General features: G+C 63.2%; 98 protein-coding genes and 2 pseudogenes (1 of these 100 only partly in view). 54 read left to right on the forward strand and 46 right to left on the reverse strand.

The window, feature by feature from the left end; translation table 11 throughout:
* The 13 genes from BLV47_RS28605 to yaaA form a co-directional block, all read right to left on the reverse strand.
* A protein-coding gene (locus BLV47_RS28605) for a mannose-1-phosphate guanylyltransferase/mannose-6-phosphate isomerase (protein ID WP_092319777.1) crosses the window boundary here: on the reverse strand, positions 1-14 show its beginning. Its footprint begins 1,438 nt before the window's first position; 14 of the gene's 1,452 nt are visible here — the first part of the coding sequence; the start codon lies at positions 12-14; its stop codon lies off the left edge, out of view.
* A gap of 194 nt (positions 15-208) precedes the next feature.
* The gene (locus BLV47_RS28610; RefSeq protein ID WP_092319779.1) at positions 209-865 is read right to left on the reverse strand and encodes an alginate O-acetyltransferase AlgF; all 657 of its coding nucleotides are present in this window, start codon (positions 863-865) and stop codon (positions 209-211) included.
* 17 nt (positions 866-882) lie between these two features.
* Positions 883-2,061 (reverse strand): alginate O-acetyltransferase, encoded by a 1,179-nt coding sequence (locus BLV47_RS28615; RefSeq protein WP_092319781.1) that lies wholly within the window; start codon positions 2,059-2,061, stop codon positions 883-885.
* 11 nt (positions 2,062-2,072) lie between these two features.
* Complete coding sequence (locus BLV47_RS28620; RefSeq protein ID WP_092319783.1) at positions 2,073-3,632, reverse strand: MBOAT family O-acyltransferase; 1,560 nt, start codon at positions 3,630-3,632, stop codon at positions 2,073-2,075.
* 196 nt (positions 3,633-3,828) lie between these two features.
* Positions 3,829-4,944, reverse strand: a complete 1,116-nt coding sequence (locus BLV47_RS28625) for a mannuronate-specific alginate lyase (protein WP_092319785.1) — start codon at positions 4,942-4,944, stop codon at positions 3,829-3,831.
* 8 nt (positions 4,945-4,952) lie between these two features.
* Positions 4,953-6,413, reverse strand: coding sequence for an alginate O-acetyltransferase (locus BLV47_RS28630; protein WP_092319787.1), 1,461 nt, complete (start codon positions 6,411-6,413; stop codon positions 4,953-4,955).
* An 11-nt stretch (positions 6,414-6,424) separates the two neighbouring features.
* Positions 6,425-8,038 carry a mannuronan 5-epimerase AlgG gene (algG, locus tag BLV47_RS28635; protein ID WP_425272198.1) on the reverse strand — a complete coding sequence of 538 codons (1,614 nt, stop codon included), beginning with the start codon at positions 8,036-8,038 and terminating at the stop codon, positions 6,425-6,427.
* Positions 8,038-9,558, reverse strand: a complete 1,521-nt coding sequence (locus tag BLV47_RS28640) for an alginate export family protein (RefSeq protein ID WP_092319790.1) — start codon at positions 9,556-9,558, stop codon at positions 8,038-8,040. Before BLV47_RS28640 ends, algG begins: the two co-directional genes overlap by 1 nt.
* Entirely contained in the window at positions 9,555-11,060 is a 1,506-nt protein-coding gene (gene algK, locus BLV47_RS28645) for an alginate biosynthesis TPR repeat lipoprotein AlgK (RefSeq protein WP_092319792.1), read from the reverse strand. The genes BLV47_RS28640 and algK overlap by 4 nt, the downstream gene beginning before the upstream one ends.
* Before the next feature lie 9 nt (positions 11,061-11,069).
* The gene (locus BLV47_RS28650) at positions 11,070-12,239 is read right to left on the reverse strand and encodes an alginate biosynthesis protein Alg44 (protein WP_092319794.1); all 1,170 of its coding nucleotides are present in this window, start codon (positions 12,237-12,239) and stop codon (positions 11,070-11,072) included.
* A 34-nt stretch (positions 12,240-12,273) separates the two neighbouring features.
* A complete protein-coding gene (gene alg8, locus BLV47_RS28655; protein ID WP_092319796.1) occupies positions 12,274-13,755 on the reverse strand; it encodes a mannuronan synthase in 1,482 nt (493 codons plus the stop codon).
* Between the two features lie 94 nt (positions 13,756-13,849).
* A complete protein-coding gene (locus tag BLV47_RS28660; RefSeq protein WP_092319798.1) occupies positions 13,850-15,166 on the reverse strand; it encodes a nucleotide sugar dehydrogenase in 1,317 nt (438 codons plus the stop codon).
* Between the two features lie 813 nt (positions 15,167-15,979).
* Positions 15,980-16,759, reverse strand: coding sequence for a peroxide stress protein YaaA (gene yaaA / locus BLV47_RS28665; RefSeq protein ID WP_092319800.1), 780 nt, complete (start codon positions 16,757-16,759; stop codon positions 15,980-15,982).
* A gap of 292 nt (positions 16,760-17,051) precedes the next feature.
* Here yaaA and BLV47_RS28670 point away from each other — a divergent pair, with 292 nt between their 5' ends.
* The 3 genes from BLV47_RS28670 to BLV47_RS28680 all read left to right on the forward strand — a co-directional run bounded on the left by BLV47_RS28670 (position 17,052) and on the right by BLV47_RS28680 (position 20,950).
* Positions 17,052-18,176 (forward strand): polysaccharide deacetylase family protein, encoded by a 1,125-nt coding sequence (locus tag BLV47_RS28670; RefSeq protein ID WP_092319802.1) that lies wholly within the window; start codon positions 17,052-17,054, stop codon positions 18,174-18,176.
* Between the two features lie 346 nt (positions 18,177-18,522).
* A complete protein-coding gene (locus BLV47_RS28675; RefSeq protein WP_060837639.1) occupies positions 18,523-19,917 on the forward strand; it encodes a PhoH family protein in 1,395 nt (464 codons plus the stop codon).
* 115 nt (positions 19,918-20,032) lie between these two features.
* Complete coding sequence (locus BLV47_RS28680) at positions 20,033-20,950, forward strand: LysR substrate-binding domain-containing protein (RefSeq protein WP_092319804.1); 918 nt, start codon at positions 20,033-20,035, stop codon at positions 20,948-20,950.
* Between the two features lie 9 nt (positions 20,951-20,959).
* Here the strand turns inward: BLV47_RS28680 and BLV47_RS28685 are convergent, their stop codons facing one another.
* The gene (locus tag BLV47_RS28685) at positions 20,960-21,406 is read right to left on the reverse strand and encodes a DMT family transporter (RefSeq protein ID WP_016968497.1); all 447 of its coding nucleotides are present in this window, start codon (positions 21,404-21,406) and stop codon (positions 20,960-20,962) included.
* Positions 21,407-21,585: 179 nt separating this feature from the next.
* Between BLV47_RS28685 and moaC the strand changes: the two genes are divergently transcribed.
* The 4 genes from moaC to BLV47_RS28705 all read left to right on the forward strand — a co-directional run bounded on the left by moaC (position 21,586) and on the right by BLV47_RS28705 (position 23,748).
* The gene (moaC, locus tag BLV47_RS28690) at positions 21,586-22,059 is read left to right on the forward strand and encodes a cyclic pyranopterin monophosphate synthase MoaC (protein ID WP_092319806.1); all 474 of its coding nucleotides are present in this window, start codon (positions 21,586-21,588) and stop codon (positions 22,057-22,059) included.
* Positions 22,056-22,298 (forward strand): MoaD/ThiS family protein, encoded by a 243-nt coding sequence (locus BLV47_RS28695; protein ID WP_092319808.1) that lies wholly within the window; start codon positions 22,056-22,058, stop codon positions 22,296-22,298. The genes moaC and BLV47_RS28695 overlap by 4 nt, the downstream gene beginning before the upstream one ends.
* Before the next feature lies 1 nt (position 22,299).
* Entirely contained in the window at positions 22,300-22,752 is a 453-nt protein-coding gene (moaE, locus tag BLV47_RS28700; protein WP_092319810.1) for a molybdopterin synthase catalytic subunit MoaE, read from the forward strand.
* A gap of 219 nt (positions 22,753-22,971) precedes the next feature.
* On the forward strand, positions 22,972-23,748 hold the full coding sequence (locus BLV47_RS28705; RefSeq protein ID WP_092319812.1) for an ABC transporter substrate-binding protein: 777 nt from the start codon (positions 22,972-22,974) through the stop codon (positions 23,746-23,748).
* 90 nt (positions 23,749-23,838) lie between these two features.
* Here the strand turns inward: BLV47_RS28705 and BLV47_RS28710 are convergent, their stop codons facing one another.
* The 5 genes from BLV47_RS28710 to BLV47_RS28730 all read right to left on the reverse strand — a co-directional run bounded on the left by BLV47_RS28710 (position 23,839) and on the right by BLV47_RS28730 (position 29,046).
* On the reverse strand, positions 23,839-24,468 hold the full coding sequence (locus BLV47_RS28710; protein WP_092319814.1) for a helix-turn-helix transcriptional regulator: 630 nt from the start codon (positions 24,466-24,468) through the stop codon (positions 23,839-23,841).
* Between the two features lie 90 nt (positions 24,469-24,558).
* Positions 24,559-25,686: an NAD(P)/FAD-dependent oxidoreductase gene (locus tag BLV47_RS28715; protein ID WP_092319816.1), complete on the reverse strand. Its 1,128-nt coding sequence runs from the start codon at positions 25,684-25,686 to the stop codon at positions 24,559-24,561.
* A 34-nt stretch (positions 25,687-25,720) separates the two neighbouring features.
* Entirely contained in the window at positions 25,721-26,674 is a 954-nt protein-coding gene (locus BLV47_RS28720) for an ornithine cyclodeaminase family protein (protein WP_092319818.1), read from the reverse strand.
* 121 nt (positions 26,675-26,795) lie between these two features.
* Positions 26,796-28,292, reverse strand: a complete 1,497-nt coding sequence (gene rhlB, locus BLV47_RS28725) for an ATP-dependent RNA helicase RhlB (protein ID WP_092319820.1) — start codon at positions 28,290-28,292, stop codon at positions 26,796-26,798.
* Positions 28,293-28,389: 97 nt separating this feature from the next.
* A complete protein-coding gene (locus tag BLV47_RS28730; protein WP_092319822.1) occupies positions 28,390-29,046 on the reverse strand; it encodes an alpha/beta hydrolase in 657 nt (218 codons plus the stop codon).
* A 473-nt stretch (positions 29,047-29,519) separates the two neighbouring features.
* Between BLV47_RS28730 and BLV47_RS28735 the strand changes: the two genes are divergently transcribed.
* The 4 genes from BLV47_RS28735 (at position 29,520) to BLV47_RS28750 (ending at position 33,678) form a co-directional block, all read left to right on the forward strand.
* Complete coding sequence (locus BLV47_RS28735) at positions 29,520-30,548, forward strand: amino acid ABC transporter substrate-binding protein (protein ID WP_016965200.1); 1,029 nt, start codon at positions 29,520-29,522, stop codon at positions 30,546-30,548.
* Between the two features lie 65 nt (positions 30,549-30,613).
* On the forward strand, positions 30,614-31,795 hold the full coding sequence (locus tag BLV47_RS28740) for an amino acid ABC transporter permease (RefSeq protein ID WP_092319824.1): 1,182 nt from the start codon (positions 30,614-30,616) through the stop codon (positions 31,793-31,795).
* 10 nt (positions 31,796-31,805) lie between these two features.
* Positions 31,806-32,903: an amino acid ABC transporter permease gene (locus tag BLV47_RS28745; protein WP_060837651.1), complete on the forward strand. Its 1,098-nt coding sequence runs from the start codon at positions 31,806-31,808 to the stop codon at positions 32,901-32,903.
* A gap of 10 nt (positions 32,904-32,913) precedes the next feature.
* Positions 32,914-33,678, forward strand: coding sequence for an amino acid ABC transporter ATP-binding protein (locus BLV47_RS28750; protein ID WP_016965197.1), 765 nt, complete (start codon positions 32,914-32,916; stop codon positions 33,676-33,678).
* A gap of 65 nt (positions 33,679-33,743) precedes the next feature.
* Here the strand turns inward: BLV47_RS28750 and BLV47_RS28755 are convergent, their stop codons facing one another.
* The 4 genes from BLV47_RS28755 to istA (BLV47_RS28770) all read right to left on the reverse strand — a co-directional run bounded on the left by BLV47_RS28755 (position 33,744) and on the right by istA (BLV47_RS28770) (position 37,138).
* On the reverse strand, positions 33,744-34,226 hold the full coding sequence (locus BLV47_RS28755) for a type II toxin-antitoxin system MqsA family antitoxin (RefSeq protein ID WP_092319826.1): 483 nt from the start codon (positions 34,224-34,226) through the stop codon (positions 33,744-33,746).
* The gene (locus tag BLV47_RS28760; protein WP_092320583.1) at positions 34,223-34,534 is read right to left on the reverse strand and encodes a type II toxin-antitoxin system MqsR family toxin; all 312 of its coding nucleotides are present in this window, start codon (positions 34,532-34,534) and stop codon (positions 34,223-34,225) included. The genes BLV47_RS28755 and BLV47_RS28760 overlap by 4 nt, the downstream gene beginning before the upstream one ends.
* 281 nt (positions 34,535-34,815) lie before the next feature.
* Positions 34,816-35,565 (reverse strand): IS21-like element IS1474 family helper ATPase IstB, encoded by a 750-nt coding sequence (gene istB / locus BLV47_RS28765; protein WP_062838242.1) that lies wholly within the window; start codon positions 35,563-35,565, stop codon positions 34,816-34,818.
* Positions 35,453-37,138 carry an IS21 family transposase gene (gene istA, locus BLV47_RS28770; protein WP_062838241.1) on the reverse strand — a complete coding sequence of 562 codons (1,686 nt, stop codon included), beginning with the start codon at positions 37,136-37,138 and terminating at the stop codon, positions 35,453-35,455. The genes istB (BLV47_RS28765) and istA (BLV47_RS28770) overlap by 113 nt, the downstream gene beginning before the upstream one ends.
* Before the next feature lie 185 nt (positions 37,139-37,323).
* Here istA (BLV47_RS28770) and BLV47_RS28775 point away from each other — a divergent pair, with 185 nt between their 5' ends.
* The 5 genes from BLV47_RS28775 (at position 37,324) to BLV47_RS28795 (ending at position 41,282) form a co-directional block, all read left to right on the forward strand.
* Complete coding sequence (locus tag BLV47_RS28775; protein WP_092319828.1) at positions 37,324-38,007, forward strand: FadR/GntR family transcriptional regulator; 684 nt, start codon at positions 37,324-37,326, stop codon at positions 38,005-38,007.
* A gap of 13 nt (positions 38,008-38,020) precedes the next feature.
* Entirely contained in the window at positions 38,021-39,313 is a 1,293-nt protein-coding gene (locus BLV47_RS28780; protein WP_092319830.1) for a CynX/NimT family MFS transporter, read from the forward strand.
* 99 nt (positions 39,314-39,412) lie between these two features.
* Positions 39,413-39,883 (forward strand): nuclear transport factor 2 family protein, encoded by a 471-nt coding sequence (locus tag BLV47_RS28785; RefSeq protein ID WP_092319832.1) that lies wholly within the window; start codon positions 39,413-39,415, stop codon positions 39,881-39,883.
* Positions 39,884-39,937: 54 nt separating this feature from the next.
* Entirely contained in the window at positions 39,938-40,258 is a 321-nt protein-coding gene (locus tag BLV47_RS28790) for a GIY-YIG nuclease family protein (RefSeq protein WP_092319834.1), read from the forward strand.
* A gap of 88 nt (positions 40,259-40,346) precedes the next feature.
* Positions 40,347-41,282, forward strand: coding sequence for a glutathione S-transferase family protein (locus tag BLV47_RS28795; protein WP_092319836.1), 936 nt, complete (start codon positions 40,347-40,349; stop codon positions 41,280-41,282).
* A gap of 260 nt (positions 41,283-41,542) precedes the next feature.
* Here BLV47_RS28795 and BLV47_RS28800 read toward each other — a convergent pair whose 3' ends face one another.
* Together BLV47_RS28800 and yejK are read right to left on the reverse strand one after the other, a co-directional pair.
* Positions 41,543-41,905 (reverse strand): glutaredoxin family protein, encoded by a 363-nt coding sequence (locus tag BLV47_RS28800; protein ID WP_092319838.1) that lies wholly within the window; start codon positions 41,903-41,905, stop codon positions 41,543-41,545.
* Positions 41,905-42,909, reverse strand: coding sequence for a nucleoid-associated protein YejK (gene yejK / locus BLV47_RS28805; protein WP_092319840.1), 1,005 nt, complete (start codon positions 42,907-42,909; stop codon positions 41,905-41,907). Before yejK ends, BLV47_RS28800 begins: the two co-directional genes overlap by 1 nt.
* 394 nt (positions 42,910-43,303) lie before the next feature.
* Here yejK and BLV47_RS28810 point away from each other — a divergent pair, with 394 nt between their 5' ends.
* Complete coding sequence (locus BLV47_RS28810) at positions 43,304-43,585, forward strand: HU family DNA-binding protein (RefSeq protein ID WP_003440137.1); 282 nt, start codon at positions 43,304-43,306, stop codon at positions 43,583-43,585.
* 93 nt (positions 43,586-43,678) lie between these two features.
* Here BLV47_RS28810 and rlmF read toward each other — a convergent pair whose 3' ends face one another.
* The 5 genes from rlmF to BLV47_RS28835 all read right to left on the reverse strand — a co-directional run bounded on the left by rlmF (position 43,679) and on the right by BLV47_RS28835 (position 50,312).
* Complete coding sequence (gene rlmF, locus BLV47_RS28815) at positions 43,679-44,704, reverse strand: 23S rRNA (adenine(1618)-N(6))-methyltransferase RlmF (RefSeq protein ID WP_092319842.1); 1,026 nt, start codon at positions 44,702-44,704, stop codon at positions 43,679-43,681.
* 175 nt (positions 44,705-44,879) lie between these two features.
* Positions 44,880-47,726: a valine--tRNA ligase gene (locus BLV47_RS28820; RefSeq protein WP_092319844.1), complete on the reverse strand. Its 2,847-nt coding sequence runs from the start codon at positions 47,724-47,726 to the stop codon at positions 44,880-44,882.
* Positions 47,727-47,845: 119 nt separating this feature from the next.
* On the reverse strand, positions 47,846-48,325 hold the full coding sequence (locus BLV47_RS28825; protein WP_092319846.1) for a DNA polymerase III subunit chi: 480 nt from the start codon (positions 48,323-48,325) through the stop codon (positions 47,846-47,848).
* 7 nt (positions 48,326-48,332) lie between these two features.
* The gene (locus BLV47_RS28830) at positions 48,333-48,761 is read right to left on the reverse strand and encodes a DNA polymerase III subunit chi (RefSeq protein WP_092319848.1); all 429 of its coding nucleotides are present in this window, start codon (positions 48,759-48,761) and stop codon (positions 48,333-48,335) included.
* Positions 48,762-48,821: 60 nt separating this feature from the next.
* Positions 48,822-50,312, reverse strand: a complete 1,491-nt coding sequence (locus BLV47_RS28835; RefSeq protein ID WP_092319850.1) for a leucyl aminopeptidase — start codon at positions 50,310-50,312, stop codon at positions 48,822-48,824.
* Positions 50,313-50,618: 306 nt separating this feature from the next.
* Here BLV47_RS28835 and lptF point away from each other — a divergent pair, with 306 nt between their 5' ends.
* The 8 genes from lptF (at position 50,619) to pdxJ (ending at position 59,104) form a co-directional block, all read left to right on the forward strand.
* Positions 50,619-51,737: an LPS export ABC transporter permease LptF gene (lptF, locus tag BLV47_RS28840; RefSeq protein ID WP_092319852.1), complete on the forward strand. Its 1,119-nt coding sequence runs from the start codon at positions 50,619-50,621 to the stop codon at positions 51,735-51,737.
* Complete coding sequence (lptG, locus tag BLV47_RS28845) at positions 51,730-52,791, forward strand: LPS export ABC transporter permease LptG (protein WP_092319854.1); 1,062 nt, start codon at positions 51,730-51,732, stop codon at positions 52,789-52,791. Before lptF ends, lptG begins: the two co-directional genes overlap by 8 nt.
* Positions 52,792-52,959: 168 nt before the next feature.
* Complete coding sequence (gene lepA, locus BLV47_RS28850; RefSeq protein ID WP_092319856.1) at positions 52,960-54,759, forward strand: translation elongation factor 4; 1,800 nt, start codon at positions 52,960-52,962, stop codon at positions 54,757-54,759.
* A 5-nt stretch (positions 54,760-54,764) separates the two neighbouring features.
* On the forward strand, positions 54,765-55,619 hold the full coding sequence (gene lepB / locus BLV47_RS28855) for a signal peptidase I (RefSeq protein ID WP_060837668.1): 855 nt from the start codon (positions 54,765-54,767) through the stop codon (positions 55,617-55,619).
* Between the two features lie 215 nt (positions 55,620-55,834).
* Entirely contained in the window at positions 55,835-56,524 is a 690-nt protein-coding gene (gene rnc / locus BLV47_RS28860; protein WP_011059421.1) for a ribonuclease III, read from the forward strand.
* Positions 56,517-57,419, forward strand: coding sequence for a GTPase Era (gene era / locus BLV47_RS28865; protein ID WP_019094760.1), 903 nt, complete (start codon positions 56,517-56,519; stop codon positions 57,417-57,419). The genes rnc and era overlap by 8 nt, the downstream gene beginning before the upstream one ends.
* 116 nt (positions 57,420-57,535) lie before the next feature.
* A complete protein-coding gene (gene recO / locus BLV47_RS28870) occupies positions 57,536-58,225 on the forward strand; it encodes a DNA repair protein RecO (protein WP_092319858.1) in 690 nt (229 codons plus the stop codon).
* Positions 58,226-58,357: 132 nt separating this feature from the next.
* Positions 58,358-59,104, forward strand: a complete 747-nt coding sequence (pdxJ, locus tag BLV47_RS28875) for a pyridoxine 5'-phosphate synthase (protein ID WP_060842554.1) — start codon at positions 58,358-58,360, stop codon at positions 59,102-59,104.
* Positions 59,105-59,168: 64 nt separating this feature from the next.
* On the opposite strand, the gene mltF is transcribed toward pdxJ, so the two are convergent.
* Complete coding sequence (gene mltF, locus BLV47_RS28880; protein WP_092319860.1) at positions 59,169-60,629, reverse strand: membrane-bound lytic murein transglycosylase MltF; 1,461 nt, start codon at positions 60,627-60,629, stop codon at positions 59,169-59,171.
* A 287-nt stretch (positions 60,630-60,916) separates the two neighbouring features.
* On the opposite strand from mltF, the gene purL reads away from it, so the two are divergent.
* Both purL and BLV47_RS28890 read left to right on the forward strand, forming a co-directional pair.
* Entirely contained in the window at positions 60,917-64,813 is a 3,897-nt protein-coding gene (gene purL, locus BLV47_RS28885) for a phosphoribosylformylglycinamidine synthase (RefSeq protein WP_092319862.1), read from the forward strand.
* A 5-nt stretch (positions 64,814-64,818) separates the two neighbouring features.
* Positions 64,819-65,130 carry a YqfO family protein gene (locus tag BLV47_RS28890; protein WP_092319864.1) on the forward strand — a complete coding sequence of 104 codons (312 nt, stop codon included), beginning with the start codon at positions 64,819-64,821 and terminating at the stop codon, positions 65,128-65,130.
* A 99-nt stretch (positions 65,131-65,229) separates the two neighbouring features.
* Here BLV47_RS28890 and nagE read toward each other — a convergent pair whose 3' ends face one another.
* From nagE to BLV47_RS28925, 7 genes are all read right to left on the reverse strand, one after another.
* Positions 65,230-66,933: an N-acetylglucosamine-specific PTS transporter subunit IIBC gene (gene nagE, locus BLV47_RS28895; RefSeq protein ID WP_092319866.1), complete on the reverse strand. Its 1,704-nt coding sequence runs from the start codon at positions 66,931-66,933 to the stop codon at positions 65,230-65,232.
* Positions 66,934-66,955: 22 nt separating this feature from the next.
* Positions 66,956-69,478, reverse strand: coding sequence for a phosphoenolpyruvate--protein phosphotransferase (gene ptsP, locus BLV47_RS28900; protein WP_092319868.1), 2,523 nt, complete (start codon positions 69,476-69,478; stop codon positions 66,956-66,958).
* Between the two features lie 27 nt (positions 69,479-69,505).
* Positions 69,506-70,528, reverse strand: a complete 1,023-nt coding sequence (locus tag BLV47_RS28905; RefSeq protein WP_092319870.1) for an SIS domain-containing protein — start codon at positions 70,526-70,528, stop codon at positions 69,506-69,508.
* Positions 70,509-71,615 carry an N-acetylglucosamine-6-phosphate deacetylase gene (gene nagA, locus BLV47_RS28910; protein WP_092319872.1) on the reverse strand — a complete coding sequence of 369 codons (1,107 nt, stop codon included), beginning with the start codon at positions 71,613-71,615 and terminating at the stop codon, positions 70,509-70,511. Before nagA ends, BLV47_RS28905 begins: the two co-directional genes overlap by 20 nt.
* Positions 71,616-71,644: 29 nt before the next feature.
* Complete coding sequence (locus BLV47_RS28915) at positions 71,645-72,376, reverse strand: GntR family transcriptional regulator (RefSeq protein ID WP_092319874.1); 732 nt, start codon at positions 72,374-72,376, stop codon at positions 71,645-71,647.
* Between the two features lie 273 nt (positions 72,377-72,649).
* Positions 72,650-73,153, reverse strand: coding sequence for a L,D-transpeptidase family protein (locus tag BLV47_RS28920; protein WP_092319876.1), 504 nt, complete (start codon positions 73,151-73,153; stop codon positions 72,650-72,652).
* Between the two features lie 49 nt (positions 73,154-73,202).
* Positions 73,203-73,754, reverse strand: coding sequence for an NUDIX hydrolase (locus BLV47_RS28925; RefSeq protein WP_092319878.1), 552 nt, complete (start codon positions 73,752-73,754; stop codon positions 73,203-73,205).
* A 146-nt stretch (positions 73,755-73,900) separates the two neighbouring features.
* On the opposite strand from BLV47_RS28925, the gene BLV47_RS28930 reads away from it, so the two are divergent.
* The 5 genes from BLV47_RS28930 (at position 73,901) to purT (ending at position 77,175) form a co-directional block, all read left to right on the forward strand.
* On the forward strand, positions 73,901-74,500 hold the full coding sequence (locus BLV47_RS28930) for a CoA pyrophosphatase (RefSeq protein ID WP_092319880.1): 600 nt from the start codon (positions 73,901-73,903) through the stop codon (positions 74,498-74,500).
* Between the two features lie 58 nt (positions 74,501-74,558).
* Entirely contained in the window at positions 74,559-75,083 is a 525-nt protein-coding gene (locus BLV47_RS28935; protein ID WP_060837681.1) for a gamma carbonic anhydrase family protein, read from the forward strand.
* Entirely contained in the window at positions 75,080-75,295 is a 216-nt protein-coding gene (locus BLV47_RS28940) for a DUF1289 domain-containing protein (RefSeq protein ID WP_092319882.1), read from the forward strand. Before BLV47_RS28935 ends, BLV47_RS28940 begins: the two co-directional genes overlap by 4 nt.
* A gap of 130 nt (positions 75,296-75,425) precedes the next feature.
* Positions 75,426-75,893: a VUT family protein gene (locus BLV47_RS28945; RefSeq protein ID WP_092319884.1), complete on the forward strand. Its 468-nt coding sequence runs from the start codon at positions 75,426-75,428 to the stop codon at positions 75,891-75,893.
* A gap of 100 nt (positions 75,894-75,993) precedes the next feature.
* Positions 75,994-77,175: a formate-dependent phosphoribosylglycinamide formyltransferase gene (gene purT / locus BLV47_RS28950; RefSeq protein WP_092319886.1), complete on the forward strand. Its 1,182-nt coding sequence runs from the start codon at positions 75,994-75,996 to the stop codon at positions 77,173-77,175.
* Positions 77,176-77,252: 77 nt separating this feature from the next.
* Here purT and BLV47_RS28955 read toward each other — a convergent pair whose 3' ends face one another.
* The 3 genes from BLV47_RS28955 to BLV47_RS28965 form a co-directional block, all read right to left on the reverse strand.
* Positions 77,253-78,569 (reverse strand): MFS transporter, encoded by a 1,317-nt coding sequence (locus tag BLV47_RS28955; protein WP_092319888.1) that lies wholly within the window; start codon positions 78,567-78,569, stop codon positions 77,253-77,255.
* Positions 78,570-78,886: 317 nt separating this feature from the next.
* Positions 78,887-80,116 (reverse strand): HlyC/CorC family transporter, encoded by a 1,230-nt coding sequence (locus BLV47_RS28960; protein WP_092319890.1) that lies wholly within the window; start codon positions 80,114-80,116, stop codon positions 78,887-78,889.
* 9 nt (positions 80,117-80,125) lie between these two features.
* Entirely contained in the window at positions 80,126-80,938 is an 813-nt protein-coding gene (locus BLV47_RS28965; protein ID WP_092319892.1) for a cytochrome C assembly family protein, read from the reverse strand.
* 208 nt (positions 80,939-81,146) lie between these two features.
* Between BLV47_RS28965 and ffh the strand changes: the two genes are divergently transcribed.
* The 6 genes from ffh (at position 81,147) to BLV47_RS28995 (ending at position 85,224) form a co-directional block, all read left to right on the forward strand.
* On the forward strand, positions 81,147-82,523 hold the full coding sequence (gene ffh / locus BLV47_RS28970; protein WP_047301950.1) for a signal recognition particle protein: 1,377 nt from the start codon (positions 81,147-81,149) through the stop codon (positions 82,521-82,523).
* A 251-nt stretch (positions 82,524-82,774) separates the two neighbouring features.
* On the forward strand, positions 82,775-83,026 hold the full coding sequence (gene rpsP, locus BLV47_RS28975) for a 30S ribosomal protein S16 (RefSeq protein WP_007927680.1): 252 nt from the start codon (positions 82,775-82,777) through the stop codon (positions 83,024-83,026).
* Between the two features lie 5 nt (positions 83,027-83,031).
* On the forward strand, positions 83,032-83,568 hold the full coding sequence (rimM, locus tag BLV47_RS28980; protein WP_092319894.1) for a ribosome maturation factor RimM: 537 nt from the start codon (positions 83,032-83,034) through the stop codon (positions 83,566-83,568).
* Positions 83,550-84,323 (forward strand): tRNA (guanosine(37)-N1)-methyltransferase TrmD, encoded by a 774-nt coding sequence (trmD, locus tag BLV47_RS28985; RefSeq protein WP_016967526.1) that lies wholly within the window; start codon positions 83,550-83,552, stop codon positions 84,321-84,323. Before rimM ends, trmD begins: the two co-directional genes overlap by 19 nt.
* 45 nt (positions 84,324-84,368) lie before the next feature.
* On the forward strand, positions 84,369-84,719 hold the full coding sequence (gene rplS / locus BLV47_RS28990) for a 50S ribosomal protein L19 (protein WP_009047143.1): 351 nt from the start codon (positions 84,369-84,371) through the stop codon (positions 84,717-84,719).
* 91 nt (positions 84,720-84,810) lie between these two features.
* Positions 84,811-85,224, forward strand: a complete 414-nt coding sequence (locus BLV47_RS28995) for an acyl-CoA thioesterase (RefSeq protein WP_016967525.1) — start codon at positions 84,811-84,813, stop codon at positions 85,222-85,224.
* Between the two features lie 78 nt (positions 85,225-85,302).
* Here BLV47_RS28995 and BLV47_RS29000 read toward each other — a convergent pair whose 3' ends face one another.
* Complete coding sequence (locus BLV47_RS29000) at positions 85,303-87,105, reverse strand: cation:proton antiporter (RefSeq protein ID WP_092319896.1); 1,803 nt, start codon at positions 87,103-87,105, stop codon at positions 85,303-85,305.
* A 107-nt stretch (positions 87,106-87,212) separates the two neighbouring features.
* Between BLV47_RS29000 and xerD the strand changes: the two genes are divergently transcribed.
* The 9 genes and pseudogenes from xerD to BLV47_RS29045 all read left to right on the forward strand — a co-directional run bounded on the left by xerD (position 87,213) and on the right by BLV47_RS29045 (position 99,647).
* The gene (gene xerD / locus BLV47_RS29005; RefSeq protein WP_016967523.1) at positions 87,213-88,109 is read left to right on the forward strand and encodes a site-specific tyrosine recombinase XerD; all 897 of its coding nucleotides are present in this window, start codon (positions 87,213-87,215) and stop codon (positions 88,107-88,109) included.
* Positions 88,110-88,259: 150 nt separating this feature from the next.
* Complete coding sequence (locus BLV47_RS29010) at positions 88,260-88,991, forward strand: thioredoxin fold domain-containing protein (RefSeq protein ID WP_060837693.1); 732 nt, start codon at positions 88,260-88,262, stop codon at positions 88,989-88,991.
* Positions 88,992-89,126: 135 nt separating this feature from the next.
* Positions 89,127-90,431, forward strand: coding sequence for a homoserine dehydrogenase (locus BLV47_RS29015; protein ID WP_060842565.1), 1,305 nt, complete (start codon positions 89,127-89,129; stop codon positions 90,429-90,431).
* Positions 90,432-90,535: 104 nt separating this feature from the next.
* On the forward strand, positions 90,536-91,945 hold the full coding sequence (gene thrC / locus BLV47_RS29020) for a threonine synthase (RefSeq protein ID WP_092319898.1): 1,410 nt from the start codon (positions 90,536-90,538) through the stop codon (positions 91,943-91,945).
* Between the two features lie 139 nt (positions 91,946-92,084).
* Positions 92,085-93,905 (forward strand): annotated as a pseudogene (locus BLV47_RS29025) (transporter substrate-binding domain-containing protein); the annotation flags it as partial.
* Positions 93,906-94,122: 217 nt separating this feature from the next.
* Positions 94,123-95,808, forward strand: coding sequence for an IS21 family transposase (gene istA, locus BLV47_RS29030; protein ID WP_062838241.1), 1,686 nt, complete (start codon positions 94,123-94,125; stop codon positions 95,806-95,808).
* Positions 95,696-96,445 (forward strand): IS21-like element IS1474 family helper ATPase IstB, encoded by a 750-nt coding sequence (istB, locus tag BLV47_RS29035; RefSeq protein ID WP_062838242.1) that lies wholly within the window; start codon positions 95,696-95,698, stop codon positions 96,443-96,445. The genes istA (BLV47_RS29030) and istB (BLV47_RS29035) overlap by 113 nt, the downstream gene beginning before the upstream one ends.
* A gap of 94 nt (positions 96,446-96,539) precedes the next feature.
* Positions 96,540-98,291, forward strand: a pseudogene (locus tag BLV47_RS29040) (ATP-binding protein); the annotation flags it as partial.
* A gap of 90 nt (positions 98,292-98,381) precedes the next feature.
* Positions 98,382-99,647, forward strand: a complete 1,266-nt coding sequence (locus BLV47_RS29045; RefSeq protein ID WP_092319900.1) for an EAL domain-containing response regulator — start codon at positions 98,382-98,384, stop codon at positions 99,645-99,647.
* Here the strand turns inward: BLV47_RS29045 and BLV47_RS29050 are convergent.
* Positions 99,644-100,297 (reverse strand): response regulator, encoded by a 654-nt coding sequence (locus BLV47_RS29050; protein WP_177431204.1) that lies wholly within the window; start codon positions 100,295-100,297, stop codon positions 99,644-99,646. The genes BLV47_RS29045 and BLV47_RS29050 overlap by 4 nt on opposite strands.
* A gap of 218 nt (positions 100,298-100,515) precedes the next feature.
* Here BLV47_RS29050 and BLV47_RS29055 point away from each other — a divergent pair, with 218 nt between their 5' ends.
* Complete coding sequence (locus BLV47_RS29055; RefSeq protein ID WP_092319904.1) at positions 100,516-100,803, forward strand: DUF3509 domain-containing protein; 288 nt, start codon at positions 100,516-100,518, stop codon at positions 100,801-100,803.
* Positions 100,804-100,970: 167 nt separating this feature from the next.
* On the opposite strand, the gene BLV47_RS29060 is transcribed toward BLV47_RS29055, so the two are convergent.
* Together BLV47_RS29060 and BLV47_RS29065 are read right to left on the reverse strand one after the other, a co-directional pair.
* Positions 100,971-101,828, reverse strand: a complete 858-nt coding sequence (locus BLV47_RS29060) for a TIGR02285 family protein (protein ID WP_425272212.1) — start codon at positions 101,826-101,828, stop codon at positions 100,971-100,973.
* 70 nt (positions 101,829-101,898) lie between these two features.
* A complete protein-coding gene (locus BLV47_RS29065) occupies positions 101,899-103,098 on the reverse strand; it encodes a CaiB/BaiF CoA transferase family protein (RefSeq protein ID WP_092319908.1) in 1,200 nt (399 codons plus the stop codon).
* A gap of 316 nt (positions 103,099-103,414) precedes the next feature.
* Here BLV47_RS29065 and bacA point away from each other — a divergent pair, with 316 nt between their 5' ends.
* From bacA to BLV47_RS29095, 6 genes are all read left to right on the forward strand, one after another.
* Positions 103,415-104,035 carry a biofilm formation regulator BacA gene (bacA, locus tag BLV47_RS29070; protein ID WP_092319910.1) on the forward strand — a complete coding sequence of 207 codons (621 nt, stop codon included), beginning with the start codon at positions 103,415-103,417 and terminating at the stop codon, positions 104,033-104,035.
* Between the two features lie 15 nt (positions 104,036-104,050).
* Positions 104,051-104,746 carry a PspA/IM30 family protein gene (locus tag BLV47_RS29075; RefSeq protein ID WP_092319912.1) on the forward strand — a complete coding sequence of 232 codons (696 nt, stop codon included), beginning with the start codon at positions 104,051-104,053 and terminating at the stop codon, positions 104,744-104,746.
* Between the two features lie 66 nt (positions 104,747-104,812).
* Positions 104,813-105,454 (forward strand): OB-fold-containig protein, encoded by a 642-nt coding sequence (locus BLV47_RS29080; RefSeq protein WP_060837702.1) that lies wholly within the window; start codon positions 104,813-104,815, stop codon positions 105,452-105,454.
* 36 nt (positions 105,455-105,490) lie between these two features.
* Positions 105,491-107,566, forward strand: a complete 2,076-nt coding sequence (locus BLV47_RS29085) for a flotillin family protein (protein ID WP_092319914.1) — start codon at positions 105,491-105,493, stop codon at positions 107,564-107,566.
* Between the two features lie 119 nt (positions 107,567-107,685).
* Entirely contained in the window at positions 107,686-112,830 is a 5,145-nt protein-coding gene (locus tag BLV47_RS29090) for a DNA repair ATPase (RefSeq protein WP_092319916.1), read from the forward strand.
* 39 nt (positions 112,831-112,869) lie between these two features.
* A complete protein-coding gene (locus BLV47_RS29095; protein ID WP_092319918.1) occupies positions 112,870-113,559 on the forward strand; it encodes a phospholipase D-like domain-containing protein in 690 nt (229 codons plus the stop codon).
* 24 nt (positions 113,560-113,583) lie between these two features.
* Here BLV47_RS29095 and BLV47_RS29100 read toward each other — a convergent pair whose 3' ends face one another.
* The gene (locus BLV47_RS29100) at positions 113,584-115,317 is read right to left on the reverse strand and encodes a hypothetical protein (protein ID WP_092319920.1); all 1,734 of its coding nucleotides are present in this window, start codon (positions 115,315-115,317) and stop codon (positions 113,584-113,586) included.
* Positions 115,318-115,343 lie beyond the last annotated feature (26 nt).

Raw genomic sequence — 115,343 nt, forward strand, 5'->3', positions numbered from 1 at the left:
ATCACCGGAATCATGTTGTTACTCCTTTAAACATCGTATGGGTTAGAGCTACTGCGTTCTGTCGTTTCACTCTTGTTTTTGTTGCGTGTCCGGAGGCGCTGCCTACCTTCTGTAGGAGCCGGCTTGCCGGCGAAGGGGCCCCTGAGGACGCCTTCGCTGGCAAGCCAGCTCCTACGAGAGGCGGGAATGGCGTGCATCCGGAAATTCGTTAGCGAGTCGAGACGGGGCGTTTTACCCAGACTGGCGACAGGCTCGAACCTGAACCGGTGACGTAGAGCACCGCCGCTTCGCCGCGCTCCAGGGCCACGGGCTTGAGGTCGCTGACTTTTTTCTCGCCGTCATACAGGGCGAAGCTGACCTTCACCGGGTTGATCTCGCGCTCGCCGCGGCCTTTGGCGGCCACCGCCTTGACCACGTCGGTCTTGCCGTCGGCGGTCTTCAGGGTCAGGGCCTGGTCGCTGAGGTTCTGCACCCGCACCAGGGATTTCTGCTTGTTCTTGAACGGCGGCTCTTCGATCAGTTGCGGCTGGCCGCTGGCGTTGTTGACCAGGGTGTAATAGTGATCGGCGGCGAGTTTCACCGGCACGCTCTGGCTGCCCACCTTGGCGCTGTAGTCGCCGCCGGGCATGAAGCTGAAGTCGCTGCTGGCCAGAGGCGCGAGGTCGTTGATGCTGGTGCTGCCCACCGTGGCGCTGACTTCGCTGTTGCTGGCGTTGTACAGGCGCACGAAGGTCGAGCCCTTGGGCGCGGTGGGGCCGTACAGCGCGGCGTCGCCACCGGCGAAGGCCGACAGGGACAGGACGCTCATGCCGGCAGCCAGGGTGATTGCTTGGGCGAGACGGCGAGGAGTAGTGATGAAAGTCATGAGTGTTACCTCTTTTTTCAGTTTTGCGCCCGATCGGGCGTCTCGGATTTCGGAGTGTTGCTGGCTAGGTTTTGCTGGCGAGCACCGGCTTGCTTGAGTTCTGCGACCCACTGCGGGTCGGCGTCGCCGATTTCGTTGTTGATGGGCAGATAGCGTTCAGGGAATTCCCAGATCAGCACCTGGGGCGGGTGGTTCTTGAAGTCGTCGCTTTTCAGGTAGCCGAGCATCGGCAGGATCGGCCCGTGGCCGTCTTCGGCGTAGCTCAGCACGTCGCTGTGCAGGGCCTGTTTCAGGGCACCGACGAAGTTCCAGCTGGGGTTGGCGCTGTAGCTGGTGCCCACCAGGGTCACCGGCACTTCGTGGTCGGCGAATAGCGTGTCGTCGGCGGCCGGCGCTTCCTCGCTGGCGTGGGTCACGCGCTTTTGCAGGGGCTCTTCGGCGGGCATCAGGTGTTCGAACAGCGGGTCCAGGGGCAGGAAGCGCCGCAGGTCGCCCTGATGCTTCACGGTCTCTTGGGTTTGGGTGACGAAGCGTTGTGGCGGGCCGCTGAGCGGGGTCTTGGCGGCGATGGCCTGGGCCAGTTGCCGGGCGACGACTTCGGCGCCGGCCGGGGTCCAGTGGGTGTCGGTGCGCAGGAATACTTGCTGGCCCTGTTGCTTGGCCTGTTGCAAAGGCCCAAGCAGGTCGGGGGCGAGGATCTTGTCGGCGGCGACCCGGGCATGGAAGTCCTGGTAGAGGTTGGCGTGGATCCGCGCCGGGCGTACCTGGTCCAGGTGTTCCGGGTACAGGCGGGCCTTGGCCGGGACGATGGCCATCACCAGTTTCACCCCGTGCGCCTTCAAGGTCTGGCGCACGCCTTCCACCAGGGCGTAGTTGCCCTGCAGGTTGAGTTCCTCGTTGACCACCGGGTTGAACTCTTCATCGCTGTACAGCCACTGGTCGCGGCCCAGTACCACCCCGGGGCGACCTTCGTTGAACAGCTTGAAGTCCAGGGCGGCCCACAGGTTGGTGCCCAGGCGCTTGATCGGGAACTGGTCGTCGTAGTGGGTTTCCACGGCCTTGGCCCAGCGCCCGTTGAGCACGCTGGCGTCGCTGTTGGTACTGAAGCCGAAGAAGCTGCGCACCGACCACAGCCCCAGCACCAGCAGGGTCAGCAGGAACAGGGCGATGTACAACACGCGTAATGAGCGGGTCATGGGCAGATCCCTCAGAACTGGAAGTAAAGGAACGGCGAGAAGCTTTGCGCCGAGAGTTTGAGAATCGAGGCCACGAACAGCAGCAGCACCAGGGCGCGCATGGCGTAGCGCGACCAGTCGGCCGTCCAGTAGGCCGGTTGCACCTGGGCCTCGCGGCCGACGATGTAGCCCGGCTGGTGGAGGCTGCCGGGGGTGTCGCCAGGGACCGCCTTGATCAGGCCGGGCTGGGCCGTGGCCGGACCATCGGCCGGGGTGTCGGGCTTGGCCTTGACCGGCGCCGGGTTGCGGTACAGGTCACGCAGGCCGAAGAACGCCAGGGTGGCGTAGGCCAGGACCAGGGTCGCCACTTGCAGGCCGGTGAGGCTGGCGCGGTTGAGTTCCGACAACGACCAGTCGCCAAAGCTGAACATGGCGCCGTACATGCGCCCGGCCACGTGCAGGTTTTCGGCGCGGAAGATCACCCAGCCCATCACCACCAGCAGGAAGGTCAGGGCCCAGCGCAACGGGTTCAGGCTGCGTGGGGTGGTGTTGATGCCCAGGGCCTTTTCGATGGCCAGCCACATGCCGTGCCAGGCGCCCCAGACGATGTAGGTGAAGTTGGCGCCGTGCCACAGGCCGCCCAGGAGCATGGTCAGGAACAGGTTGCGGTAGGTGATCAGGGTGCCTTTGCGGTTGCCTCCCAGGGTGATGTACAGGTAGTCCCGCAGCCAGGTGGAGAGGCTGATGTGCCAGCGCCGCCAGAACTCGGTGATGGACTGGCTGATATAGGGCTGCTTGAAGTTCTCCATGAAGCGGAACCCCATCATCAAGCCCAGGCCGATGGCCATGTCGCTGTAGCCGGAGAAGTCGAAGTACAGCTGCGCGGTGTAGGCCAGGGCGCCGAGCCAGGCATCCCCCGTGGTGGGGTTCTGCAGGGCGAAGCAATGGTCGGCGACCACCGCCAGGGTGTCGGCGATGAACACCTTCTTGATGAAGCCCTGCATGAAGCGGGTGCAGCCTTCGGAGAACTTGTCCAGGGTGTGGGTGCGATTGTTGAACTGGTCTGCCAGGTCGCGAAAGCGCAGCACGGGACCGGCGATCAGGTGCGGGAAGATCGCCACGAACGCCGCGAAGTCGATCAGGTTGCGGGTGGCCGGGGTGTCGCCCCGGTAGACGTCGATGATGTAGCTGATGGACTCGAAGATGTAGAACGAGATACCGATCGGCAACAGCACGTGGGTCAGGATGAAGGGTTCCAGGCCCATGGAAGTCATGATGGCGTTGAGGCTGTCGACGCCGAAGTTGGCGTACTTGAAGTAGCCGAGGATGCCCAGGTCCACCGCCACCCCCAGCAGCAGCCAGCGCTGGGCAGGTTGGGTGCGAACACCGGCGGCGCCGACTTTCAGGCCGATCCAGTAGTTCCACAGGGTGACGCCGGCGAACAGCGCCAGGAAGTCCACCCGCCACCAGGCATAGAACACGTAGCTGGCGATCAGCAGCAGCAGGTTGCGATAGCGTTGCCCGCTCAAGTAGTACAAGCCGAGAAAGATCGGCAGGAACAGGAACAGGAACACATTGGATGAGAAAACCATCCCGATCTCTCCATGTTTAACCAATAGTCAGAGGCCGGAGCCCCCCCAACCCCCCCCGTGAAAAACGGGGAGGCGGTATTGCCTGTAGTGCGTCTTCTGTAGGAGCCGGCTTGCCGGCGAAGGCGTCCTTGGATGTGACGGAGTCCTTGAGGGCCCCTTCGCTGGCAAGCCAGCTCCTACAGTGGGGTGTTGCAAATCAGGAGCCTTTTTCATGGGCCGGGTCGTAGACCTTGGTCAGGTCGCCCCCCAGGCGGAAGGTCTTGAACGGCTGCATCTTGTGCTTGCGCGCCAGTACTTCCGGGGCGCAGGTGTAGAGGCTGCAGTAGGGTTCCAGCCAGGCGAATTTGGAGTCGACCTTGAGGTCGGTCATGTCCTGGGCCTTGCCGTTCTTCTGCTCGAAGGTGTCCGGGTCCTTGACCCCGGCCAGCACCCGTTCGCCCAGGCGCTTGAGCGCGCTGTTGTTCTCCTGGCGCAGGTCGACGCCGTTGACCTGGGCGAAGCTGGCGATCATCGCCAGTGGCGGCAGGGCGTAGTTGTGGTAGGCCAGGGCCCGTTGCTGGCGCTTGAGCTCGTTGGGCAGGTAGCCGTCGGCGTCGACCTGGTTGGCGCCGACCTTGTATTCCTTGACCGCCCAATCGAACAGGTCGCGGCGGTTGGTGGCCACGGCGGTGGCCATCACCGACCAGGCGGCCCAGTAGGAGTGGTTGTTGGTCTTGTCCAGGGGCAGGTTGTCCCAGTCGCTGATCACCTGGTCGGCCAGCTTGCTGAACCAGGCCTCGATCTTCTGCGCCTGCTCCTGGTGGGTGGCCAGGGGGTGGGAGTCGGAGAACTTCAGTCGCAGGTAGGCCGAGGCCATGCTGCCCAGGGCCCATTTGCGCATCGACTTGCCGGTGTGGTTGAAGTCCTTGGACATCAGCGCGTCGGCCTGGGCCCAGGCGCTGAGCCAGGCCAGGGTGCAGTCCAGTTGTTCCGGGCGGCCGTCGCGCATGAACTGCATGACCCGCTTGCTGGTGCCGCGCTCGATCTTGGTGATGTCCGCGGTGGTGTCGCGAAAGGCCTGTTCGGACTGCACATTGAGGGTGGCCCGGGCCTTGTCCGAGCCTTCGTACTTGCTGCGAAACTGCAGGGCGCCGGTGTAGGGCGTGGGCATGGCGTCGCAGCCTTCGCTGTGGTCGCTGCTCTTGAACTTGTCCACCGGGGCGTAATAACCCTGGGGCGGGCGCAGCGGCGCGGCGGCCTGGGCGCTGCCGGTGACCATGGCCAGCCCCAGCAGGCTGGGGAGCAACCAGTGTTTCAGGTGTGTGCTTGGCATAGGTAACCTCATTGCCCGATCTGCGCGGTGCGTTGCTCGGCGCTCGGGAACACGTTGCGTTTGCAGACTCTTGCCTCGACCTTCTGCCCGGCGCTGCCCGCTTCCGGGCCCTGGACTTCAACCGCCAGCAGGTTCTGCGAGGCCCAGTCTTCATCGGTGCGCAGTTCGAAGGCGAAGCGCCCATCGGTGTCGGATGTTTCCGGTTTCTCGATCTTGATGTCCTCGTGGCGGCCGTTCATGTACCAGAGGGTGGCTTGCAGGGTTTTCACCGAAGGGTCGGCGAAACGGATGTCGACCTGATGGCCGCTGTTGCGCAGATCCAGGTTCTTGCTGTTGACCAGCAGTTCGTTCTTGCCCGGCTTGAGGGTGGTGCTGGCGTTCATCTGCGTATCCTTGCCTTCGCAGCCGTTGTCCAGCAGGGCCATCATCTGCCGGTAGATGGTTTCCTGGTCCAGGCGGTACAGCGGCGAGAATTCCCAGATCAGGATCTTCGGCGGGCTCTTCTGGAACTCGTCGCTGCCCAGGTACTGCAGCATGGAGCCTTCCAGGCCGCCGCCGGGGAAGGCGACGTTGAGAATGTCGGCACCGATGGCCTCTTCGAGGAAGCCGGCGAAGTTGTAGTTCTTGCCGCTGTGGCTGGTGCCCACCAGGGTGATCTGCGGGTTGCCGGAATCTCCGAACAGGTCGCCGTCGCCGGCCTCGCCCTTGGGCTCGGTGGTGAACTGGTCCATGTACTGGATGGCGTAGCTGGTGCCGCACAGCTGGCCGGCCATGTTGTGCAGGGTGCCGGTCTTGCCCATGCGCCCGGATTTGTGAGTCTCGAATTCACGTCGCGGAATGTCGGCGAAGGCCGGCAGCTGCTTGACCTTGTCGGCGACGATCTGCGCCGTGCGCTGGGCGCCGTAAGGGGTCCAGTGCTGGTCGCCGCGGAAGTAGAAATCGTGGGCCGGCAGGGTTTCGGGCAGTTGTTCGTTGGTCAGCGGTGACAGGTCCGGCACCACGTAGCCCATCTGCGCAAAGCGCCCGAGCATGGCCTTGTAGTTGTTCAGCGCCTTGTCGTAGTCGAAGCGGGCTTTTTGTTCCGGGTTGAGTTTGTTGCGGTTCACCAGGCCGCGAGTCGGCTGATAGACCAGTACCAGTTCCACGCCCTTGCTCTTGAAGGCTTGGTGCAGCTGCTTGAGGCGGCGGTAGCCTTCGGGCGTGGTGTCGAATTCGGTGCGCAGGTCTTCCTGGGTGCGGAACAGCCAGTCGCCCTGGGCTTGCACCAGGGTGGTGAAGTTCTGCTGGTAGCGGGTCACGTAGTTCTTCGCGTCGTGGGCGGCCGGGCACAGGTTGCAGCAGGGCTCGGCCTTGAAGCTGGGCGCGGCGCTCGGCGCGTTGGCCGCATCGGCACGGGCGCCGGCGCTGGCGGCGAGAAGCCCCGCGGTCAGGGCCGACAGGCCCAGGAGTTTGATCAGGTGTGGGTGCATGCAAGTCATCCTCAATCGCGCATTTCGGTCTGGCGTTCGACGGGGTCGATCAGCACGGCCTTCTGCTGGCGCACCAGCAGGTCGAGAATTTCATCCTGGCGCTCGCCCAGGACCCCGGAGAAGCTGATGCCGCTGCTTTTGGTCGGCGCCAGCATCGACACCCGGTACAGCTCCACGCTCAGGGGCGAGTCGATGGACATCGGCCCGCTGCCGTTGGCCGCCAGCTCGCCGCCGACCACGATCAGCGAAACCTGGGCATCGAACGGGTCGAGCTTGATGTCGCGGTCGGTGTCGGACAGGTCCTTGATGTGGCCGTAGACCCCGCTCAGGCCGTTGGCCATGGCGATGTTTTCGTACAGGCGGATGTTCACGCTGTTGCGAATGCGGATGCCGTGGCGGCGGTTGCTGATCACCTTGTTGGCGTAGATCAGGTTGTCGGCACTCTCGTAGAGGGTGATGCCGTCGCTGTGGTTGCGGTAGATCTCGTTGTAGGCGATCAGGTTGTTGACGCTGTTGCGGTCGATCACCAGCCCCGAGAGGTGGTTGTCGTAGCTGCGGTTGTTGAAGATGAAGCTGTCGTTCACCTCCCGGGAAATGATGATGCCGTGCTTCTTCTTGGTCCCGTGGACGGTGTTGTCGGCAATGATCAGGCGGTGGGAACGGTCGTGGGGGTCGATGCCGTAGACGATGTTGTCCTTGTAGGTGTTGCCCTTGAGCACAAAATCCCGGGTTTCGTAGCAGTAGAAGCCGTACCACATGTCGGAGAAGGTCGAGCCGATGATCCAGCCGGTGGGCTCGGGACGCTTGAGCACCTTGGCCATGTTCGGCGTGTACTGGGAAATGCTCACCCCGTAGGACTTGGAGTTGGCGTAGCCGAAGCTGGCCATCTGGCTGTTGACGATGTAGGTCTGGGTGCCGCCCCAGGCCAGCAGGAACGGGCGGAACTCCTTGGGTGAACGGAAGGTTGCCGGGCCGTTGTCCTGCTCGCGCCAGCCGGTGACTTTGCTGTCACGCACGAACAGCTGGCCGTCGTTGACCAGGAACGCGCCGCCTTCCTGGGACAGGCGCAGCTCCCGGGTCTGCTGGTCGATTTCGAGGATGCCGTGGCGACCGACGACGATTGGCACGCGGGCCAGGTAGACCCCGGGCGCCGTCTCGCTGAGGTACTGCTTGGGCAGCTTGCGCGCCAGTTCCTTGAGGTTGACGTAGCCGTCATCGATGAAGATCGCCTGGGGGATGCCGTGCTGGCGCACCACCCATTCGGCCATCTTGTTGTCGCCGCCGATGAAGTCCTTCAGGGCGTCTTCCTGCATCATCCGGCGCACGCTGATCTTGCCCGGCTGGCTGCGCACGATTTTCGCCGCGACGGCTTCGGCGGTGTAGCCTGACAGGTCCGGCAGGGTCGGCTTGGCCAGGGCCAGGGGCTCGGTGGGCGCGCTGCTGACGGTGTAGGTCTTGGCCTGTTGCAGGCCCTTGGCGATGATCGGCGCCTTGGCCGTCTCGACATTGGCGAAGGCGGCGCTGCTGGCCAGCAGCAGGGCGCCGGCCAGCAGGCTCAGGGAGCCTTGGCCACGCGGGCTGTGGTGGTTGGCATGCATGTCGGGCACTCCTTTGGCGGTGCGCATCAGAAGCGCCAGATCACGTCGATGAAGGCGCGGTGCATGTAGGAGTCGACCTCTTTGCCGTAGGCGTCGCCGGGCTTGAACACGCCACCGCGAAACCGCACCAGGGCCGAAGGTTCGTCGATCGACTGGCTCAGGGCCGCGGGCAGCAGGCCTTGCTTGAAGTACTTGGTGACCACCAGGTCCAGCTCCTGGCCGAGGTCTTTCTTGCCGTCCTGCAAGGGCAGCGAAGTGCTACTGAGCAGGGCGCCGCTGGCGTCGTCGTACTGGTTGTCCACGGCATTGATGCCGTTGCTGCCCACCGGCTTGTTGCCGTCCACGCGCCAGAACTTGTGGTAGACCAGGCTGGCGTCGTAGTCCTCGCGCAGTTGCCAGGAGCCGAACAGGGTGGCGGTCTGGGTGTTGTTCATTTCGCCACGGAAGGCTTCGCCGAAGCGGTGCACCCGGGAACGGGTGCCGGTGTAGTTGGAGCGGTTGCTCTGCAGGCCGTTCTGCTCGTATTCGGCGCTGGCCCGGGCATAGGCGGCGCCCACTTGCCAGTTCGGGTCCAGGCGCAGGCGCACCCCCAGGTCGGTGGCCCAGCCATCGAGGTGGTCACCGCGCTTGGCCTGGGCCGGGCGGCTGCCGTCGGCGTTCAGCGGGTTGACGGTGTCGCGGTCGCCGCGCATGCCGGTGAGGCTGGCCCAGTAGTTGACGGTGTTGGTGTTGCGAAAGTTGTAGGCGTCGCTGTTGGCTTCCAGGCCGAGCCAGGTCAGGTCGCCGTTGTGCTTCTTGTCCAGCGGGTCGCTGGCCACGCCGGGCTGGGCGTAGTCGAGCTTGCCGTCGTCGTGGGTGTGGTGGGCGCGGATGCCGACCCACTGGCCGGGCGTCCACTGGTAGGCGGCGTCGGCGTACAGGTGCAGGCGGTCCTTGTCCTCGGGCGCCAGCTTCTTGAGGTCGGTGCGGTATTCGCTGAAGCGCTCGGCGGCGCCGACGTTGGCCCGCAGCAGGGTGGTGTCGAAGGTCCAGTTCAGTGCCTCGATGTTGGTGTCGCGCCATTGCCCGTCGTCGTTGCGCAGGCGCTGGCGACCGAACTTCAACTGCTCGCCGGGGTAGGCGGTGAAGCCGCTGTAGCCGATCCAGAACTCGCGCATCGCCAGGTAGCTCTTCTTGGTCTTGCGGTCGTCGTTGCCGGACTGCTGGCTGGCGTCGTCGCCGGAGGTTTGCAGGGTGTCGGTTTCGATCACGTCGCTGGACGTCACCGCCTGGCCCATGGCGTAGGCGCTCCAGTTGCCGCTTTCGCCATAGACCCAGGGCCGCAGGTCGAGGCCGACGCCGTTGACGTCGCCACCGCGCTGGGTGCCCAGGTCGCGGTCGTCCTCGGACTGGCCGGTGATCTTCACTTCCAGGCCGAAGTTCTGGGTGTCGCTGAGGGCGGCCAGGGCCGGAGTGGACCCGAGCATGGCAAAACCCAGGGCCATGCCCAGTTTCGACAGGCTGAAACGTCCAGGGACAGCAGTGGTGAGTGCAAGCTTGAGTGTCATAGGGATTCCTCGCCGTCTTCTTCCTGCAGGGCGTGCAGTTGCAGCGTGTTCTGGGTCAGGGCGCCACGCACCGCTTGTTCCTGTTGCAGCAGGCGCTGGGCTTCGGCGCGCTGGCCGGGGGGCAATTGCTCTTCAACCTGCTGGGCCAGTTCGTTGGCCTGGGGCGTGTCCTGGACCTTGGCCAGCTGGCTGAAGACGTAGGCGTTGACCGGATTGGGCTGGGTGCCGCGGCCCTGGGAAAACAGTTGGGCAATGGCGAAATCGGCGCTGTTCTGGCCGTTGCGCGCGGCGGTCAACAGGTGGTCCAGGGCTTTTTGCGGGTACACCTGGCCCAGGTAGCCACGGCGGTAGATCTGCCCCAGGTAGTAATCGGCGGCGACTTCGCGGCCCACGGCTTTCTGGAAGTGCGCCTCGGCCACCTTGGCATCGGCCGGCACCCATTTGCCTTCGTAGTAGAGCTTGCCCAGCAGCAGTTCGGCCCGGGGCTGGTCGGCGGCGCGGCCGTTTTCCAGGTATTCCAGCATCTTCTCGACGTCCCCCAGTTCGGGGAAGTCGTAGAGCAGTTGCGCCAGGCTGACCCAGGACGCCGGGTAGCCCGGGGCCACTTGTTCCAGCAGGGCCTGGGCGGTCTTTTCGTCCGGCTTGCCGAGGCTGGCATCGCCCAGCACCCGGGCCACGCTGTCGACCCGCTGGGCGCTGACGGCGCCGCGGCTGTAGCCGGCCTGCAGTTGCTTGATCAGTTCGGCCTGTTGTTCTGGCTGGCCGCGCTTCTGGTAGACGGTGGCCAGCTCGACGTAGCAGATGTCGGTGCTGTTGAGGGCGGCCTTGCAGATGCTTTCCACCTGGTCCAGGTGCTGGTCGTAGCTGCCCTGGGTGCGATACAGCAGGACTTGCGCCAGGCCGGCTTCCGGGTAGCCGGCGCTGCGCCATTGGCTGATCTGCTGCTGGGCGTTGATGTTGGGGAAGCTGTGGGGGTATTGCAGGTACAGCATCGCCAGGGGGATCAGGGTGTTGCCTTCGCCCTGGGCAAAGGCTTTTTTCAACAGGCCCTCGGCTTCGTGCTGCTCGGCTTCGGTGGCACCGGGCTTGGCCACCAGCAGCCGGCCCAGGCGCGCCTGGGCCCGGGGCGAAGTGTCGGCGGCGGCGCGGTAGGTGGCCTCGGCCTGCTTGATCTGCGCCGGGTCGCGGCTTTCCACCTGGATGTCCGCCAGGCCCACTTGCGCCTCGCTGTAGCCCAGGTCCGCCAGCTGGCGGTAGTTCTGCTGGGCCAGGGCGGTGTCGCCGCGCTTCAGGGCTTGGTTGGCCAGGCGCTGGTCCGGCAGGCCGGCGCAACCGGCCAGGGTCACGGCCAGCGCCAGTGAGCACAGGGCCAGGTGGCGGCGGCCTTGAGCGCTTTCGCGAGCAAGCTCGCTCCTACGGGGGGCGGCGGTGTTCTGGTAGGAGCCAGCTTGCTCGCGATCGAGTGCGCAGCACTCGCCAATGAAAAGGCTAGTCACAGGCATGTCCTCCGCTCAGAGACCGGCGGCCATGGCTTTGTCGATCAGCCAGTTCAGCGAGGGACCGCGGTCGCTGCTGACTTCCACCGGGCGCCCGGCGAAGGCGCTGCTCAGGGGCGCGTCGGGCTTGATCTGCACGCGGATGTCGGAGGACAGGTCATCGCTGTTGAGGCTGGTGCTGCTGACGATGGTGCCGGTGCGTACTTCATCCTCGCCGGCGATCTGGAAGTTGACCTGGGTGCCCGGGCGCACGTCGCCGAACTGGCGATAGGAGAAGCGCGCCTCGACGTTGGCCTGGCTGTTGCGGGGCACCAGTTGGAAGATCACGTCGCCCTTGCTCGCGTACTGACCGTCGGCCACCCGTTGCTGGGCCACGGTGCAGTCGCAGGGGGAGGTCAGGGTGCCGGTCATCTGCTTGCCGAACAGTTCCTCGACCTTGGCCGGTTGCAGCTGGTTTTCGTCCAGGTGGCCCTTGAGCACGTCGAGCATGCTGGTGCTGAAGCTGGCCAGGGGCGCGCCCTTGGCCACGGCGCCATCGACCTGCACCAGGCTTTGCACGGTGCCATCGCGGGGCATGGTGACGTTCATCCCCGGCACGTTGACCAGCCCGGCCTGGGCGTGGCTGACGAAGGTCATGCCGTACACCGACTTGAGCACGAAGCCGAAGGCGGCCAGGCCAACGATGAAGATCCCGGCGCTGAAGGTTACCGCCCGCAGCCGGCCCAGTGGGGTCATGCCACTGCCGCTGTCCTTGGTCTTGCGCGCCTTGGTGAAGTTGTCGCGCTGCAGGGTGGCGAGCACGTCGCCCATGCTGACGATGTCGCCGGCTAGGTGCGAGGTGATCAGGTGGCGCAGGGTGGAGATGTCCTGGGGTTCCAGGTTCTGGAACTGGCAGCCGACGCGGCCGCTCTGGCGGTCGAAGGAGCGGATCTGCAGCTCCACGTCCATGGCCAGGCCGAGGTTGTCGATGACGAACTGCAGGCGGCCCTTGTGCACCGAGCCGATGCTCAGCATCTGCTGCCCGGCGTTGAAGCTCAGGCCGCCGGCGGAGAGATCGTGGATCCGCACTTCCAGCGGTTTGGCTTCGGTCCCGAAGAAGCGCAGCTTGGCCGGGATCTTGACCCGGGCGTGCTGGCGCTGGGCTTCGGATTCATGCACTACGTTGACGTTCACGGCGGTGTTCATAGAGTCGATTTCCTAATCAATTCGGGCAGGCGGTTCAGACCATCAGCAGCAGGGCGGCGACGAACACGCTGCCGGCGGAGAAGGTCATGGTTCGAGACGACCAGGTGTTGAACCAACGTTGAAAACTGGCCAGATCGCGGGTCAGCTTGGTGTCCTGGCGGGTCCAGGATTGCTGGTCGAGGCGGAAGAACACGTAGATCTTCACCAGCGCGCCGACGATCTGGTTGTAATAGAGAATCAGCGGGTAGGCCGGGCCGATGCGGTGCCCCGAACAGGACAGCAGCAGGGTCAGGATCAGGCGGGTGATACCGATCCACAGCAGGTAGGCGAGGATGAAGGCGGTGCCGTACTTGACGCTGGCGATGATGGCCACGGTCAGGCCCAGCAGCGAGGTCCACATCGACACCCGCTGGTCGAACAGCACCACGCTGGTGAACAGCCCCAGGCGTTTGATCCCCAGCCCCAGGGCCCGGGCGTTCTGCCGCAGGTTGTTGCCGTACCAGCGGAACATCAGCTTGCGGCTGGCCTTGATGAAGCTCTTCTCCGGCGGGTGTTCCACGGTGTTGATCGCCGCGTCGGGCACGTAGAAGGTGTCGTAGCCCAGACGCATCAGGCTGTACCAGCTGGACTTGTCGTCGCCGGTGAGGAACTTGAAGCGGCCCAGGCGCCAGTGCTGCAGGGAGTCGCTTTCGACGTCGGCGATGAAGTCGGGGTCGGTGACCACGGTGGCGCGAAATACCGACATGCGTCCGGTCATGGTCAGCACGCGTTTGGACAGGGCCATGGAGCACATGTTGATGTGGCGCTGGGCGAAGCGCAGCTTGTGCCATTGGCTCATCACGTAGCCGCCGCGCACTTCGCAGAATTCGTTGGTGGTCAGGCCGCCGACGTTGTCGAACAGTTGGAACCAGGGCACGGTCTTGCGCACCACGCCTTCGCCGAGCACGGTGTCGCCATCGATCACCGCCACCACCGCGCGGTTGTCCGGCAGGTGCCGGGAGATGGCGCGGAAACCGAAGGCCAGGCCGTCACGCTTGCCGGTGCCGGGAATGCGCACGAAGTCCAGCTTGACCCGCTGCGGCGGATTCATCCGCGCCCACAGGCTTTTCACCAGCAACTCGTCGGACATTTCCACGATCGAGCAGACCACGGTGGTGGGGAAGCCGCAGTCGATGGCTTCGCGGATCACCGAGCCGTAGACCTGGGCGGTGGTCAGCGCGTCGATGCGAAAGCTGGTGACCATCAGGAACACGTGGGACGGATCGGCCGCGCTGCCGAGCTTGCGTACCTTGCGCCGCAGGTGCGGGTAGACCACGTAGAGAAACAGCATGCCGCGCACGAAGTGCGTGGCGCCCATGGAGTAGCGCCAGATGCCCACGGCGCCAATCAGGAAAATGAAGTCCTTGGATTGCGAGTCGAAAGTCGACGCGGGCAGCAGCAAGGCCATGCCCATCAGCAAACTCAAGTAAAACAGCCAACCGGCGGCCTGAAGCAGGCCGTGCTTTAGCCTGTGCATAATCGAAGTCCTAAAATCAGTTGCAAGCTCCAAGCCGCAAGCTTCAAGCGCGGTGCTCTCACTTGCGGCTGGAGTCTCGAAGCTTGCCGCTGCCTTACCAGCAGATGCCTTCGGTACGGCCATTGGCGCTGGTGGCCTTGGACATGAAGCCCACCAGGTCGATGACCTGCTTGCCGTGGGGCACGTCTTCGGCCAGGGCGCGGAACTTCTCGTCGCGGTTGCCGAGGATGATCAGGTCGGAGTTATCGATCACGGCGTCGAAGTCCGAATTGAGCAGGGATGAGACGTGGGGGATCTTCGACTCGATGTAGTCGCGGTTGGCGCCGTGGACCCGGGCGTATTCGACGTTGCTGTCGTAGATGCTCAGGTCGAAGCCCTTGCCGATGAGCATTTCCGCCAGTTCCACCAGCGGGCTCTCGCGCAGGTCGTCGGTGCCGGCCTTGAAGCTCAGGCCGAGCAGGGCGACCTTGCGCTTGTCGTGGCTTTCGACGATGTCGAAGGCGTTCTGTACCTGGGATTCGTTGCTGCGCATCAGCGAGTTGAGCAGCGGCGCCTCGACGTCCAGGGCGCCGGCGCGGTAGGTCAGGGCGCGCACGTCCTTGGGCAGGCAGGAGCCGCCGAAGGCGAAGCCCGGGCGCATGTAGTACTGGGACAGGTTGAGGGTCTTGTCCTGGCAGACCACGTCCATCACTTCACGGCCGTCGACGCCCACGGCCTTGGCGATGTTGCCGATCTCGTTGGCGAAGGTGACCTTGGTCGCGTGCCAGACGTTGCAGGTGTACTTGATCATCTCGGCGACTTCGATGTCCTTGCGGATGATCGGCGCGTCGAGCTCTTCGTACAGCGCTTGCAGCACATCGCCGGAGGCCTGGTCGAACTGGCCGATCACGGTCATGGGCGGGAAGTCGTAGTCCTTGATCGCGGTGCTTTCGCGCAGGAACTCGGGGTTCACCGCGACGCCGAAATCCACCCCGGCCTGCTTGCCCGAGCAGTCTTCGAGAATCGGGATCACCACGTTCTTCACCGTGCCCGGCAGCACCGTGCTGCGCACCACGATGGTGTGGCGGGTGGTCTTGTCGCGCAGGACGAAACCGATCTCGCGGCACACCGATTCGATGTAGTCCAGTTCCAGGTCGCCGTTCTTCTTGCTCGGGGTGCCGACGCAGATCATCGATAGGTCGGTATCACGGATGGCTTCGGCGAAATTGGTGGTGCCGCGCAGACGAGCGGTCTGGATGCCTTGCGCCAGAAGTTCACCCAGACCCGGTTCAACAATCGGCGATTTACCGGCGTTGATCAGGTCGATCTTCTCTTTCGAAATATCTACGCCAACCACTTCATGGCCCCGTGCGGACAGGCAACCGGCACAGACTGCGCCGACGTAACCCAAACCGAATATGCTGATGCGCATCGCATTTACCTCTGTGTTATTCACGCCATTAGATGGCCGGAGTTAATGTTTGCCAGCTGTTTTTGCGCACTCGGAAGTACAACGAAGTACGTTGTAGTGCCGCGTGCAGGCAGACTAATTTCCGAGTGTCTGAATAAGTGCACTCAAGTGTGCGCAACCGATCCTTGTTGTTCTGATTTGCCCTTGATTGTTGCCGGCGGCTCCTGCTGCAGGGTTCGCGAGAAAAACCATCCGCAATCCTTTGGATGGCTGAAAGCCGCGTATTGCGGGCTTTTCAGTTGATTTTCACGGTCCTTGAAGGCCAGCTGTTCCTTGGCTCGTTAGGGGATAGTTGTGGTGCCTTATCTCCTGTTGTTTACCCTTTAGTTAATGTTTGTGACTCATTGGTCAAACCAATTTTGCAACTTGATTAGTTTGTCTTGAGTCGGTGTAAGTCATCTCTTACAAACTCGTTGAGAATCGTTACCGGTGGTATGAGCGGTGTCTGCGGGCATAGTTCCGGCCCGCTCATCCTGTTTTGCGAAATTTCTCGAAATATTGAGAAAGATGGCACTGCTTTCAAATTGATAGCACTTAAGGTTTGGGCCTTTAGTTGTGGGGAGTTGAACTGAGGAGATAGTTTTGTGCCACTACCGAATAAAAAAAGTGGTGCCACTACTGAAAAAAATCACTCTTGTCGAGTGAAAGAAAAGTTATGGAAAACGCGGAAAGTTCTATGGTGCCAAAAAAATGGCTTATTGAAGGCGGGGAATGTGCGGGTGATCACATTCTGGCGCGCTCGCCAGGTGGCAACGAGCGCGGCAGGGGAACGCTTTATTCCGTTGCGTGGTCGCGCAGGAATACCAGGTTGTCGGCCTTGGAGTGCTCCGCGCTGAAGCGGTAGCCCTGGACGTCGAATTGCTTGAGCTGGGCGGGGTCGTTGATGCGTTCCTGGATGACGAAACGGCTCATCAGGCCCCGGGCCTTCTTGGCGTAGAAGCTGATGATCTTGTACTGGCCGTTCTTCAGGTCCTTGAACTCGGTGTTGATGATCCGCGCGTTCAGGGCCGTGCGCTTGACCGCCGAGAAGTACTCGTTGGAAGCCAGGTTCAGCAGCAGGTCGTCGCCTTGCTCGGCCAGGGCCTCGTTCAGCCATTCACTGATGCGGGTGCCCCAGAAGGCGTACAGGTCCTTGCCCCGGGCATTGGCCAGCTTGGTGCCCATTTCCAGGCGGTAGGGCTGCATCAGGTCCAGGGGGCGCAGCAGGCCGTAGAGGCCGGAGAGCATGCGCAGGTGCTGCTGGGCGTAGTCGAAGTCCGCTTCGCTCAAGGTTTCGGCGTTGAGTCCGGTGTAGACGTCGCCCTTGAACGCCAGCAGCGCCTGCTTGGCATTGTCTGGGGTGAAGGCCGGTGTCCAGCTGCCGAAGCGCGCGGCATTCAGGCCGCCGATCTTGTCCGACACGTGCATCAGTTCGCTGATCTGCGCCGGGCTCAGTTCCCGCAGTTGCTGGATCAGTTCCTGGGAGTGGTCGAGGTATTGCGGCTGGGTAAAGCGCTGGATGACCGGCGGCGTTTCGTAATCGAGGGTCTTGGCGGGTGAAATCACCATCAGCATGGGGCGTCTCCTTTAAGCGTCGGGGGATTCTAGGGGCTCGGGCGCCGGGACTCCACCTATCAAGGCGATAGCTGACGCATGGCTGATGCCCGCTGTGGCGAGGGAGCTTGCTCCCGCTGGAGTGCGCAGCGCTCCCAACAGGGCCCACGGGTTATTGCTGATGGATCGGGTGGGGTTGTATTGGGGCCGCTTCGCGACCCAGCGCGAGCAAGCTCGCTCGCCACAGGGATGCCTTTGTTGCCCGGCGGATCGGCTATAGTGCCGCGCGGGTTTTGTTCTGGAGGCATCCCTTTTGCGTATCGCGTTACTGTTCTCGGCCTGGCTACTGAGTGTCAGCGTGCTGGCGGCGCCCAATGATCCGGCGACCCTGGATCGCAGCACCTGGCCGGAAAAACTCGACAATCCGACCCTGTTCGACGTCGCCTCGCGGGCCGAGATCCTCACCTTCGCCCGTGCCCTGCTGGTCAGCGAGGCCTGGGACGAGGCCTCGCTCAAACAGCGTCTGGGCCTGCGCATGATCAACATGGGGGCGATCAACGAGCTGCGCGAGCATCTCTGGGCACGCCTGCTGGAGAACTACAACTTCGCCCAGCAGAGCTGCGATCAGGACGCTTCGTTCTGTTTCCTGGTGGAAAACATGCAGCAGTTGCGCAAGCAGGCCGGCAAGTTCCAGCTCGGCGAGGATTCCTACTACGCCCGTTGGGGTGAACCCAGCCGCAGCTTCCATGAGCAGTACCTGGATGAGTTGCTGCGCAAGGCGGCGTTGTCACCGCAGACCAGCAGCGAGGTGCTGCGTTTCGGCGACTACGAGCGCAATGGCGACGAACTCAATGACCGGCTGTTCCTGCTGACTTTCGACAGCGCCGCCAACCTGGCACCGGACAATACCCCCTGGCTCACCCATTACCTGCGCAAGGCCAATCTCAGCGGCACCTTCTTCGTGCTTGGCAACGACATCCAGAACCGTCTCGACAAGGCCTCGGTGGCCAGCCTGCAGTCGCTGTATTCCCGCCAGTGCGTTGGGGTCCAGGGCTGGGAGTTCCGCTCCCACAGCCACTGGCAGGACTGGCAGTATTCGATCCAGCGCAGCGCCGATCTGGTGAAGAGCAAGCTGCCGGAAAACTACGTGCCGCTGTTCCGCCCGCCCCTTGGCCAGCGTCGCGCCGACGCCGAGGGTTTCTTCAATGCCCAGGGCATGCAGGTGGCGCTGTGGGACATCGACGCCCAGGACGGCCCCGGCAAGCTCAAGGCCGAGGACAGCGGGCAAAGGGTGCTGACGTTGATGCTGCTGTGGCGGCGCGGGGTGATTGCCTTCAATGCCAAGCAGGACGGGGTCAAGACCAGCCTGCCCTGGTTGCTGGCACAGACTGCGCAGAGCGGCATCGGTTGGGAAGACTGCCAGGATGCATTTCGCTGAAAGCGCCAAAGGCCCGGAAACACGGGGTGTGGGCGGGAAAGGGGGCGGATTTTTGCGGGATTTCGAGGCGGGCGGACTTTCGACTTTAACGGTGAGCGGGCAGTGCGCCAAGGGCTTTTCGTCACTCTGAAAAATAAACATCAAAAAAGCGTCAAAGTGCGTTTTCCTGTCACGGTTTTTGGAGTATTACGAACTCAGACCGCCGAAACCTGCGACACAGGTGGCGTCTCCCAAGACTCCTTGTGTGTGCAGGCCACCTGAACCCTCGCGGGTGAATTCGGTGGTCATTCGAGGCGCGATACCCCATGGTATTGCGTCGACTGGCTCCCACATAAGGTGACCGAGTATGGATGACCACGGACGTAGCTCTTCTTCCAACCAGCCAATCCTTTATGTACTCGATACCAATGTATTGATTCACGATCCCAACGCCTTACTGAATTTCGAAGAACACCACGTCGCCATTCCCATGACCGTCCTTGAAGAGCTGGACAAGCTCAAGAGCGGGCATCACAGCGTGGCCGCCGAATGCCGTCAGGCGATCCGCCTGATCGACAAGACCCTGGGCGAGGCCTCGCCCGAGGACGTCGAGCTGGGGGTGCCGATCCAGCGTGGCAAGAGCGGGCCCAAGGGCTTGCTGTCGATTCTGATGAGCAAGCGCAACGAGCCCAACAGCCTGTTGCCGGAGAACCTCAACGACAACATCATCATCAACCAGCTGATCGACCTGCACGCGCGCAACAAGGACCTGCCCGTGGTGCTGGTGACCAAAGACATCAACATGCGCCTCAAGGCACGGGCCTGCGGGATCGCCGCCGAGGACTACAGCACCGACCAGCTGGTGGACGACGTGTCCCTGCTGCCCAATGGTTTCCACAACATGAGCGGCTCGTTCTGGGACCGCGTGAGCAAGGTGGAAACCCGTCAGGATCACGGCCGCACCTGGCACCAGGTGCAGTTGATCGACAACCTGCCGGCGGTGCATATCAACGAATTCATCATCGATGAACAGGGCTTTGTCGGCTGGATCAAGGAAATCCGCGCCGATGTGCTGCTGATCCTCGACCTGCATCAGGAACCCCTGTTGCACCAGGAAGCCTGGGGCCTGAAACCGCGTGACATCTACCAGGGCCTGGCGCTGTACGCGCTGCTCGACCCGGACATCCACCTGGTCAACCTGTCCGGCGCCGCCGGCTCCGGCAAGACCATCCTGGCCCTGGCCGCGGCCATCGAGCAGACCATGGTCAGCAAGCGCTACCGGCGCATCATCGCCACCCGCAGCGTGCAGGGGCTGGACCAGGAGATCGGCTTCCTGCCGGGCACCGAGGCGGAGAAGATGGAACCCTGGCTGGGCGCCATTACCGACAACCTCGAAGCCCTGCACATGGACGACGAGAACACCCACGGCAGCGTCGACTACATCCTCAGCAAGGTGCCGTTGCAGTTCAAATCCCTGAACTACATCCGCGGTCGCAGCTTCCAGCAGAGCCTGATCCTGATCGACGAATGCCAGAACCTCACCCCGCACCAGATGAAAACCATCATCACCCGTGCCGGCGCCGGTTCCAAAGTGGTGTGCCTGGGCAACCTGGCGCAGATCGATACCCCTTACCTGTCGGCCACCAGCTCGGGCCTGACCTACCTCACCGAACGCTTCAAGGACTTCCCCAACGGCGTGCACATCACCCTGCAAGGGGTGCCGCGCTCGATCCTGGCGGAGTACGCGGAGAGCCACCTGTAACTGCAACTACCTTCCAGCACGGGCGGCCTTCGGGTCGCCCGTTTTGCATCCGGGCCCTGGCAACGGGTTATCCTGCACTCCCGCCGCCGAGCATTCCCCAGTTGGAAAACACCGGATGACCCGCGTTTCCCTGCGCAATATCGACCTGAATCTGCTGGTAATCCTCGATGCCTTGCTGACGGAAAAACACGTGACCCGCACCGGCGAGCGCCTGCACCTGAGCCAGCCGGCCATCAGTCATTCCCTGGGCAAGCTGCGGCTGCTACTGGATGATCCGCTGCTGATCCGCCAGGGCAACGAGGTGCTGCTCAGCCCGCTGGCCCGCAGCCTGCAGGCGCCCCTCAAGGAGATTCTCAGCCAGATCGAGACTTTGCTCGGCAAATCCCTGGACTTCGACCCAGCCACTTCCCAGCGGATCTTTCATTTGGCGATGTCGGATTACGCGGCGGCCATCGTCCTTCCTCGGTTGCTGGTGCGCCTGCGGGGCGAGGCGCCATTGATGCGCCTGGTGGTGACCCAGGGCAGCCGTCACCAGATGTCCGAGCAGATTGCCCAGGGCCAGATCGACCTGGCTCTGGGGGTGTTTCCCAGCCTCGGCGCGGAGATCGCCAAGGAGGTGCTGTTTGAAGAGACGTTCTCTTGCCTGGTGGATGGCAGCACCTTGGGCGCGGAGCAACGCCTGGACTTGAGCACCTATCTGGCGCGCCCTCATTTGCAGGTGTCGATGGACGGTTGCTTCAACGGGGAGGTCGATCAGTGCCTGGCAGACGAAGGCCTGCAGCGGCAGATTGCGGTCAGCGTGCCGCATTGGGGGGCGGCGCCGAACATGATCCGCGGCACCGACCTGATCCTCACCGTGGCCGGTCGCACCCTGGACGAGATCCCGCTGCAGCAGGGACTGCTGCGCTTGACTCCGCCGCTGAACATTGCGCCCTTCAAGTTCGTGCAGATCTGGCATTCGCGTTTCAGCGATGACCTGGCGCATCGCTGGTTGCGTGATCAGGTCAGGCTGGCCAGCGTGGCCCGTGGCTGAGGTGGCGTCTCAGCCACGGGTAGTAATGACGAAGCCGCCGATCACTACCAGCACGCCGATCAGCTTCTGCAGGCTGATGTCCTTGCGTGGCAGCCCCACCAGCCCGAAGTAGTCGATGATCAGCGAGATCAGCAACTGGCCGATGATCACCACCATGATGAAGTTCAGCGCCCCCAGGCGCGGCGCCATCAACAGCGCGACGGTGATGTAGAGCACCCCGGCCAGGCCGCCCATCCAGATCCACCAGGGGCCTTGCAGCGCGGCCATGAGATTGGGCTTGGGCACCTTGATGAACAGCAGCAGGCCCCCCAGCACCAGCAGGCTGACCAGCAGCGACACACCGGTGGCCCACAGCGGGTGCCCCAGCAGGGTACCCAGGCGGGCATTGGTCCCGGCCTGCAGGGGCACGGCGAAACCGGCGAGCAGGCTGAGCAGGATCGAAACGAACAAGGCCATGAAGCGAGCTCCTCTTGTGGATGTTGGCGCTGTTGTACGTTTATCCACGGCCGGGCTCCAATTCGTTGTTCTGATGCGGGATATTCGTCGGGCTGATTGCCGGTTGGCGCGGGCAGATGCCCCGTGCGAAAAATTGACCCGCAGGTTTACAATCGGCCCACCTGATCAGGAGTAACGCCGTGCTGACTCATCTCGATTCCCAAGGGCGCGCCAATATGGTCGACGTCACCGACAAGGCCGTGACCTTTCGCGAGGCGGCGGCCGAAGCGCGGGTGCGCATGCTCCCGCAAACCCTGCAGATGATCGTTAGTGGCGGTCACCCCAAGGGCGATGTATTTGCCGTGGCCCGCATCGCCGGTATCCAGGCGGCAAAGAAGACCAGTGACCTGATTCCCCTGTGTCATCCGCTGATGCTGACCAGCGTCAAGGTCGAACTCAGTGCCCAGGGCGAGGACAGCGTGCACATCCTGGCGCGTTGCAAGCTGTCGGGGCAGACCGGGGTGGAAATGGAGGCGTTGACCGCGGCCAGTGTCGCCGCGCTGACCATCTATGACATGTGCAAGGCCGTGGATCGCGGCATGATCATCGAAGGCGTGCGGGTGCTGGAGAAAACCGGTGGCAAGAGCGGCGAATACCGGGTGGCTGACGCATGAAGATCTCGGTGAAGTTCTTTGCCCGTTACCGTGAGGCCCTGGGGCTCGATGGCCTGCTTGTCGAGGGTGACTTTGCCTGTGTCGACGATGTGCGCCAGGCGCTGCTGTCCCGCGAGGGCGCCAGCGTATTGGCCGAACAGAACCTGATGTGCGCCCGCAACGAAGAGCTGTGCCAGTTGGACGAGCCCCTGGCGGACGGCGATGAAGTGGCGTTCTTTCCCACCGTGACCGGAGGCTGAGATGGCGATCCGTGTGCAATCCGCGGCCTTCGATCCCGGCGCCGAAGTCAACGCCATGCACGCCGCCAATACCGGCGTCGGCGCGGTGGTCAGCTTTGTCGGTTACGTGCGCGACTTCAATGACGGCCAGGATGTCCATGGCATGTTCCTTGAGCACTATCCGGGCATGACCGAAAAGGCCTTGGGCAAGATCGCGGCCGAAGCCCAGCAGCGCTGGCCGCTGTTGCAACTGGAGGTGCTGCACCGCATTGGCGCCCTGGAGCCGGGCGAGCCGATTGTCTTCGTCGGCGCGGCCAGTGCCCATCGTCAGGCCGCCTTTGATGCCTGTGCCTTTGTCATGGACTACCTGAAGACCCGTGCGCCGTTCTGGAAAAAGGAAAACACCGTCGACGGCCCGCGTTGGGTCGAGGGCCGCGACAGTGACCACGCTGCGGCCGAGCGCTGGAACGAGTAATCCCCTGATGCTTGTCGGCGGGGCTTGAGCCCGCCGCAATCCAACCTTCAATCGACTGCGACCGTTCCCGCCGACCGCTGGGGACAAGTCGCTGCGCGCGCCGTTGACGATGTGTACGTAAAAGTCCAGTATGGATTTACAAGTACAAATACAGTGTTCTTCCGTTTCACCTCTTCCTTCTGTCTTGCCAAACCAACAACAACCCGCGAGAGAACGAACATGAAAAAATTCCCCCTCATCAGTGGCCTGGCCTTGAGCCTGTTGGCGTGCAGCAGCCTGATGGCTGCCGAGAAAACCCTGCGCCTGGGCATCGAGGCGGCGTATCCGCCGTTCGCCTTCAAGACCGCCGACGGCAAGATCGGTGGTTTCGATTACGACATCGGCAATGCCTTGTGCGCGCAGATGCAGGTCAAGTGCGAGTGGATCGAGGGCGAGTTCGACGGCCTGATCCCTTCGTTGAAAGTGAAGAAGATCGACGCTGCGCTGTCTTCCATGACCATTACCGCGGAACGCCGCAAATCGGTGGATTTCACCCACAAGTACTACTTCACCTCGTCGCGCCTGGTGATGAAGAAGGGCGCGGTGGTGGATGACCAGTACGCCAGCCTCAAGGGCAAGACCGTGGGCGTGCAGCGTTCCACCACCACTGATCGCTTCGCGACGGAAGTCTTCGAGCCCAAGGGCATCAAGGTGGTGCGCTACAGCAACAACGAAGAGATCTACATGGACCTGGCGGCCGGGCGCCTGGACGCGATCTTCGCCGACACCATTCCCCTGGATGATTTCCTGTCGATGCCACGGGGCGCCGACTACGCCTTTGTCGGGCCTGAGTTGAAAGATCCGAAGTATGTTGGCGAGGGCGCGGGGATCGCGGTGCGCAAGGGCAACAGTGAGCTGGTGAGCGAGTTGAACAAGGCCATCGATGAGATTCGCGCCAAGGGCGAGTATCAGAAGATCCAGGCCAAGTACTTCAAGTCGGATATCTATGGGGATTGAGGCTGTTTGGCGTTCTTGAGGACGCCTTCGCGAGCAAGCTCGCTCCTACGGAAATGGCCTCGTCCCCTGTAGGAGCGAGCTCGCGAACCTTTACTGTTCCTTCAATTCCTTCAGGTGCTTGTACACCGTTGCCCGGCCCATGTTCAGCACGTTGGCCACATAGTTCGAAGCGCTCTTGCCCTTGAAGGCGCCCTCGGCGTGCAGCGCCAGTACCAGCTCGCGCTTGTGGTCGCGGGTCAGCAGGTTCAGCCCCAGTTGGCGTTCGCGCAGCCAGTTGTGCAGGAAGGTGTTGATGCGCTCTTGCCAGTCATCACGGAACAGCGAGTCGGGCTGGGGAATCAGTTTGCTCGGCGAGAGAAACAGGTCCAGCGCCGCCTTGGCGTTTTCGAACAGGGAAATATTCAGGTTGATGCACAGCACGGCCATTGGCTGGCCCTGGCTGTCGCGCAGCACGCTGCTCAGGCTGCGGATCTTCTGCCCGTCCCAGTTGAGCTTTTCATAGGGGCCGATGTTGCGCTCACTGCTGTCGCCACTGAGCAGGTCTTCCAGGGCCGCATCGTCGCCCACTTCGCGCTTGGACAGGTTGTTGGCGATGTAGTCGATCTTCTGCGTGCGCAGGTCGTGGAGCACCACCTCGGCGTGAGGGAAAAACAGTGTGGCAATGGCATCGGCTATCGCCCGGAAATTGTCCAGGGCGGGGTCCTTCGCGGGTGAGGTCATGGGTCTTACTCCAGGCGGCATCGGCGCCCGCCGTCAGCGGGCGCAGGGAGTGTGCCGCAATCGCTGGGGCACGTCATCCTGAGGGCGTTTTCAGCCAAGGCGGGCAGGGGATAGCATGGCGGGCGTGAGGCCGAAGCGGGTCAGCTGTTCCGGCAGCGGCTGGCCTCGTACCAGGGCGGCGCTGGCCTGGCCCATGGCCGGGGAGGTCTGGATGCCGTAGCCGCCTTGCCCGGCGACCCAGAACAGCCCGGGCACCTGTGGATCGAAACCGGCCAGCAGATCGCCGTCGCTGACAAAGCTGCGCAGGCCGGCCCAGGTCCGGGTCGGGCGGCGGATGCTCAGGGTGGTGGCTTCTTCGATCTGGTAGATGCCCAGGGCAATGTCCAGCTCCTCGGGCTGCACATCATGGGGCTCGACCGGGTCGGCGTTGGCCGGCGAGCCGAGGAACATGCCGGCGTCGGGCTTCATGTAGAAGGATTCGTCCAGGCTCACCAGCATCGGCCACTGGTGAATATCGACCCCTTCCGGGCCGGCAAAAATGAACGCGGCGCGGCGCTTGGGTTGCAGGCCCAGGCGGCGGGCGCCAGCCAGGGCGCCGATCTGGTCGGCCCAGGCGCCGGCGGCGTTGATCAGCAGCGGGGCGCTGAAGGTCTGGCCGCTGGTCTGGACCTGCCACAGCCCTTGTTCATCGCGCTGCAACCCCAGCACTTCATGGTCGGTATAGACCTGGCCCTGATGGCGGCGAATACCCCGCAGGTAGCCCTGGTGCAGAGCGTCGGTGTCGATATCGCTGGCACTGGGGTCGTAGAGGGCGCCATGGACCTTTTCGCGGCGCAGGATCGGCAGACGAGCGCAGGCTTGGTCTGCACTGAGCAGTTGCATCTCCGGCACCGTGGCCTTGGCGCTGAGGTACTGATTGTTCAGTTCGACCGGGTCACCGTTGAAGTCCACGGTCATTTCACCCCGCGGTGTCAGCAGCGGGTGTTCGCAGAAGCCTTCGGGGGGCTGGTCGAGGAAGTCCCGGCTGGCCAGGGTCAGGGCGCGCACCTGGGCCGTGCCATAGGCGGCGGTGTAGAGCGCGGCGGAGCGGCCGGTGGAGTGGTAGGCCGGGTGCGACTCGCGTTCCAGCACGATGACCCGGCCGTGGCGCGACAGCCAGTAACCGGTGGAGGCCCCGGCGATACCGCCGCCGATGATGATGAAGTCTGCCTGGGTCATTGATAACTCCGGAAAAGATGCAGGTGACGGGTGCTTATGGCTGGCGCTGCAGGTGGTACAGGGCGTTGGCCAGGGCGATGTCCTCCAGGCCCAGGCCAATGGAGCGGAAGAACACATGGCGCTCGGCGCTGGGGCGTTGCGCCTGGTTGCTCAGCAGCTCCGGCAGGTCGCCGAGGATCGTCGCGCTGTCCCAGCCGTGCTGTTCGCCGGCGATCAGCATTTCTCCGGCCGAGCCTGGGGTGGTGCGCCGGTAGTCGCAGTAGACCTGCAGCTCCGGCAGGGCCGCGGGCGGTATTTCATGGGCCCGTGGCGCGTTGGTGCTGATGGAGGTGATCAGCGCCGGTTTGGCGAGGCGGCGCGGATCGATCACCGGCCCGGCGGAGGAGGTGCAGAGCATGATCACGTCGGCGTCTTCGACCGCCTCTTCCAGCTTGGGCACCAGTTGCAGGCGCGGGTCCAGGGCCTTGAGGCGCGCAAGCTCCTCGGCAGACTTGCTGGCAAGGCTTGGGGAATGGAGGCGGATGCTCTGCCATTGGCGCAGGTCTTTCACATAGTGCAGGTGCGCCTGGGCCACCGCGCCGCTGCCGATGATTGTCAGGTGTCGGGCCTCGGGCGTGGCCAGTGCCTCGACGGCGACCGCCGTGGTGGCGGCGGTACGTGCGGTGGTCAGTTCGGCGGCGTCGCACAGCAGCAGCGGCTGGCCGCTGTCCATGGACATCAGTAGGGTCCAGGCGGTAACCAGCGGACCTTCGGCGCGGACGATATAGGGTGAAGTCTTGACCCCATACACACGATCTTCAGCCAGCACGCCCAGGTAGTTGATGAAGTCGCCGGCGCCCTGGGGAAACTCCACCAGTTGTTGCGCCGGCTGCACGGCGAGCCCGGCGGCCAGGTCACGGAACAGTTTGCGCAGGATCTGCGGGACGTCGATTTGCGCGAGCAACTGGCGGGCTTCGGGCCGGGCCATCAGGTAGGGCGTGCTGGACATGCAAGGGCTCCCATCAAGTTAAACTAATTTGTCCATTATGGACTTTTAGTTTTGTCGGGCAATATCCAGGCAAAAAAAAACGCAGCCGGTGATGGGCTGCGTTTTTTCGGTGCGTCGGTTATCAGGCTTGCGGGCGTTTGCGCGTGACTGGGCGCAACAGCTCGGCAGGCGGCATTTCGCAGCTGATCTTGCGTCCCAGCAGGGCTTCGATCGATGGCAGCTGGTAGGAGTCGTCCTCGCCGGCGAAGCTGATGGACACGCCCTCGGCCCCGGCGCGACCGGTACGGCCGATACGGTGCACGTAGTCGTCCGGCACTTCCGGCAGGGTGAAGTTGATCACGTGGCTGATGCCGTCGATATGGATGCCGCGGCCGGCCACGTCGGTAGCCACCAGTACTCGGATCTTGCCTTCGCGGAAGCCTTCCAGGGTCTTGATCCGCTTGTGCTGCGGCACGTCGCCGGACAGCTGGGCGGCGTTCACGCCGTCGCGTACCAGGCGTTCCTCGATGCGCCGCACTTCATCCTTGCGGTTGGCGAAGACCATGACCCGTTCCCAGCCGTTGTCGGTGACCAGGTTGTACAGCAGCTTGTACTTGTCGGCCCCGGCCACGGCATAAATGTGCTGTTCGACGTTTTCGCTGGCGACGTTCTCGGCCTCGATCTCGACAATCGCCGGGTCCGTGGTCCATTGCTTGGCCAGGTTCATCACGTCGTCGGTGAAGGTGGCGGAGAACAGCAGGGTCTGGCGTTCGCTCTTGGGCGGGGTCTGGCGAATGATCTGCCGCACCTGCGGGATGAAGCCCATGTCGAGCATGCGGTCGGCTTCGTCCAGCACCATCACTTCGACCATGTCCAGGTGCACGTCGCCGCGCTGGTTGAAGTCCAGCAGACGGCCCGGGGTGGCCACCAGGATGTCGCAGTGGCGGGCTTCCAGGTGCTTGAGCTGTTTGTCGAAGTCCATGCCGCCAACGAAGGTCATGACGTTGAGGCCGGTGTACTTGGTCAGCGCCGCGGCATCCTTGGCGATCTGCACCACCAGTTCCCGGGTCGGGGCAATGATCAGCGCCCGCGGCTCGCCCATGTAGCGCTCCTTGGGCGGCGGAGTCTGCAGCAACTGGGTGATGATCGAAATCAGGAACGCGGCGGTCTTGCCGGTGCCGGTCTGGGCCCGGCCGATGGCGTCCTTGCCCGCCAGGGTATAGCCCAGTACCTGGGCCTGGATCGGCGTGCAATAAGGAAAGCCCAGGTCCTGGATGGCGTGCATCAGTTCCGGTGCCAGCTTGAAGTCGTGGAAACGGGTCTTGCCTTCCTGGGGTTCGACCACGAAGTCTTCGAGTTTCCAGGTGCTGGCGGGCGGCTTGGGTGCCCGCGGACGGCGCGGCTGCTCGGGTTTGGGGTGTTCGGCCTTGGGCTTCTCTTGGCGCGGCGCTTTGGGAGAGCAAGGGGCGGCCGGTGTGTTCACCGGTTCTCTTTTGGCTGCGGTAGCGGGTGCGCTCGGTTCCGGCTGACGGCCGTCACTGCGGCTGCTGGAACTGGGGGTAGGGGCACTGGGGCTTGGCGCGAGCGGCTCAGCCTCGCTTTTACCGAAGATTTTCTTGAGTGCTTTGAGCACGGTCATCTCATCAATTGGTTAAGGAATGTACGCCGGCCAGTGTAATGCAAGAAACGGGCGCGGCGTAGTCTGTTGCTCTGGCCTCCGGCTTGAGGCGGTTTTTCTAGCGCAAACGCTCGCTCAGCCAGGTGCCGATGTCGCTGATTTCTTCTGGTAACACCTCGTGCCCCATTGGGTATTCCTGCCAGGTCACGGTGACACCATGCTGCTTAAGATACTCGTAGGCGGTGCGGCCCATGGCGTTTTGCACCACTTCGTCGTACTGGCCGTGCAGCGACAGCAGCGGAATCCGCTGTTGGCTGGCGGAAAGTTGCAGTTCGTCGTCAAAGGTCGGTGCGTAAGTGGAGAGGGCAAGCACGCCACCCAACGGACCCTGCCATTTGAGGAAGGCAGTGTGCAGCACGACGGCGCCACCCTGGGAGAAACCTGCCAGGAAAATTCGCGAGGCGTCTATTCCGCTGGCGCGTTGCTCTTCGATCAGTCTGATGACTTCATCAGATGATTCGTCGAGCTGTTCGCGACTGATCGCGCGAGCCGGGTTCATGGCCAAAATGTCGTACCAGCTGGGCATGGCATATCCGCCATTGATGGTCACGGCTCGGGTCGGTGCCTGGGGCAGGACGAAGCGGGTGCTCAAGAGTTTTTCCTGCAGCATCTCGGCCACCGGCAGAAAGTCGTAACGGTCCGCTCCCAGGCCGTGAAGCCAGATCACACAGGCATCTGCGGGCTTGCTGGGCTGAAGAATCAAGGGCTCGGTCATGCTTGCTCCATTTTTGTGCGTGCGCGCTGATTGAGTGCGAGGTTAAGGGGCGCGCCCGGTTGATCGGTGAAGAAGATGTCGCATGGTTGAACGTTTTGCTAATGGCCACTGGCTGAAACGCTTTAGCCGAAACTGTGGTACGGGCTTTGCTATGGCTCAAAAGGAGGAGTGGAAGTGATAGCACTCTCTGCCGGCGGTAACACTAACAGGCTACCGCGGGCGATGGCATCGCCAACCTCCTCTGATACAGGTTCGCCAATGGCCGCTACGGGCTTTGCGAACTGCAAAGGGCTACAGCCCGTTCGGCCGATTGGTGAGATGTAGGCCCCCCATTACGTGGATTTCTCCTACTAGACTCATAGCGAAGGTCTTACGCCGCTTGACCCTATAAAAAAGCCTACACGGGTCAGCGCCTCACAAGGGCGCGGCAGGACTCAAGCTCCGACACAACAAGAGCAAGATTGGAGGTTTGAATGAAGATGTTGAAATCCACCCTGGCCGCTGTCACGGCGGCTACGGTGCTGGCTACAAGCGGTTTCGCACAGGCGGGTGCGACCCTCGATGCAGTACAGAAGAAAGGATTCGTACAGTGCGGTGTCAGTGACGGTTTGCCGGGTTTCTCGGTACCGGATGCGACCGGCAAGATCCTCGGTATCGACGCCGACGTCTGCCGCGCCGTGGCCGCTGCGGTATTCGGTGATGCGACCAAGGTCAAGTTCAGCCAGTTGAACGCCAAGGAGCGCTTCACCGCGCTGCAATCCGGCGAAATCGACGTGCTGTCGCGCAACACCACCTGGACCAGCTCCCGCGATGCGGGCATGGGCCTGATGTTCGCCGGTGTCACCTATTACGACGGCATCGGCTTTCTGGTGAACAACAAGCTGGGTGTGAAAAGTGCCAAGGAACTGGACGGCGCGACCATCTGTATTCAAGCCGGTACTACTACCGAGCTGAACGTGTCGGATTACTTCCGTGGCAATGGTCTGAAATACACCCCGATCACCTTCGATACCTCCGATGAAAGCGCCAAGTCCCTGGAATCCGGGCGTTGCGACGTGCTGACATCCGACAAGTCCCAGCTCTACGCACAGCGCAGCAAGCTGGCCACCCCGACCGATTATGTCGTGCTGCCGGAAACCATCTCCAAGGAGCCGCTGGGCCCGGTGGTGCGTAAGGGCGACGAAGAGTGGTTCAGCATCGTCAAGTGGACCCTGTTCGCCATGCTCAACGCCGAAGAGGCGGGCATCACTTCGAAAAACGTCGAAGCTGAAGCCAAGTCGACCAAGAACCCTGATGTAGCACGTCTGCTGGGCGCGGACGGTGAATACGGCAAAGACCTGAAACTGCCGAAGGACTGGGTAGTACAGATCGTCAAGCAAGTAGGTAACTACGGTGAAGTGTTCGAGAAAAACCTCGGCAAGAGCACGCCACTGGCCATCGACCGCGGCCTGAACGCGCTGTGGAACAACGGCGGCATCCAATACGCACCACCTGTGCGCTGATGGTTCTATCACCCGGCGGGCCAACCGCCGGGTGATGTTCTGTTCCATTATTCCTGGGGCACTTCATGCAAAATTCAATCGGCGCACCCAAGCAGAGGCTTAGCCTCAGCGATCCGCGTGTGCGCGCCTGGCTGTTTCAGATCATCACCCTCGTGGCGGTGGTTTCGCTGGGCTGGTTTCTGTTCGACAACACGCAAACCAACCTTCAGCACCGGGGTATCACCTCGGGTTTCGACTTTCTTGAGCGCAGCGCCGGTTTCGGCATCGCTCAACACCTGATTGCCTACACCGAAGCGGACAGTTATGCCCGGGTCTTCGTCATCGGCCTGCTCAATACGCTGCTGGTGACCTTTATCGGAGTGATCCTGGCGACCCTGCTGGGGTTCATCATCGGGGTGGCGCGGCTGTCGCAGAACTGGATCATCAACAAGCTGGCGACGGTGTATGTGGAGGTGTTCCGCAACATTCCGCCGCTGCTGCAGATCCTGTTCTGGTACTTCGCGGTGTTCCTGACCATGCCGGGGCCGCGCAACAGCCACAACTTCGGCGACACCTTCTTTGTCAGCAGCCGGGGCCTGAACATGCCGGCGGCGCAAATGGCCCCGGGGTTCTGGGCGTTCGTGGCGAGTGTGGTGCTGGCCATAGTCGCCATCGTGCTGATGTGCCGCTGGGCCAACAAACGCTTTGAAGACACCGGGGTGCCGTTCCACAAGTTCTGGTGCGGATTGGCGCTGCTGCTGGTGATTCCGGCGTTGTGCACACTGCTGTTCGGCTCGCCCGTGCATTGGGAGTTGCCCAAGCTGCAAGGCTTCAACTTCGTTGGCGGCTGGGTGCTGATCCCCGAGCTGCTGGCCCTGACCCTGGCCCTGACCGTCTACACCGCAGCATTCATCGCCGAGATCGTGCGCTCCGGGATCAAGTCGGTGAGCCACGGCCAGACCGAGGCGGCCCGCTCCCTGGGGCTGCGCAACGGCCCGACCCTGCGCAAGGTGATCATTCCCCAGGCCCTGCGGGTGATCATTCCGCCGCTGACCAGCCAATACCTGAACCTGGCGAAGAACTCGTCCCTGGCCGCCGGTATCGGCTACCCGGAAATGGTGTCGCTGTTCGCCGGCACGGTGCTCAACCAGACCGGCCAGGCCATCGAGGTGATTGCCATCACCATGAGCGTGTACCTGGCGATCAGCATCAGCATTTCCCTGCTGATGAACTGGTACAACAAGCGCATTGCGCTGATCGAGCGGTGAGGAAGCGCCCATGACGACTCATACTTTCAAACCCGACATGCCGCCGCCCAGCCGCAGCATCGGCGTGCTGGCGTGGATGCGCGCCAACATGTTCTCCAGCTGGCTCAACACCCTGTTGACCCTGTTTGCCTTCTACCTGATCTACCTGGTGGTGCCGCCACTGCTGCACTGGGCGATCCTCGACGCCAACTGGGTCGGCACCACCCGTGCCGACTGCACCAAGGACGGCGCCTGCTGGGTGTTCATCCAGCAGCGTTTCGGCCAGTTCATGTATGGCTATTACCCGGTGGAGCTGCGCTGGCGGGTCGACCTGACCGTGTGGCTGGCGGTGATTGGTGTGGCGCCGTTGTTCATCTCGCGCTTTGCCCGCAAGGCGATCTACGGCTTGTGTTTCCTGGTGTGGTACCCGGTGGTTGCCTACACCCTGCTGCACGGCGGTTACCTGGGCTTGAGCAATGTCGCCACCAGCCAATGGGGCGGCCTGATGCTGACCCTGGTGATCGCCACGGTGGGGATTGCCGGAGCCCTGCCGCTGGGGATCCTGCTGGCATTGGGACGACGTTCCAACCTGCCGGCGATTCGCGTGGTCTGCGTGACCTTCATCGAGTTCTGGCGCGGCGTGCCGCTGATCACCGTGCTGTTCATGTCCTCGGTGATGCTGCCGCTGTTCCTGCCCGAGGGCATGAACTTCGACAAGCTGCTGCGGGCCTTGATCGGGGTGATCCTGTTCCAGTCGGCCTATGTGGCCGAGGTGGTGCGCGGTGGCTTGCAAGCCATTCCCAAGGGCCAGTACGAAGCCGCTGCGGCCATGGGCCTGGGTTACTGGCGGGCCATGGGCCTGGTGATTCTGCCCCAGGCCCTGAAGCTGGTGATTCCCGGCATCGTCAACACCTTCATCGCCCTGTTCAAGGACACCAGCCTGGTGATCATCATCGGCCTGTTCGACCTGCTCAACAGCGTCAAGCAAGCCGCCGCCGATCCCAAATGGCTGGGCATGGCCACCGAAGGCTATGTCTTCGCGGCCCTGGTGTTCTGGATTTTCTGTTTCGGTATGTCCCGCTACTCCATGCATCTGGAGCGTAAGTTGGACACAGGCCACAAGCGTTAGGAGTATCTCCATGAGTGAAGCGAACAAAAAGCCTGTGGGCCCTGAAGGCATTATTCAGATGCAGGGTGTGAACAAGTGGTACGGCCAGTTCCACGTGTTGAAGGACATCAACCTCAACGTCCGCCAGGGTGAGCGCATCGTGTTGTGCGGGCCGTCGGGTTCGGGCAAATCCACCACCATCCGCTGCCTCAACCGCCTGGAAGAGCACCAGCAGGGACGCATCGTGGTGGACGGCGTGGAACTGACCAACGACCTCAAGCAGATCGAGGCCATTCGTCGGGAAGTGGGCATGGTGTTCCAGCACTTCAACCTGTTTCCGCACCTGACCATCCTGCAGAACTGCACCCTGGCGCCGATGTGGGTGCGCAAGATGCCCAAGCGCAAGGCCGAGGAAATCGCCATGCATTACCTGGAGCGGGTGCGCATTCCGGAGCAGGCCAACAAGTACCCGGGCCAGCTGTCCGGTGGGCAGCAGCAACGGGTGGCGATTGCCCGGGCACTGTGCATGAAGCCCAAGATCATGCTGTTCGACGAACCGACTTCGGCCCTGGACCCGGAAATGGTCAAGGAAGTGCTGGATACCATGATTGGCCTGGCGGAAGACGGCATGACCATGCTCTGCGTGACCCACGAAATGGGCTTTGCCCGCACCGTGGCCAACCGGGTGATCTTCATGGACAAGGGCGAAATCGTCGAGCAGGCGGCACCGAACGACTTCTTCGATAACCCGCAAAACGATCGCACCAAGCTGTTCCTGAGCCAGATCCTGCATTGACCCTGATGCACGGTTGGCGCTGACGATAAACCCGGACTGGCTCCGGGTTTATTTTTGCTCGGCGTTCAACTGCCGGCAGCACCGAGCTGTGGTTCGGGTGGGTCGCCCAAGGCTGAGGGCGCCAGCCGTGGTTCGCCAAGCTCCAGTACGTCCTTCATCAAACGTGGGTGGCGATCCAGCAGGCGCATCAGCACGTACAGCGGCTGGGGCACGCCGACTTCGCCGCGCTCGTAACGGGAAAAGGCATTGTGTCCACCTCCGGACAGCAGCTTGACTGCCTCCTTTTGCGAGAGGTGCAGCTTGCGGCGGATGCGCTTCAGGTCTGTGGCAACCTCCTGCCGGTAATCCTCAAGCAACTGGTCGCCTGCGGCGGCGTAGCGTTCTGCACTCTGGGCATCGAATTCGATTTCACCGCACTCCTGGCATTCCCAGCCCGCCAGGCCATGCAGGTGACGCAACAGGTGCCGGTAGTCGACGACCTCGCTGCGCTGCTCGAACGCCAGCATGCCGGTCGGGGCGCCGCAGCTGTAGCACTGTTGTCGTTTCATGTCTGTGCCTCCTTGAAGGAGATCATTGGAGGCCCCAAGCCGGGGCGGTGGGTGATCTTGATGTAGAGCGTCCGGTCATCGAGGCTGGTGTAATACACGTCTTGCCACACCCGGTGATCGCAATAGGTGGTCATCGATTTGTAGAACATGTTGCCCTGGAGTCCGGCTATCACTCGTTGCATGGCGGCCAAGGACAATCCGAGTTCCCTGCCGCAGCGCAATGCGCTTCGAGTGAAGGCTTGTGCCCCTTGTCGAACGACGTGCGCCTTGATCAGCGAGAGGTCGTGGTGAAGTGTTTTCTTTTCCATGAGACACCCTTGAGGCCTGATTGAAATTACCCTTATAGGGTTTTTTGTCAAGGCCTGTTTGCCGTGGCGAAAGTGCCTCCTCCAGCCTAATCCGTTGAACTCTCGGAAAAGCCTGAATACCATGTCCGACAATTCATCCGATGATTGGATGATTGAGCGAGTCCCATGAGCGAAACATCCCCCCTGATTGCGGATTTCGGTGAACGTGACCGAGCGTTTCGCTAATACGTGACCGGTGCTTCCACCCCGGTTGCGCGGGTTCTGGATTGTAATCGCATCGGTCACGATGCGGCTTGTTCCTCGGCTTTTTTTCGGCGCAGCGACTCGCCTTTCATCGTCAGTCGGTAGGCGTTGTGCACCAGGCGGTCGAGGATGGCATCGGCCAGGGTCGGGTCGTTGATCCAGCCGTGCCAGTGCTCGATGGGCAGTTGGCTCGTCAGGATGGTGGAGCGGCTGCCAGCGCGGTCGTCGATCACCTCCAGCAGGTCATGCCGGGCTCCTTCCTCCAGCGGGGCTAGCGCCCAGTCGTCCAGCACCAGGACGTCGACCTTTGCCAGCTGTTGCAGGGTACGGCCGAAGCTGCCGTCGCCATGAGCGATGCGCAGTTGTTCCAGCAGGCGCGGGGTGCGCAGGTACAGGGTGCTATAGCCCTGGCGGCAGGCCTGGTTGCCCAGGGCGCAGGCCAGCCAGGTTTTGCCGGCACCGGTCGGGCCGGTCAGCAGCAGGTTGTGCTGCTGGCGGATCCAGTCGCCACTGGCCAGGGTGGCGATCAGACGCTCGTCCAGGGCGCGTCCGGTGCGGCGGTCGAGATCTTCCAGGCAGGCGTTGGCGTACTTGAGCTTGGCCTTCTTGCGCAGCCGTACCAGGCGCTGGTTGTCACGCCAGGCCAGTTCGCGGTCGAGCAGTAGGCCGAGGCGTTCATCGAAGCTCAGGCTGTGGCTGGCCGGCAGCGTCCATTGCTCTTCCAGGGCGCGGGCCATGCCGTCCAGGCGTAGCTGGTGCAGTTGATTCAGGGTGTGTTGCGGCATCATCGAACAGCTCCTGTTGCGGGGGTTGGTAGTAGTCGGCGCCACGGACGTTCTCGTGGTCGCCGGGTAAGGTCGTTTCGGCGGCACGCTGGGGCAGCGGCTGTTGATCCAGGCCTTGCTGGAGCAGGTTGCGCACGCTGCGCCCGGTGAAGGCGCGCAGGTGTACGGCACGTTCGGCAGCGGCTTCCAGGCGTGCATTGCCATAGCGCCGGGCCAGCGAGAGCAGGCCGAGGCAGGCGCGGTAGCCCATCTCCGGGTGCGGCTTGTGGGTCAGTTGGTGATCGATCAGTTGGCGCGTGTAGGGGCCGATCCGCGCGCCCCAGTCGAGCAGGCGTTGTGGCGTCCATTCGCGATGCGCCTGGTGCGCCGCGGGCATGTGCTCGCGCTGGGTACTGTAAGCGCCGCGTCGCCCCAGCAGCAGGTGGCTGGCCACCCGCCGGTTGCCATGCAGCACTTCCAGGGTGTGTGCCGTCAGTCGCACGTCCACGTTCTGCCGGGCCAGGGCGGAGGGCACGCTGTAGAAGCTGCCATTGACCTCGATGTGGTAGTCGATGCTGACCTTGCAGCGCTTGAAGGTGGCGACCTCGTAGGGATGCACCGGCAGCGCTCGCAAGGCCGGGCGATCCAGGCGCTCGAACCAGTCGCGCCGGCAGCCATCGAGCCGCTTGAACGGGCGCCGATTCAGATCCTCCAGCAGCTCGGCGATGGCCTGGTTAAGCGCATGCAGGCTGAAGAACTGCCGATGGCGCAGCCGCGCCATGATCCAGCGCTCGACCACCTGCACCGCCACCTCGGCCTTGGCCTTGTCCTGAGGCTTGCGTGGCCGTGCCGGCAGGATCACCGTCTGGTAATGACGCGCGCACTCCAGCGTGGCCCGGTTCAGGCCCGGCTCGTAGCGATCCGGCTGGGCGACCAGGGCGCGCGGATTGTCCGGCACAACCATTTCCGGCACGCCGCCAAAGTAGGTCAGAGCCTGGCCCAGCGAGGTCAGCCAGTCCACCTGGGTTTCGCCTGGCGTCGCGCAGGCATAGGTGTAATTCGAGGCGCCCAGGGCGGCGACGAAGATGTGCGCCCGGCGCACTTCGCCGGTGGCCGGGTCGACCACCGGCAGCGTCGGCCCGGCATAGTCGATGAATAGCTTCTCGCCCGCACGGTGCAGCTGACGCATCGAACGTTTGAGCGTCTGGGCGTAGCGCCGGTAGTGCTCGACGAACTGGGTGTAGCGGTAGGTCGGCTGGCCCGCATGCGCGGCGAGATATTCCTCCCACAGCAGCTGCAAGGTCACGCCCTTGCGTCGCAACTCGCGGTGGATGCTCAGCACATCGGGCAGCACTCGCTCACCGCGCGGCTTGTTCGTCGACGTCGGTGCAAACAAGGCGGCCGCCAGCGCGGCCTCGTCCATGGCCACCAGCGCCGGCCAGTCCAGCCCGGCCACCCGCGCCGCCGCGATGTACTTGCTAACCACGCCCTTGGACAGCTGCAAGGCACGGGCAATCTTCTCGTGGGACAAGCCGGCCTCAAACTTGAGGCGCAGACATTCTTTGATGTTTCGCATGGCTACTCGCGGCGCCGCCATCTTCCTCTCCCGAAATCGGTCGAGGATGGCGGCGCATCAGGTCATGCGCAACGAAGGGGAAGGCTTTCGCTAAGTCGTGACCGGCGATTTCGGTAAGCCGTGACCACCTGTTTCGGAACAGGCGGAAAATCGGTCACGTTGCTACCGAAATGAGCGGTCACGCGTTAGCGAAATGACCGGTCACGATCAACCGAAACGGCCGGTCACGGTGCTCCGAAATCCGCACCCTGATCAAAAAATCCCTGGTCGACCAGGCCCTGGAGCAACTGCGCAAACGCATCAACAACGGTGTCTGGCGGGTCGGCCAGCGCTTGCCCACCGAACCGGAACTGGCCCAAGAACTGGGCATCAGCCGCAATACGGTGCGCGAAGCCATGCGGGTGCTGGCGTTCTCCGGACTGATCGAGATCCGCCAGGGCGATGGCAGTTACCTGCGGGCGGTGGCCGATCCACTGGACATGCTCCAGGCGCTGTCGCAGTGCTCTCTGGAACAGGCCCGGGAAACCCGGCAGATCCTCGAAGTGGAGGCGGTCGGCCTGGCGGCCCTGCGTCGCACCGACGAGGACCTGCAGGACTTGAAGCAAGCCTTGCAGGCCAGCAGCGGGCATTTTCACGGCGACCTGGAAAGTTACATCGCCTGCGACCTGGTGTTTCACCAGCGCCTGGTGGATGCCGCCCACAATCCGACCCTCAGCCAGCTGTACCGCTACTTCTCCAGTGTGGTCGGCGCGCAGTTGCGCCAGACCTTGACCCAGGCTCCGCGTCGCCAGGACGTCTTCGATCTCCATCAGCACCTGCTGGATGCCATCGAACAGGGCGACCCCGAGCGGGCCAAGAAGCTGTCCCGCCAACTGATCAACGAATCCTGAATCCGAGACCTTCATGTCCAATCACCAGGTACCCCCGAATACCCCGTCTGCTCCTCGGCGTCCTGCCGAGCTCGAAGAGCTGCTGATCGACGCCGAGGCCGATGACGAGGAGCTTCAGCAGGCCCCGCCCGCGGTACGTCGGCCCTGGCTGTTGCTGCTGGGGCTGATCCTGGTGGCGCTGAACCTGCGTCCGGCGCTGTCGAGCATGGCGCCGTTGCTCAGTGACGTATCCCAGAGCCTGGGCCTGTCGGCGGCCAAGGCGGGGTTGCTGACCACCTTGCCGGTGTTGTGCCTGGGTTTGTTCGCGCCTTTGGCGCCGCTGCTGGCCCGGCGTTTTGGTGCCGAGCGGGTGGTGCTGGGGATTCTCCTGACCCTGGCCCTGGGCATTGTGCTGCGCAGTTCCCTGGGGGAGTTCGGGGTCTTTGCCGGGAGCATCCTGGCCGGCGCCAGCATCGGCGTGATCGGCGTGCTGCTGCCGGGCATCGTCAAACGCGACTTTGCCCGGCATGCGGGCACCATGACCGGGGTCTACACCATGGCCCTGTGCCTGGGCGCGGCCATGGCGGCCGGGGCCACGGTGCCCTTGAGCCAGCACTTCGGCAACAGCTGGGCCATGGGACTGGGCTTCTGGGTCGTGCCGGCCATGGTGGCGGCGCTGTTCTGGCTGCCTCAAGTGGGGCAGAAACACGGGGCTCACCATGTCGCCTTCCGTGTGCGCGGGTTGCTGCGCGATCCGCTGGCCTGGCAGGTGACCCTGTACATGGGGCTGCAATCCTCTCTGGCCTACATCGTGTTTGGCTGGTTGCCGTCGATCCTGATCGGCCGCGGGCTGACCCCGACCCAGGCGGGGCTGGTGCTGTCGGGTTCGGTGATCGTGCAACTGGCCAGCTCCCTGGCGGCGCCCTGGCTGGCGACTCGCGGCAGGGACCAGCGCCTGGCCATCGTGATGGTCATGCTGATGACCCTGGGCGGCCTGTTCGGCTGCCTTTATGCGCCGCTGGACGGCTTGTGGGGCTGGGCCATTCTCCTGGGCCTGGGGCAGGGCGGCACTTTCAGCCTGGCCCTGACCCTGATCGTCCTGCGTTCGCGGGACTCCCATGTGGCCGCCAACCTGTCGAGCATGGCCCAGGGCATCGGCTACACCCTGGCGTCCATGGGGCCGTTTGCGGTGGGGCTGGTGCACGACTGGACCGGTGGCTGGAACGCCGTGGGCTGGATCTTCGCGGTGCTGGGCAGCGGGGCGATCATCGCCGGGCTGGGCGCGGGTCGTGCGCTGTATGTGCAGGTGCAGAGCGAGAAAATCTAACGAGCCTCACTGTCGGTATTTGCCGCGCAAATGCCGATAGTCATCTCAAGGCGTGCGGATTATTGTGCTGGCATCCCTTTGCCCTTCCGGAGTCCGCCCATGAGCGATGCCCACCGCGCCCTGATCACCGAGTTCTACCAGGCCTTTCAGCGTCTGGATGCCGAGGCCATGAGTGCCTGCTATACCGAGGACGTTGTTTTCAGTGATCCGGCCTTTGGCGAATTGCGCGGACGTGATGCCGGCGACATGTGGCGCATGCTCACCAGCCGGGCCAAGGACTTTTCCCTGACTTTCGATCAGGTGCGCGCCGACGAGCGTTCAGGGGGCGCGCACTGGGTGGCCACCTACCTGTTCAGCCAGACCGGCAACACCGTGATCAATGACATTCAGGCGCGCTTCGTGTTTCGCGACGGCAAGATTTGCGAGCACCACGATCATTTCGACCTGTGGCTCTGGGCGCGTCAGGCCCTGGGGGTCAAGGGCCTGTTGCTGGGCTGGACACCCCTGGTGAAAAACGCCGTTCGCGCTCAGGCCCGCAAAGGCCTCAAGGCCTTCCAGAGCGGTCGCTGAAAGCCATCCTCTGCTAAGATCGCGGCTTGTTATCCACAGGCCTCGATTATTCTTGTGAGCCGTCCAGATCCACTCCCCGAGATTGCCGCCGAACCGCCCGCGCCTGCCAGCAAACCCTGGTTTGTGTACCTGGTGCGCGCGGCCAATGGCGCCCTTTACTGCGGTATCAGCGATGACCCGGTGAAGCGCTTTGCCAAGCATCAGAGTGGCAAGGGCGCGCGCTTCTTTCTTTCCAGCCCGGCGGTGGCCCTGGTCTACACCGAAGCCTGCCGAGACAAGAGCGAGGCCCTGCGCCAGGAGCGGCTGATCAAAAAACTCAGGAAGAGCGCCAAGGAGTGCCTGGTGGCTTCTGCCAGTGCAATCGCATCAATCTGACTGATAGGTTCTCATCAGTTGGATCTGTAGGCCGTCCACGGATTGCGCGCTAAGCTTCAGCGCTCTCCTTCTTGTGGCGGACCCCAGCATGTCAGAGTTGATTCTCCACCATTACCCGACCTCTCCCTTCGCGGAAAAAGCCCGCTTGCTCCTGGGGTTCAAGGGCCTGTCCTGGCGTTCCGTGAAGATTTCCCCGGTCATGCCCAAACCCGACCTGACGGCCCTGACCGGCGGCTATCGCAAGACCCCGGTGTTGCAGATCGGCGCGGACATCTATTGCGACACGGCCCTGATCGCGCGCCGCCTGGAGCTGGAAAAGAGCTCGCCGGCGCTGTTTCCCGAAGGCCAGGAAATGATCAGCGCGACCTTCGCCGCCTGGGTCGACTCGGTGGTGTTCCAGCATGCGGTGACCCTGGTGTTCCAGCCCGAGTCGGCCGCCGTGCGCTTTGGCAAGCTACCGCCTGAAGCGGTCAAGGCCTTCATGGCCGACCGCGCCGGGCTGTTCAGTGGCGGCAGTGCCAGCCGCCTGCCCCTGGATGTGGCCAAGCATCAGTGGCCGACCATCATGGCGCGTCTGGAGCAGCAACTGCAGCGCGAGCCGGGGGACTTCCTGTTTGGCGAGCCGTCGATTGCCGATATCGCCCTGGCTCACTCGCTGTGGTTCCTCAAGGGCACGCCGGTGACCGCACCGCTGGTGGACGAGTATCCGGCGGTATCCGCCTGGTTGGCGCGGGTGCTGGGCTTTGGTCATGGCTCCTTCACCGAGATGAGTGCCGAAGAGGCCCTTGAGGTGTCGCGCAACGCTACTCCGGTGGCGCTGCCGGATGAGCAGTTCGTCGACCCCAATGGTTTTGCGGCGGGGCAACAGGTGGTGATTGCGGCGACCGACTATGGCGTCGATCCGGTGGCGGGCGAGTTGCTGTTTGCCGGTACTGAAGAGTTGATCCTGCGTCGCGAGGATCCGCGCGCCGGCCTGGTGCACGTGCATTTTCCACGCCTGGGCTTCCACATCCAGGCGCAGTGATCGGCTAGAAACCTGCTGGTGTAGGAGCTGGCTTGCCAGCGAAGGCGTCCTCAAGATCAGTGCACGATCTGCGGCTTCGCCGGCAAGTGCCTCCCGCCAGGCTCTGTACGAATAGTTTTGAGACAAAGGTCAGGCAAGGCGAAAACGGTCGAGGAACGGCCGGGGTCGCGTTCGACTTTACGGGTTGTAAACGAGCATTCCGATCGGACTCGTGCACGAGGCCGTTTTCAACGCAGCATCACCGAGTATCAAGGCTTTTCTTACAAAGCCTTAGGTTGCAGCGCCGCCATGATGGCCTCGGGATCGTAGGTGCGGATCAGGCTGCCATTCACGTCCAGGATCGGAATCCCGGCACCGCCCAGGGCGCTATAGGCCTTGCGCGCCTCGGCATCTTTCTCGATGTCGAACTCGCGGTAGGGAATGCCCTTCTGATCGAGAAAGCGCCGGGTGGCCTTGCAGTAGCCGCACCATTGGGTGGCGTAGAGCACTACCCGGGCCTGGTTGCGGATCTCTTCGCTGACCACCGCCGAAGGGTTGAACAGGCGCTCGATCTTGCCCCAGTGCTGGTAGATCACCACCACCAGCAGGATCAGCAAGAACTTCTTCAATACCCCCTGGAGCATCAGTTGCGGCGCTTGAGCTGGTCAGTCAGCTGGGTCGGCAGGCCCTTGATGATCAGGGTCCCGGCTTCTTCGTCGTACTCGATCTTCGAGCCCAGCAGGTGGGCCTCGAAGCTGATGGACAAGCCTTCGGCGCGGCCGGTGAAGCGGCGGAACTGATTGAGGGTGCGTTTATCCGCAGGAATCTCCGGCGACAGCCCGTAATCCTTGTTGCGGATGTGATCGTAGAAGGCCTTGGGGCGGTCTTCGTCGATCAGTTCCGAGAGTTCTTCCAGGCCCATGGGTTCGCCGAGCTTGGCCTGGCTGCTGGCGTACTCCACCAGGGTCTTGGTCTTTTCCCGGGCCGACTCTTCCGGCAGATCCTCGCTCTCGACGAAGTCACTGAAGGCCTTGAGCAGGGTGCGGGTTTCGCCCGGGCCGTCGACGCCTTCCTGGCAGCCGATGAAGTCGCGGAAGTACTCCGAAACCTTCTTGCCGTTCTTGCCCTTGATAAAGGAGATGTACTGCTTGGACTGCTTGTTGTTCTGCCACTCGGAGATGTTGATCCGTGCCGCCAGGTGCAACTGGCCCAGGTCCAGGTGGCGCGATGGCGTCACGTCCAGCTGGTCGGTCACCGCCACGCCTTCGCTATGGTGCAGCAGGGCGATGGCCAGGTAGTCGGTCATGCCCTGTTGATAGTGGGCAAACAGCACGTGACCGCCCACTGACAGGTTGGATTCCTCCATCAGCTTCTGCAGGTGTTCCACCGCCACCCGGCTGAAGGCGGTGAAGTCCTGGCCGCCGTCCAGGTATTCCTTCAGCCAGCCGCTGAAGGGGAAAGCGCCGGACTCGGGATGGAACAGGCCCCAGGCTTTGCCCTGTTTGGCGTTATAGCTTTCGTTGAGGTCGGCGAGCATGTTCTCGATGGCCGCGGACTCTGCCAGTTCGGAGTCTCGGGCATGCAGAACTGCGGGGCTGCCGTCGGGTTTTTTGTCGATCAGGTGGACGATGCAATGACGGATCGGCATGGGCTTCTCGGCTGATTGAAGGGGGAGGGCGGGCTCCCCGAAAAAGTGCCCAGTGTACCGCAGCCGAGGGTTCGGGCGCGGTTTGCCAGGCGATGAACGGCTCGTCGGTAACGCTTATGCATTTTTTTACCGATTTAGAGCAATAAAGCTGACCAAATGGCTAGGTAGAGGCGGATATTTCCCCGTCTGTGTGCTAGTTTTGCCCGGTCTTACGCGATGTCTCAGCGTTAAGCGTGCATTCAGCATTTGTCGGGTCGAACCAAACCCTGATTTCGGTATCTATAACCCCGATCTGTCGTGGTTGTAACCGGGGTGCCAGATTCACAAGATCTGGCTCGATGGCTGACACTGCACTCTGCAATCCAAATGAATTTGATAGGGAAGGAACACCACAATGGCTATTACTAAAGACCAACTGATCGCTGATATCGCTGAAGCTATCGACGCGCCGAAAACCACCGCGCGTAACGCTCTGGACCAACTGGCCCAGATCGTTGCTGATCAATTGGAAAATGGCGGCGAAATCACTCTGCCAGGTATCGGCAAGCTGAAAGTGACCGAGCGTCCTGCCCGTACTGGCCGTAACCCATCGACTGGCGCTGCCATCGAAATCGCTGCCAAGAAAGTTATCAAGCTGGTTGTGGCTAAAGGCCTGACCGACGCTGTTAACAAGTAATACTTGCAGTGAAACCGTGCTCAGAAGTTCTCCGGGCACGGTTTGTGTGACACCGATTCACGCAAGGTGAATCGTCATTGAATCCCCGCCTCTTTAGCTCTTCCTGACCCAACGTTCCTGGCTCCAGGCCTGTTGCTGTGCCTTGTCCTTGAAGGTCCAGGCGACGAAGCGGCTCTGTTTCTGTCCCTGGGACATCTCTACCACCTGACTTTCCAGGGCTCCGGCCTTTTTCAGCGCGCTTTCAATCGCCGGCAGGTTCGAGGCCTTTGACACCAGTGTGCTGAACCACAGCACTTGCTGGCCGACGGCTGTGCTTTCGCTGATCAACTGGCTGACGAAGCGGATCTCGCCGCCTTCGCACCAGAGTTCCCGGGCCTGCCCGCCAAAGTTCAGCACCGGCAGCTTGCGCTTGGGATCGGCCTTGCCCAGGGCTCGCCATTTGCGCTGGCTGCCGCGGGTGGCTTCATCCAGCGAGGCATGGAACGGTGGGTTGCACATCGTCAGGTCGAAACGCTCGCCGCCTTCCAGCAGGCCGTTGAGGATCTGCTTGGGGTTGCCTTGCTGGCGCAGGTTGATGGCCTTGCTCAGGCCGTTGGCCTGGACAATCGCCTTGGCGGCGGCCAGGGCGGTGCTGTCGATGTCCGAGCCGAGGAACTGCCAGCGGTAGTCGCTGTAGCCGATCAGCGGGTAGATGCAATTGGCGCCGACCCCGACGTCCAGCACCCGCACTGCCGCGCCACGGGGGATCTCCCCCTGGTTGTGGCTGGCCAGCAGGTCGGCGAGGAAGTGCACGTAATCGGCGCGACCGGGAACTGGCGGGCACAGGAAGTCCGCCGGAATGTCCCAGTGGGCAATGCCGTAGAAGGCCTTGAGCAGGGCGCGGTTGAACACCCGCACGGCGGCCGGGTCGGCGAAGTCGATACTTTCCTTGCCGTAGGGATTGAGGATCACGAACTGCCCCAGTTCCGGGGTGCTCTTGATCAGTTGCGGGAAGTCGTAACGCCCCTGGTGACGATTGCGCGGATGCAGGCTGGCCTTTTCCCGGGGCGCGGCGGTTTTGGCCGGGGAGGCGGGTTTGGGCTTTTTGCGCGCAGGCTTGTGGGTATTGGGGGCGGTCATGGGGGATCGTTTCGGGGGTGGTTCAAAGTGGCGGGCATTGTCACACAGGAACAGCGGTAAGTTTCAAGCGGTGAGCGACAAGTGATGGACGCGTATCTCCTTGGCGCATGAGACAACGCGCATAAAAAAGGGAGGCCGTTGCCGGCCTCCCTCTTTCACATCGCGCGAATCGCCGTTACAGGCTGGAAATCCGTGCGTGCTGTTCCGCCAGCTTGCCCAGGGCCTGTTCGGCCTCGGCCAGTTTGGCGCGTTCCTTCTCGATCACTTCCGCTGGCGCCTTGTCGACGAAGGAGGCGTTGGACAGCTTGCCGCCCACCCGCTGCACTTCGCCTTGCAGGCGCTGGATTTCCTTGTCCAGGCGGGCCAGTTCCGCACCCTTGTCGATCAGGCCGGCCATTGGCACCAGCACTTCCATCTCGCCCACCAGAGCGGTGGCGGACAGCGGCGCTTCGTCGCCGGCGCCCAGTACGGTGATGGATTCGAGCTTGGCCAGCTTCTTCAGCAAGGCTTCGTTCTCGGTCAGGCGACGCTGGTCTTCGGCACCGGCGTTCTTCAGGAACAGGGCCAGGGGCTTGCCCGGACCGATGTTCATTTCCGCGCGAATGTTGCGTGTGCCGAGCATCAGGCCCTTGAGCCATTCGATGTCGTCTTCGGCGGCCTGGTCGATGCGGGCTTCGTTAGCCACCGGCCAGGGTTGCAGCATGATGGTCTTGCCTTCCGCGCCCGCCAGCGGCGCCAGGCGCTGCCAGATCTCTTCGGTGATGAATGGCATGAACGGATGCGCCAGGCGCAGGGCCACTTCCAGTACCCGCACCAGGGTGCGGCGGGTGCCGCGCTGGCGTTCGACCGGCGAGTTTTCGTCCCACAGCACCGGCTTGGACAGCTCCAGGTACCAGTCGCAGTACTGGTTCCAAATGAACTCGTACAGGGCCTGGGCGGCCAGGTCGAAACGGAACTGGTCGAGCTGGCGGGTGACTTCGGCTTCGGTGCGCTGCAGTTGCGAGATGATCCAGCGGTCCGCCAGGGACAGCTCGTAGGCTTCGCCGTTCTGGCCGCAGTCCTCGCCCTTGTCCAGCACGTAGCGCGCGGCGTTCCAGATCTTGTTGCAGAAGTTGCGGTAGCCCTCGACGCGGCCCATGTCGAACTTGATGTCGCGGCCGGTGGTGGCCAGGGAGCAGAAGGTGAAGCGCAGGGCGTCGGTGCCGTAGCTGGCGATGCCGTCGGCGAATTCGGCGCGGGTCTGCTTCTCGATGGCTTTCTGCAGTTTTGGCTGCATCAGGCCGGTGGTGCGCTTCTGCACCAGGGTTTCGAGGTCGATGCCGTCGATGATGTCCAGCGGGTCGAGGACGTTGCCCTTGGACTTGGACATCTTCTGGCCCTGGCCGTCGCGGACCAGGCCGTGCACGTACACGGTCTTGAACGGAACCTGCGGCGTGCCGTCTTCGTTTTTCACCAGGTGCATGGTGAGCATGATCATCCGGGCGACCCAGAAGAAAATGATGTCGAAGCCGGTGACCAGTACGTCGGTCGGGTGGAAGGTCTTGAGGAACTCGGTCTGCTCCGGCCAGCCCAGGGTGGAGAAGGTCCACAGGCCCGAGCTGAACCAGGTGTCGAGCACGTCGTTGTCCTGCTGTAGGGCAACGTCCGGACCGAGGTTGTGCTTGGCGCGCACTTCCGCTTCGTCGCGGCCGACATAGACCTTGCCGGATTCGTCGTACCAGGCCGGAATCCGGTGGCCCCACCATAGCTGGCGGCTGATGCACCAGTCCTGGATGTCGCGCATCCAGGAGAAGTACATGTTCTCGTACTGCTTGGGCACGAAGGCGATGCGGCCGTCTTCCACGGCGGCGATGGCCGGCTCGGCCAGCGGCTTGGTGGAGACGTACCACTGGTCGGTGAGCCACGGCTCGATGACGGTGCCGGAGCGGTCGCCCTTCGGCACTTTCAGAGCGTGGTCGTCGACGCTGACCAGCAGGCCGGCGGCGTCGAAGGCGGCGACGATCTGCTTGCGCGCTTCGAAGCGGTCCAGGCCCACGTATTCGGCCGGGATCTTGCCGTCGATGGTTTCGTTGAGGCTGCCGTCCAGGTTGAACACCTGGCAGGCCGGCAACACGGCGGCGTTCTTGTCGAAGATGTTCAGCAGCGGCAGGTTGTGGCGCTTGCCGACTTCGTAGTCGTTGAAATCGTGGGCCGGGGTGATCTTCACGCAGCCGGTGCCGAATTCAGGATCGCAGTAGTCGTCGGCGATGATCGGGATGCGGCGGCCGACCAGCGGCAGTTCCACGAACTTGCCGATCAGGGCCTTGTAACGCTCGTCTTCGGGGTTCACCGCGACGGCCGAGTCGCCGAGCATGGTTTCCGGACGGGTGGTGGCGACGATCAGGTAGTCGTTGCCTTCAGCGGTCTTGGCGCCGTCGGCCAGTGGGTACTTGAGGTTCCACAGGAAGCCTTTCTCGTCGTGGTTTTCCACTTCCAGATCGGAAATCGCCGTGTGCAGCTTGGTGTCCCAGTTCACCAGGCGCTTGCCGCGGTAGATCAGGCCGTCTTCGTGCAGGCGCACGAAGGCTTCCTTGACCGCTTCCGAGAGACCGTCGTCCATGGTGAAGCGCTCGCGGCTCCAGTCCACGGAGGAGCCCAGGCGGCGGATCTGGCGGCTGATGTTGCCCCCGGACTGATCCTTCCATTCCCAGACTTTTTCGAGGAATTTTTCCCGGCCCAGATCGTGACGATTCTGGCCTTGGGCTTCGATCTGGCGCTCCACCAGCATCTGCGTGGCGATACCGGCGTGGTCGGTGCCCGGCTGCCACAGGGTGTTGCGACCCTGCATGCGGCGGAAGCGGATCAGGGCGTCCATGATCGCGTTGTTGAAGCCGTGGCCCATGTGCAGGCTGCCGGTGACGTTCGGCGGCGGGATCATGATGGTGTAGGAATCGCCCGCGCCTTGCGGGGCGAAGTAGTTCTCGGACTCCCAGGTCTGGTACCAGGAAGTTTCAATGGCGTGCGGCTGGTAGGTCTTATCCATGCGCGGCGGGACCCTATTGGCATTTATTCAGGAAAAGCCGGGAAGTATAGCGGAGGGGGGCAGCAGCAAGCCACAAGCGACAAGCGACAAGATGACCATGCCCGGCTTTTGCGTGTGGCTTATGGTTTGCCGTTGGTGGCTGCTGCGAGCAGGCGTTCCAGGCGGGCGTCGAGGCGGCGCTTGATCTCGGTTTCGATGTGCGGGGCGAAGTCGTCGATCACGTCTTGCATGATCAATTGCGCGGCGGCGCGCAACTCGGTGTCCAGATGCAGCAGGGCGTCGGCACTGTTGCTGGCGGCTGCGGGTTTGGCTGCCGGCGTTGGCACGGGAGCTGGGGGCGGAGCAGGGGTGGGTGCGGGTGCTGCGACTTGAGCCGGGGCCGGCGCAGGTTGCGGTTTGGCTGGCGCTGCAGGCGCGGTTTCGATTGTGGCCTGTTGCTGGCCGCCTACCATGTCGAACAGCAGGGGGATTTGCACTTCACTGCTCACGGTTTCGGTCAGCAGCGGTGGTTGCAGGTTGTCATCACCGAGCAGTTTGCGGATCGACTCGAGGTCGTCCAGCAGATGCGCGGGTTTTTGCAGCGGGTTGGGAGTGTCCATCGGGTGCTCAGAGTCGCTGTAAACGGTGATCTTGCAGAGGATAGCCCTGTTCGCGATAGAAACGGAAACTCTCGCGGGCAGCCTGACGAATAGTCGGGTCTTCCACCACGACCTCGGCAATTCGGGCAAAACGCGGGGCGAAGGCCGGTACTTTCAGGTCCAGGTTCACCAGCAGGTCGTTGTGTTCGCCGGGGTCCTGGCCCAGGCCAAGCACGATCAAGCCTTCGGGTTGGCTTTCCGCCGGGCCGTGGGGAACGAAGGTTTCGCCCTTGAAGCGCCACAGGCGGGCATCGAGTTCATCCCGTTGCGCGGCATCGCTGCAATGCAGGTAGATGCGATGGCCCATGCGCCAGGCCTTGTCGGTGAGCTTGCAGGCAAAATCCAGGCGCGCCGCAGGGTCCGCGCTGGGAAGGATATAAAAGTCGACTTTGGTCATTGGGGTTCCTGAGCCGGAGAGGGCGCCGCCTTCAAGCGGCACCCTCCGCGGTCATGGTTTTCAGGCTTTGGCGCGGTCCAGCAGATATTGGGTCAGTAGGGGCACGGGACGGCCGGTGGCGCCCTTGTCCTTGCCGCCGCTGGTCCAGGCGGTGCCGGCGATATCCAGGTGCGCCCAGTTCAGGTTCTTGGTGAAGCGCGACAGGAAGCAGGCGGCGGTGATGGTGCCGGCCTTTGGTCCGCCGATGTTGGCGATGTCGGCGAACGGGCTGTCCAGCTGCTCCTGGTACTCGTCGAACAGCGGCAGTTGCCAGGCACGGTCGTCGGCTTGCCGGCCGGCGCTGAGCAGTTGCTCGATCAGTTCGTCGTTGTTGCCCAGCAGGCCCGAAGTGTGGGCGCCCAGGGCCACGATGCAGGCACCGGTGAGGGTGGCGATGTCGATCACGGCCTGAGGCTTGAAGCGTTCGGCGTAGGTCAGGGCGTCACACAGCACCAGACGGCCTTCGGCGTCGGTGTTGAGGATTTCCACGGTCTGGCCGCTCATGGTGGTGACGATGTCGCCAGGACGGGAAGCACCGCCGCTGGGCATGTTCTCGGCGCAGGCGAGGATGCACACCAGGTTGATCGGCAGCTTGAGCTCCAGCACCGCACGCAGGGTGCCGAACACGCTGGCGGCACCGCCCATGTCGTATTTCATCTCATCCATGCCGGCGCCGGGCTTGAGGCTGATGCCGCCGGTGTCGAAGGTGATGCCCTTGCCCACCAGGGCAAACGGCTTCTCGGACTTCTTGCCGCCGTTGTACTGCATGACGATCAGGCGTGGTGGCTGGTCGCTGCCCTGGCCCACGGCATAGAACGAGCCCATGCCCAGTTCCTTGATCTTCTTCTCGTCGAGGACTTCGACTTTCAGGCCCTTGAATTCTTTACCCAGAGCCTTGGCCTGTTCGCCGAGGAAGGTCGGGTGGCAGACGTTCGGCGGCAGGTTGCCCAGGTCGCGAGTGAAGGCCATGCCCTTGGCGATGGCCTGGGCGTGGGTCACGCCGCGCTGGACTTGTGCCTCGGCGGCCTTGATGGTCAGCAGGGTGATTTTCTTCAGGGCGCGAGGTTCGGCCTTCTGGCTCTTGTAGCGGTCGAAGACATAGCCACCGTCCACCAGGGTTTCCGCCAGCAGGCGGGTCTTGCCGTAGCTGTCGCGGCCCTTGACCACGACTTCGTCCAGAGCCAGCGCGGCGTCGCTGCCGCCCAGGCCCTTGAGCGTGCTCAGTACGCCACTGATGATCTTGCGGAACGAGCGGTCGCCCAGTTCGCCATCCTTGCCGGTGCCAACCAGCAGCACGCGTTCGGCCTTGAGCTTGGCTACGCCGTGCAGCAGCAGGCTCTGACCGACCTTGCCGGCCAGGTCGCCGCGCTTGAGCACGGCGCTGATGGCACCGCCGCTGAGTTCGTCGAGTTGCTGGGCGACGCTGCCGAGCTTGCGGTCTTCGCCGATGCCGACCACCAGGGTGGCGGTCTTCAACGTTTCCGGGCTAACGCTTTTTACAACCAGTTCCATGTCCGGGTCCCTGAATGAATGGTCTAAGAGCGCAGGAAAGACTCCGGCGCGGGGCTTATCTATATAGAAGAAGGCGTCGCCTGCTGGCGACGACAAAGCCGCCAGTTTGAACCTCGCCGGTCGCGGCTGACAACCCTCGTATCGGCCAAGTTCGCCGCTTCAGAGCGCCGCAAGAGCATCCTCCGTGACAGGCGCGCGCAATCACAGGATAATGCGCCATCTTTTTCGGCGGCCCTGCATTTTGGGGCCGGCTCGATACGTTTGCTTGTTCGGCCGCCTTAGCCTGACAACCCTGGAGTGTCTGGTTTGATCGTCTTTCGTTATCTATCCCGCGAAATCCTGCTGACCCTGAGTGCCGTAAGTGCGGTGCTGCTGGTCATCATCATGAGCGGGCGCTTCGTCAAGTTCCTCGCTCAAGCCGCCTCGGGCGCTCTGGACCCGGGCTCGCTGTTCCTGATCATGGGTTTTCGTCTGCCGGGCTTCCTGCAACTGATCCTGCCTCTGGGGCTGTTCCTCGGCATTCTTCTGGCTTATGGCCGGCTTTATCTCGAAAGCGAGATGACCGTGTTGTCCGCGACCGGCATGAGCCAGCAGCGCCTGCTGGGCATGACCATGATTCCGGCCGCCCTGGTGGCTCTGGTGGTGGCGTGGCTGAGCCTGAGCCTGGCGCCGCAGGGGGCCAACCAGTTCCAGTTGCTGCTGAACAAACAGGATGCCCTGACCGAGTTCGACACCCTGGTGGCCGGACGCTTTCAGGCGCTCAACGACGGCACCCGGGTGACTTACACCGAGCAGTTGTCGGAAGACCGGACCAATCTTTCCGGGGTGTTCATCTCCGAGAAACGCCTGAATCAGGAAAAGAAGGACCAGGGCATCTCGGTGCTGGTGGCCGAGAAGGGCCATCAGGACATCCGACCCGACGGCAATCGCTACCTGATCCTGGAAAACGGCTACCGCTATGACGGCAACCCGGGCGAGGCCAACTATCGGGTGATCAAGTACGACACCTATGGCGTGCTGCTGCAGCGTCCGGATGTCAGTGACGAGGTCACCGATCGTGATGCCATGCCGACCCGCGACCTGATCGGCAAGGACGACCTGCGGGCCCGTGCCGAACTGCAATGGCGCCTGTCCCTGCCGTTGCTGGTATTTATCGTGACCCTGATGGCGGTGCCGCTGTCCCGGGTCAATCCACGCCAGGGCCGCTTCCTCAAGCTGATCCCGGCCATTCTGTTGTACATGGCGTACCTGACCATCCTGATCGCGGTGCGCGGTGCCCTGGAGAAAGGCAAGATCTCGCCTGTCCTGGGGCTGTGGTGGGTCCACCTGCTGTTCCTGGCCATTGGCCTGGGCTTGATGTACTGGGAACCGATGCGGTTGAAAATGGCGAGTCGTCGCAGCATGAAGGAGATGGCTCGTGGTTAAGCTCGATCGCTACATCGGTAGCAGTGTGTTCATGGCCATTCTCGCGGTCCTGGGAATCATCCTCGGGCTGGCCTCGCTGTTTGCCTTCATCGATGAGATGGGCAGCGTCAGCGATACCTACACCGTGATGGACGTGATGAGCTACGTCGTCCTCACCGCTCCGCGCCGGGTCTACGAGATGCTGCCGATGGCGGCTCTGATCGGCTGCCTGATCGGCCTGGGCTCTTTGGCCAGCAACAGCGAACTGACCATCATGCGCGCCGCCGGTGTTTCCGTCGGTCGTATCGTCTGGGCGGTCATGAAGCCCATGCTGGTGCTGATGCTGGTGGGTGTGCTGGTGGGCGAGTACGTGGCCCCGGCCACCGAGACTCAGGCCCAGGCCAGTCGCGCCCTGGCACAGGGTTCCGGCGATGCCCAGAGCTCCAAGCACGGCCTGTGGCACCGTCAGGGCGAGGAGTTCATCCACATCAACGCCGTGCAACCCAATGGCTTGCTGTATGGCGTGACTCGCTACCACTTCGATGACAATCACCACATGCTGTCGTCGAGCTTCGCCCGCCAGGCGCGCTTCCACGAGAACTACTGGCAGTTGACGGATGTCACCACCACCTATTTCCGTGAAGGGCACACCGAAGTCATCAGCGTGCCCGACGAGCGTTGGGACGTGGCCCTGAGCCCGCAGCTGCTGAGCACTGTGGTGATGGCACCGGAGTCGCTGTCGATCAGCGGTCTGTGGGGCTATATCCATTACCTGGCGGACCAGGGGCTGAACAACGGTCGCTACTGGCTGGCGTTCTGGGTCAAGGTCCTGCAGCCCCTGGTGACGGCGGCCTTGGTCTTGATGGCGATTTCCTTCATCTTCGGCCCGCTGCGTTCGGTGACCCTCGGTCAGCGCGTGTTCACCGGTGTGCTGGTGGGGTTCACATTCCGCATCGCCCAGGACCTGCTGGGGCCTTCGAGCCTGGTTTTTGGCTTCTCGCCGCTGTTTGCAGTGCTGGTGCCGGCAGGCATCTGCGCCATTGCCGGCTTCTGGCTGCTGCGCCGGGCCGGTTGATTTCGCGGTTCTGCCAGGTTTCAAGCGCAACGCCCCGGTCCTTGGATCGGGGCGTTTTTGCATTTGACAAACGCTGACAGGCGAGCGTGACGCTCGTGCCGAGTATCAGGTACAATTCCCGGCTATTTTTCGGCGGGCCATGCCTGCAGCCTTTTTGAGTGTTCATCCGTGAGTGATTTGAGTCATATCCGCAATTTCTCCATCATCGCCCACATTGACCATGGCAAGTCGACTCTGGCCGATCGCTTCATCCAGATGTGCGGCGGCCTGGCCGATCGCGAAATGGAAGCCCAGGTTCTGGACTCCATGGATCTTGAACGTGAGCGCGGGATCACCATCAAGGCCCACAGTGTCACCCTCTATTACAAAGCCCGCGATGGCATTACCTACCAGCTGAACTTCATCGATACCCCGGGCCACGTGGACTTCACCTATGAAGTCAGTCGCTCCCTGGCGGCCTGTGAAGGCGCGCTGCTGGTGGTGGATGCCGGTCAGGGCGTTGAAGCCCAGTCGGTAGCCAACTGCTACACCGCCATCGAACAGGGCCTGGAAGTGATGCCGGTGCTGAACAAGATCGACCTGCCACAGGCCGATCCGGAGCGGGTCAAGGAAGAGATCGAGAAGATCATCGGTATCGATGCCACCGACGCCGTGACCTGCAGCGCCAAGACAGGCCTGGGTGTGGACGAGGTGCTCGAGCGCCTGGTGGCCACCATTCCGGCGCCGACCGGCAATATCGAAGACCCGCTGCAAGCGCTGATCATCGACTCCTGGTTCGACAACTACCTGGGCGTCGTATCCCTGGTGCGTGTGCGTCACGGCCGGGTGAAGAAAGGCGACAAGATCCTGGTGAAATCCACCGGCAAGATCCACCTGGTGGACAGCGTCGGTGTATTCAACCCGAAACACACCGCCACTGCCGACCTCAAGGCCGGTGAAGTGGGCTTCATCATCGCCGGTATCAAGGACATTCACGGGGCACCGGTGGGTGACACCCTGACCTTGAGTTCGACCCCGGACGTGGAAGTGCTGCCGGGCTTCAAGCGCATCCAGCCGCAGGTCTATGCCGGCCTGTTCCCGGTCAGCTCCGATGACTTCGAGGATTTCCGCGAAGCGTTGCAGAAGCTCACCCTCAACGACTCGTCGCTGCAGTACACCCCGGAAAGCTCCGACGCCCTGGGCTTCGGCTTCCGTTGCGGGTTCCTCGGCATGCTGCACATGGAGATCATCCAGGAGCGCCTGGAGCGCGAATACGACCTGGACCTGATCACCACCGCGCCGACGGTGATCTTCGAGCTGCTGCTCAAGACCGGCGAAACCATCTATGTCGACAACCCGTCCAAGCTTCCGGACCTGTCGTCGATCGAAGACATGCGCGAGCCGATCGTGCGGGCCAATATCCTTGTGCCGCAAGAGCACCTGGGCAACGTCATAACCCTGTGCATCGAGAAACGCGGTGTGCAGCATGACATGCTGTTCCTGGGCAGCCAGGTCCAGGTGACCTACGATCTGCCGATGAACGAAGTGGTACTGGATTTCTTCGATCGCCTGAAGTCCACCAGCCGTGGCTACGCATCGCTGGATTACCACTTCGATCGCTACCAGTCAGCTAATCTGGTCAAGCTGGATGTATTGATCAACGGCGACAAGGTCGATGCCCTGGCATTGATCGTGCACCGTGACAACGCCCACTACAAAGGGCGTGCGTTGACCGAGAAGATGAAAGATCTGATTCCTCGACAGATGTTTGACGTGGCAATCCAGGCCGCCATCGGCGGGCAGATTGTGGCGCGGACAACCGTCAAGGCCCTCAGAAAGAACGTACTGGCCAAATGCTACGGCGGCGACGTCAGCCGTAAGCGCAAGCTGTTGGAAAAGCAGAAGGCCGGTAAGAAACGCATGAAGCAAGTGGGCAACGTGGAAATTCCACAGGAAGCCTTCCTTGCCGTGCTCAGGTTGGATAGTTAGGTCCTATGTCACTAAATTTCCCGCTGTTGCTGGTCATCGCTGTCTTCGTATGCGGTTTCTTGGCGTTGCTCGACTTGGTGTTTCTCGCACCGCGTCGACGCGCGGCCATCGCCAACTATCAGGGCAGCGTCAGCCAGCCGGATGGGCTGGTGGTCGAGAAGCTGAACAAGGAACCGCTGCTGGTTGAATACGGCAAGTCGTTCTTTCCGGTGTTGTTCATTGTCTTGGTGCTGCGTTCGTTCCTGGTGGAACCGTTCCAGATTCCGTCTGGCTCGATGAAGCCGACCCTGGATGTGGGCGACTTCATCCTGGTGAACAAGTTTTCCTACGGGATCCGCTTGCCGGTGATCGACAAGAAAGTCATCGAGATCGGTGATCCGCAACGCGGCGATGTGATGGTGTTCCGCTACCCAAGCGACCCCAACGTCAACTACATCAAGCGTGTAGTGGGCCTGCCGGGGGATGAAGTGCGCTACACCAGCGACAAGCATCTGTTCGTCAACGGCCAGCCGGTGGCAGAGCAGTTGGTCGGCGCTGAGCCCGGCACCCTGGGCAGTGCTGAGCTGTACAAGGAGAAACTCGGTGCCGCCGAACACTTGATCCGCAAGGAAATGAGCCGCTATCGGGCCACTCCAGACGGTCGTTGGGTTGTTCCCGCCGGGCACTACTTCATGATGGGCGACAACCGCGACAACTCCAACGACAGTCGCTACTGGGACGATCCGAGTATTCCCAAAGACCTGCTGGGCATGGTTCCCGACAAGAATATCGTCGGCAAGGCCTTCGCAGTCTGGATGAGCTGGCCCGAACCGAAACTCAGCCACCTGCCGAATTTCTCGCGGGTTGGCCTGATCAAGTAATCACACACGGCGCTGTTGAACACAGCGCCGAATGCTTTTCTGGCTCTTGTATAAAACGGCGCGCCTTCGGGCCATCCGTAACAGCCTTATCGCCAGAAGCATGCAGTCAACGATATTCAGGATGTGGATTTGAACACAGCGTTAATTGCCACCCGCACTTCGTGCGCGGCCCCTAGGATGGCGAGTTTCGGCAACGAAATCAGTGTGGGTAAACCGTGAGCGTTTCTTTGAGCCGTCTCGAGCGTCAGCTCGGCTATTCCTTCAAGGACCAGGAACTGATGCTCCTGGCTCTCACTCACCGCAGCTTTGCCGGACGCAACAACGAGCGCCTGGAGTTTCTCGGTGACGCCATTCTCAACTTCGTCGCCGGCGAGGCGTTGTTCGAGCGTTTCCCCCAGGCCCGCGAAGGCCAGCTGTCGCGTTTGCGCGCGCGCCTGGTGAAGGGTGAAACCCTGGCGGTACTGGCCCGCGGTTTCGACCTGGGCGAATACCTGCGCCTGGGCTCCGGCGAATTGAAGAGTGGCGGTTTCCGTCGCGAATCGATCCTGGCCGATGCCCTGGAAGCCCTGATTGGTGCGATCTACCTGGACGCCGGCATGGAAACCGCCCGCGATCGCGTGCTGTCCTGGCTGGCCTCGGAGTTCGAGAGCCTGACCCTGGTGGACACCAACAAGGACCCCAAGACCCGGCTGCAGGAGTTCCTCCAGTCCCGTGCCTGCGAACTGCCGCGCTACGAAGTGGTGGATATCCAGGGCGAACCGCACTGCCGGACATTCTTCGTTGAATGTGAAGTCACCTTATTGAATGAAAAAAGCCGAGGTCAGGGTGTGAGCCGTCGTATTGCCGAACAGGTAGCGGCCGCTGCAGCACTGATTGCCCTGGGCGTGGAGAATGGCCATGACTGATTCAACCGCAACACGCTGTGGCTATGTCGCCATCGTCGGCCGCCCCAACGTGGGCAAGTCGACGCTGCTCAACCACATCCTCGGCCAGAAGCTGGCGATCACCTCGCGCAAGCCTCAGACCACTCGCCACAACATGCTCGGGATCAAGACCGAAGGCGCCATCCAGGCGATCTACGTCGACACCCCCGGCATGCACAAGAGCAACGAGAAGGCGCTGAACCGCTACATGAACAAGACCGCTTCGGCGGCCTTGAAAGACGTCGACGTGGTGATCTTCGTGGTCGACCGCACCAAGTGGACCGATGAGGACCAACTGGTGCTGGAGCGTGTGCAGTACGTTCAGGGGCCGGTGATCCTGGCGATCAACAAGACCGATCGCATCGAGGACAAGGCCGAGCTGATGCCGCACCTGACCTGGCTGCAGGAGCAACTGCCGAACGCCGAGATCGTGCCGGTTTCCGCCCAGCAGGGGCATAACCTCGAAGCCCTGGAAGGCCTGATCGCCAAGCACCTGCCGGAGAACGACCACTTCTTCCCGGAAGACCAGATCACCGATCGCAGCAGTCGCTTCCTGGCTGCCGAACTGGTACGCGAGAAGATCATGCGCCAGCTGGGTGCCGAGCTGCCGTACCAGATCACCGTGGAAATCGAAGAGTTCAAGCAGCAGGGCAAGACCCTGCACATTCATGCCTTGATCCTCGTCGAGCGCGATGGACAGAAGAAAATCATCATTGGCGACAAGGGTGAGCGGATCAAGCGCATCGGCATGGAAGCGCGCAAGGACATGGAGCTGCTGTTCGACTCCAAGGTCATGCTCAACCTCTGGGTCAAGGTCAAGGGCGGCTGGTCCGACGACGAGCGCGCCTTGCGCTCCCTGGGCTACGGCGACCTCTGAACCTTTCGCCGGCAGCCGGCTCCTGCAACACCCTGTAGGAGCCGGCTTGCCGGCGAACAGCTTCACCTCCTTCTCCGGACCCGGTTCCCTCTCTGCCCCTGAGATCCCCCGCAACCATGTCCAGCAACGCCCCAGTCGGCCAGCTCGCCTACGTCCTGCACAGCCGCGCCTACCGTGAAAGCAGCGCCCTGGTGGATTTCCTCACCCCTCAAGGCCGCCTGCGCGCCGTATTGCGCAATGCCCGGGGCAAGGCCGGCACCCTGGCACGCCCCTTCGTGCCCCTGGAAGTCGAGTTTCGCGGTCGCGGCGAGTTGAAGAACGTCGGGCGCATGGAAAGTGCCGGCATCGCCGCCTGGCTCAATGGCGAAGCCCTGTTCAGCGGCCTGTATCTGAATGAGTTGCTGATCCGCCTGCTGCCGGCGGAAGATCCGCATCCGGCGGTGTTCGACCACTACGCCGCCACGTTGCTGGCCCTGGCCGAAGGCCGGCCCCTGGAGCCCCTGCTGCGGGCGTTCGAATGGCGGCTGCTGGACGACCTGGGCTATGGCTTTGCCCTGGACCGCGATATCCATGGCGCGCCCATCGTTGCCGATGGTCTGTATCGCCTGCAGGTGGATGCCGGACTGGAGCAGGTCTTCCTGCTGCAACCGGGCCTGTTCAATGGCATCGAGCTGTTGGCCATGGCCGAGGCCGACTGGAGCGCTCCCGGTGCCTTGTCGGCGGCCAAGCGCCTGATGCGCCAGGCCCTGGCCGTGCACCTGGGCGGGCGGCCCCTGGTCAGTCGCGAGCTGTTTCGCAAGCCCTAGGCGCACTTGCCGCTCATCCATCGGCGGTGGCCGGCCACTTGCAGCGCTCATTCTGCGTTCGCGCAAATGGCAACGGACCCTGTTCTCCCCGTATGCTGTGCGCCGAATTTTCATTTATCCAGGAGCGCTTCCGTGACCACCAGCAATCGCATTCTTCTCGGCGTGAACATCGATCACGTTGCCACCCTGCGTCAGGCCCGCGGCACTCGTTACCCTGACCCGGTCAAGGCCGCTCTGGATGCGGAAGAGGCGGGTGCCGACGGCATCACCGTGCACCTGCGCGAAGACCGCCGGCACATTCAGGAGCGCGACGTGCTGCTGCTCAAGGACGTGCTGCAGACCCGCATGAACTTCGAGATGGGCGTCACCGAAGAGATGATGGCGTTTGCCGAGCGCATTCGCCCGGCGCATATCTGCCTGGTGCCGGAAACCCGTCAGGAGCTGACCACCGAAGGCGGTCTTGACGTGGCCGGGCAGGAAGCACGGATCAAGGCGGCGGTGGAGCGCTTGTCGAAAATCGGTTCCGAAGTGTCGCTGTTCATCGACGCCGACGAGCGTCAGATCGAGGCCTCCAAACGCGTTGGTGCGCCGGCCATCGAGCTGCACACAGGGCGTTATGCCGATGCCCAGACGCCGAGTGAAGTGGCCGACGAGCTGCAGCGCATCGTCGACGGGGTTGCCGTGGGTCTGGCCCAGGGCCTGATCGTCAATGCCGGCCACGGCCTGCATTACCACAACGTTGAAGCGGTGGCAGCGATCAAGGGCATCAATGAGCTGAACATCGGCCATGCCCTGGTGGCGCATGCCCTGTTCGTCGGTTTCAAGGGTGCGGTAGCCGAGATGAAAGCGCTGATCCTGGCGGCTGCCGCCAAGGCCTGAGTGCTCTTCGCCGGCAAGCTGATTCCTGCAACCTCTGTAGGAGCCGGCTTGCCGGCGAAGGCTTTTAGAGCGGCGGATTGTCTTCCGGCGGCTTGGTCTTGTTGACCCCGGGCACGTGCAGGTTGCCCTCGGCGACCTGATCGCCTTCCAGCTGCGGCTGGGTCACCCAGGTCAGGATGTCGTAGTAGCGCCGGATGTTGGCGACGAAGTGCACCGGCTCGCCGCCCCGGGCGTAGCCATAGCGGGTCTTGCTGTACCACTGCTTTTGCGACAGCCGTGGCAGCATCTTCTTCACATCCAGCCATTTGTTCGGGTTCAGGCCTTCCCTTTCCGCCAGCTTGCGGGCGTCGTCCAGGTGGCCGGTGCCGACGTTGTAGGCGGCGAGGGCGAACCAGGTGCGATCCGGTTCCTCGATCTTGTCGTCCAGCTGTTCCTTGATATAGGCCAGGTACTTGGCCCCGCCACTGATGCTCTGCTTGGGGTCCAGGCGGTTGGACACGCCCATGGCCTGGGCGGTGTTCTGGGTCAGCATCATCAGCCCGCGCACCCCGGTCTTGGAGGTGACCTCGGCCTGCCACATGGATTCCTGGTAGCCCACCGCCGCCAGCAGGCGCCAGTCGAGCTTCTCCTGCTTGGCCGAATTCTTGAAGTGCTTCTCGTACTTGGGCAGGCGCTGCTGCAGGTGTTGGGCGAAGGTGTAGGCGCCGACATAGCCAAGCACATCCACATGGCCGTAATAGCGGTCCTTGAGGCGTTGCAGGGTGCCGTTCTTCTCCACCTTGTCGAGGAAACCGTTGATTTCGTTGAGCAGGCTGTTGTCGTCGCCGGCGGCTACCGCCCAGCTCTGGCTGCGGGCGTCCCCCAGGTCGAAGGCGACCCGCACATTGGGGAAGTACACCTGGTTCATCGCCAGTTCGTTGGAGTCCACCAGGGTCAGGTCGATCTGGCCTTCGTCCACCATGCGCAGCAGGTCGACGACCTCGACGGCGTCCGACTCTTCATACTCGATGCCGGGGTACTTGAGCTTGAGTTGTGCCAGTTGTTCGGCGTGGCTGCTGCCCTTGAGCACCATGATGTGCTTGCCCACCAGGTTCTGCGCGCTGGTAGGGCGGGACTGGCCGTTGCGATAGATGATCTGCGGGGTGACTTCCAGGTAAGGGTGGGAAAACCGCACCTGCTGCTTGCGCTGCTCGCTGCTCACCAGGCCGGCGGCAGCCAGCACCGGGCCTTTAGGCTGGCCCAGCTGGTTGTACAGGTCGTCGAGGTTGTCGGCGGTTTCGATCTTCAGCTCCACGCCCAGATCGTCGGCAAAGCGCTTCACCAGCTCGTATTCGAAGCCGGTTTCGCCATTGCGGTCCTGAAAGTAGGTGGCAGGGCTGTTACGGGTGATCACCCGCAGCACACCATCCTCCTTTACACGCTCAAGGGTGCTGGGTTTTTCAACGCAGGCGCCGAGCATCAGGAAGAGTCCGGTTACGATGAGCCACTTGGCGCAGCGCGGACGTAAAGCCATAGGGGAAAACATTGGCGCAGTATACGCAAAGGATAACGGCCGCCATATCTCGACAGCGAAGGGCTTGTCTGCTAGCCAGCGACGGCCTGGGCTGGAGGCCTCAGGAATGGGGCTTCGATGGTCAATGTGACGATTAAAATAACCCGCGGCAATGACCCTGATGAGCCTTTGTTATAGGGCACCGGGGCCGGGCCGACGTCCGGGCGCCACCCGGGGTTGGGTTTCGAGTGCCGATGCCAACGGTTTACGTTAGAATGCACGGCCTCAAAGCACACCCCCTTCCCGAGGCTGTCCCGAAGATGTTGATCCTGCGCGGCGCTCCTGCCCTTTCTGCCTTTCGCCACAGCAAACTCCTTGAACAACTGAGCCAGAAGGTTCCAGCTGTCAGTGGCCTGTATGCTGAATTCGCTCACTTCGCCGAAGTCACCGGCGTCCTGACCGGCGACGAACAGCAGGTGCTTGCGCGCCTTCTGAAGTACGGCCCCAGCGTTCCGGTACAAGAGCCGAGCGGCCGTCTGTTCCTGGTCTTGCCGCGTTTCGGCACAATCTCGCCCTGGTCGAGCAAGGCCAGCGACATCGCCCGTAACTGTGGCCTGGCCAAAGTCCAGCGCCTGGAGCGCGGTATCGCTTTCTACGTGAGCGGTGAGTTCAGCGACGCCGACGCCCAGGCGATTGCCGATGCCCTGCATGACCGCATGACCCAGATCGTGGTGGCCAACCTGGAGCAGGCCGCCGGTCTGTTCAGCCACGCCGAACCCAAGCCGCTGACCGCCATCGACATCCTCGGCGGCGGCCGTGCCGCGCTGGAAAAAGCCAACAGCGAACTGGGCCTGGCCCTGGCCGAAGACGAAATCGATTACCTGATGAACGCCTTCCAGGGCCTCAAGCGTAATCCCCACGACATCGAACTGATGATGTTCGCCCAGGCCAACTCCGAGCACTGCCGCCACAAGATCTTCAACGCCAGTTGGGACATCGACGGCCAGAGCCAGGAAAAAAGCCTGTTCGGCATGATCAAGAACACCTATCAGATGCACAGCGAAGGTGTGTTGTCGGCCTACAAGGACAACGCCGCGGTGATCGTCGGTTCCGTTGCCGGGCGCTTCTACCCGAACCCTGAAACCCGCCAGTACGGCGCGGTGCAGGAGCCGGTGCACATTCTGATGAAGGTCGAGACCCACAACCACCCGACCGCCATCGCCCCGTTCCCGGGGGCTTCCACCGGTTCCGGCGGCGAGATCCGCGACGAGGGCGCCACCGGCCGCGGCGCCAAGCCGAAAGCCGGCCTCACCGGCTTCACCGTGTCCAACCTGCAGATCCCGGGCTTCGAACAGCCGTGGGAAGTGCCTTACGGCAAGCCTGAGCGCATCGTCAACGCCCTCGACATCATGATCGAAGGCCCCTTGGGCGGCGCCGCGTTCAACAACGAATTCGGCCGTCCGGCCCTGACCGGTTACTTCCGTACCTTCGAACAGTCCATCAACACCCCCCGTGGCGATGAAGTTCGTGGTTACCACAAGCCGATCATGCTGGCGGGCGGCATGGGCAACATCCGTGACGAGCACGTACAGAAAGGCGAGATCACCGTCGGCTCCAAGCTGATCGTCCTCGGCGGCCCGGCGATGCTCATCGGCCTGGGCGGCGGCGCTGCTTCCTCCATGGCCACCGGCACCAGCTCGGCGGACCTGGACTTTGCCTCGGTACAGCGTGAAAACCCTGAGATGGAACGCCGTTGCCAGGAAGTCATCGACCGTTGCTGGCAGCTGGGGGACAACAACCCCATCAGCTTCATCCACGACGTCGGCGCCGGCGGCCTGTCCAACGCCTTCCCGGAACTGGTCAACGACGGCGGCCGTGGCGGTCGCTTCGAACTGCGCAACATTCCCAACGACGAGCCGGGCATGGCCCCGCACGAAATCTGGTCCAACGAATCCCAGGAGCGTTATGTCCTGGCAGTGGGCGCGGCGGATTTCGAACGCTTCAAGGCCATCTGCGAGCGCGAGCGCTGCCCGTTCGCCGTGGTTGGTGAAGCCACTGCCGAGCCGCAGTTGACCGTGACCGACAGCCACTTCGGTAACAGCCCGGTGGACATGCCCCTGGAAGTGCTGCTGGGCAAGGCCCCGCGCATGCACCGTTCGGCCGTGCGGGAAACCGAGCTGGGTGACGATTTCGATCCAAGCACCCTGGACATCGCCGAGAGCATCGAGCGCGTCCTGCACCACCCGGCCGTGGCCAGCAAGAGCTTCCTGATCACCATCGGCGACCGCACCATCACTGGCCTCGTGGCTCGTGACCAGATGGTCGGCCCATGGCAGGTGCCGGTGGCCGACGTGGCCGTGACCGCCACCAGCTTCGACGTCTACACCGGTGAAGCCATGGCCATGGGCGAGCGTACGCCGCTGGCCCTGCTGGATGCCCCGGCGTCCGGGCGCATGGCGATCGGCGAAACCCTGACCAACATCGCGGCCTCGCGGATCAACAAGATCAGCGACATCAAGCTCTCCGCCAACTGGATGTCGGCCGCCGGCCACCCGGGCGAAGACGCGCGTCTGTACGACACGGTCAAGGCTGTGGGCATGGAACTGTGCCCCGAGCTGGGCATCACCATCCCGGTGGGCAAGGACTCCATGTCCATGGCCACTCGCTGGAATGAAGAGGGCGTGGATAAGAGCGTCACCTCGCCGCTGTCGCTGATCGTCACCGGCTTCGCACCAGTGACGGACATCCGCCAGACCCTGACCCCGCAACTGCGCATGGACAAGGGCACCACCGACCTGATCCTGATCGACCTCGGTCGTGGACAGAACCGCATGGGCGCCTCGATCCTCGCCCAGACCCACGGCAAGCTCGGCAAGCAGGCTCCGGACGTCGATGACGCCGAAGACCTGAAAGCCTTCTTCGCGGTGATCCAGGGCCTCAACGCCGACGGCCACCTGCTGGCCTACCACGACCGTTCCGATGGTGGCCTGCTGGTGACCGCCGTGGAAATGGCTTTCGCCGGTCACTGCGGCCTGAACCTGACCCTCGACGCCGTGGCGGAGAACGCCGCGGAAATCGCCGCCATCCTGTTCAACGAAGAACTGGGTGCGGTGATCCAGGTGCGTCAGGACGCGACTCCGGACGTACTGGCCCAGTTCAGCGCTGCCGGCCTGGGCGACTGCGTGGCGGTGATCGGTCAGCCGATCAACAACGGTGAAGTGACCATCTCCTACAACGGCGAAAGCGTATTCACCGGCCAGCGCCGCCTGCTGCAGCGTCAGTGGGCAGAAACCAGCTACCAGATCCAGCGCCTGCGGGACAACGCCGAGTGCGCCGAACAGGAATTCGACGTCCTGCTGGAAGAAGACAACCCGGGCCTGAGCGTCAAGCTGGGCTTCGACGTCAACCAGGACATCGCCGCGCCTTACATCAAGAAGGGCGTGCGTCCCCAGGTGGCGGTGCTGCGTGAGCAGGGCGTCAATGGCCAGGTGGAAATGGCCGCGGCTTTCGACCGCGCCGGCTTCAACGCCATCGACGTGCACATGAGTGACATCCTCGCCGGTCGTGTCGACCTCAACGACTTCAAGGGCATGGTTGCCTGCGGCGGCTTCTCCTACGGCGACGTACTGGGCGCCGGTGAAGGCTGGGCCAAGTCGGCGCTGTTCAACAGCCGCGCGCGGGATGCCTTCCAGGGCTTCTTCGAGCGGACCGACAGCTTCACCCTGGGTGTGTGCAACGGTTGCCAGATGATGTCCAACCTGCACGAGCTGATCCCGGGCAGCGAATACTGGCCGCACTTCGTGCGCAACCGTTCCGAGCAGTTCGAAGCCCGTGTGGCCATGGTCCAGGTCCAGGAGTCGAACTCGATCTTCCTGCAGGGCATGGCCGGTTCGCGGATGCCGATCGCCATCGCCCACGGTGAAGGCCATGCGGAATTCGAAAGTGAAGAAGCCCTGCTGGAAGCCGATCTGTCCGGTTGCGTGGCCCTGCGTTTCGTCGACAACCACGGCAAGGTCACCGAGCGTTACCCGGCCAACCCGAACGGCTCGCCGCGCGGGATCACCGGCCTGACCAGCCGCGACGGTCGCGTCACCATCATGATGCCGCACCCTGAGCGGGTGTTCCGTGCCGTGCAGAACTCCTGGCGTCCGGACGACTGGAACGAAGACGCGGCGTGGATGCGCATGTTCCGCAACGCGCGTGCCTGGGTGAACTGAGGCTGATGTACAAGCTCAGCTTCTTCGTGCCTCCCAGCCATGTGGAGCAGGTCAAGAGCGCCGTATTCGCCGCCGGTGGCGGACGTATCGGCGCCTATGACCAATGCGCCTGGCAGGTGCTCGGCCAGGGCCAGTTTCGCCCGTTGGACGGCAGTCAGCCGTTTCTCGGGCAGACCGGCCAGGTCGAGCAGGTGGAGGAATGGAAAGTCGAGCTGGTGGTGGCCGATGAACTGATCGCCCATGCGGTGGCAGCCCTCAAGCAGAGCCATCCCTACGAGACGCCGGCTTATGAAGTCTGGCGCCTCGAAGCGTTCTGAGGTTATCCACCGATAAAAAGCCCGCTGCACCGGAGACGGTCAGCGGGTTTTTTTGTGGACCTTCGCCTGCAGGAGCCGGCTTGCCGGCGAAGGCGTCTTTCAGGCTCTCGCCCCCACCTTCTTGTGCAGCAGCGCTTGCAGAGCAGCCTGCAAGCCCCCGGCCTTCTCGCCGATCAATACATGCCAGACATCCCCCTCCAGCCGCCGGGTTCCCTGGCAGCCCAGGACATTGAGTGCTGACTCCGAGAGGCTGCGGCTATCGCTCAGTTGCACCCGCAGCCGGGTCAGGGCGACGCAATCGGCCTGCAACAGGTTGTCCCGACCGCCCAGGGCATTGAGCCACTGCTGGGCTTCCTGGCTGGAGACTTCAATCGACTGGGGCGCCTCGACAGCTGCCGCTGGTGCCGCGACCTGGGCCGCCGGCAGCGCCAGGCGAATCTGGTCGGCGATATTGTCGGCCATCGGTCCCACCACCACCTGCAAGCTGCCGCCCTTGCCGGGGCGCACCACGGCCAGGGCGCCCAGGGCTTTCAATTCGGCATCAGTGGCCAGGTTGCGGTCCGCCAGCTCCAGGCGCAGGCGCGTGGTGCAAGCGCCGACCGTGATCAGGTTGGCCGCACCGCCCAGGGCCTTGATATAGGCGGCGGCGCGTTGATCGGCGTTGAGTTCGCTCTTGTCCCCGGACGGACTGTCTTCGCGCCCCGGGGTCTTGAGGTTGAAGCGGCGGATACAGAAGTCGAACACCAGGTAGTACACCACCGCGTACAGCAGCCCCACCGGAAACACTTTCCAGCCATTGGTGGAACGTCCCCAGCCCAGGGCCATGTCGATGGCGCCGCCGGAGAAGGTGAACCCCAGGTGGATGTTCAGCAGGTTGGTCAGGGCCATGGCCAGGCCGGTGAGCAGCGCATGAACCAGATACAGCAGCGGGGCGAGGAACATGAAGGCGAATTCGATGGGTTCGGTGACCCCGGTAAGGAACGAGGTCAGGGCCATGGACAGGAAGATCCCGCCCATCACCTTGCGCCGTTCCGGCAGGGTGTTGCGGTACATCGCCAGGCAGGCGGCGGGCAGGCCGAACAGCATCATCGGGAACATCCCGGTCATGAACTGGCCGCCTTTCGGGTCCCCGGCGAAGTAGCGGGTCAGGTCGCCGGTGACCACGGCACCGGTGCTCGGGTCGGTGAAGCTGCCGAAGATGAACCAGGCCATGTTGTTGAGGATGTGGTGCAGGCCGGTGACGATCAGCAGGCGGTTGAACACGCCGAAGACGAAGGCGCCGAAGCTGCCGCTTTCCAGCAGCAACTGGCCGAAGCTGTTGATGCCATGCTGGATCGGCGGCCAGATCAGGCCGAACGCCAGCCCCAGGCCCACGGCGCTGAAGCCGGTGGCGATGGGCACGAAGCGCCGGCCGCCGAAGAACGCCAGGTATTCCGGCAGCTTGATGTCCTTGAAGCGGTTGTACAGCGCACCGGCCATCAGGCCACTGATGATCCCGGCGAGCATGCCCATGTTGATGCTGGCGTCCAGCACCTTGAGGGTCGAGATCATCACCAGGTAGCCGATGGCCCCGGCCAGCCCGGCGGTGCCGTTGTTGTCCTTGGCAAACCCCACGGCGATGCCGATGGCGAAGATCAGCGCCAGGTTGCCGAAGATCGATTGCCCGGCATCGTGGATGATGGCGATGTTCAGCAGGTCGGTGTCGCCCAGGCGCAGCAGCAGGCCGGCGATCGGCAGGATGGCGATGGGCAGCATCAGGGCGCGGCCGAGGCGTTGCAGGCCCTCGATGAAGTACTGGTACATGGCGTCTCTCCTGGAGTTCTTGTTATGGGTTCAGAGGCCAGTGCCGGGCGCAGGCTTCTCGCACCGCGACGGCACCCGGGAGGTCGAGCAGCGGCTGGCTCAGCCGGCGGCATTCGGCGGCATCCAGCTGGCGCACCCGGTCCTTGATTTCCCCCACCTGCGGCGGGCTCACCGACAGTTCGCGCACGCCCAGGCCGATCAGCACCGGGGTGGCCAGTGGATCGGAAGCCAGGGCGCCGCAGACACCGACCCAGCGTCCATGGCGCTCGGCGCCGCTGCAGGTCTGGGCGATCAGGCGCAGCAGGGCCGGGTGCAGGGCGTCGACCCGTGCCGCCAGTCCGGCATGATCACGGTCCATGGCCAGGGTGTACTGGGACAGGTCGTTGGTGCCGATGGACAGGAAGTCGGCGTGCTTCGCCAGGTGCTCGGCCATCAGCGCCGCGGCCGGCACTTCGATCATCACCCCCAGCTCCGGCTGCTGGGTCAGGCCCAGTTCGGTGGCGAGCTGATTCAGGCGCTGACGGATGTGCAGCAACTCGGCCACTTCGGTGACCATCGGCAGCATCACCCGGCAGCGTTGCACCGGGCTGACCTGTAGCAGCGCGCGCAATTGCTGGTCCATCAGTTCCGGCCTTGCCTGAGCCAGGCGGATGCCGCGCAGGCCCAGCACCGGGTTGGCTTCCACCGGCAATGGCAGGTAGTCCAGTTGCTTGTCGCCGCCGACATCGATGGTGCGGATGATCACCGGCTTGTCGCCCATGGCGTCCAGTACTGCCTGATAAGCTTGGCGTTGTTCGGCTTCATCCGGGGCGGTCTGCCGATCGACGAACAGGAACTCGGTGCGCAGCAGGCCGACGCCATCGGCGCCCCCCTGGTGCGCGTCCCGGGCTTCGGCGCTGGAGGCAACGTTGGCCGCCACCTCGATCGGCTGGCCGTCCCGGGTCAGGGCCGGGTCACGGGCTTGCTGGCGTTGCTGCTCGCGGCGCTGTCTACGGGCCGCAACGGCCTCTTGCACCTGGGCGATGCGTTGCGGGTCCGGCGCCAGTTCCAGGCGGCCGCCATCGGCATCCAGCACCACGGTTTGCCCACCCTCGATTTCAAGCAGAACCGGGCCCAGGGCCACCAGGCAGGGCAGGCCCTTGCCCCGGGCGAGGATGGCCACGTGGGAGGTGGCGCCGCCGGCGGCCATGCACAGGCCGGCCACGCCCTGGGCGCTCAGTTGCAGCAGGTCGGACGGGGTCAGCTCCTGGGTGGCGACCAGGGCCCCCGGGGGCAGTTGGTACTGCCAGGCTTCGCCGAGCAAGGCCCGCAGCACCCGTTGTTGCAGGTCCCGCAGGTCGTTGGCGCGCTCGGCCAAAAGCGGATTGCCCAGTTGTTGCAGTATCTGGCATTGCTCGGCGATGGCTGCGCTCCAGGCATGGGTGGCGGCGCGTCCCTGGACGATGGCTGCGTCGGCGGCGTCCAGCAGGGTCGGGTCTTCCAGCAATCCCAGATGGGCGTTGAAGATGTCCTGTTCCTGCTGATCGCGGCGTTGCCGGGCCTGTTCCAGGGTGCGCAGGATATCTCCGCGCACTTGCTCCAGGGCCGTGCTCAGCGCCAGGCGTTGCGACTCGGGTTGATGCTGGCCGCTGTCCTCGGGCAGCTCCATGGCGCTGAGGCGCACCAGGGGGCCGCAAACCAGCCCGGGTGCCGCGCAGACACCCTGCAACACGCCATCCTCGCTGGCCGGGCGCGGCACTTGGAGCGCGGCCGGCGCAGGGGCGTGGGCATCGTCCGCCAGGGCGCTGCCGAGGGTCTTGAGCAGCGCCTGCAAGGCGGCCTGGCAATCATCGCCCTGGCAACTGACCCGTACTTCATCCTGTTCGCCGATGCCCAGGCCCATCAGGGCGATCAGGCTGGTGCAGGGAGCGCTTTTGTCGTTGAAGGTCAGCTGTGAGTGGCTGTTGAATGCCGCCGCGGTCTGCCGCACCAGCGCGGCTGGGCGAGCGTGCAGCCCGCCGCGGTGGGCGACCCTGATCAGGGCGCTGGCCTGCTCGCTGGAATCGGCACGGGAACGCTCGGGCCTGGGGGCATCCGTGCGGCGGCTGACATGCAGCAACGGCTCGCCGACCTTGACCGAGGACAGGTTCAAGTGACGCAGCTCGAAGTGTTCGCCGTTGGTCAGGATCATCAGGCTGATCAGGCTCCGGCAGTGCTGCGCCACATGGTCCAGGTCGACCCGCAACAGGGGCTGGCCGGCGCTGACCTGCTGGCCTTGTTCCACCAGCAGGGCAAAGCCTTCGCCTTGCAGTTCGACGGTGTCCAGGCCCAGGTGCAGCAGCCATTCGGCACCGTTGGCGGCGCGCAGCGTTACCGCGTGCCCGGTGCGTGCGATCTGTATCACTTGCCCGGCGCAGGGCGCGTGCAGCGTGTCGTTGAGCGGGTCGATGGCAACCCCGTCACCCATGGCGCCACTGGCGAACACCGGGTCGGGGACGCTGTGCAGCGGCAGGACAGGCCCGCTGAGGGGGGCACTGAGCGTCAGGTCGTTATTGTTGTTGTGCATGGCGCAGTACTCATCGATCAAAGGGGCTTAGTGCGTGCGGGTCACTTTGCTCAGGTGACGCGGCTGGTCCGGGTCCATGCTGCGGGCTTCGGCCAGGCCGGCGGCCATCACATAGAAGCTCTGGATCGCCAGGATCGGGTCCAGCACCGGGTGTTCCGCGCGGCTCAGGGTCAGGTCGCGCTCGCCGATGTCATCCGGCGCTGCCAGCAGCACCTTGGCGCCGCGCTGGCGCATGTCGGCGGCCAGGCTCAGCAGGCCGCCCTGTTCGGCGCCTCTGGGAGCGAACACCAGCAACGGGTAGTCGTGGTCGATCAGGGCCATCGGGCCATGGCGCACCTCGGCACTGCTGAAGGCTTCGGCCTGGATCGCCGACGTTTCCTTAAGCTTGAGCGCCGCTTCCTGGGCGATGGCGAAGCCGGCGCCACGGCCGATCACCATCAGGCGCTGGTAATCGCGCAGGGCGTTGACCGCCAGGTTCCAGTCCTGGGTCGCGGCCTGTTGCAGACCTTCGGGCAGAGCCAGGCCGGCCTCCAGCAGGTGGCTGTCCTCGTTCCAGTGAGCGATCAGCCGGGCGCTGGCGCTGAGGGTGGCGATAAAGCTCTTCGTCGCGGCCACGCTCTGCTCGGTACCGGCGTACAGCGGCAGGGAGAATTCGCTGGCGGCCTCCAGGGGGCTGTTTTGCGCATTGACCATGGCCACGCTGAGGGCCCCGCGCTTGCGCAGCAGGCGCACGCTGTTCACCAGGTCCGGGCTCTGGCCCGATTGCGAGAAGGCGAACACTGCCTGGCCGCTGACCCGCAGGGGCGCCTGTTGCATGGTCACCACCGACATCGGCAGCGAGGCCACCGGGATACCCACTTGTTGCATGGCCAGGTAGGCGAAGTAGCTGGCGGCATGGTCGGAACTGCCCCGGGCCACGGTCATGGCCACTTGTGGCGGCTGGCGTCGCAGGCGGCCGGCAACCTCGATCAGGGATGGGTCCAGGTGCAGCAGCTGGCTGCTGACGGCGATGTGCGAGGACTGCGCCTCTTCAAGCATTTTTGAAGTCAATGTCTTCTCCTTCGACCATGACGGCGGTCAGTGTGAGTGCGCGATCCAGGCGCACGCTGTCGGCCCAGCTGCCGGGTTGCAGGCGGCCGCGTTCAGGGATGCCGAGGTAGTCGGCGGGAAATTGCGACAGGCGCTGGGAGGCTTCGGCCAGGGGCAGGCCGATCTTCACCAGATTGCGCAGGGCCTGATCCATGGTCAGGGTGCTGCCGGCCAGGGTGCCGTCCGCCAGGCGCACCCCGCCCAGGCATTTGGTCACGGTGTGGCTGCCCAGCTGGTATTCGCCGTCGGGCATGCCGGCAGCGGCGGTGGAGTCGGTGACGCAGTACAGGCACGGGATCGAGCGCAACGCCACGCGCATGGCGCCGGGGTGCACGTGCAGCAGGTCGGGGATCAGTTCGGCGTACTGGGCGTGGGCCAGGGCGGCGCCGACGATGCCCGGCTCGCGGTGATGCAGGGGGCTCATGGCGTTGTAAAGGTGGGTGAAGCTGGTGGCGCCGGCGGCCAGGGCGGCCACGCCCTCTTCGTAGCTGCCCAAGGTGTGGCCGATCTGCATGCGCACGCCGCGGGCGCTGAGTTCACGGATCAGCGCGTCGTGGCCGGCGATTTCCGGGGCGATGGTGATCACCCGGATGGGCGCCAGTTGCAGGTACTTTTCCACTTCCGCCATGAGTGCGGTGTGGGCGAAGTTGGGTTGGGCGCCGAGCTTGCCGGGGTTGATGTAGGGGCCTTCCAGGTGCACGCCGAGCACCCGGGCACAGCCCTCGGGGCGCTGTTCGGCGAAGATCCCGAGCTCGCCCAGGACCTGGCTGATTTCCGCGCTGGGGGCGGTCATGGTGGTGGCCAGCAGCGAGGTGGTGCCGAAACGCACATGGGTGCGGGTGATGGTTTCGAAGGCCGGGCGGCCCTGCATGATGTCCTGGCCGCCACCGCCGTGGACGTGCAGGTCGATAAAGCCCGGCAGCAGGTAGGGCAGGTCATTGTCCGCCGGGTCGCAGGGGCTGCCTTGGATGGCGACGACCTTGCCGTGCTCATGGACCAGGCGGCCACGGACCCAGCCTTGGGGCGTGAGGATGTTGTCTTCGGACATGGGCGTTTCTCTGGCTCCAGGGGGCGGATTCAGCGTCGCAGCTCGGCGACGAAGTCGTAGTAGTCGTTGCGGCAATAGGTATCGGTGACTTCGATCGGCGTGTTGTCTTCCAGGTAGCCGACCCGGGTCATCAGCAGCATGGCGGTGCCGGGGGCAATGCCCACCAGGGCGGCAAACTCGTCCGAGGCGTTGATCGCCTGGATGTGCTGCAGGGCCCGGACCACGGGGCGGCCGATGCTATCGAGGTATTCGTAGAGCGAATCACCGACCGCCTCGGGCTTGGCGATGATGCTGGCCGGCAGGGTGCTCATCTCAATGGCCATGACCGCATCGTCGGCTTTGCGCAGGCGCTTGAGCCGCGCCACCTTGTCGTTGGGTGACAGGCCGAGGCGGATCAGCTCTTCATGGGTCGGTGGGGTGAGGGTGCGTTCCAGCCACTGCGAGCCGGGGACGAAGCCTTTGAGGCGCAGCATCTCGCTGAAGCCGGAAAGGCGCGACAGGGGTTGTTCCAGGCGTGGAGTGATGAAGGTGCCCGAGCCCTGGCTGCGACGAATCAGGCCGCGCTCGAAAAGCACTTCCAGGGCCTTGCGCGCGGTCACCCGGGAGATGCCCAGCAGTTCGCTGAGGTTGCGTTCCGAAGGCAGTGCCTGCTCGGCTTTCCATTGGCCGGAGTGGATCGCCGCTTCCAGGTTGCGGGCCAGTTGCAGGTACAGCGGGGTCGGCTGGGAGTCGTCGGGACGCAGGGTCAGGAGGTGATTCATCTGTAGGTTTTCCGATGCGGTTATTAGGTTGTTGTCGCCCGGTAATGCCGAAAACTAATACCACTTAAATACCATGTCAACGCCACCTATCGGGCTGAAGTGCAGTAAATCCGGCGCTTTCGGGGTGCGTGACAGGATAAATGATTGAAGTGGTATTAGGCAGGTCTGGCCGCGAAGGCCATGGGTCGAGGTGGCGACCCGCAGCGGGTCGCCAAGTGGTATGCGCGCCCGGGGAGGGCTGCGGGGGGAGAAATATTTTTTGCCGGGAGGCGGTTAAGGGCGGATTTCGATCAGCGTGCCGTCTTTCACCAGGCCCCAGACCTCGCGCATGTCGACGTTGCGCATGGCGATGCAGCCATCGGTCCAGTCCAGGGTGTGGAAGTACTGCTCGGGAAACTCTTCGGTGTCCGGGGTGCCGTGGATCATGATCATGCCGCCGGGATCGACCCCTTCGCGACGTGAGCGGGCGGCATCGGTGATGTTCGGGTAGGAGATGTGCATGGCCAGGTTGTAGCGGTCGCTGGTCTTGCGCCAGTCGAGCCAGTAGAGGCCTTCCGGGGTGCGTTTATCGCCCTCCATCAGCTTGGGCCCCTTGGGCTTCTTGCCCAGGGAAATGCGGTAGGTTTTCAGTGGCTTGCCGCCATTGATCAACTGCAGTTGATGGGCGGACTTGAGCACCAGGACCTTTTCGATGACCTTGCCGTCCAGGGTTTCCACCGTGGAGGCCTGAGACAGAGTGACGACGGAACAGCACAACAGGGCAAGCAACCAGCGCATTGACACGATTTCCCCAGGCGCGCACGGAATCCGTGCACGTTTTTATTGTTTAACTGATGGCAGGCTGAGAGAGCGGCGGAATGGATTCGGAGCGCACGGCATAAGCCTGTGCCCGCCGGTCAGCGAAGAAGCATTCTAAGGTACGACCGACGGTGCGGAAAGCCAGCTCGGACCAAGGGATATCGGCTTCCTCGAACAGCTGCACCTCCAGGCTCTCGGGACCGGCGGCAAAGTCCAGGTCCGAAAGCTCGGCGCGAAAGAACACATGCACCTGGCTGATGTGCGGCACGTCGATCAGGGTGTAGATATTCAGGTTGCGCACCCGGGCGCAGGCTTCCTCGAAGGTTTCGCGGATGGCCGCTTGTTCCACCGTCTCGCCGTTTTCCATGAAGCCCGCCGGCAGGGTCCAGTAGCCCAGGCGCGGTTCGATGGCGCGGCGGCACAACAGCACCTTGCCTTCCCAGGTTGCCAGGCAGCCGGCAACGATGTTGGGGTTCTGGTAGTGGATGGTCTGGCAGTGATCGCAGACGAAGCGCAGGCGCGAATCGCCGTCGGGAATGCGCTGGGTCACTGGGTTGCCGCACTGGCTGCAAAATTTCATGAGGGGTATCCGCAAAGGCTGGGGCTATCTTGGCGCGCCGCCCGGTTGTCGGCAAGTTGTCGTTAAGCGACATGCCCGGGAGCGGGGGTTGGGCCACCGATTGGATTGGTGCATGATGCACGGTAGCCAACAGATCGAGATGCCTCATGCTGGACGAGCTACTTCATCGGGTAAGCCATTACACGCCACGAACCCTGGAGACTGACCGACGTTTCCCCGAGGCTGCGGTGCTGGTGCCCATCACCCGCAGCGACGAACCGGAACTGGTATTGACCTTGCGTGCCAGCGGGCTGTCGACCCATGGCGGTGAAGTGGCCTTCCCCGGTGGCCGGCGCGATCCGGAAGACCCGGACCTGATTTTCACCGCCCTGCGCGAGGCCGAAGAAGAGATCGGCCTGCCGCCGGGACTGGTGGAAGTCATCGGCCCTTTGAGCCCACTGATTTCCCTGCATGGGATCAAGGTCACGCCTTACGTCGGGGTGATTCCCGACTACGTCGAATACCGGGCCAACGACGCCGAGATTGCCGCTGTTTTCAGCGTGCCCCTGGATTTTTTCCGCCAGGACCCGCGCGAACACACCCACCGTATCGACTACCAGGGCCGCAGTTGGTATGTCCCCAGCTACCGCTTCGGCGGGTACAAGATCTGGGGCCTGACCGCGATCATGGTGGTCGAACTGGTCAACCTGCTGTACGACGCCGATATCAGCCTGCATCACCCGCCGAAAACCTTTATCGATACCTGAAGCCATGGCTTTGTGCATGGCATGAACCCCCGGCTGCCAGAACCATAAGGACAACAAGATGAAATACCGTCTGGGCGACGCCCGAGTCGACACCCATCCACAGAGCTGGGTGGCCCCGAACGCTACCCTGGTGGGCAAGGTCAAGCTCGAAGAAGGCGCCAGTGTGTGGTTCAACGCCGTGTTGCGTGGCGACAACGAACTGATCCTGATCGGCAAGCACAGCAACGTCCAGGACGGTGCCGTGATGCACACCGACATGGGCTTTCCCCTGACCCTGGGCACCGGCGTGACCATCGGCCATAACGCCATGCTGCATGGCTGCACCGTGGGTGACTACAGCCTGATCGGCATCAATGCGGTGGTGCTCAATGGCGCGAAGATCGGCAAGTACTGCATCATCGGCGCCAACGCGCTGATCGGCGAGGGCAAGGAAATCCCCGATGGCTCGCTGGTCATGGGCTCGCCCGGCAAGGTGGTGCGCGAACTGACCGAGGCACAGAAGAAAATGCTCGAAGCCAGCGCCGCCCACTACGTTCATAATGGCCAACGTTATGCCCGAGATCTGGTTGAGCAAGAACAATGACAGCCCCTGAAAGACCCGTCGCCTCGCCTTGCGTGAGCATCTGTGCCCTGGATGAGCAGGACATCTGCACCGGCTGTCAGCGCACGGTGGAGGAAATCACCCGCTGGAGTCGCATGGACAACAACGAGCGCCGCGCAGTCCTGGCCCTGTGCCATGAGCGAGCCAAGTCCAGTGGCTTGCTGTGGATGATCGGCTCCCGCTCGGCGAGCTGATCCGGCCAGTCGCCGGCAAGCCGGTTCCTGCAATCCTGTGTAGCAGCCAGCTTGCTGGCGAAAGGGTTTCTTGGCCCAACCTCGGGCCTGCAGTAACCTGTGCGCCTTCCCGACAGGTGCCCTTCAGCCCATGCTCTTCCTGATCACCTATATCAGCAGTGTCGTGCTGATCAACTACGCCTTTTCCGTCGCGCCGCAGTTGGATATCGTCTGGTCGGCCTGGGGCGGGCTGGTGTTTGTCCTGCGGGACATGGTGCAGACGCGCTTCGGCCATGGCGCCATCGTCGCCATGCTGGCGGCCCTGGTGTTGTCCTATGTCACCTCCGACCCGACCATCGCCCTGGCCAGCGCCACGGCATTCGCCGTCTCGGAATGCATCGATTGGCTGGTGTTCAGCGTCACCAAGCGGCCCCTGCATGATCGGCTGTGGATCAGTTCGGCGCTGAGCATTCCCCTGGATACCTTCATCTTCTACGGCATGATCGATGCCATGACCCCGGGAGTGATCCTCACCGCCCTGGGCTCGAAGTTCGCCGGAGTCACCGTGGTCTGGCTGGCCATGGCCTGGCGTTTGCGCAAAGCGGCGTGCGCCGGCTGAGCCAAAGGCCGCGGTTCATGTAAAATGCCGCGCTCTTTCCCCCTTGGGTCGTCCGCCTGGCGCTCGGCCCTCGATGATTCGCTCCTTTGAGGACCTTCAGATGACTCGTATCGGAACTCCATTGTCGCCAACCGCGACCCGCGTCTTGCTTTGTGGCTGTGGTGAGTTGGGCAAGGAGGTGGTGATCGAGCTGCAACGCCTGGGTGTCGAGGTGATTGCCGTGGACCGCTACGCCAACGCCCCGGCGATGCAAGTGGCCCATCGCAGCCACGTGATCAACATGCTCGATGGCGCGGCGTTGCGAGCGGTGATCGAAGCCGAGAAGCCGCACTTCATCGTTCCGGAAATCGAGGCCATCGCCACCGCGACCCTGGTGGAGCTGGAAGCTGAAGGCTTCACCGTGATCCCGACCGCCCGGGCCACCTCGCTGACCATGAACCGCGAAGGCATCCGCCGCCTGGCCGCCGAAGAGCTGGACCTGCCGACCTCGCCGTACCACTTCGCCGACACCTTCGAAGACTACGCCAAGGCTGTGCAAGACCTGGGCTTCCCGTGCGTGGTCAAGCCGGTGATGAGCTCCTCGGGCAAGGGCCAGAGCCTGCTGCGCAGCGTCGACGACGTGCAGAAAGCCTGGGACTACGCCCAGGAAGGCGGGCGTGCCGGCAAGGGCCGGGTGATCATCGAGGGCTTTATCGACTTCGACTACGAGATCACCCTGCTGACCGTGCGTCACGTGGGCGGCACCACCTTCTGTGCGCCGGTCGGCCATCGTCAGGAGAAGGGCGACTACCAGGAATCCTGGCAGCCCCAGGCCATGAGCCCGAAAGCCCTGGCCGAATCCGAGCGCGTGGCCAAGGCAGTGACCGAAGCCCTGGGCGGCCGCGGCCTGTTCGGCGTGGAACTGTTCATCAAGGGCGATCAGGTGTGGTTCAGCGAAGTGTCGCCACGCCCTCACGACACCGGCCTGGTGACCCTGATTTCCCAGGATCTGTCGCAGTTCGCCCTGCACGCGCGGGCGATTCTCGGCCTGCCGATCCCGCAGATCCGCCAGTTCGGGCCTTCGGCCTCGGCGGTGATCCTGGTGGAAGGCAAGTCCACCCAGACCGCCTTCGCCAACCTCGGCGCCGCCCTGAGCGAGCCAGACACCGCGTTGCGCCTGTTCGGCAAGCCGGAAGTCAACGGCCAGCGGCGCATGGGCGTGGCCCTGGCTCGTGATGAGTCGATCGAGGCCGCCCGGGCCAAGGCGACCCGTGCTGCGCAAGCGGTAGTGGTCGAACTCTGAGAAGCATCGCGAGCAAGCTCGCTCCTACAAGGTCCGGATTGAACCTGTAGGAGCGAGCTTGCTCGCGAAGCGGTTGCTCAAACGACCCGATTCAAATCGTTGTTCCGCGTTTCCTTCAGGCACAGCACCGCGATCAGGCTCAAGATAGCCGCCCCCGAAACATACCCGCCAACCCAGCTCAACCCGCCCATGGCCACCAGCTTCTGAGCAAAGAACGGTGCCGCCGAGGCGCCGACTATCCCGCCCAGGTTATAGGCCGCCGATGCCCCGGTATAACGCACGTGGGTCGGAAACAGCTCTGGCAGCAGCGCGCCCATCGGGGCGAAGGTCACCCCCATCAGGAACAGCTCGATGCACAGGAACAGCGCCACGCCGGTGGTGGAGCCCTGGGTCAGCAGCGGTTCCATGCTGAAGCCGGACAGAATCGCCAGCAGGCAGCCAACCACCAGCACCGGCTTGCGTCCGAAACGGTCGCTGGCCCAGGCCGACAGCGGCGTGGCCGCCGCCATGAACAGCACGGCAAAGCACAGCAGGCCGAGGAAGGTTTCACGGCTGTAGCCCAGGGTGGCGACGCCGTAGCTCAGGGAAAACACCGTGGAGATGTAGAACAGCGCGTAGCACACCACCATCGAGGCGGCGCCCAGCAGCACCGGCATCCAGTATTGGCTGAAGAGCTCCACCAGCGGCATCTTCACCCGTTCCTGGCGCGCCACGGCGTTGGCGAATACCGGGGTTTCGTGCAGCTTCAGGCGCACGTAGAGCCCGACCATCACCAGCGCGGCGCTGAGCAGAAACGGAATGCGCCAGCCCCAGGCGCGGAACTGTTCGTCGTCCAGGCCCATGGCCAGGGCCAGGAACAGGCCGTTGGCGGCGAGAAAGCCGATGGAAGGGCCCAGTTGCGGGAACATGCCGAACCAGGCGCGTTTGCCTGGCGGGGCGTTTTCCGTGGCCAGCAGGGCGGCTCCGCCCCATTCACCACCCAGCCCCAGGCCCTGGCCGAAACGCAACACGCAGAGCAGGATCGGTGCCCAGGCGCCAATGCTGTCGTAGCCCGGCAGCACGCCGATCAGGGTGGTGCAGATCCCCATTAGCAGCAGCGAGGCGACCAGGGTCGATTTGCGCCCGATGCGGTCGCCGAAATGGCCGAACAGCGCCGAACCCAGGGGGCGGGCGAGAAAGGCGATGCCGAAGGTCAAGAAGGCCGAGAGCATCTGCGCGGTGCCGGAGCTCTGGGGGAAGAACACCGGCCCGATCACCAGGGCGGCGGCGGTGGCATAGACGTAGAAATCGTAGAACTCGATGGCGGTGCCGATAAAACTGGCGGTGGCCACCCGAGAGGCTGAATTGCTCGGTTGGGCAGGCGCGGAGGCGCCGTAGGTGGTGCTGGTCGTCATGCGGATATCCCTGACAGTCAGTGCTCCTGTGGAGCGAATTATTAGGGTCGAGCACCCAGGGATGTGGGTTTGGCGCGCTCGTCACTCGGGATGGGAGTGACGTCGAACGGTGGCGGGTGATGCCGGCAGGATCGTCTTCGATGCGGGTAGCACGCGGATCTGCGGGGCTTGGGTAAGCAGCGCGATTATAGAAAGGCTGCTAACGATCCAACAAGGGTTGTGGTGGTTGCCGGGTTTGCGTGACGGCACCAGGCCCGAGGGCCCGTTGCGCAGGGCCAGGGAGCAGGCAACAGCGCTTGTGGGGTATCGGCTGCGAGTCAGGTCCGGGCGGGAGGGCTGCTGGTGTGCCAGAGCAGCACGCGGCTGACGCGGTTTTCCTCGGTTTCGAGGATCTCCAGGCGGTAGCGGCCGATCTTCAGGCATACGGCGCTGTCGGGAATGGTTTCCAGGGCTTCGGTGACCAGGCCGTTGAGGGTCTTGGGGCCGTCGCTGGGCAGGTGCCAGCCCAGGCTCTTGTTCAGTTCGCGAATCGAGGCCGCGCCTTCCACCACATAACGACCGTCGGCCTGCGGATGGATGTGGGGGTTGTCCAGGCTGTGCTCGCTTTCGAACTCGCCGACGATTTCTTCGAGAATGTCTTCCAGGGTGACGATGCCCAGCACCTCGCCGTATTCGTCCACCACCATGCCCAGGCGCCGTTGCTGCTTGTGGAAGTTGAGCAGTTGCAGTTGCAGCGGGGTGCTTTCCGGGACGAAGTAGGGTTCGTGGCAGGCGGCCAGCAAGGCTTCCTTGGTCAGGCTGGCGTCAGGCAACAGGTGGCGGATCTGCCGGGTGTTGAGCACCGCTTCGACCTGATTGATATCGCTGTGGAATACCGGCAGCCGGGTGCGTTTGTTCAGGCGCAGCTGGGCAATGATCTCTTCGATCGGGTCGTCGAGGTTGATGCCCTGCACTTCGCTGCGGGGCACCAGGATGTCGTTGACGGTGATGTTGTCCAGGGCGTGGATGCCGGACAGGGCGTGGTGTTCCTGAGGGGCGGGCTCATCGTCCAGTAGCGCCGGATCGTCGTCGCTGTGTTTGACCGCGCTGGCCTTGGCGGCGAACGGGCGCAACAGCAGCTGGCCGATGGCGTTGAGCAGCCAGGCCAGGGGATAGACAAGCTTCATGGGGATCGCCAGCAGGCTGTTGCCAAAGCTCAGGGTGCCTTCCGGATAGCGCAGAGCCAGGGTGCGGGGCAGGTACTCGGCCAGCACCAGCAAGCCGCTGGTGCTGATCAGGCAGGCCAGCCAGGGGCCTTCTTCCGCCCAGTAGAACAGCGCCAGCAAGGTGCTGATGATCACCGCCAGGACCCGGCACAGGGTATTGCACAGAATCAGGCTTTCCTTGGGGAAGGCCAGTCGCGCTGTCGGCTTGTCGCCGGAGCGCGAGCCGTTACGTTGGGTCAGCAGGTGCTGTTGCGCGGCGTCGATGGCAGTGAATAGCCCCGACCAGACGATCAGCAGGGCGATTACCGCGAGCATGGGCCCGGAGGGCAGGGAGTCGGTCATGGCCGGTCGTCAGATGTGCAGGATGTATTCACGAACCAGCTTGCTGCCGAAGTACGCCAGCATCAGCAGGCAGAAACCCGCGAGGGTCCAGCGAATCGCCTTGTGCCCGCGCCAGCCCAGGCGGTTGCGGCCCCACAGCAGCACGCTGAACACCACCCAGGCCAGGCAGGCCAGCAGGGTCTTGTGCACCAGGTGCTGGGCGAACAGGTTTTCGACGAACAGCCAGCCGGAGATCAGCGACAGTGACAGCAGGCTCCAGCCGGCCCAGAGAAAGCCGAACAGCAGGCTTTCCATGGTCTGCAGCGGCGGGAAGTTCCTGATCAGGCCGGAGGGGTGCTTGTTCTTCAACTGGTGGTCCTGCACCAGCAGCAGCAACGACTGGAAGACCGCGATGGTGAACATGCCGTAGGCCAGGATCGACAACAGGATGTGGGCGAGAATCCCCGGCTCCTCATCGATCACCGGCACGGTGCCGGTTGGCACGAACTGCGCCAGCAGGGCTGTCAGGGCGCCCAGGGGGAACAGCAGCACCAGCAGGTTTTCCACCGGAATCCGCCAGCAGGCCAGCAGGGTTAGGGCGATGACCGCCGCGGCGATCAGGCTGGCGGCGCTGAAGAAGTCCAGGCCCAGGCCCGCCGGAGTCAGCAGGTGGGTCAGCAGGCTGATGCCATGGGCGAGCAGGGCCAGGATGCCCAGCGTAACCAGCAGGCGCTTGTTTGCCTTGGCGCCGGTGGCCAGGCGAGAGCCTTGATAGAAGGTCGCAGCGGCATAAAGGACGGCGGCGGCGAGGGTGGGTAGCAAGCTGGGTGACAAGGGGAGCATAAATCCTGTTAGGCAGGCCCGAAAGTCGCTGAGTTTGGCATAGAACCCACAGCCCTGAAAGTCCACCCAAGCAGACGGCGAGGTGTCCGCCACGCACAGTCTTCGCTATAATCCGCGACCTGCCCACGCCGCAGGCTCATCGAGCACTTGTTTATCACGCTCTGGGCCGCCATTACCCCGGTCTACCTTGGGCCTGAAAGGATCGAGCATGTTTGAAAACCTAACCGACCGTCTCTCGCAGACGCTGCGCCATGTCACCGGCAAGGCCAAGCTGACCGAGGACAACATCAAAGACACCCTGCGCGAAGTGCGCATGGCGCTGCTCGAAGCTGACGTCGCGTTGCCGGTGGTCAAGGACTTCGTCAATTCGGTGAAGGAGCGTGCGGTCGGCACCGAAGTGTCCCGCAGCCTGACCCCGGGCCAGGCCTTTGTGAAGATCGTCCAGGCCGAGCTGGAAAGCCTGATGGGCGCGGCCAACGAAGACCTCAACCTGAGTGCCGTGCCGCCAGCCGTGGTGCTGATGGCCGGTCTGCAGGGCGCGGGCAAGACCACCACCGCCGGCAAGCTTGCGCGCTTTCTTAAAGAGCGCAAGAAAAAGAGCGTGATGGTGGTGTCCGCCGACGTTTACCGCCCGGCGGCGATCAAGCAGCTGGAAACCCTGGCCAACGACATCGGCGTGACCTTCTTCCCGTCCGATCTGAGCCAGAAGCCGGTGGCCATCGCTGAAGCGGCTATAAAGGAAGCGAAGCTCAAGTTCATCGACGTGGTGATCGTCGACACCGCCGGTCGCCTGCACGTCGACAGCGAGATGATGGACGAGATCCAGGCGCTGCACGCGGCGATCAAGCCGGTGGAAACCCTGTTCGTGGTCGACGCCATGACCGGCCAGGACGCCGCCAACACCGCCAAGGCCTTTGGTGACGCGCTGCCGCTGACCGGGGTGATCCTGACCAAGGTCGACGGCGACGCCCGTGGCGGTGCCGCGCTGTCGGTGCGGGCCATCACTGGCAAGCCGATCAAGTTCATCGGTATGGGTGAGAAGAGCGAGGCGCTGGAGCCGTTCCATCCTGAGCGTATCGCTTCGCGGATCCTTGGCATGGGCGACGTGCTCAGCCTGATCGAGCAGGCCGAGCAGACCCTCGACAAGGAAAAGGCCGACAAGCTTGCTAAAAAGCTGAAGAAGGGCAAGGGCTTCGACCTCGAAGACTTCCGCGACCAACTGCAACAAATGAAGAACATGGGTGGCCTGGGCGGCCTGATGGACAAGCTGCCGAACATCGGCGGGGTCAATCTGGCGCAGATGGGCAACGCACAGAGCGCCGCTGAAAAGCAGTTCAAGCAGATGGAAGCCATCATCAACTCCATGACCCCGGCCGAGCGCCGCGACCCTGAGCTGATCAGCGGTTCGCGCAAGCGCCGGATCGCCATGGGTTCCGGTACCCAGGTGCAGGACATCGGCCGCTTGATCAAGCAGCACAAGCAGATGCAGAAGATGATGAAGAAGTTCTCCGCCAAGGGCGGGATGGCCAAGATGATGCGCGGCATGGGCGGTATGCTGCCCGGCGGCGGCATGCCGAAGATCTGAAGAATCCGCGCCGGCAGTCATGTCGGCGCTTTTTTCCACGGGGACGTGGAATCCAGGGTAAACCCTCGTTTGGGGTGAGCCCGCTCGCTGTCGCTTGCGACGGCTTCATGGCAAATCTGAGTGGCAGCCGATGGGCGCCGGAAAAAGTCATTTGCAAAAGTCCGGATATTCCTTAGAATATGCGGCCTTTCGGGCACCCATGCCCGCTGTGCATTTAGATTTGCAGCACCGACTACAGGAACGATGTTCACATGCTAACAATCCGTCTTGCCCTTGGCGGCTCCAAAAAGCGCCCGTTTTACCACCTGACCGTGACCGACAGCCGTAACCCACGTGACGGTTCGCACAAAGAACAAGTTGGCTTCTTCAACCCGATCGCTCGTGGTCAAGAAGTTCGCCTGTCCGTGAACCAAGAGCGCGTAGCCTACTGGCTGAGCGTGGGTGCACAGCCTTCTGAGCGCGTTGCTCAGTTGCTGAAGGAATCGGCTAAGGCTGCAGCCTGAACCCTATGAACGCGACGCCAGCTCCTGCTGATGATTTGATCGTTATCGGCAAAATCTACTCTGTTCATGGCGTTCGCGGCGAAGTGAAGGTCTTTTCCTTTACTGATCCGATTAAAAACCTGTTGGACTACAAAACCTGGACGCTCAAGCGCGAAGGTAGCGTGAAACAGGTTGAGCTGGTCAGCGGACGCGGGAACGAAAAGTTCCTGGTCGCAAAGCTCAAGGGTCTTGATGATCGCGAAGAAGCACGTCTTCTGGCCGGTTACGAGATCTGCGTGCCGCGCAGCCTGTTCCCTGAACTGACCGACGGCGAGTACTACTGGTACCAGCTGCAAGGTCTCAAGGTCATCGACACCCTCGGGCAACTGCTCGGGCAGATCGATCACCTGCTGGAGACCGGCTCGAACGATGTAATGGTGGTCAAGCCTTGCGCTGGCAGCCTGGATGATCGCGAACGTCTGTTGCCCTATACCGAGCAATGCGTGTTGGCCGTCGACCTGGCAGCGGGCGAGATGAAGGTGGAATGGGACGCGGATTTCTAAGCGTGGCTAACTTGCGCGTAGAAGTGATCAGTCTGTTTCCCGAGATGTTTTCCGCCATCAGTGAGTACGGCATAACCAGCCGCGCGGTGAAACAGGGGCTGTTGCAGCTGACCTGTTGGAATCCGCGAGACTACACCACGGATCGACATCACACTGTGGACGATCGCCCGTTTGGCGGCGGCCCTGGCATGGTGATGAAGATCAAGCCCCTGGAGGATGCACTGGTTCAGGCCAGAAACGCAGCCGGGGAGGGTGCGAAGGTGATCTACCTGTCGCCCCAAGGCCGTCAACTGAATCAGTCGGCGGTGCGCGAGTTGGCGAATGAGGATGCATTGATCCTGATTGCTGGTCGTTATGAAGGCATTGACGAGCGGTTTATTGAAGCTCATGTCGATGAAGAGTGGTCGATTGGCGACTATGTACTCTCCGGTGGCGAGCTGCCGGCGATGGTCCTGATTGATGCGGTTACGCGACTGCTGCCCGGAGCTTTAGGGCATGTGGATTCCGCGGAGGAAGATTCCTTCACGGACGGTCTGCTGGATTGCCCGCACTACACCCGACCGGAGGTGTATGCGGATCAGCGTGTTCCCGACGTATTGCTAAGCGGCAATCACGCACACATCCGGCGTTGGCGTTTACAGCAGTCCCTTGGTCGGACCTATGAACGACGCGCCGATCTTCTGGAAAGCCGCTCGCTTTCTGGAGAAGAGAAGAAGCTGCTCGAGGAATATCTCCGCGAGCGGGACGATAGTTAACAACGTATCGATGGTAGATCCGACGATTTACCTTAGGAGCACAGCATGACCAACAAAATCATCCTTGCACTCGAAGCAGAGCAGATGACCAAAGAGATCCCAGCCTTTGCCCCGGGCGACACCATTGTCGTTCAGGTGAAAGTGAAGGAAGGCGATCGTTCCCGTCTGCAGGCGTTCGAAGGCGTAGTTATCGCCAAGCGCAACCGCGGTGTGAACAGCGCGTTCACCGTACGTAAAATCTCCAACGGTGTTGGCGTAGAGCGTACTTTCCAGACCTACTCCCCGCAGATCGACAGCATGGCTGTCAAGCGTCGCGGTGACGTGCGTAAAGCCAAGCTGTACTACCTGCGCGACCTGTCGGGTAAAGCAGCTCGCATCAAGGAAAAACTGGCTTAAGTCCAGCTTCCGATGCAGAAAAAAGCAGCCTACGGGCTGCTTTTTTGTTGCCCGTCATTTATCCCTCATCAATGTTTCAGGCAGTTGACCGATGTCCCCTCGCGAGCAAGAAATCCAGCGCCGTACCGAGCTTTCGGTGACCCGCGTGACCAAGGCGGTATTCCCCTCCACCACCAACCATCACAACACCCTGTTCGGCGGCACGGCCCTGGCCTGGATGGATGAGGTTTCGTTCATTGCGGCCACGCGTTTCTGTCGCTTGCCGCTGGTGACGGTGTCCACCGACCGCATTGACTTCAAGCATCCGATTGCCGCGGGTTCGATCGTCGAGTTGGTCGGGCGGGTGGTGACGGTGGGCAACACCAGCCTCAAGGTCGAAGTCGAGGTATTTGTCGAAAGCATGAGCTGCGACGGAAGGGAGAAGGCCATTCATGGTCTGTTCAGTTTCGTCGCCATTGATGACGACAAGCGTCCGGTGCCGGTGCTTCCGGGGTTTGCAGCGTAGCAGGCGGCGTGCTGGCGAACGGGGGTGGGGTTCGGGCCTTTTCGCTGGCAAGCCAGCTCCTACAGGGGGGGGGCTCGGTTACAGGGACTCCGGCTGGATCAGCGCCAGCAGGGTCCAGCCCGGCGCTGGCTTGAGGCTGCTCTCCGGGGTGACGACATGCACCCAGCCGTTGCTGTCGCGGGCGAACAGCAAGGTCGCGCGTTCACCGTGCAAGGCCTGGTAGTCGTCCCAGTCAAAGGTTTCGGTCAGGTGCGTGCTGTACAACTCCGCGCCCTGGCCCAGCAGGCTGGCCAGTTTGGTGTAGGTCAGGGCCTCGCTGCCCAGCAGTTGGCCGCGGTGTTCGTGGCTGGCGCGGTGCTTGTCGGTGCGTCGGCTTTCCTGGCTGTTGGCCAGGGCGAACAGGCGCTGATGGCCGAAGTCATGACGAAAGCGCATGGCTGCCAGGGTGTTGAGTTCGCCTGAAGGCGAGAGCGCCAGCAGATGCCCCAGGCCCACCAGATCCAGGTGCGCGTCGGCGTGCTGCGAGGCCGGATTGCCGAAATACGTGGGCAGGCCTTCCATGCGCGCTGCACGGATGTTCTCCCAGCTGGAGTCGGTCAGCAGCACTCGGCTGCCCAACTGCTGCAAAGCCTTGGCGATGGTGCGTGCCGGGCCGTTGGCGCCGACAATCAGGAAGCCGCTGGGGGCGGGTTCCGCGACCTTCAGCAGGCGCGCCAAGGGCCGGGCGGTAGCGCTTTGCAGGACCACGGTGCCGATGATCACGGCGAAGGTCAGTGGCACCAGCAGCAGCGCGCCCTGGTGGCCGGCCTCGTCCAGGCGGATGGCGAAGATCGCCGATACCGCCGCGGCAACAATCCCTCGTGGGGCAATCCATGCCAGCAAGGCGCGTTCGCGCCAGTTGAGATTCGACCCGGCGGTGGACAGCAGCACGTTCAGCGGGCGGGCGATGAACTGGATCACCAGCAGCAGGATCAGCACCAGCGGGCCCAGGGCGATCAGTGCCTTGAGGTCCAGGCGGGCCGCCAGCAGGATGAACAGCCCGGAAATCAGCAGCACGCTGAGGTTTTCCTTGAAGTGCAGGATGTGCCGGACATCCACACCTTTCATATTGGCCATCCACATGCCCATCAGGGTCACGGCCAGCAGTCCGGATTCATGCATCACCTGGTTGGAGGCAATGAATATCCCCAGCACCGCGGCCAGGGTCGCCAGGTTGTGCAGGTATTCCGGCAGCCACTGGCGGCGCATGATGCTGCCCAGCACCCAGCCGCCGGCGATGCCGAACAGGCTGCCGCAGAGAATCACTCCGCCGAAGGTCAGCAGGCTGTGGCTCAGGCCCTCGCCGGCGGCGCTGGCGATGATGAAGCTGTAGACCACCACTGCCAGCAGGGCGCCGATCGGGTCGATGACGATGCCTTCCCAGCGCAGGATGTTGGCGATCGAGGCCTTGGGGCGCACCACCCGCAGCATCGGCACAATCACCGTCGGTCCGGTGACCAGGGTCAGGGTGCCGAACAGCAAAGCCAGCATCCAGTCGAAGCCCAGCAGCCAATGGGTGGCCAGGGTGATCACCGCCCAGGTGGACAGCGCGCCGAGGGTGACCAGGCGGTGGACCACGCTACCGATCTCGCGCCACTCGGAGAGATGCAGGGTCAGGCTGCCTTCGAACAGGATCAGCGCTACCGCCAGCGACACCAGGGGCATCAGCAGCGGGCCGAACATTTCCTGCGGGTCGAGCCAGCCCAGCACCGGCCCGGCCAGGATGCCGCTGAGCAGCAGGAACAGAATGGCCGGCAGTTTCAGCCTCCAGGCCAGCCACTGGCAGCCCAGTGCCGCCACGCCGATGCCGCCGAAGGCCAGCAGAATCTGTTGTTCGCTCATCAATGCACCCTGTTCCTTGAAATGGCTGGCTATGAAAGACTAGCGACCCTCTGTGCAGTTCACTATTTTTTTGCCCGTGGCCCCTGGGTCGCGCTTTTCGAGTCTTTATGCCCGCCATCGACCACCCCCTGATCGACCGTTTTCTCGATGCCTTGTGGTTGGAGAAAGGTTTGTCCGACAACACCCGCGACGCCTATCGCAGCGATCTGGCGCTGTTCAACGGTTGGCTGCAGGAGCAGGGGCTGGAACTGCCGCGAGCCGGTCGCGAGTTGATCCTCGATCACCTCGCTTGGCGCGTGGAGCAGGCTTACAAGCCCCGTTCGACGGCGCGGTTTCTTTCCGGCCTGCGTGGGTTCTACCGCTATCTGCTCAGGGAAAAGCTGATTGAGGTCGACCCGACCCTGCGGATCGACATGCCGCAACTGGGGCGGCCGTTGCCCAAGTCGCTGTCGGAAGCGGATGTCGAGGCGCTGTTGGCCGCCCCGGACCTGAGCGAGGCCATCGGCCAGCGCGACCGCGCCATGCTTGAAGTGCTCTATGCCTGTGGGTTGCGGGTCACCGAACTGATCAGCCTGACCCTGGAACAGGTCAATCTGCGCCAGGGCGTGTTGCGGGTCATGGGCAAGGGCAGCAAGGAGCGCCTGGTGCCCATGGGCGAGGAAGCGATTGTCTGGGTCGAGCGCTACCTGCGCGATGGCCGTGCCGAGTTGCTCGGCGGGCGGCCCAGCGATGTGCTGTTTCCCAGCCAGCGCGGCGAGCAGATGACTCGACAGACCTTCTGGCACCGGATCAAGCACCAGGCCAAGGTCGCCGGGATCGGCAAGGCGCTGTCGCCCCATACCCTGCGCCATGCCTTCGCTACGCACCTGCTCAATCATGGTGCCGACCTGCGGGTGGTGCAGATGCTGCTGGGCCACAGCGACCTGTCCACCACCCAGATCTACACCCATGTGGCCCGTGCCCGCCTTCAGGATCTGCACGCCAAGCATCACCCGCGGGGTTGATTTGGCTCACGAGTGGCGCTTTGCGTCGCCCGTAGTCGGTGCCGGCAAACAGATGTGATAGGCTTTGCCGGTTTGCAAAAAGGGTGTTTGCCCGGGTTTGATCCCGACCAGCCTTGGCGTTTGCCCATTTGCCCGCCTTCAGGAGTTCCCATGCGTTTGACCCAGATTATTGCCGCCGCCTCCCTGGCGTTGCTCAGCACCTTCGCCGTGGCCGATGACAGTGCCGAGAAAGCCATCCGCAAGAGCCTCGAAACGCTGCAGCTCGAAGTGCCGGTGGAGAGCATCACCGCCAGCCCCCTGGCGGGCCTGTATGAGGTCAAGCTCAAGGGCAGTCGCGTACTCTACGCCAGCGCCGACGGCCAGTTCGTGGTTCAGGGCTATCTGTTCCAGCTCAAGGACGGCAAACCGGTGAATCTCACGGAAAAAACCGAGCGTCTGGGCATTTCCAAGTTGATCAACGGTATTCCGGTCGCAGAAACTGTGGTCTATCCGGCCATTGGCGAAACCAAGACCCACATCACCGTATTCACCGACACCACCTGCCCTTACTGCCACAAGCTGCACGCGGAAATCCCGGCGCTGAACAAGCAGGGTGTGGAAGTGCGCTACGTGGCATTCCCGCGTCAGGGCCTGGGCTCGCCGGGTGACGAACAGCTGCAGGCGGTCTGGTGCTCGGCGGACAAGAAAGCCGCGATGGACAAGATGGTCGACGGCAAGGAAATCAAGGCCGCCAAGTGCGATAACCCGGTGTCCAAACAGTTCGCCCTGGGTCAGTCGATCGGTGTCAATGGCACGCCGGCCATCGTTCTGGCCGATGGTCAGGTAATTCCCGGCTACCAGCCGGCACCGCAGATCGCCAAACTGGCGCTGGGTGCGAAATAATCCTGCATCGTCACGCTAGCCTTTGACGATCATGGTCCGCCGGCGCAAGCCTGCGGACCATTAATAGAGAGCCGCGCAGGTTGCGGCTGTATTCTACGGCCGGCCTTGAGTCGGCCGTTTTATGGGGAGTTCAGAGTGAATCCGGTCAAAGTAGGCATCTGTGGGCTGGGTACTGTCGGTGGCGGTACCCTAAACGTACTTCAGCGCAACGCCGAGGAGATTGCCCGCCGTGCCGGGCGTGGAATCGAAGTAGCGCAAATTGCTACCCGTACGCCAAAGCCTCAGTTCCAAACGACCGGTATTGCGATTACCAACGATGTCTTCGCCGTGGCCACCAATCCCGAGATCGATATCGTCATCGAGCTGGTGGGTGGCTACACCGTAGCTCGTGAGCTGGTGCTCAAGGCCATCGAGAACGGCAAGCACGTGGTCACCGCGAACAAGGCGCTGATCGCCGTGCACGGTAACGAGATCTTCGCCAAGGCCCAGGAGAAGGGCGTGATCGTGGCCTTCGAAGCTGCCGTGGCCGGTGGCATCCCGGTGATCAAGGCGATCCGCGAAGGGTTGTCGGCCAACCGCATCAACTGGCTGGCGGGGATCATCAACGGCACCGGCAACTTCATCCTTTCGGAAATGCGCGAGAAGGGCCGCACCTTCGAAGACGTGCTGGCCGAGGCCCAGGCCCTGGGTTACGCCGAAGCCGATCCGACCTTCGACGTCGAGGGCATCGACGCCGCGCACAAGCTGACCATCCTGGCGTCCATCGCCTTTGGCATCCCGCTGCAATTCGACAAGGCCTACACCGAAGGCATCACCAAGCTGACCACCGCCGACGTGAACTACGCCGAAGCCCTGGGCTACCGCATCAAGCACCTGGGCGTGGCGCGTCGCACCGAGGCGGGTATCGAGCTGCGGGTGCACCCGACCCTGATCCCGGCCGATCGGCTGATCGCCAACGTCAACGGCGTGATGAACGCGGTCATGGTCAATGGCGACGCTGCTGGTTCGACCCTGTTCTACGGCGCTGGCGCCGGCATGGAGCCGACCGCTTCCTCGGTGGTGGCCGACCTGGTGGACGTGGTTCGCGCCATGACCAGCGACCCGGAAAACCGCGTGCCGCACCTGGCCTTCCAGCCGGACTCCCTGTCCGATCACCCGATCCTGCCGATCGAGTCCTGCGAGAGCGCCTACTACCTGCGCATCCAGGCCAAGGATCACCCGGGCGTGCTGGCCCAGGTGGCAAGCATCCTCTCGGAGCGCGGCATCAACATCGAATCGATCATGCAGAAGGAAGTGGAAGAGCAGGACGGCCTGGTGCCGATGATCCTGTTGACCCACCGCGTTCTGGAGCAGCACATCAACGACGCGATTACTGCGCTGGAGGCCCTGCAGGGCGTCGTCGGCCCAGTGGTCCGCATCCGCGTCGAACATCTCAATTGAAGCAGCGGCAAGCTGCGAGTGCCAAGCGGCAAGCCAGAAGCGCAACTGCTCTGACTTGTCGCTTGTAGCTTGCAACTTGCAGCTCAAACCGAAGGTTTGTCCCCATGCGCTATATCAGTACTCGTGGCCAGGCACCGGCCCTGAATTTCGAAGATGTGCTGCTGGCCGGCCTGGCCAGCGACGGCGGTCTCTACGTACCGGAGAACCTGCCACGTTTCACCCAGGAAGAAATCGCTTCCTGGGCCGGCCTGCCGTATCACGAGCTGGCGTTCCGGGTCATGCGCCCGTTCGTCACCGGCAGCATTCCGGATGCCGATTTCAAGAAGATCCTCGAAGAAACCTACGGGGCCTTCTCCCATAACGCCATCGCGCCGCTGCGTCAGCTCAACGGCAACGAGTGGGTGCTGGAGCTGTTCCACGGTCCGACCCTGGCGTTCAAGGACTTCGCCCTGCAATTGCTGGGTCGCCTGCTGGACTACGTGCTGGAGAAGCGCGGCGAGCGCGTGGTGATCATTGGCGCCACCTCCGGTGACACCGGTTCGGCGGCCATCGAAGGCTGCAAGCGTTGCGACAACGTCGACATCTTCATCCTGCATCCGCACAACCGTGTATCGGAAGTGCAGCGCCGGCAGATGACTACCATCCTCGGCGAGAACATCCACAACATCGCCATCGAAGGCAACTTCGACGACTGCCAGGAAATGGTCAAGGCCAGCTTCGCCGACCAGGGCTTCCTCAAGGGCACGCGCCTGGTGGCGGTGAACTCGATCAACTGGGCGCGGATCATGGCCCAGATCGTCTACTACTTCCACGCGGCCCTGCAGCTGGGCGGCCCGGCGCGCTCCATCGCGTTCTCGGTGCCTACCGGCAACTTCGGCGACATCTTCGCCGGCTACCTGGCGCGCAACATGGGCCTGCCGATCAGCCAGCTGATCGTCGCCACCAACCGCAACGACATCCTGCACCGCTTCATGAGCGGCAATCAGTACGTCAAGGAAACCCTGCACGCGACCCTGTCGCCGTCCATGGACATCATGGTTTCGTCGAACTTCGAGCGCTTGCTGTTCGACCTGCACGGTCGCAATGGCGCCGCCCTGGCCGGCCTGATGGACAGCTTCAAGCAAGGTGGCGGTTTCAGCGTCGAGCAGGACCGCTGGACCGAAGCGCGCAAGCTGTTCGACTCCCTGGCGGTGAACGACGAGCAGACCTGCGAAACCATCGCCGAAGTCTTCGCCCAGACCGGCGAAGTGCTGGACCCGCACACCGCGATCGGCGTCAAGGCCGCCCGTGAGTGCCGCCGCAGCCTGGACACGCCGATGGTGATCCTGGGCACCGCGCACCCGGTGAAGTTCCCGGACGCGGTGGAGAAGGCCGGTGTCGGCAAGGCTCTGGAACTGCCGGCGCACCTGTCCGACCTGTTCCAGCGTGAAGAGCGTTGCACGGTCCTGGCCAACGACCTGAAAGCGGTGCAGGCTTTTGTCAGCCAGCACGGCAATCGTGGCAAGCCACTCTGATCCCTTGGTCTTGTCGTCCACGAAGCCCGTCTCCTGACGGGCTTTGTTTTTTCATGTGCAAGCTTGGCCCGCCAGGGGCAGGGAGGCCTGGATGATGCTTCGTCAAACTTACAGGGGGCGGCGTGTCCTGGGCCTGCTGGTGGCGGGCCTGCTGGGTTGGGCCCTGCTCTGGAGTATTGCGCTGGCCAGCACGGTGAAGAACCTGCCCTTCAAGCTGGTGCCGTCATTCGCCGATCTGGAACCCCTGACCTTGGCGCCCGCCGAGCGCCAATGGCTGGCGGCCCATCCACGTCTCAGGGTGGGAATCGCCATTGATGACTACCAGCCCATCGATATCACCCGGGACCGCAATCGTTATCAGGGCATCAGCGCTGATTACCTCGGTCTGGTGGGCGAGCGATTGGACGTGAAGATGGAAGTCCTGGGGTTTTCCGAGCGCGAGCAGGCGGTCGAAGCGCTGCGCAACGGCACCATCGATGTGCTGACCAGCGCCAATGGCTATGAGCGCGGCCTCTCGGGGCTGCGCTTCACCAGCGACTACATGCCCGACCGGGCCGTGGTGGTGGTACGCCGCGACGGCTCGAGCCCCAGTGATGATCTGGCCGGCAAGAAACTGGTGCTGCTGGACGGCTATGCCAACGCCGAACAAGTGCATGCGGCGTACCCGAACAGTCAGATCATGCTCTCGCCCAATCTTTACAGCGGCCTGGAAGCTTTGAACCAGGGCGACGCCGACGCCTTCATCGGCAATGAGATCATCGTGCGTGCCTACAAGGCCCTGCGTCCTTACCTGGCGGTGCGGATTGAGGATGAAAGCCGTTTGCCACCGACGGGCTTCGCCTTTGCCACCCGTGATGACAACGCCGTGCTGGCAGGCCTGCTGGAGCAGGCGCTGCAGAGCATCGATGAATCCTTGCAGCGGGAAATACAGGCCCGCTGGACCACCGGGCTGGGAGCGAACATATCGGGTGAGCGCATCGAGCTCAGCGCCGAGGAGCAGGCCTGGATTCTCCAGCACCCCCATGTGATGGTCGCGTCCCAGCAGTATCCGCCCAGCGTGTTCAAGGACAAGGAAGGGCGCTGGGCGGGTCTGAACATCGATTTGCTCAACCGCATCTCGCGCATGACCGGTCTGCATTTTGTGCACAAGGAGAGCCTCTCTACAGCACAGACCCTGGAGTTGCTGGAGAGCGGGCAGGCGCAGATGAACTCCACCTTGACCGCCAGTGAGGACCGGCGGCTGTTTCTGAATTTTTCCCATGCCTTTGGCGGTGCTGCCTGGGTGTTTGTCGTGCGTTCCGAGGATCGACGCCTGAGCAGCCTGGAACAGCTGGCCGGCGAGGTACTGGCGCTGCCGGCCCGCCATACCCTTGAAAGCTTTATCCGCCGTAACTACCCCGACATCCGCTTGCGCAGCGTCTCCAACTATGAAGAGGCTCGGGCCCTGGTGAGTAGCGGTGAGGCCCGGGCGACCATTCAGAACGAGGTTCAGGTTCAGGGTTTGAACCTGGCTGACGACGGACTGCGAGTGGGGCGCAGTGTCGAAGGCACCTGGTCTGCCGACGAGTTTGCCGTGCGCAAGGATCAGCCCGAACTGCTGAGCATCTTGAACAAGTCGCTTGAGGCGCTGCCAGTCGCGGAGCTCAGCGCCATCCGTCTCAAATGGCTGGGGGCCACGCCGGTGCCGATGCCGGCCTGGCAGCGAGTGCCGACCTGGGTGTATTGGGCTGTTGCCACGGCCCTGTTGTTCGGACTGGCGTCCCTGGCCTGGAGCAGTCGCCTCAAGCTGCAGATTCAGCAGCGCCTGAATGCCGAGAAGCGGCTCAACGATCAGTTGGCGTTCATGCGCGCGTTGCTCGATGGCATCCCCAACCCGATCTTTGTCCGAGACCTGGAGGGACGCCTGATTACCTGCAACAAGAGCTATGAGCAGCAATTGGGCACGAGCCTGGTGCGGATTTCGGAGCACCGTGACCGGCCGTTTCGGTTGATCGTGACCGGTCATTTCGCTAACGCGTGACCGCTCATTTCGGTAGCAACGTGACCGATTTTCCGCCTGTTCCGAAACAGGTGGTCACGGCTTACCGAAATCGCCGGTCACGACTTAGCGAAAGCCTTCCCCTTCGTTGCGCATGACCTGATGCGCCGCCATCCTCGACCGATTTCGGGAGAGGAAGATGGCGGCGCCGCGAGTAGCCATGCGAAACATCAAAGAATGTCTGCGCCTCAAGTTTGAGGCCGGCTTGTCCCACGAGAAGATTGCCCGTGCCTTGCAGCTGTCCAAGGGCGTGGTTAGCAAGTACATCGCGGCGGCGCGGGTGGCCGGGCTGGACTGGCCGGCGCTGGTGGCCATGGACGAGGCCGCGCTGGCGGCCGCCTTGTTTGCACCGACGTCGACGAACAAGCCGCGCGGTGAGCGAGTGCTGCCCGATGTGCTGAGCATCCACCGCGAGTTGCGACGCAAGGGCGTGACCTTGCAGCTGCTGTGGGAGGAATATCTCGCCGCGCATGCGGGCCAGCCGACCTACCGCTACACCCAGTTCGTCGAGCACTACCGGCGCTACGCCCAGACGCTCAAACGTTCGATGCGTCAGCTGCACCGTGCGGGCGAGAAGCTATTCATCGACTATGCCGGGCCGACGCTGCCGGTGGTCGACCCGGCCACCGGCGAAGTGCGCCGGGCGCACATCTTCGTCGCCGCCCTGGGCGCCTCGAATTACACCTATGCCTGCGCGACGCCAGGCGAAACCCAGGTGGACTGGCTGACCTCGCTGGGCCAGGCTCTGACCTACTTTGGCGGCGTGCCGGAAATGGTTGTGCCGGACAATCCGCGCGCCCTGGTCGCCCAGCCGGATCGCTACGAGCCGGGCCTGAACCGGGCCACGCTGGAGTGCGCGCGTCATTACCAGACGGTGATCCTGCCGGCACGGCCACGCAAGCCTCAGGACAAGGCCAAGGCCGAGGTGGCGGTGCAGGTGGTCGAGCGCTGGATCATGGCGCGGCTGCGCCATCGGCAGTTCTTCAGCCTGCATGCGCTTAACCAGGCCATCGCCGAGCTGCTGGAGGATCTGAATCGGCGCCCGTTCAAGCGGCTCGATGGCTGCCGGCGCGACTGGTTCGAGCGCCTGGATCGCCCGGCCTTGCGAGCGCTGCCGGTGCATCCCTACGAGGTCGCCACCTTCAAGCGCTGCAAGGTCAGCATCGACTACCACATCGAGGTCAATGGCAGCTTCTACAGCGTGCCCTCCGCCCTGGCCCGGCAGAACGTGGACGTGCGACTGACGGCACACACCCTGGAAGTGCTGCATGGCAACCGGCGGGTGGCCAGCCACCTGCTGCTGGGGCGACGCGGCGCTTACAGTACCCAGCGCGAGCACATGCCCGCGGCGCACCAGGCGCATCGCGAATGGACGCCACAACGCCTGCTCGACTGGGGCGCGCGGATCGGCCCCTACACGCGCCAACTGATCGATCACCAACTGACCCACAAGCCGCACCCGGAGATGGGCTACCGCGCCTGCCTCGGCCTGCTCTCGCTGGCCCGGCGCTATGGCAATGCACGCCTGGAAGCCGCTGCCGAACGTGCCGTACACCTGCGCGCCTTCACCGGGCGCAGCGTGCGCAACCTGCTCCAGCAAGGCCTGGATCAACAGCCGCTGCCCCAGCGTGCCGCCGAAACGACCTTACCCGGCGACCACGAGAACGTCCGTGGCGCCGACTACTACCAACCCCCGCAACAGGAGCTGTTCGATGATGCCGCAACACACCCTGAATCAACTGCACCAGCTACGCCTGGACGGCATGGCCCGCGCCCTGGAAGAGCAATGGACGCTGCCGGCCAGCCACAGCCTGAGCTTCGATGAACGCCTCGGCCTACTGCTCGACCGCGAACTGGCCTGGCGTGACAACCAGCGCCTGGTACGGCTGCGCAAGAAGGCCAAGCTCAAGTACGCCAACGCCTGCCTGGAAGATCTCGACCGCCGCACCGGACGCGCCCTGGACGAGCGTCTGATCGCCACCCTGGCCAGTGGCGACTGGATCCGCCAGCAGCACAACCTGCTGCTGACCGGCCCGACCGGTGCCGGCAAAACCTGGCTGGCCTGCGCCCTGGGCAACCAGGCCTGCCGCCAGGGCTATAGCACCCTGTACCTGCGCACCCCGCGCCTGCTGGAACAACTGCGCATCGCTCATGGCGACGGCAGCTTCGGCCGTACCCTGCAACAGCTGGCAAAGGTCGACGTCCTGGTGCTGGACGACTGGGCGCTAGCCCCGCTGGAGGAAGGAGCCCGGCATGACCTGCTGGAGGTGATCGACGACCGCGCTGGCAGCCGCTCCACCATCCTGACGAGCCAACTGCCCATCGAGCACTGGCACGGCTGGATCAACGACCCGACCCTGGCCGATGCCATCCTCGACCGCCTGGTGCACAACGCCTACCGACTGACGATGAAAGGCGAGTCGCTGCGCCGAAAAAAAGCCGAGGAACAAGCCGCATCGTGACCGATGCGATTACAATCCAGAACCCGCGCAACCGGGGTGGAAGCACCGGTCACGTATTAGCGAAACGCTCGGTCACGTTCACCGAAATCCGCACCTGGAGCTGATTCGGGGGCGGCAATTGACCGAACTTGATCTGCTGCCCCCCGAGACGGCGCGCCTGATACATGCCGAGATCATGCAGTTGCTCGCTTCGGAGCAATCGGTGTTCACCGACCGGCAAGTGCAGACGCGCCACGGTCTGATACACGCTTATCAATGGACTGTGCCGTTCTACAGTGCCGAGGGGCACCTGCAGGGCCTGTTGGGTGGCTGGATCGACATTACCGAACGCAAGCATCTGGAGAATCAGTTGCTGGATGCGCGCCAGGCGGCGGATCAGGCCAACGCCGCGAAAAGTGCTTTTCTCTCCACCATGAGCCATGAGATCCGCACGCCGATGACCGCGATCGTTGGCCTGCTTGAGCTGGAAAAGGAGCAGGCGAGGATTCGCGGCGTGCCGTTTTCCGAGGCTTTGCGGGTGGCTTATCAGTCTGCCCAGGAGCTGATCAGCCTGATGGGGGATAGCCTGGATTTAGCCAAGATCGAAGCGGGACACATGCAACTGGTGCCACAGGTCACCGCCCTCAAGCCATTTTTTGAAAGTGTCCGGCAGTTGTTCGAAGTGACGGCGCGTAACCAGGGGGTGCATCTGCAGTTGCTGTTCAGTGCAGCCGCCCAGGGCCGTTATGTTTTCGACCCATTGCGCCTGCGCCAGGTCCTGCACAACCTGCTGAGCAACGCCCTGAAGTTCACCGCTGAAGGTGAGGTGCGGGTGACGGTTGAGCGTCAGCCTGACGAGCAGGGTGTCGAGTGCCTGCGCATCAGTGTTGCCGACACCGGCCCGGGCATCAGCGCCGAGCAGCAGGCGAACATTTTCACGCCCTTTGTTCAGGCCGATGCCATGACGTCCTCGACTTATGGTGGCACCGGGTTGGGCCTGAGCATCTGTCGGCAACTGATCGAGTTGATGGGCGGGCGCATTCACCTGTCGAGCGAGCCGGGTGCCGGAACCGTGGTCAGCATCGAGCTGTATCTGGAACGGGTCAGCGACGATCTTGAGCCGCAAGCGTCACCGTCTGCCGAACGCCCGCCAAGCCGCAGCATCGAGGTGCTGGTGGTGGACGACTTGAGCGCCAATCGCATGGTCCTGAGCCAGCAGTTGATGTTTCTCGGGCATCGGGTCGTGGCCTGTGACAATGCTCAGGAGGCACTGCAGCAGTGGCGCTCCGGGGCCTTTGATGTGCTGATGACCGATTGCAACATGCCGCAGATGAGTGGCTATGCACTGACCGAGGCCATCCGCCGGATCGAGGCGCAAGAGGGGCGCCAGCGCTGTCCGGTGATCGGCTGTACCGCCAATGCCTTCGAAGACGAACGAGAGCGCTGCGAGCGCGCCGGCATGGATCAGTTGTTGGTCAAACCTGTGACCCTGGATCAACTGGCCCAGTCCCTTGCCCGTTTTCTGCCTGCGCTGTCATTCAATATCCAGACCTTGCGCGGGATGACTCAGGCCGATGAACCGGTGCTGCAGCGAATGTTGCAGGAGTTGCTGCGTAATCTTGACCAGGAGCAGCAAGCGCTGGAGGAGGCCCTGGCGGCACAGGATTGGAGGGGCCTGGGAGGCACCTTGCACCGGCTCAAAGGGGTGTGTTGCCTGATTGACGCCTTGCCCCTGGCCAAGGCCTGCATTGCCTTGGAAGAGCTGGTCAAGGGGCAGCAGGCAGAAGCGCTTGCCAGCCAATGGCCGGAGTTGCAGGACGTGATGAGGGTGTTGCGCAGCGACATTCAGGCGGCGTTGGGCGAATAAGACTTGTCCTATGTGTGCTTCGGATATGTCTGATTACCGTGTCGGCTCCTAGTGGATTGTTCTCACTTGCGCCGTCTCGGAGGTTGCCCCATGCATACGCTTAACGTGCTGATTCTCGAAGATAACTCGTTCCAGTTGATGGCCTTGCACCAGATGCTCAACGCCAATGGCGTTTTCAACGTGCTGGCAGCTGAGAGCGTGGCAGCCGCGCGGCGTTCGCTGGACAGCAAGGGGCCGGTGGATATCGCCATCTGCGATCTGTACCTGGAGCAGGCTGATGGTCTGGAACTGATCCGCGATCTGGCCCAGCGGCAGCAGGCCAAGGCCCTGATCATTCTCAGCGATGCAGAGCCGGACGTGCTCGAAGGTGCGTCCGACATGGCCCGTGAGTTGGGCCTGAAAGTGCTCGCGTGCTTGCCCAAGCCGGCTTCGGCCGCGGTGATTGGTGACTTGCTGTGTGCCTATCAGCTGCACGCCAGAGCTGATGGCCCCGAGTTGAATCAGGCACTGCTGCGGGACTTGCTGTGCCTTGAACCCTTTGTTCGCCAGGCCGTGACCGTGGACGAAGGGCTGGCGGCGGTGCTGGGCTGCGGTGTGGCGCACTTTCAGCCAGTCATCCACCCCCAGGGCGGGTTGCAGGGGGTCGAGGCACTGGCCCGCTGGCAGCACCCCGAGCGGGGCTTGCTGATGCCTGGCGAGTTTCTTCCCCTGATCGAGTTCGCCGGCCTGCAAGAGCTCTTCACCTGGCACATGCTGGAGCAGGCACTTGAGTTGGTGGCTGGAGTGAAGCTGGTGCTGGGCTACTGGCTGCCGATTGCCGTGAACATTCCCACCGGCATCCTTGAGCGGCCACTCTTTCCTCGTCAGTTGGAGGCCTTGCTCAGGCGCTTCGAAGTCCCGGCGCGGATGTTGACCCTGGAGCTGGTCGACACCACCCAATTGCAAACCGATACCGCCCATGTCGAAGCACTGTTGCGCCTGCGGATGCTGGGCTGCAAGTTGTCCATAGGTGATTTCGGTACTGGCGGTACCAGTCTGCAGCGCCTGCTGGAGTTGCCTTTTACCGAGCTGAAGATCCCTCCGGTGTTTGTTGCAGGCATGGCTGTCGACGAACGCAAGCTGGCACTGGTCGCTGGCGCGACGAGCATGGCGCGGCGCATGTCCCTGGCGGTGGTCGTGACGGGCATCGAGAGCGAGGCCGACTGTTTGGCGGCCAGGGCGTTGGGGGCGGTTCATCTGCAGGGTTGTTTTATCGCGCCACCGATGAGCGCCGCCGAGATGCGTCAATGGCTGGCGCAGACTCCAGGGGCAGGATGCAACGGAACTGACGAGCAGGTGGCCGGTTTGTGTGCCTAGGACAGCCCATGTTCCTGAACGTAGATGTATAGCGCCGCTTCGCTGGAAAGACCCAGTTTGCGCATGGCGCTGACTTTCTGCGCGCTGACGGTCTGTTTGCTGCGGTTGAGCCGGGTGGCTATTTCCCCCACGGCATGGCCGGCGGCCAGCAGGCGGATCACTTCCAGTTCCCGGGGGGACAGTTGATCGGTGGATACCAGCCGATCCGGGCCAACTTCGCCGGCAAGGCTCAGGGCCCGCTTGATGGCCTGGGCAATATAGCGTTTGTGCTGCCGCGCCCGGGCAATGGCGGACGGCAACTCATCGGCCAGGCTGGCCTTGCTCAGCAGGCCCATCACGCCGAGATCGAGGATCGAGCGGAACAGTCCGGCGTGGTTGAGCATGGTCACCACCACGATGGGGAGCTCGGGATGATGCCGGCGCAGTTGTTCGAGCAGGCGCAGGCCGTCGTTCTGTTGCTCCTCGGGCATCATGAAATCCGTTACCAGCACATCGCATTCCGTGTCCTGCAGCAATTGCACGAGGGCGGAGGGGGAGCTGGCTTCACCGACGATCATCAAGCTGTCGTTTTGCTCCAGCACGGCACGCAGGCCGATCAGGAAGATCGGGTGGTCGTCGGCAAGGATGATGCGCACTCTGTTGTTCGACATTGCTTTCAAAGCTTGGGCTCCAATGCAACGGCGGCGTGGGTTGCGCCTGGTTGGTCGTTTTATATCTGTCATGTTACCCGTGCATGCTCGATTGACTCAGGTCGGCAGCAGTAGGTGTGGCGAACTTTCTTCTCTGAGCGATGGTCACTTGAATGTCAGAAAGCTACCGGCATTTTTGTTTTCGAACCTCTAATTCGAGCTATTGAGTGGTGATCTAGATGGAAAGTATCAGTCTTTTATTGAGTGAGTCGTTGAGTCCCTACCAGGTCACGCTGATGTCTTGTGGCAGTCGCGGCGAATGCCTGGTGACACTGAAGAACAGCGCTGGCGCCATCGTGCTGGAGCGTGAGGTCAATCAGGCCCAGCTCACCGACAAGCGCTTGCTCACCGATGTGGTCGACGGTCTGCATCGTGACCTGCTGATCGCCGAAGGCCGGCTGGAGCCCTGTGTCATCGCGGCGTTGCGCCACGCCACCCAAGGCAAGGTGTTCGATCAGCACCGCTGATGCAAATTTTTACGGAACCTTCCCGCCGGTGCATCAGTCAGACTCGGTATCAGCAGGATCAGGCATTGTGCTCCGGTGCTTGTAGCCGGCTGGTACCGGTCGCCAAAGACCGCGTTTAACCCCGAGTCGTCTCCCCACTTCTCGGGGTTTCTTTTGCCCGGAATTCGTCAGTGGTCCCGCAGGCCCTGGAAGTAGGCGCGGGCGTCAGCGCGGTATTGGTCGCGCATCCCGGGGTCCAGCCAGGCAGCGTACAGCTCCACCAGGCGTTCTTCGCGCAGCTTGAGCAGGGCTTGGTCGATCTTGGCTATGGCCTGTCTGCCCTGTGGGGTGTCGGAGCAGCCGACGTGGATTTCCTGATACTGGCTGATGCCTTCGATCGGATAGAACTCCAGATCCTCTGGGGCGATTCCCTGTTGCTCGGCCTGGTAGCGGATTTCCGGCCAGTAGCCCAGGAGCAATTGCAGGCGGCCCAGGCGTTGCATCTGCAGCAGGCTGCCGAGGGCATCGTTGCCGTAGTGGGCGCGAATCTGCTCGGGTGGAACCTGCTGTAACAGGCTGTCGAGCTGTTGTCCGTAGCTGCGCTCGGCCACCACGCCGATCAGTTCCTTGCCGCTTTCGAGCAGGCCATGCAGGTCGACCTTGCCGTCATGGATGAAGCGGGTGAGCTGTTCGCGGTCGGCGCGGCGGATCGCCAGGCCATTGCTCAATACGCGAAAGCTGGTGATGGAAAAGACGATCCACTGCGCGCGCTCCTTGCTCCAGATCAGCGCCGGATCGCAAGTGAAGCTGGGGTCGCGCAGCATCTGCATGCCTCGGGCGCGATTGACCCGGGCCAGTTCGTGCTGGTACTCCGGCAGGCTGGCGATCAATTGCGGCATCAGCAGATCGACCACGCCACGGCCCTTCTGCGAGCCTTCGAAGATATTCAGCGGTGGCAGGTCGCGCAGCAGCCAGGTGAGCATTTCACCGGCGTGGCCGGGCGTGCAGGGCAGCCACAGCAGGCAGGCCGCCAGGACCCAGGTCAGTCGGCCAGGAGTGAGCCTCGGGCGGCGATGTACCGGTGGTGGCGTAGGTGTGTGAGACGGCGGTTTCAGCTTAGATTGCCCCAGAGTTGCGCAGGTTTTCGATCTGTTCGCTGCTGTAGCCCAAGCTCGCCAGGACTTCGCTGGAGTGTTCGCCGAGTTCCGGGCCGACCCAGTCTGCGGAGCCGGGCGTCTCCGAGAGTTTCGGCACGATGCCGGGCATCTTGAAGGCCTTGCCGTCCGGCAGTTTGGCCTGGAGGAACATTTCCCGGGCGAGGAATTGCGGATCGTTGAACATGTCTTCAGCGCTGAAGATCCGGCTGGCCGGGACTTCGGCCTGGTTCAGTTGCTCCAGCACCCGTTCCAGGGGCAGGGACGCCACCCAGCGGTCGATCACCCCGTAGAGTTCGTCGCGGCGGCTGTCGCGCCCGTCGTTGCTGGCCAGCGCGGGATCGTTGGCCAGGTCGTCGCGGCCGATGAGGAGCATGAAGCGCTTGAAGATCGCGTCGCCGTTGGCGCCGATCTGCACATGCTTGCCGTCGGCGCTGGTGTGGATCGAAGAAGGCGTGATGCCGGGCATGATGTTGCCGCTGCGCTCGCGGATGAAGCCGAACACGTCGAACTCCGGAACCATGCTCTCCATCATGGCGAAGATCGCCTCATACAGCGCCACGTCCACCACTTGCCCCTGGCCGCCGTTGACCTCGCGATGACGCAGGGCCATCAGCGCGCCGATCACGCCCCACAGGGCGGCGATGGAGTCGCCGATGGAGATCCCGGTGCGCACTGGCGGGCGGTCCTCGAAGCCGGTGATGTAGCGCAGGCCGCCCATGGATTCGCCCACCGCGCCGAAGCCCGGCTGGTCCTTCATCGGTCCGGTCTGGCCGAAGCCGGACAGGCGCACCATCACCAGTTTCGGGTTCAGGGCGTGCAGCACGTCCCAGCCCAGGCCGAGTTTTTCCAGCACGCCGGGGCGGAAGTTCTCGATCAGGATGTCCGCTTCGCCCAGCAGCTGCTTGAGCACCGCCAGGCCTTCGGGGTGCTTGAGGTTCAGGGTCAGGGACTTCTTGTTGCGGGCCTGGACGAACCACCACAGCGAAGTGCCCTCATACAGCTTGCGCCACTTGCGCAACGGGTCGCCGCCGTCCGGAGACTCGACCTTGATCACCTCGGCACCGAACTCGGCGCAGATGCGCGAGGCGAAGGGGCCGGCGATCAGGGTGCCGAGTTCGATCACTTTCAATCCGGCGAGGGGCTTGCTGAGACTGTTCATGGGGCATCCGCTGGGCAGGAAAATCCGCCTAGCCTAGACCATTGCTGGTGATTAAGGCAGCGTCCGGCACCGGCCTTCATTGATGATTCCCTGGTGTGCGCCAAGATAATTGTGCTTCTCATTCCCTTTGGTGACGGGTTTAATGACGCCTTTCGAGAAAAAAGCGCTTGCAAAGGACGCAATCTGGTCTATGTCAGTGACGGTTTTTTGCTCTTGTCTGAGCGAGATGCCTGATAAATCTCGTTACAAATACCCGATCAAAAACTTACATGTAATGAATTGAAAGTCTTACATGTGATGCTCTAGTCTGTGCGCCATGGAAAACAAATCCTCAGCCCATTACCAACGTTTATTCCGTCAGCGCCTGCGTGATCAGGGCCTGGTGAAAAAGGAAGTCTGGATACTGCCGGAGAACGCCCAGGCGTTGCTGGCGGTTGAACGCAAACTGCGTCAGCCCTTCGAGGGGCTGGCTCCTGTGGAAAAGGATGGAGAAATGAGCATGCCGCAGATCTGGAATGCCCGATCGCTGTGCCAGGCCCTGTTGGCCACCGAGCTGTTCAGCAGCGGCGAAGCCAGCGTTGAACTGCTGGAAGGCGCCGAACCGAGCTTGCACGTGACCATGCGCGAATACGGCGACCTGCCGCTGTTCATCGCCTTGTCCGGCGAGCAGATCCTGGTCGAAGCCCTGCTCTGGCCGCAAAGCGAAGTCACCGATGTGCAGGCCTTCAATGAAGAAGTCCTGCTCAGCCGGCAGTTGTTCCCGCTGTCGAGCATCGGCCTGGAAACCGGCTTGGGTGGCGAACGCTTCTACATGATGTTCGGTGCGCTCAGCGCCACCTCGATCCTCTCCAACGTGATCTACGAGATCGAAACCCTGGCCAGCAACGTGATCAGGGCTACCGAGGCCTACGAAGGCTACCTGAAGGCTCAGGCCTGACCTGGAGGAATGCACATGAACGTATGGAGCAAGCTGCTCACCGCCCTGCGCGGTGGTGCCAACGAAGCGGGCGAGGCCCTGGTGGACAGCCAGGCCCTGAGGATTCTCGATCAGGAAATCCGCGACGCCGATCAGGAACTGCGCAAATCCAAGGAAGCCCTGGCCGAGATCATGGCCCGGCAGAAACTCGCCGCCGAACGCGCCGACAGCAGCGCGGCCAAGGTCGCCGAATATGAAAGCTATGCCCTCAAGGCCCTGGAGTCGGGGAACGAACAGCTCGCCCAGGAAGTGGCGCAGAAGATCGCCAACCTGGAAAACGACCTGGCGATCGAGCGCGAGCAGGCCGATGGGTTTGCCGCCAGCGTGGCCCAACTGCGCAAGGCCGTGACCCAGGCCGAAGGCAATATCAAACATCTGAAACAACAGGTGGATACCGTCAAGGCCACCGAGAGCGTGCAGAAGGCCCAGCAGGCCGTGGCCCAGCGCTACGGCGGCTCGCAGAGCAAGCTGCACACCGCAGTGGAGTCCCTGGAGCGGATCAAGCAGAAGCAGGCCGAACGCGCGGCGAAGATGGAAGCCGCAGCGGAGCTGGCCAGCACCAGCAACCCGGACGACGCCCTGGACGCCAAGTTGCGCGAAGCCGGGATCGTCGCCGGCGGCACCAGCGCCGATAGCGTGCTGGCGCGCCTCAAGGACCGCAGCAAGTCCTGATTCACCGTGATGTTGTAGGGGCGGGGCCGTCGGGCCTTGCCCGGCTTTTTCAGGGATAGGAAAGCAATGGAAATCTTCCTGCAGACAGTGTTGTCGTTCCCCACAGTGCTGTTCAGCTTCATGCTCTGCCTGGCCGTGATCTACTGGGCCGTGGTGGCCATGGGCATGCTTGAAGTCGACCTGCTGGACTTCGAGGCCGACTCGCTGCTCGACAGCGCCCATGCCGGCGAAGGCCTGGCCGGGTTGCTGATCAAGTTCAAGCTCAACGGGGTGCCGGTCACCCTGGTGCTGACCCTGCTGATGTTCTTCAGCTGGTTCCTGACCTATTTCGCCGAACTCTACGTCCTCAGCCACCTGCCCCTGGGCTGGCTGCGCTATCCCCTGGGCCTGTTGCTGGCCGTGGTTGCGCTGTTTCTGGCGGCGCCCATCAGCGCGGCCATCTGCCGCCCGCTGCGTCCGCTGTTTCACAAGATGGAAGCCACCAGCAGCCAGTCGGTGCTGGGGCAGACCGCTGTGGTACGCAGCGGCAGAGTCACTCTGGAACACGGCGAAGCCGTGCTGGAGAACGGCGGCGCGGGCCTGATCCTGCGTGTGCGTGCCGACGAGGCACGAGCTTTCAAACGCGGCGATCGCGTCGTGTTACTGGAGTATCTGGAGGCGCAACACGCCTATCGGGTCATTACCGAGGACGAGTTTCGCGGCCTCTGAGCCCGGGCTTCCTCAGAATCAAAGGAGATTGATTGCATGAATTTACCGTCGCTGCTGCCCATCCTGCTCGGGATCGGCCTCGTCGTCCTGGTGGTCTTCGGCCTGCTGGCCCTGTTCAAGGCCTTCTACATCAAGGTCCCCCAAGGCACGGCGCTGATCGTCAACGACATGTCCTCGACCCCCAAGGTGCACTTCACCGGCGCCCTGGTGTACCCGGTCATCCACCTCAAGGAGTTCATGCGCATCTCGCTGATCACCCTGGAAGTCGACCGTCGGGCCAAGGATGGTCTGATCTGCCGCGACAACATGCGCGCCGACATCACCGTGGCCTTCTACCTGCGGGTCAATGAAACCCAGGAAGACGTGCTCAAGGTGGCCAAGGCCATCGGTGTCGACCGAGCTTCCGACCGCGCGGCGGTCAACGAGCTGTTCAACGCCAAGTTCTCCGAGGCGCTGAAGACCGTGGGCAAGCAGTTCGACTTCGTCCAGCTGTTCGAAAACCGCCAGGACTTCCGCGACCGGATCATCGAGATCATCGGCAACGACCTCAACGGCTATGTGCTGGAAGACGTGGCCATCGACTACCTGGAGCAGACCGCCAAGCACTCCCTGGACCCGAGCAACATTCTCGACGCCGAGGGTATCCGCAAGATCACCGAGCTGACCGCGGCGCAGAACGTCATCACCAACGAGCTGGAGCGCAACCAGGAACTGGCGATCCAGAAGAAGAACGTCGAGACCCGCGAAGCCTCGCTGTCGCTGGAACGCCAGCAGGCCGATGCCGAAGCGCGGCAGAAGCGCGAGATCGAAACCATCCGCGCCCGCGAGGAAGCCGAGACTGCCAAGGTCAAGGAAGAAGAACGCCTGAAGGCCGAGCAGGCACGGATTCAGTCGCAGCAGGAAATCGACGTGCGCACCGAGAACCACCAGCGCGAAGTCGAAGTGGCCCAGCAGAACCGCCAGCGCGCGGTGGTCATCGAAGTGGAGAAAGTCACCCGCGCCAAGGACCTGGAAGTGGTGGCCCGCGAGCGTGAAGTGGAACTGCAGCGCATCGAGAAAGAAAAAGCCCTGGAAGAGCAGCGCAAGAACATCGCCACGGTGATCCGTGAGCGGGTCGCGGTGGAGAAGACCGTGGCCCAGGAAGAAGAGCGGATCAAGGAAGTGCGCGAAATTTCCGAAGCCGAGCGCCTCAAGCAGGTGGTGGTGATCCAGGCCCAGGCCGAAGCCGAGCAGGATCTGGTGCGCCAGGTCAAACAGGCCGAAGCCGACGAAACCCGCTCCAAGCACAAGGCGGTGGAAATCAACAACCTGGCCCAGGCCGAGCTGGAAGCCGCGGCCAAGCAGGCCGAAGCCAAGAAGCGTCTGGCCGAAGGCCTGGAAGCCGAGCGCGCCGCGCCTGGCCTGGCGGATGCCCGCGTGCTGGAAATCACCGCAGCAGCCCAGGAAAAAGAAGGCCTGGCGCAAGCCCGCGTGCGCGCCGAGCAGTTGATTGCCGAGGCCCGTGGCGAGCAGGAAAAAGGCCTGGCCGACGCTCGCATCATGGAAGCCCAGGCAGCGGCCAAGGAGAAGGACGGCCTGGCCGAAGCCAAGGTCATGGAAGAGAAACTCGGGGCTCAGGCCCGTGGCGAAGAGCAACTGGGCGCAGCCAAGGCCAAGGCCACCAAGGACCTGGGTTCGGCCGAAGCCGAAGTGCTGCTGCAACGCCTGAACGCCGAAGCCGAAGGCTTGGGCAAGAAGTTCGGTGCTCTGGATTCCCTCAGCGACAGCGCGCGCGCTCACGAAGAGTTCCGCATGCAACTGGAGAAGAACTTCGAGGAAGCGATGGCCGCCATCGCCGCCAACAAGGACATCGCCAAGGAGCAGGCCGAAGTGCTGTCCGCGGCCCTCAGCAAGGCCAAGATCGAGATCGTCGGCGGCGAAGGCGACTTCTTCAACTCCTTCGCCAAGTCGCTGTCGGTGGGCAAGGCCATCGAGGGCGTGGTGGGCAAGAGCCCGGTGGTCCAGGACGTCCTGGCACGCCTGCTCAATGGCAAGGGCGCCCCGGCGGTTGCCGCTGAACTGGCCGCCGCAGCCGTCTCGCGCAAGGCCGACGCACCGTCTGCCGAAGCCTGACCCACTCTCGGCACCCCTGTAGCCGCTGGTAACGGCTACAGGGCTTGTGTCGGGCACCGGGCTCCAGGTGTGAGGAGCCCGCTTTTTTTGCACACCGCCGTAGATCCAGGAAGGCCACGATGTCGGACGCTCAAGTCGCAACTCCCCCGCAGGACGTATTGGACAAGGCCGTCGCCGAAGGCGGCGCCTATGAGGTGCTGCACAAGCGCCTCTTGGACCAGGGCCAACGCCTGCGGGCCACCACCGACGACCTCAACCAGAGGCGTCTCGACGAGTTCGGCAACAGCCGCATGGAAGTGGTCGGGCGGGTGCGCATCCGCACCGAGAACAACTGCATCGCCCGGGACATCGTCCAGGTCGGCGACTGCCTGTTGTTCGGCTACAACGTGTTCATCGGCCTGAAAAAGGAAACCAGCGTCGCCGACGTGTTTTCCCTCTATCGGCTGGTGGAAGAGGGCGAAGGCTACGAAGCCGAGCCCGTGCCCCTGGAAGGCAGCTTCCTGTCTGCCCAGGGCTTTCTCAACGATTTCAACGAGCTCTACACCTATTACAAGAACACCCGCCTGCTGCAACTGGCGATCCGTGACGGCAAGCTGCTGGCGAGTTTCCAGATCGGCGAGCGCGTCACCGATGTGCGGGTGTTCCGCTGGTCGATCTCGGTGGACGGGCGCGAAGTCCGTTACATCGACAACCGTGGCGAACGGGATATCGCCCTGCCGTCACCCTTCGACTTCGAATGGAAGAAAACCACCCGCGAGATGGTGGTCGAAGGCCGCTTTGCGCACCTGAACATCCTCGACACGGTGTTCGTCGAAACCATCGGCGGCGACCTGACCATCAAGGTCGAGAACAACACCGAGTCGGGCCTGGGCATCTACCGCGAAGAGGTGCTGGACAAGACCCAGTCCCTGGACGACGCACAGATCGAATTCGCCCGCCTGGGCAGCCTGATCCTGCTCAAGGTCCTGCCGTACCGCGAAGAGCAGTGGCGCTACCTGGTGTTCAACAGCCTGACCCGCCAGGTGGAGCGCATCGACGCCATCGGCCTGGCCTGTGTGCAACTGCCGGAAGACCACGGGATCATCTTCCCCGGCGGTTATTACCTGCAGAGCGGCGAGTACAAGACCTTCGAACAGTCCATGGAAGGTATGCGCTTCAAGCGCTCGGTACGCTCGCCCAACGGTGAAGATGTGCAGTACATCTTCTACCACCCGGAGCAGGGCCGCTCGGTGTTGCTGACCTACAACATGATCAACCGCCAGTTGCAGAACCCGCTGTTCGGCCACGGCTACGCGCGCCTGGAAGACGGGCGCATGGTGATCTTCGCCGCCGAAGGCGACGAGCCGACCCGGGTCCACCCGATGCAGGTCTGGCAGACCCCGTTCTTCACCGAGGAATACGCCGCGCGGCAACCGACCCGCAGCGGTTTTCTCGGGCGCATCGGCAACGCCGAACTGGTGCGCAGCGTGTCCGACCTCTACGACCTGTGCCGCGAGATCGACACCCCGGCGGTGTCGGTGCAGCGCTATTCGTTGCTGTGCCAGAACACCCGGCGCCTGTTCGATGTGTACCATTGGCTGGGCAGCGCCGAGCTGGACGGCCTGGCCCCGCTGCTGCGCGAGGTGGCCGCGACCTCGGAACTGGTGCTCGATGAATACGAGAAAGTCGAAAGTATCCGCCGTCAGTCGGACCAGGCCATGGTGGCCGCCGAGGCCAAGCAGAAAACCCTGCTCGACAGCCTGCTGGTGGATAGCTGGGATCAGGTGCAGAGCTTCGTCGATGCGCTCAACGGCATCACCGCCCAGCGCGGTCTGCTGCTGACCATCCGCGACTACCGCTACATCGACGTGGCGCGCATCGACGCCATGGAAGCCGAGCTGCTCAAGGCCCAGGAACGCACCGCCGCCGGCACCGCGACCTTCCTCGCCAGCGACCAGGCCCTGCAGCCCTTCGTCACTCAGTTGGAAACCCTCGACGCCCAGGCGCAGAAAGCCGAAACCGTGGCCCAGCTCAACGAGCCCCTGGGCGCCCTGCAAGCCATGGCCGGCGACCTGGACATGCTGTCGAGCCTGATGGCCTCGTTGCAGATCGACGACGCCACCCAGCGCACCCGGATCATCGAATCCATCTCGCAGATCTACGCCCGCCTGAATCAGGCCAAGGCCCGCGCCGAACAACGGCGCAAGGGCCTGGGTTCGACCGAAACCGTGGCCCAGTTCGGCGCCCAGTTCAAACTCTTCAGCCAGGGCATCACCAACGCCCTGGCCCAGGCCCAGGACCCCGAGCGTTGCGACGAGCAACTGTCGCGGCTGCTGGTGCAGCTGGAGGAGCTGGAAAGCCGCTTCGGCGATCACGAACAGTTCCTCGGCGACATCCTCGGCAAGCGCGAGGAACTGCTGGAAACCTTCGAGGCCCACAAGCAATCGCTGCTCGACGAGCGTCAGCGCAAGGCCCAGGGCCTGCTGGACGCGGCGCGGCGGATCCTCGACAGCCTCGGCCGGCGCACCGCCAAGTTCACCCAGGCCGAAGAACTCAACGCGTTCTTCGCCGCCGACCCGCTGATTCTCAAGTTGCGAGAACTGGCCGAGCGCCTGCGCGAGCTCAAGGACAGCGTCAAGGCCGACGACGTCGAGTCACGTCTCAAGGGCGCCCGGGATCAGGCCGTGCGTGCCCTGCGGGACAAGACCGAGCTGTTCGAAGAGGGCGGCAATGTCATCAAGCTCGGGCCGCGCCACCGTTTCAGCGTCAACACCCAGGAGCTGGACCTGACCCTGATGCCCCGGGGCGACGAGCTGCACCTGCACCTGACCGGCACCGATTTCCTCGAACCCCTGCGCGACCCCGAGCTGGAAGCCCTGCGCGACTTCTGGCAGGTGGCCCTGGAGTCGGAATCGGCCCAGCTGTACCGCGCCGAGTACCTGGCCGGGCAAGTGCTGGATGCCGCCGATCGGGGCCAGGAAGGCTTGAGCCTGGAAAGCCTGAAACCCTTGCTGGCGCACCCCGAGGAGCTGACGCGGGTGATCCGCGACTTCGCCGCGCCGCGCTACAAGGAAGGCTACGAAAAGGGCATTCACGATCACGACGCCGCGGCGATCCTCCTGCAACTGCTGCCGTTGCGCGACAGTGCCGGGTTGTTGCGCTTTGGCGCCGCGGCGCGGGCTTTTGCCGCGCTGTTCTGGGACCGCCAGCAGCACCAGCCGCAACCGCAGCAATGGGCCGAGCGGGCTCGCACCAGCCGGCATATCCAGCAACTGTTCGGTCGTCGTGAAGGCTTGCTGCAGTTGCAGGAGGAAATCCTCCTGGCCTTGCAAGACTGGCACCAGCAGCACGCCTTCACCCTGGCTGTCGAGTTGTTGCCCGAGGCGGCCGAATACCTGGTGCAGGAGCTGGCGGCGGAGCGTATCGAATTCACTTTCAGCAAATACGCCAAGCAACTGCAGGAAGCCCTGACCCTGCGCCTGCAAGGCGCGCGCATGTGGGACGACTACCAGCAGGCCCTGGCCCGGCTGACAGAGCGGCCTGCCGCGCAGTGGGCGTTGGCTGGCAACTGGCTGTCGGCCTTGTGTGCCGAGGGCGAGTTCGCCGAATGGGTCGACTACGTGCCCGAGGCCGTGGCCCTGTCGTTGCTGCGGGACGACTTTGCCAAGCGCGTTACTGAAGTCGACCTGCGGTTCAGCGTCGGCAACCTGATGGGCGAACACCCGCGCATCCAGGAACGCAGCCTGTCCCTCACCGTGGACGGTTTCTTTGCCCGCCTGCGGGACCACCGCGAACGGTTCCTGCCCGGGCTGCAGCGCTACCAGGCGTTGCGCCAGGGCATCATCAGCCGCGAACGCTCGGCCCTGCGCCTGAGCGAATTCAAGCCGCGGCCGCTGAGGTCGTTCGTGCGCAACAAGCTGATCAACGATGTGTACCTGGGCTTTATCGGCGACAACCTGGCCAAGCAGATGGGCACCGTGGGCGAGAACAAGCGCACCGACCTGATGGGCCTGTTGATGCTGATTTCGCCACCGGGCTACGGCAAGACCACCCTGATGGAGTACGTGGCCCACCGCCTGGGCCTGATCTTCATGAAGATCAACGGCCCGGCCCTGGGGCATCAGGTTCGCTCTCTGGACCCGGCCCAGGCGCCGGACGCCACCTCGCGCCAGGAACTGGAGAAGCTCAACCTGGCCCTGGAAATGGGCAACAACGTGATGCTCTATGTCGACGACATCCAGCACACTCACCCCGAGTTCCTGCAGAAATTCATCTCGCTGTGCGACGGCACCCGGCGCATCGAAGGCGTGTGGAAAGGCCGCACCAAGACCTACGACATGCGTGGCAAGAAGTTCTGCGTGGTGATGTCCGGCAACCCGTACACCGAGTCCGGCGAGGTGTTCAAGATCCCCGACATGCTGGCCAACCGGGCCGACATCTATAACCTCGGCGACACCCTGGGCGGCATGCAGGACGCCTTCGCCCTGAGCTACATCGAGAACGGCCTGACCTCCAACCCGGTGCTGGCGCCCCTGGCCACCCGCGACATGGCGGACGTCTACCGCTTCGTCGCCAAGGCCGAGGGCAAGGCCTTCTCCAGCAACGAACTGAGCCACAGCTACAGCGGCGCGGAGATCAACGAGATCACCACCACCCTGCAACGCCTGATGCAAGTGCGCGACGTGGTGCTGCGGGTCAACCAGCAGTACATCGCCAGCGCCGCCCAGGCCGACCAGTACCGCAGCGAGCCGCCGTTCAAGCTGCAGGGCAGCTACCGCAACATGAACAAGATGGCCGAGAAGATCTCGGCGGTGATGAACGACGCCGAGCTGCTGCAACTCTTGGCCGACCACTACCAGGGCGAATCCCAGCTGCTGACCACCGGAGCCGAGGAAAACCTGCTCAAGCTCGCCGAGCTGCGCGGCAACCAGACCCCGGAACAGAGCGAGCGCTGGGCCCAGATCAAGCGCGACTTCGTGCGCAACCGCTCCATGGGCGGCAGCGACAGCGACGTCGGCACCCGGGTGGTGGCCCAGCTCAACGACCTGGTGGAAGGCGTGCGCGGCCTGGCCCGGCCGGCGCAGCAACAGGGCATGCGCGAGGTGCTGGAAAACCTCTCCGAGCATCTGGAGAACAGCTTCCTGCCGCTGCTCAAGGTCATGCACAAGAAGATCGACGTCGACCTGCACAGCCACCAGCGCATCGGTGACATCGCCACGCGTGTGGATGAGTTGAGCCGCATGCTCAGCCACGGCGATGTGCCCACCCTCAAGGACCCCCAATAGTAGGAGCCGGCTTGCCGGCGAACAGCCAAGGATCAGCACATGGATTTTGCCCACCTGGACCAGCAACTGCGCGACAGCCTGCAGGACCTGAAACTGAGCAACGAAGAACGCGACGAACTGCGCCAACTGGGCAGCGAACTGGCCAGCGACCAGGTGCGCTACCTGCGCAACCGCGCTTTTGATCTGGTACGCGAACTGGCGCTGGCGGACAGCGCCAACGTGCTGCCGGCGCTGAAATGGCTGGAGCAGGTGATCAAGACCCTGGACAGCCACAGCGCTCCGGTGCGCGACATGGCTAGCGCCCACTTCAGCCCCGGCGAGGATTGCCGGCGCAAGATCCGCGACCTGTGCCGCCAGGCGCGAAGCTCGGTGGATATCTGCGTGTTCACCATTTCCGACGATCAGCTGAGCGACGAAATCCGCGCCTGCCACCAGCGCGGCGTGGCCGTGCGGGTGATCAGCGACAGCGAAAAACAGTACGACGTCGGCAGCGATATCGCTGCGTTGCGCGAGGCCGGCGTGCCGGTGCGGATCGACGACACGCCGTTCCACATGCACCACAAGTTCGCCGTGTTCGACGGCCGCACCCTGCTCAACGGCAGCTTCAACTGGACCCGCAGCGCCACCACCGGCAACGAGGAAAACCTGCTGGTGATCGACCACCCGCAACTGGTGGCCAGTTACCTCAAGGAGTTCAACGAGCTCTGGGCCCGCTACGCGCCCCGTTGAGGGCGGGCAGCTGGGCGGGGGCGGTCAGGCTTGTCGGGAGGCGCGCATGGCTTGGCCGCTGATCAGCCGGTCCAGCAATTGCTGCTGGAATTCGGCGGCGCGCTCGGGGGCACGCTGATGCATCTCCTCCAGGGCTTGATACAGGCGTGACAGCGGCTTCTTTTCGCTGAGCAGGGTGCTCAGGTTCAGCGCCTCGATGGCCTGGGCAAAGCGCTGGTGCTGGATGTGGTGCAGCAGCAGGTCCTCTTCCAGGATGTGACAGCCGGCTTCCAAGGCGTGCAACCGAGCCTGCAGGGCCTGGGCCGTTTCTGCTTCGTCGAGGTGCAGGTAGGCGCTGGCGATGTCCTCCAGGTAGAGGGTTTTCAGGTCTTCTTCGACCTCTGTCTCTGCGGCACTGTCCAGCAATTTAATCGCCTGCTCCAACAGCGTTCTTGCCTGGGCGGTCTGGTCCAGGTCATGCAATAGCCGGGCTTGCTGGCAGAGGTACAGCAGTTGCTGGTCGGTATCCTGCTGCTGGCGCAGGTTGTGCATTTCTTCAAGGCTGCTACGCACCAGCCAGCTGTCCCGGCGATGGGCCGGCAGGCGGCTCTGGACTTGCAGCTGGACCTTCAGGGCGTGCAGGCGCACGTCACTCCAGAGTTCCGGCTCGTGCTTGTAGCCGTCGATCAGTTGCAGGGCCTGAGCCAGCAGTGCGGCAGTCCATTGCGGCTGCGCCTGGTGGTGCTCTTCGCAGAGGCTGAGCATCAGGCTCGGACGCTGGGACGGCTCGCTTACCCGCTCCTGCAGCAGGGCCTCGGCTTCAGCGGTGCGGCCTTGTGCCGCCAGGTGGTTCAGCAGGTGCAGGAGCATGCCGTGCTGATGCAGGTCGGGGATTTGCTCCAGCAGGCGCAGGGCAAGATCGAGTTGCGGGCGCTTCAGGGCCGCGTCCATCAGGTCGCTGTAGGTCGAGTAATAGAGGGTGCCGTTGTCTGCCATCAGGTTGAAGGCTGGCTCCGTTTGGCCGGCCTCGAACAGGGCGAGGATGGCCTGGACCTGTTCTTCGGCAGCCAGTGCCGGCGTCCGGGCGAGGACCAGTTCAAACCGGCCCTGGGCCGCGCACTCATCGAACAGGCTGCGCCACTCCGTCAGATAGCGCCCCGCGGCGGGGTCCTGGAATTGCCCCCAGGCCCGCTCCAGGCTGAGCAGCGCCTGGTCTTCCATTCCCGCCTGAAATTGCAGGCGAGAGAGGATCAGGCAATTGCTGATGCTCTGCTCTTCCTGGGCTGCGGGGTTTTCGGGGTCGCTCAGCTCGCCCAGCACGGCCAGGGCCCGATCCTGCTCGCCGCGGGCCTGGAGAATGCGCACCTGCAGCAGTGGCCAGCTGGGCAGTGGTTCGCCCCATTGCTCGAGCAGTTCCAGGCAGGCCTGGGTGTCGTTGGTGTCGAGCAGCGACTCGATCAGCGTGTTGAGGACATAGTCCCGAGCCATGGGCGGCAATTGCCTGCCTATTTCCAGGGCCTTGGCCTTGTGCCCCGCGAGGTAGAGTTCGGCGCTCACCAATTGCAGCGCCAGTTCCCGAAGCTCGCCGCTCAAACGCTCGGCCAGTTTCAGCGCCAGCAGCGGCTCGGATTTGCTCAGTAGCAGGGTCTGGTTGATCTGCGAGGTAACGTCGCTGGCCGTTGGCAGGTCCTCGTTCTGTTCAGCCATTTTCTGGCGGGAGTACAGAATCAGGGCGATGAACAGCAGCACGATGACAAGCAGGGTGACAAAGAGGGTCATGGACGTCCTTTTCTATTGAACTGCGG

The sequence above is a fragment of the Pseudomonas saponiphila genome, from assembly GCF_900105185.1.
Classification (GTDB): domain Bacteria; phylum Pseudomonadota; class Gammaproteobacteria; order Pseudomonadales; family Pseudomonadaceae; genus Aquipseudomonas; species Aquipseudomonas saponiphila.

Coding starts and splice junctions, on each gene's coding strand:
- BLV47_RS28890 (WP_092319864.1), top strand. CDS start 64,819: ATGTACAAGCTCAGCTTCTTCGTGCCTCCCAGCCATGTGGAGCAGGTC.
- BLV47_RS28800 (WP_092319838.1), bottom strand. CDS start 41,905: ATGCTCCAGGGGGTATTGAAGAAGTTCTTGCTGATCCTGCTGGTGGTG.
- BLV47_RS28780 (WP_092319830.1), top strand. CDS start 38,021: ATGTCCAATCACCAGGTACCCCCGAATACCCCGTCTGCTCCTCGGCGT.
- lepB (WP_060837668.1), top strand. CDS start 54,765: ATGTCACTAAATTTCCCGCTGTTGCTGGTCATCGCTGTCTTCGTATGC.
- BLV47_RS29090 (WP_092319916.1), top strand. CDS start 107,686: ATGTCGGACGCTCAAGTCGCAACTCCCCCGCAGGACGTATTGGACAAG.
- algG (WP_425272198.1), bottom strand. CDS start 8,038: ATGCGCACCGCCAAAGGAGTGCCCGACATGCATGCCAACCACCACAGC.
- BLV47_RS28740 (WP_092319824.1), top strand. CDS start 30,614: ATGCAAAATTCAATCGGCGCACCCAAGCAGAGGCTTAGCCTCAGCGAT.
- BLV47_RS28955 (WP_092319888.1), bottom strand. CDS start 78,569: ATGACGACCAGCACCACCTACGGCGCCTCCGCGCCTGCCCAACCGAGC.
- BLV47_RS29050 (WP_177431204.1), bottom strand. CDS start 100,297: ATGTCGAACAACAGAGTGCGCATCATCCTTGCCGACGACCACCCGATC.
- BLV47_RS29085 (WP_092319914.1), top strand. CDS start 105,491: ATGAATTTACCGTCGCTGCTGCCCATCCTGCTCGGGATCGGCCTCGTC.
- BLV47_RS28995 (WP_016967525.1), top strand. CDS start 84,811: ATGTCCCCTCGCGAGCAAGAAATCCAGCGCCGTACCGAGCTTTCGGTG.
- BLV47_RS28835 (WP_092319850.1), bottom strand. CDS start 50,312: ATGGAACTGGTTGTAAAAAGCGTTAGCCCGGAAACGTTGAAGACCGCC.
- BLV47_RS28610 (WP_092319779.1), bottom strand. CDS start 865: ATGACTTTCATCACTACTCCTCGCCGTCTCGCCCAAGCAATCACCCTG.
- BLV47_RS28940 (WP_092319882.1), top strand. CDS start 75,080: ATGACAGCCCCTGAAAGACCCGTCGCCTCGCCTTGCGTGAGCATCTGT.
- BLV47_RS28735 (WP_016965200.1), top strand. CDS start 29,520: ATGAAGATGTTGAAATCCACCCTGGCCGCTGTCACGGCGGCTACGGTG.
- BLV47_RS29080 (WP_060837702.1), top strand. CDS start 104,813: ATGGAAATCTTCCTGCAGACAGTGTTGTCGTTCCCCACAGTGCTGTTC.
- BLV47_RS28830 (WP_092319848.1), bottom strand. CDS start 48,761: ATGACCAAAGTCGACTTTTATATCCTTCCCAGCGCGGACCCTGCGGCG.
- BLV47_RS28625 (WP_092319785.1), bottom strand. CDS start 4,944: ATGCCAAGCACACACCTGAAACACTGGTTGCTCCCCAGCCTGCTGGGG.
- BLV47_RS28620 (WP_092319783.1), bottom strand. CDS start 3,632: ATGGTTTTCTCATCCAATGTGTTCCTGTTCCTGTTCCTGCCGATCTTT.
- ptsP (WP_092319868.1), bottom strand. CDS start 69,478: ATGCACAACAACAATAACGACCTGACGCTCAGTGCCCCCCTCAGCGGG.
- BLV47_RS29010 (WP_060837693.1), top strand. CDS start 88,260: ATGCGTTTGACCCAGATTATTGCCGCCGCCTCCCTGGCGTTGCTCAGC.
- istA (WP_062838241.1), top strand. CDS start 94,123: ATGGCGGCGCCGCGAGTAGCCATGCGAAACATCAAAGAATGTCTGCGC.
- moaE (WP_092319810.1), top strand. CDS start 22,300: ATGGCGATCCGTGTGCAATCCGCGGCCTTCGATCCCGGCGCCGAAGTC.
- BLV47_RS28650 (WP_092319794.1), bottom strand. CDS start 12,239: ATGAACACCGCCGTGAACGTCAACGTAGTGCATGAATCCGAAGCCCAG.
- rpsP (WP_007927680.1), top strand. CDS start 82,775: ATGCTAACAATCCGTCTTGCCCTTGGCGGCTCCAAAAAGCGCCCGTTT.
- BLV47_RS28615 (WP_092319781.1), bottom strand. CDS start 2,061: ATGACCCGCTCATTACGCGTGTTGTACATCGCCCTGTTCCTGCTGACC.
- BLV47_RS28720 (WP_092319818.1), bottom strand. CDS start 26,674: ATGTCCAGCACGCCCTACCTGATGGCCCGGCCCGAAGCCCGCCAGTTG.
- xerD (WP_016967523.1), top strand. CDS start 87,213: ATGCCCGCCATCGACCACCCCCTGATCGACCGTTTTCTCGATGCCTTG.
- yejK (WP_092319840.1), bottom strand. CDS start 42,909: ATGCCGATCCGTCATTGCATCGTCCACCTGATCGACAAAAAACCCGAC.
- BLV47_RS28935 (WP_060837681.1), top strand. CDS start 74,559: ATGAAATACCGTCTGGGCGACGCCCGAGTCGACACCCATCCACAGAGC.
- BLV47_RS28920 (WP_092319876.1), bottom strand. CDS start 73,153: ATGCGCTGGTTGCTTGCCCTGTTGTGCTGTTCCGTCGTCACTCTGTCT.
- BLV47_RS29075 (WP_092319912.1), top strand. CDS start 104,051: ATGAACGTATGGAGCAAGCTGCTCACCGCCCTGCGCGGTGGTGCCAAC.
- BLV47_RS28705 (WP_092319812.1), top strand. CDS start 22,972: ATGAAAAAATTCCCCCTCATCAGTGGCCTGGCCTTGAGCCTGTTGGCG.
- purL (WP_092319862.1), top strand. CDS start 60,917: ATGTTGATCCTGCGCGGCGCTCCTGCCCTTTCTGCCTTTCGCCACAGC.
- BLV47_RS28965 (WP_092319892.1), bottom strand. CDS start 80,938: ATGCTCCCCTTGTCACCCAGCTTGCTACCCACCCTCGCCGCCGCCGTC.
- BLV47_RS28715 (WP_092319816.1), bottom strand. CDS start 25,686: ATGACCCAGGCAGACTTCATCATCATCGGCGGCGGTATCGCCGGGGCC.
- BLV47_RS28710 (WP_092319814.1), bottom strand. CDS start 24,468: ATGACCTCACCCGCGAAGGACCCCGCCCTGGACAATTTCCGGGCGATA.
- BLV47_RS28915 (WP_092319874.1), bottom strand. CDS start 72,376: ATGAATCACCTCCTGACCCTGCGTCCCGACGACTCCCAGCCGACCCCG.
- istB (WP_062838242.1), bottom strand. CDS start 35,565: ATGATGCCGCAACACACCCTGAATCAACTGCACCAGCTACGCCTGGAC.
- era (WP_019094760.1), top strand. CDS start 56,517: ATGACTGATTCAACCGCAACACGCTGTGGCTATGTCGCCATCGTCGGC.
- rhlB (WP_092319820.1), bottom strand. CDS start 28,292: ATGACCGTGCTCAAAGCACTCAAGAAAATCTTCGGTAAAAGCGAGGCT.
- rlmF (WP_092319842.1), bottom strand. CDS start 44,704: ATGACCGCCCCCAATACCCACAAGCCTGCGCGCAAAAAGCCCAAACCC.
- BLV47_RS28695 (WP_092319808.1), top strand. CDS start 22,056: ATGAAGATCTCGGTGAAGTTCTTTGCCCGTTACCGTGAGGCCCTGGGG.
- BLV47_RS29065 (WP_092319908.1), bottom strand. CDS start 103,098: ATGAACAGTCTCAGCAAGCCCCTCGCCGGATTGAAAGTGATCGAACTC.
- purT (WP_092319886.1), top strand. CDS start 75,994: ATGACTCGTATCGGAACTCCATTGTCGCCAACCGCGACCCGCGTCTTG.
- trmD (WP_016967526.1), top strand. CDS start 83,550: ATGGGACGCGGATTTCTAAGCGTGGCTAACTTGCGCGTAGAAGTGATC.
- BLV47_RS29055 (WP_092319904.1), top strand. CDS start 100,516: ATGGAAAGTATCAGTCTTTTATTGAGTGAGTCGTTGAGTCCCTACCAG.
- BLV47_RS28795 (WP_092319836.1), top strand. CDS start 40,347: ATGTCAGAGTTGATTCTCCACCATTACCCGACCTCTCCCTTCGCGGAA.
- mltF (WP_092319860.1), bottom strand. CDS start 60,629: ATGTTTTCCCCTATGGCTTTACGTCCGCGCTGCGCCAAGTGGCTCATC.
- recO (WP_092319858.1), top strand. CDS start 57,536: ATGTCCAGCAACGCCCCAGTCGGCCAGCTCGCCTACGTCCTGCACAGC.
- BLV47_RS28680 (WP_092319804.1), top strand. CDS start 20,033: ATGACCCGCGTTTCCCTGCGCAATATCGACCTGAATCTGCTGGTAATC.
- BLV47_RS28750 (WP_016965197.1), top strand. CDS start 32,914: ATGAGTGAAGCGAACAAAAAGCCTGTGGGCCCTGAAGGCATTATTCAG.
- istB (WP_062838242.1), top strand. CDS start 95,696: ATGATGCCGCAACACACCCTGAATCAACTGCACCAGCTACGCCTGGAC.
- nagA (WP_092319872.1), bottom strand. CDS start 71,615: ATGTCCGAAGACAACATCCTCACGCCCCAAGGCTGGGTCCGTGGCCGC.
- rimM (WP_092319894.1), top strand. CDS start 83,032: ATGAACGCGACGCCAGCTCCTGCTGATGATTTGATCGTTATCGGCAAA.
- BLV47_RS28685 (WP_016968497.1), bottom strand. CDS start 21,406: ATGGCCTTGTTCGTTTCGATCCTGCTCAGCCTGCTCGCCGGTTTCGCC.
- BLV47_RS28730 (WP_092319822.1), bottom strand. CDS start 29,046: ATGACCGAGCCCTTGATTCTTCAGCCCAGCAAGCCCGCAGATGCCTGT.
- algK (WP_092319792.1), bottom strand. CDS start 11,060: ATGCCTGTGACTAGCCTTTTCATTGGCGAGTGCTGCGCACTCGATCGC.
- istA (WP_062838241.1), bottom strand. CDS start 37,138: ATGGCGGCGCCGCGAGTAGCCATGCGAAACATCAAAGAATGTCTGCGC.
- alg8 (WP_092319796.1), bottom strand. CDS start 13,755: ATGCACAGGCTAAAGCACGGCCTGCTTCAGGCCGCCGGTTGGCTGTTT.
- nagE (WP_092319866.1), bottom strand. CDS start 66,933: ATGTACCAGTACTTCATCGAGGGCCTGCAACGCCTCGGCCGCGCCCTG.
- BLV47_RS28630 (WP_092319787.1), bottom strand. CDS start 6,413: ATGCACCCACACCTGATCAAACTCCTGGGCCTGTCGGCCCTGACCGCG.
- BLV47_RS29095 (WP_092319918.1), top strand. CDS start 112,870: ATGGATTTTGCCCACCTGGACCAGCAACTGCGCGACAGCCTGCAGGAC.
- BLV47_RS29000 (WP_092319896.1), bottom strand. CDS start 87,105: ATGAGCGAACAACAGATTCTGCTGGCCTTCGGCGGCATCGGCGTGGCG.
- BLV47_RS28945 (WP_092319884.1), top strand. CDS start 75,426: ATGCTCTTCCTGATCACCTATATCAGCAGTGTCGTGCTGATCAACTAC.
- BLV47_RS28820 (WP_092319844.1), bottom strand. CDS start 47,726: ATGGATAAGACCTACCAGCCGCACGCCATTGAAACTTCCTGGTACCAG.
- BLV47_RS28925 (WP_092319878.1), bottom strand. CDS start 73,754: ATGAAATTTTGCAGCCAGTGCGGCAACCCAGTGACCCAGCGCATTCCC.
- thrC (WP_092319898.1), top strand. CDS start 90,536: ATGCGCTATATCAGTACTCGTGGCCAGGCACCGGCCCTGAATTTCGAA.
- bacA (WP_092319910.1), top strand. CDS start 103,415: ATGGAAAACAAATCCTCAGCCCATTACCAACGTTTATTCCGTCAGCGC.
- BLV47_RS28810 (WP_003440137.1), top strand. CDS start 43,304: ATGGCTATTACTAAAGACCAACTGATCGCTGATATCGCTGAAGCTATC.
- BLV47_RS28825 (WP_092319846.1), bottom strand. CDS start 48,325: ATGGACACTCCCAACCCGCTGCAAAAACCCGCGCATCTGCTGGACGAC.
- BLV47_RS28960 (WP_092319890.1), bottom strand. CDS start 80,116: ATGACCGACTCCCTGCCCTCCGGGCCCATGCTCGCGGTAATCGCCCTG.
- BLV47_RS28930 (WP_092319880.1), top strand. CDS start 73,901: ATGCTGGACGAGCTACTTCATCGGGTAAGCCATTACACGCCACGAACC.
- BLV47_RS28675 (WP_060837639.1), top strand. CDS start 18,523: ATGGATGACCACGGACGTAGCTCTTCTTCCAACCAGCCAATCCTTTAT.
- yaaA (WP_092319800.1), bottom strand. CDS start 16,759: ATGCTGATGGTGATTTCACCCGCCAAGACCCTCGATTACGAAACGCCG.
- BLV47_RS28760 (WP_092320583.1), bottom strand. CDS start 34,534: ATGGAAAAGAAAACACTTCACCACGACCTCTCGCTGATCAAGGCGCAC.
- ffh (WP_047301950.1), top strand. CDS start 81,147: ATGTTTGAAAACCTAACCGACCGTCTCTCGCAGACGCTGCGCCATGTC.
- BLV47_RS28755 (WP_092319826.1), bottom strand. CDS start 34,226: ATGAAACGACAACAGTGCTACAGCTGCGGCGCCCCGACCGGCATGCTG.
- rplS (WP_009047143.1), top strand. CDS start 84,369: ATGACCAACAAAATCATCCTTGCACTCGAAGCAGAGCAGATGACCAAA.
- BLV47_RS28745 (WP_060837651.1), top strand. CDS start 31,806: ATGACGACTCATACTTTCAAACCCGACATGCCGCCGCCCAGCCGCAGC.
- BLV47_RS29045 (WP_092319900.1), top strand. CDS start 98,382: ATGCATACGCTTAACGTGCTGATTCTCGAAGATAACTCGTTCCAGTTG.
- BLV47_RS28640 (WP_092319790.1), bottom strand. CDS start 9,558: ATGACACTCAAGCTTGCACTCACCACTGCTGTCCCTGGACGTTTCAGC.
- BLV47_RS28785 (WP_092319832.1), top strand. CDS start 39,413: ATGAGCGATGCCCACCGCGCCCTGATCACCGAGTTCTACCAGGCCTTT.
- BLV47_RS29100 (WP_092319920.1), bottom strand. CDS start 115,317: ATGACCCTCTTTGTCACCCTGCTTGTCATCGTGCTGCTGTTCATCGCC.
- BLV47_RS28660 (WP_092319798.1), bottom strand. CDS start 15,166: ATGCGCATCAGCATATTCGGTTTGGGTTACGTCGGCGCAGTCTGTGCC.